Source organism: Ruegeria sp. AB5, from assembly GCF_056542645.1.
This window is the reverse complement of record NZ_JBQGAE010000009.1, coordinates 56,894-154,210: the sequence shown is the minus strand read 5'-3', so window position 1 is coordinate 154,210 and position 97,317 is coordinate 56,894. Positions and strand designations below refer to the sequence as shown.

Below are 97,317 nucleotides of genomic sequence, written 5' to 3'. Positions count from 1 at the left end.
AGTCTCGATGCCAATCCTGGCACCAATCTCCTGAATCGGCTTCTTGTTCGCTTCGCGGGCGATTTCGATATCGGATTTGTAACTCATTGGGTTTTGGACTCCCTGCAAAGTAGATCGAACGAATTCTGACCCGTCCGCATATGCGACCGGGGGTGGAATCGGATACTTTCTTTACGGTAAATAATTATTCCTTTGGGTCAACCTCTGAATCGCAGAGACTTTGACAGCAAGGACATTTGTCGCGCGATGGCGCCTCTGGATCATGCGTACCGTTTGCGTCCGGCGCTAAGTCCCAACAACCAATCCTCGACGATACCGCGTTCCGGAAAGGTTTTGTGCGTCGGGCTCTTTAGGAGGTAGTACCCCGACTGTGTTCGTACCGATACCTCTTGGATTGGTCTCACCAACGACCCGTTTTCGAGCAGCGGATCAACAAGATGAGCCCAACCCAAGGCGACCCCCAAACCGTCAACTGCTGCTTGTATAGACAGAGGATAGGTGTTGAAGGCCACAGCCCGTTCCATCGACGAGGTGGAAATCCCATTGCCGCTCAGCCAGGTATGCCATGTCATCCATTCCGCATGACTGCTCGTCACTTCAATCAGATCCAACTCTGGCAACGCAGATAGTACTGCCGCCTTTGGATTGTTTTTGAGGTACTCTGGACTACAGACCGGAAAAACCGTTTCCCCGAACAAAAGCTGAGCGTCATATCCGGGCCAATCCCCATCGCCGCGCAATATCGTCAGATCCATCGAATCAGACAGACACTCTGCGTCACTGTCTGAAGACACCAGCGAAATACGGATGCGACCGTTGGATTTGTTGAACTTGCGCAGCTGCGGCATCAGCCAAAGCGACGCAACAGAGTTGGTCGCAGAAATCGAGACCGTGTTGGCCTGATGTTTGGCCAGCATGTCACGGCTGACTTCCCGCATCAGGTCCAGCGACTTTTCCACGGTCGCCAACAATATGGCCCCTTGCTGCGTCAGTGAGACCGACCGATGACCTCTGACAAACAGGGGTACGTCATAGTGCTGCTCTAGCAGGCGCACTTTGCGGCTGATTGCCGTTTCCGAAATGTTCAGCACTTTGCTGGCCTGCGCAAAGCTCTGTGCCTTGGCTGCCGCTTCAAAAGCCAGAAGGTAGTCGAGTGGTGGAAGAACCTTGCCTGTAACTGGTGCTTTCTTTGGCATCTGAAGGCGGAATCCCAATCTGAAGGTGGTCGCAATCAAAAAGTTTTGCCCGCCTCGACTGGAAACCGATCAGGCAACTGACTGTTAAGATAGTGAAAAGTCAGATTAGCCTCAAGATTTTATAGGCAACGCCTCTCAAATTTCTGTTCTGCGTCTCGGACAAATTTGGGCAGAATGATCAAATTCGGGGCCGGAAGAGCCTTCAAGATCGAAAATGAACGTCACTCAGGGAGCAAACATGAAACTTTCAAACCTACTTTCTGCTGCAACCTTGGCAGCGGTAGCGGGCACCGGTGCGATTGCAGAAGACAGCAGTGATCCGATTGTCATCCCAATTCACAACTGGTCCAGCCAGATCGTGATGTCCTACGTGGTCGGCCAGTTGTTCGAAGAGATCGGCGACAACGTCGAATACGTCACGACCGACAGTCAGGCGGTCTACGAGTCGGTGCGTCTGGGCGACGTCACGCTTGAGATGGAAGTCTGGGAAGGCGCATTTGGCGCATCCTTCCGCGCCGCTCTGGAAAAGGGCGGCCTGCATGATGCGGGCGATCACGACGCAGTCACACGCGAAGACTGGTGGTATCCGATGTGGACCAAGGATTCCTGTCCCGGCCTGCCGGATTGGACAGCCCTGAACGATTGTGCGCATCTATTTGCTACGGCCGAAACCGGTGACAAAGGACGGTATCTGGATGGTCCGGTTGACTGGCTGAAGCACGGTAAGGAACGTGCCGAAGCACTTGATCTGAACTTCACCGTTATCAATGCGGGTTCGGCCGCGGCATTGTGGGCTGAAATTGGCGCAGCAGAAGCCGACAAGAAGCCGGTTCTGGTCTTCAACTGGACGCCCAATTTCGCCGAAGCCGTCTGGCCCGGAGAGTTTGTCGAGTTTCCGGCCTGGGAAGATGGATGCGACAAAGACCCATCCAAAGGCCCGAACCCGGACGCGCTGTATGATTGCGGCAACCCAGCCACCGGTTATCTGAAAAAAGCTGCGTGGGATGGAATGAAAGACAAATGGCCGACGGCCTACTGCGTATTGACTGAAATTTCCTTTACCAACCCTCAGATCGCGGAGATGGCCAAGCTGGTCGATACAGACGAGTTGGAACCGGAAGAGGCCGCAGCCGAATGGCTGGATGCCAACCGCGCTGTTGTTGATCCCTGGATCAGCGCCTGCAGCTGACAATCCGGTCAAACGCAATGAAACTGGCGCGGCCTTGCTGATCTCAGTGAAGCAGGGCCGCGCTTAACAAGAAAGAATGGCAGCCATGTCCACCACAGCGCCTGTAATCTCAGCCAAAAACGTCTGGAAACTGTTTGGTCCCTCGCCCGAGAGTTATCTGAAATCGCTGCCGGCTGGCCGCAGTTTCGATGAGATTCGTGCGGATGGCTACATTGCCGGGGTCAAAGACGTCTCGATCGAGGTTGGCCGGGGCGAAATGCTGGTCATCATGGGGCTGTCTGGATCAGGAAAGTCAACGTTGGTGCGATGCTTTTCGCGCCTGCACGACATTACCGGCGGTACGATTGAGGTTGATGGTCAGGACATCATGAGCCTGAGCGAACGCGATCTGATCGAATTGCGGCGCAACAAGATGGGCATGGTGTTCCAGTCCTTTGGACTGCTGCCGCATCGTACGGTTCTGGATAACGTGGCCTTCCCGCTGGAAATGCGTGGTCAGGATCGCCATGACCGCCGTGAACGTGCGCTTGAAGTCATCAAACTGGTCGGCCTTGAGGGTCGCGAAGAATACTTCCCACGCGAACTCAGCGGTGGGCAACAGCAACGGGTCGGCATTGCCCGGTCCCTGGCGATTGAGCCGGACATCTGGTTTCTGGACGAGCCGTTCTCGGCCCTTGATCCATTGATCCGCCGCGAAATGCAGGATGAATTCCTTCGACTGCAAGAAATGCTGGGCAAGACCATCGTCTTTATCACTCACGATTTCGACGAAGCACTGCGCCTCGCAGATCGGATCGCGATCATGCGCAATGGCGCGGTTGAACAATGTGATACGCCCGATCAGATCGTGATGAACCCCGCCACCGAATATGTGGCAAAATTCACCGAAGATATCGACAAAGCCCGTGTGGTACACGCCAAAGGGTTGGCAAAACCGGTCAATGGACACGCCTTGGAAGGCGCGCCGATCAACGGTGGCTCAACCATCCACGAACTGGCGCGTGTTCTGGTCAATGACAACCGCATCCTTTTGCCGGTTGCCGATGACAAGGGCGTTGTAACCGGTGTTCTGGAACGCGACGCTGCGTTGAATGTTCTGCTCGGAGCCGAATGATGGCGACGCTGTCCACCGATCTGCCCGAGACCTCGGACAAACCCTCGGGACGTGCCCGAGTGCTTACCACCTTGCTGGTCGTGGCCGTTGCACTGATCCTAGCCAAGGCCGTCGGCATTCTACCCGAATGGCTCAACCGCATTCCAGAAGCGGCCATTCCACCCACGGCGCAGGTTCTGGATGTGGTTTTCAATTTCATCCAGAATGATCTGGGCTTGATCTATGTGACCCGCTTCATCGCCGAAGGTCCGCTGGAGTTTCTGCTGGACACATCAGCAAACCTTTTGGAGGGCAAGCGTCGTTGGCCCAATCTGGGGCCGATCCCATGGTCTGCGATTGCTGCCGTTGCCGGAGTTGTTGGCTACGCCGTCGGTGGATGGAAACTGGCCGCTCTGGGTGCAGGGACCTTTATCTGGACCGCGGCAATCGGTCAGTGGAAAATCGCCATGCAAACCATGTCCGTGATCGTTGTCGCGGCACCTTTGGCGTTTCTGCTGGGTCTGGTCCTGGGTATTGCCGCGTGGAAGTATGGCTGGTTCGAGCGCATGCTGAAGCCCATCCTGTCCGTTTTGCAGACCCTGCCCTTCTTTACCTACCTCTTGCCTGCGGTGATCTTTTTCAAGGTCGGGCCAACAGCCGGTGCCGTTGCGACCATTACATTCGCAATTCCGCCGATGATCCTGATGACGACGCTGGGACTGAAGAAGGTCAGCCCAGAAGTGATCGAAGCAGGCCAGATGTCTGGCTGCACCCGCTGGCAGATGCTTCGTCATGTCTATGTTCCGGCAGCGCGCACTGAAATTCTGGTCGGCGTCAATCAGGTTATCATGCTGTGTCTGGCCATGGTGGTTCTGACCGCCTTTATCGGTATGCCCGGACTTGGCGCCAAACTGCTGGCGATGATGGGCAGCTTCAAACTTGGCCGATCGTTCGAGATCGGCGTCACCATTGTTCTTCTGGCCGTGACGCTGGATCGGATGTCCAAGGCCTGGGTGGTCAAGCAACCAGTTCACTTTGAACGTGGCACGCCCTGGTGGAAGCGGCATCAGATTTCGCTGGTCGCACTTGGTCTGTTTGTCGGGTTTATCCTGCTGTCGCAGCTGTTTCCGATCCTGGCCGAAGTGGGCCGCAAGCAGCACCTGAGCCAGGGCAAGGAAATCGATGTGGTCATCAAGTCGTTTCTGGCGATCGATGCCATCAAGGGCACGACGGAATGGTTGCGCTGGTTCCTTAACGTCAAGGTTCTGATTCCGTTCCGGGATACGCTGCTGGCGATCCCCACCCCCGCTTTCATCCTGCTGGTCGTTGCCTTTGCCTATTGGGTCGGCGGACGCCGTCCGGGCATTTATGCTGCCGTGTTCTTTACCATCGTCGCATTCTCGGGCTGGTGGGACCGGTCGGTTATCACGCTATATACTGTGATCTCGGCTGTTGCGCTCGCCACCCTGATCGGCATTCCACTTGGCGTGATTGCGGCCCGGTCCGAACGCTGGTCCAAAAGCATCCTGCTGGCATGCGACACCGCTCAGACATTCCCCAGCTTCATCTATCTGATCCCGGCCATCATGTTGTTCGGTGTCAATGACGTGGCTGTTGTCTTCTCAATCCTGATCTTCGCCGCCGTGCCGCTGATCCGATACACTATTATTGGCCTCGGCAGCGTGCCGCCGGAAATGACCGAAGCGGCAGATATGTCCGGATCCACGCGGCGGCAAAAGCTGATGTCCGTTCAATTTCCGCTGGCACTGCCAACAATGGCCGTTGGGTTCAATCAGGCGATCATGTTTGCCTTTTTCATGGTCATCATCGCGGCCTTCATCGGCACACAGGACCTGGGACAGGAATTGCAGCGAACGCTGGCAGGAACCGAGCTGGGCAAAAACTTTGTCCTTGGTCTGAACGTGTCGCTGATGGCGCTGACCTTTGACATGGCCATCAGCAGCTGGGCGGAACAGCGTAAAAAGCGACTGGGGCTCGATTGAGATGACACAGCAACACAACATGCGTACCGTCACCCGTTTTGACGATACCGGCTTTGTCAGAATGCAGATGACAGACCTGCCCGGCGAACAGGTCTGGTGGAAGAATGTCAGCTTTGACGAAGACTCCGGGCAAGGCAGTTATCTGATGAAAATGGCGCCGGGCACACGCTCGAACCCGCATGTCCATCACGGCCCGGAAGAGTTCTTTGTCCTCGAAGGCGATCTGACCGATCACGATGGATTTAGCTACCGCAGTGGCGACTTTGTCAGCCTTGCAGCCGGTTCCAGCCATTTTTCCCGCACCAAGGCGGGGTGCCTTTTGGTGGTCACACACCGCGGTGCAACCGAATCCATTCAGGAAGGTGCATTATGAATGTGAAGCCGGTCTTCGAAGTGCCGTTCGAACGCAGCGGGGTGCTGGCCCCCGGCCTTCCGATCCTGCCGCACGGAACCGAGCGTCATCCCGTCCCCGGTGCAGGGTCGCGCGCGGTTCCAGTATCAAAGGGCGACACGATCACATTGCTGGATCGCGATGGGATGCAAGCGGCCGAGATGGTGTTCTTTGCCCCGGACCGAAGCTCGGACGCTGCTATGCTCGGCGCGCAGGGGCATGGGCGACCTGAGGGATTGATTGCAACTCTGGCAAATGGTTCGGCCTCGGGAAAGAAAGTGTTGCGCGCGTTAGAGGTCGCAGGCTTTGACATCGGACGTGGGGATGCGATCCGGGCGTTCACGGATGGATCGCGCCCGGGCGACATGGCGCATTTCGTGGCGGAATGTGACGGTCTTCTGATCGTCGCAGCACCCGGTGAAGCAATGCGGCCCGAAGACAACAACCCTCCGACCGACATCATTCTATACATACAGCGTGCAGCGCCCGGTTTGGAAAAACCCGACATGGGTCCGCCTGATCCGCTGGCTGATCCCCTCAATGACATCAATATCCAACCGGGGAACGCCCAATCCTATGAGGTCAAGGCCGGAGAGTTCATCCAGATCGTGGATGTCAGGGGGCGCGAATGCTCGGACTTTCAGGCGTTCAGCCGCCGCGCTTTGGATCAGGGGATTGAGCGTGAGATTGATCCCACTACAACACGCAGCCTGATGGGCAGCCTGTATCCGCAACCTGGCATATTCTCGAAATACTGGTCGGTGGATCAGGAACCTCTGGTCGAGATCGTGCAGGATACCTGCGGACGCCATGACACGTTCGGACTGGCCTGCACAGCGCGATACTATGAGGATCTGGGCTATCCCGGCCACGTGAATTGCTCGGACAATATCAACAAGGATCTGAACCAGTATGGCATCCGACCCCGTGCGGGTTGGCCCGCGATCAACTTCTTTTTCAACACGATGCTGGACGATGCCAATGCCATCGGCATGGATGATCCCTGGTCGCGACCCGGAGACTTCGTGCTATTGCGCGCCCTGACGGACCTTGTCTGCGTCAGCACCGGCTGTCCCTGTGACATCGACCCGGCCAATGGTTGGAACCCAACCGACATTCAGGTGCGAACTTACAAAGCAACTGAGGATTTCAAACGGTCCTACGGCTACAGAAAATCTGCGGAGGCGGATGTGGAAGACACCAAGCAAACAGCATTTCACGATTGCTTTGCGCGTCATACGCGTGATTTTGTCGAATACAACGGCTACTGGCTGCCCAATACGATGACCAATCACGGTGCAATTGCCGAATACTGGGCCTGTCGGGACAAGGTCGCCGTGATGGACTTGAGCCCTCTGCGCAAATACGAAGTCGTCGGCCCAGACGCTGAAGAACTGATGCAGCTTTGCGTGACCCGCAATATGAAAAAGCTGAGCGTGGGTCAGGTGGTCTATACGGCCATGTGCTATGAACATGGTGGCATGATCGACGATGGCACGGTCTATCGCCTGGGAGAGACCAACTTCCGCTGGATCGGCGGCAACGACACAAGCGGTTTGTGGCTGCAGGAACAGGCGCGCAAGCGCAATATGAACGTCTGGGTGCGCAACTCGACAGATCAGTTGCACAACATCGCGGTGCAAGGGCGGCACAGCCGCGACATCCTCTCGCAGATCTTCTGGACGCCACCTCAGCAGCCAACCATAGAGGAACTACCCTGGTTCCGGCTCACGGTGGCCCGGGTCGGGGACGTGCGTGGAACATCCGTCGTGATTTCCCGGACCGGATATTCCGGCGAACTGGGGTATGAAATATTCTGCCACCCCAAAGACGCCGTCGAGATTTTCGATCGTGTCTGGGAAGTTGGTCAGGACTATGGAATGACCCCGCTTGGGCTTGCTGCACTTGACATGTTGCGGATCGAAGGCGGTTTGATCTTCGCCGGCTCTGAATTTGACGACCAGACCGATCCGTTCGAGGCTGGCATTGGCTTTACTGTCCCGTTGAAGTCAAAATCCGATGATTTCATCGGGCGCACTGCAATTGAGGAACGCAAAGCGCACCCTCACCGCAAACTGGTCGGGTTCGAAATAGAAGGAGGAACCGTTCCTTCACCGGGCGATTGTGTGCGCATCGGAAAGGCACAGGTCGGCGAAATCACTAGCGCGATGAAGTCACCCATCTTAGGCAAAGTCATCGCCCTGGGTCGTGTTGCTTCAACCCATTCGATAGAGGGGCATGACATAGAAATAGGCCAATTGGATGGGCAGCAAAAGCGCCTGAAGGCGAAAATTGTACCATTCCCACATTTTGATCCAGCGAAAGAGCGCGTGAAGGGCGTCTACGTCCAAAACAATGTCCCGGACGCTGCCGAATGAAGAATTGACTGCGAGTTCAACGACGAAATCTGCCGTCGTTTGTTTGATGGGACTTGTCATCGCAACTTCACCAAAACCCGGCGTTGCAGGTGAATGTGGCCGGGTTTTCGCGCTTGAAAGCTATTCCACCACCGGTTTCGCCCCGAAAGGAGCGATCTGCGAAACATATGTTGGTTTGGCCAATGTCAAAGGCGTTTCATGCCGCTGGGAGTTTCCATTCCGGGATACTCAAGCCGTTCGCGCGTTTGACGATCTATGGGCCGAAGTAACACGGTGCAAAGACGGAACTCAGACACAATACGATGAGTCCGTTAATCACCCCGACAGCTACGTACTGAGGGAATTCCTCACGTCAGACGGTCTTTATCGTGTCGCCCAAAAAGACAAGGGCCAAATCAAACGAACACTGGTGCTTCTGAGTCGCGAGCATGCCAATTGATGGAGTGGGCATTTCATTGCTCGGTAGAAGACCAGAGATACGCTACTAGAACTTCGGCATGAGGGCAGTCGAGAAAGGAGTTTGCGACACAACCTTCAAGTTGAATTTAGGTGGGAGTGCGAGAAGACGCCACTCACACCGATGGACTTGACACCAAGGGGTTTTCACCGCTAATTTTGACATAAATTACCGCGCGACATGTTGTAACTTGGTGTGAGACAAGAATTGAAACGCAAAATCCGAAACATGGAAGAATTTGCGGCTATCAGTGGGATTTCCCGACCTACCGTCTCAAAATACTTCAATGACCCAGAAAGCGTGCGGGTTTCCACAAGAAAAAAGATTGAAACGGCGCTAGAAGAATATGACTATCATCCGAATGTTTTCGCGATGAATCAAAACCGGCGCACGACCAAGAATATCGGCGTTGTCGTACCTAACCTGGCTGACCCCTTCTTTTCCGAGATCGGCAGACGCGTGGAGCTTGCCTGTATTGAAGCCGGTTACAGCCCGATTTTGCTCAGTTCTCACGGCAATCCGGAAATGGAGCGAGACAATCTTAATTCACTCAAATCCTTAAAACCTGCTGGTGTCCTATTGGCACCGTTTGGTCGGCTGTCAGACACAGACGCCGTTAAAGCATTTGATGCAGAGATTCCGGTCGTCTTGTTTGATGCCAATATGCATGATGTTGGGCGAGCATTTGTCGGTACTGATCACTTTCAGAGCGTCAACCTAATGGTCGAGTACCTCTGTCGCAGCGGTGAACCACCCTGTTTTTTTGAAATGAAGAAACCGCTCAACCCGAATGCCAACAAGCACAGACAGGCATACATCGAAAGCATGGAACGGCACGGTCAAACACCGAACATTTTTCGAGTGAGCGGAGAAGGCTGGGACTTTGAAGAAATTGGAAAAGTCGAGGGTGGAAGGCTCTTGTCCGAAGGGGCATTCAAGACCAATACAATCCTGTGCAGCAACGATCGCTTTGCCATCGGTCTTTTGTCTGCTGCCTATGGACTTGGTTTCAAGGTTGGTCATGGACCCGAGTGCAACCTCAGGATTGCGGGCCACGACGATCACCCGTTTTCCCGGTTCACATGCCCTCCTCTGACGACAATCGCGCAAGATTACGAAGCTATTGCGAATTGGTCGGTTTCGACGCTCTTTGCATTGTTCGAGAAGGGAGAAGTCTCCGCGAAAAGGCAGGAGAAGCTGTTTGAAGGCCGATTGATCATGCGGGAGTCGGCCTAAGGGGTCGCCATGACGAAATCATCTATAAATTTACGCGCGTAAATTTTTAATTGACTTCGCGTTGCGATTTTGACTAAGGTCGATGTCATCATCCAACGAGGAGGAGAATTAGGATGTCATTCAAAAAAGCTTTATGCGCAGCGACAGCAATGGCACTTGTCACTGCTAGTGGCGCGCTGGCTGAGAATCTTGTCATCGCCACTGTCAACAACGGTGATATGATTCGCATGCAGGGTCTGACCCAGGATTTCACCGACAAAACCGGCCATACAGTGGAATGGGTCACGCTGGAAGAAAACGTACTGCGCCAGCGTGTCACCACGGACATCGCTGCAAAGGGCGGTTCTTTCGATATTATGACCATCGGCATGTACGAAACCCCGATTTGGGGTGCAAATGGATGGCTGGTCGCGCTTGACGATCTTTCGGCCGAGTATGACGCTGATGACATCCTGCCAGCCATGCGAGCTGGTCTGAGCCATGACGGCACGCTTTACGCAGCACCGTTTTACGGCGAAAGCTCGATGATCATGTATCGCACCGATCTGATGGAGAAGGCGGGCTTGGAAATGCCCGATGCACCGACCTGGCAGTTCATCCGTGAAGCCGCTGCAGCGATGACTGATCGTGACAATGACATCAACGGCATTTGCTTGCGCGGCAAGGCAGGTTGGGGTGAAGGCGGCGCCTTCATTACAGTGACTGCGAATTCCTTTGGAGCGCGTTGGTTTGACGAGGGCTGGAATGCCCAGTTCGATCAGCCAGAATGGGCAGATGCCCTCAACTTCTTCGTTGGTATGATGGAAGAATCCGGACCAACAGGTTACGCGACCAATGGTTTCAATGAGAACCTGAACCTGTTCCAACAGGGCAAGTGCGGCATGTGGATCGATGCCACTGTAGCGGCTTCGTTTGTAACCAATCCTGACGACTCTACCGTCGCTGACAAAGTCGGCTTCGCGCTCGCTCCTAACAGCGAAGGTGTCGACAAGAAAGCAAACTGGCTCTGGGCTTGGGCGCTGGCGGTTCCCGCCGGAACGCAAAAAGAAGATGCGGCAAAAGAGTTTATCGAATGGGCAACGTCCAAGGACTATATTGAGCTTGTCGCCGAAAACGAAGGTTGGGCCAACGTACCACCGGGCGCACGTACCTCATTGTACGAAAACCCCAACTACCAGGCCGTTCCCTTCGCTCAAAAGACGCTGGACTCAATTCTTGCTGCCGACCCGACAAATCCGACTGTGAAGCCGGTCCCATATGTTGGCGTCCAGTTCGTGGCAATCCCGGAATTCGCGGGTATCGCTACCGAAGTGAGCCAGGAGTTCTCGGCCGTCTATGCCGGTCAGCAAACCGTTGATGAGGCGCTTGCAAAAGCTCAAGCGATCACAAACGACGCTATGGAAGCAGCTGGCTACCGCTAAGCGCTCCCTCGGTCTCGGGCAACACTCTTCTCCCAAGTGTTTCCCGAGGCGCCACTAATTTTCAAAAACTCTGCACTGTTTAAGATAGCCTTATGGCAATCAACAGAGGAGGTATGCCCGATGGCTACTAAACACTCCCGATCAGCGGCGCGGCTTATGATGGCCCCAGCGGTTATCTTGCTCCTCGGCTGGATGCTCGTTCCATTGATCATGACGCTCATTTTCTCATTCAAGCAATACCTTCCGCTGCGTGGAGGAGATCTTGGGTGGGTCGGTTTCGACAACTATGTTCGCTTTGTCAGCTCCAGCGCCTTCTGGCCGTCTGTGTTGGCCACCCTGACCATCGTCGGTGGTGTTCTCTTGATCACCGTGATCTTTGGCGTATTGCTGGCAATCCTGTTGAACCAACCGATGTGGGGGCAAGGTGTCGTTCGCATTCTGGTTATCGCACCGTTCTTTGTGATGCCCACGGTTTCAGCGTTGGTTTGGAAGAATATGTTCATGGATCCGGTGAACGGCCTGTTCGCTCACCTGTGGCGCTTTTTCGGGGCCGAGCCGATTTCGTGGCTGTCTGAGGCTTCCTTACCTTCAATTGTCATGATCGTTTCCTGGCAGTGGTTGCCGTTCGCTACGCTGATCCTGTTGACCGCGATCCAATCTCTGGACGGTGAGCAGCTGGAAGCGGCAGAAATGGACGGTGCGCCGCCGATAAAGCGGTTTGGGTACATTACTCTACCGCATCTGAGCCGTGCAATTACGATCGTGGTTCTGATTCAGACGATCTTCTTGCTGGCAATATTTGCGGAAATATTTGTCACGACCGGAGGTGCCTTTGGCACTCGGACACTGACCTACCTGATTTTTCAGCGCGTTCTTGAAAGTCAGAATGTCGGCCTCGGTTCCGCCGGCGGTGTCTACGCAATCATTCTCGCTAACATCGTTGCGATCTTCCTGATGCGCATCGTTGGCAAGAACCTGGACGCGTGAGGAGGAAAAAATGGCCCGCGCAGTAACTCAACAACGTAAGATCATCAATACAGCCGCCGCTTGGGGTGTTGGACTGCTGATCTTTTTCCCGATCCTTTGGACTGTCCTGACCAGCTTCAAGACCGAAGCCACTGCAATTGCAGACCCTCCGGTGTTCCTGGCATTCGACTGGACACTTGAAAACTACTCAGCAGTGATGGAGCGGTCGAACTACGCCCGGTTCCTTTGGAATTCGATCATCATCGCCGGTGGCTCAACAATTTTGGGTATCATCATTGCAGTCCCCGCAGCGTGGTCGATGGCATTCGTACCTTCCAAGCGCACCAAGGACATTCTGCTCTGGATGCTGTCCACCAAAATGCTCCCGGCAGTTGGCGTTCTGTACCCTATCTACCTGATCTGCATTAAACTTGGGGTCCTCGACAGCCGAGGCGCACTGGTCATCATCCTCATGCTGATGAACCTGCCGATCATCGTCTGGATGCTGTACACATACTTCAAGGAAATCCCCGGTGAGATCCTGGAAGCTGCACGTATGGATGGTGCGACGCTGAAAGAGGAGATCCTCTATGTCCTCACACCGATGGCCGTTCCCGGAATAGCGTCGACCTTGCTACTTAACTTCATTCTGGCTTGGAACGAAGCGTTTTGGACACTGAACCTGACCGCCGCCAACGCGGCTCCTCTAACAGCCTTCATCGCCAGCTACTCCAGCCCCGAAGGTCTGTTCTTTGCCAAACTCAGTGCAGCATCAACCATGGCCATTGCGCCAATCCTCATTCTTGGCTGGTTCAGCCAGAAACAACTTGTCAGCGGCCTGACCTTCGGCGCCGTTAAATAAGGAACTTGACCAATGGGACAAATTAAACTCAACCAAGTGACCAAAAGCTTCGGAGAAGTTCAAGTCATTCCGCCTCTGGACCTCACGATTGGAGACGGCGAGTTCACAGTTTTTGTCGGACCTTCAGGTTGCGGTAAATCCACGCTGTTGCGCCTGATTGCGGGGCTTGAAGACATCACATCAGGTCACATCGAAATCGACGGCTCGGATGCGACCGATGTGCCCCCCGCCAAGCGTGGCTTGGCAATGGTTTTCCAGTCTTATGCCCTGTACCCGCATATGTCGGTACGCAAGAACATTGCGTTCCCGATGAAAATGGCGGGCATCGACGAAGACGAGCAAAACCGCCGGATTGAAGGTGCCGCAAAGGCGCTAAACCTCACCGATTATCTAGATCGGCGTCCGGGACAATTGTCAGGCGGTCAGCGCCAGCGCGTCGCAATCGGCCGTGCAATTGTCCGAGAACCGGCGGCATTCCTCTTCGATGAACCGCTGTCCAACCTCGACGCAGCCCTGCGTGTCGGAATGCGGCTTGAAATCAGTGAACTGCACGAGCGGCTCAAGACAACGATGATCTACGTGACCCACGATCAGGTCGAAGCCATGACCATGGCAGACAAGATCGTCGTTTTGCGCGCCGGTGTGATTGAGCAGGTGGGCTCTCCTCTCGAGCTCTATCACAGCCCTCGCAATGAATTTGTCGCGGGCTTCATAGGGTCGCCGAAAATGAACCTGATCAAGGGCACCGAGGCCGAGAAAAATGGAGCCGCCACAATCGGCATTCGCCCTGAGCACACCGATGTCAGCACGACAGAAGGGATGTGGAAAGGCGTCGTTGGCGTGGCCGAGCACCTGGGTTCAGACACTTTCATTCACGTCCATGAAACGGGTCTTGCTGATATGGTCACCGTACGAATTACTGGTGATATCCAGGCCAAACACGGAGACACGATCTATCTGACTCCGCAGATGGACAAGCTGCACAAGTTCGATGCTCAAGGCCTGAGGATCGAATAATGCAACTGGCTGGAAAAACAGCCCTGATTACAGGTGCCGCCCGAGGGATCGGGCGGGCCTTTGCCGAGGCCTACGTCAAAGAGGGTGCACGGGTCGCCGTCGCTGACATCAATACCGACGGTGCCCGCCAATGCGCCGCCGCACTTGGCGAGAATGCAATCCCAGTGGCTATGGATGTGACCGATCAGGCCAGCATAGACAACGCCGTTGCAAATACGTTGGCTGAGTTTGGTCACATCGACATTCTTGTTAACAACGCCGCGCTTTTTACAGCAGCCCCAATTGTTGAAATCAAACGCGCTGACTACCAGCGCGCTTTCGACATCAATGTAGCCGGTACGCTGTTCACGTTACAGGCCGTTGCCCGACACATGATTGAGCGCGGAAAAGGTGGCAAAATCATCAACATGGCAAGCCAAGCCGGAAGACGCGGCGAACCTCTGGTTGCAGTTTATTGCGCAACAAAAGCAGCGATTATCAGCTTGACGCAGTCTGCAGGCCTGAACCTGATCCAGAACGGCATAAACGTGAATGCTATCTCTCCGGGTGTCGTCGATGGCGAACACTGGGACGGCGTGGATGCGTTCTTTGCCAAATACGAGAACAAAGCGCTTGGCCAAAAGAAGAAAGAAGTTGATGCCGCCGTTCCCTACGGACGCATGGGTACACCGGACGATTTGACTGGCATGGCTGTTTTTCTGGCAAGCGACGCGGCGAACTACATCGTCGCCCAAACCTACAACGTGGATGGTGGGCAATGGATGAGCTGATCTCCCTATCGAATGCGACACTCAATCAACTGACCGTCGAACGTCCTAGATATGACCGTGACGCCTTGAAACCTGGCATCGTGCACGTAGGCGTTGGCAATTTCCATCGGGCGCATCAAGCCTGGTACTTGCACCGTTTGATGCAGCAAGGCAAAGCCCAAAACTGGGCCATAATCGGTGCGGGCGTACGCCCATATGATGCGGTTATGCGCGAGAAACTGCTTGCCCAGAATTGCCTTACGACCTTAATCGAACTCGACCCGGAAAAAATCTCTGCTGAAGTCATCGGATCGATGATCGACTACTTGCCGATTGAAGATGGCAATGAGTCGCTAATTCGCATGATGTCGGATCCTCGCATTCGCATTGTCTCTATGACGGTCACCGAAAGCGGTTATTACATTGATCCTGTCACCAAGGGGTTTGGCACAAACCACCCAGACATTCAGTACGACGCGGCAAACCCACATACACCTCGCACGGTTTTTGGCGCCATCGTGGCCGCGCTTGGTCGGCGGCGCGAAGCTGGGCATGAACCTTTCACCGGGTTGAGTTGCGACAACTTGCAAAGCAACGGGGACGTCCTTCGGCAAGCCGTCATATCGCTGGCTCACATGACCGACCCTGACCTCGCCGATTGGATCGAAGCCAAGGCAACATTCCCAAATTCGATGGTGGACTGCATTGCCCCTGCGACCGGTCCCAGCGAACTGGCACTTGCTATAGACTTTGGCATTGATGACGCTGCGGTCGTCACGCACGAAGCGTACCGCCAATGGGTGATTGAAGATAAGTTCTGTGGAGGGCGGCCAGATTGGGACGAGGTTGGCGCAATCTTTTCTGATAACGTCCACGCGTTTGAAACTATGAAAATCCGTGTCCTCAATGCCGGACATCAGGTTCTTGCAAACGTTGGTGAAATCCTTGGGCTCCAGACGATATCCGAATGCATGAGGCACCCGGCGGTTTCGCAGTTCTTTGGTAAAGTTCAGAGAACAGAGATAGCACCCACGGTTTCATCGGTATCCGGGAAAAGCCCGGAAGAATATATAAGCTTGGTGGAAAGAAGGTTCTCAAATCCACGCATTGTAGACACAACTCGGCGTGTGGCTTTCGACGGCTCGGCACGCCATACCGGATTTGTGTTGCCGATCCTTCGGGATCAGTTGATGGCCGGACGCTCCATCGTCGGTTTGGCTCTCGTTGAAGCGCTATGGGCCCGCATGTGTGCGGGCACGCGTGAAGATGGCAGTGTGATCGAGGCCAACGATCCAATCTGGGACAAACTGTCAGAGGCCGCTCTCGTCGCAAAGTCAAATCCGGCCGCATGGCTCGAACAATCTTGGATTTACGGCGATCTAAAGGACGTCGATCAGTTTTCCAATGCGTTCTCTGAGTGGCTCAGCACTATTTGGCAAGATGGATGCGAAGCTGCCCTTCTGTCTTACGTTGATGAAGTTTGAGTAAAGACAGCTGTTCTTGCGGACAGTTCGTTTGGAAGGAATCACCAATTACCTGACATGGAGCATCAATCGACCGAGTTTCAAAGGTGTCCAAGCTGACACGAAAACGTCCAAGCAAAACAAATTCGCGCAGTTTGCGATCCCCGTAAGGTTGGAGGAAAACGTGAAACCAGAGCAACTTAGAATGGCCCGTCACGCGCTTGGTTTGTCCATGAAGGAGTTTGCGGATTTGTCGCTGGTGTCACGCATGACAGTACATCGATTTGAGGCTGGAAAAAGCAAGGTAAACCACGCCATGATTGAGGCAATGCGCACCACACTTGAGGCCGAAGGTGTCCAATTCTTGCAATATGGCAGCATGTCTGACGGTATAGGCGTCGCTATCAAAACCAATCCCAAGTAAACGGAGACCCCGTTCGAGTATGAAATCAGAAATTCTCAGACATCTCACCTATTCGCTTGGCAAAGATGCCGAACATGCGTCGACATATGACTGGCGGATGGCGGTTTCGCTGACACTTCGCGACCGTATCGTTGACCCGTGGTTCGAAAGCACGCGCGAGACGTACCAATCCGGTGCTAAACGCGTTTACTACCTGTCCATGGAATTCCTGATTGGCCGGCTTGTGGAAGACATGACCGCCAACCTTGGATTGACGCAAGAGGTAAGAGAGGCTCTGTCCGAATTGGATCAGGAGGCGTCACTCGTCTTCCAAGATGAACCTGACGCAGCATTGGGCAACGGCGGCCTGGGTCGATTGGCAGCGTGTTTCATGGATTCGCTCTCCACCCTTGGTATTCCAGCTTACGGCTATGGAATTCGCTATGAACATGGGCTGTTCGAACAGAGCTTTGTCGATGGTCGCCAAGTCGAAAAGGCGGAAACTTGGTTGAACCAGCGGTTTGCTTGGGAGTTTGAACGCCCCGAAGCCTGTTACCGCATCTCTTTTGGCGGCTACGTTACCCATCACGACGGCAAAGCCGAATGGCATCCCGCTGACACGGTTCGGGCGCAGGCTTTTGATACGCCGGTGGTTGGCTGGAAAGGCGCGTGGGGCAACACTCTACGACTTTGGTCAGCCCGCCCCGAAAGTGAATTCGATCTAGAAAGCTTCAACCGGGGCGACTATTTGGCGGCCAGCCGGTCCGAGGCACTGGCACGTACGATTTCGCGGGTTCTATATCCTGACGATACCACCGATGCCGGCAAAGAACTGCGGTTGAAACAGGAGTACTTCTTTACCGCAGCGTCGATAATGGACTTGCTGCGTCGTTTCCTAAGCGATCATGGGGACATTCGTGAACTGCCGAATGCCGTTGCCATTCAGCTCAACGACACGCACCCGGCGATTGCCGGGCCCGAGTTGGTCCGTATTCTGGTGGATGAACACAACCTGCCAATAGAAGAAGCGATTTCGCTGGCGCGCCGTTGTCTTGGTTACACCAATCATACGTTGCTGCCCGAAGCGCTGGAACGGTGGCACGAAGGGTTGCTGGGCCGCGTCCTCCCGCGACATCTTGAGATCATCCGCGCCATTGACGAGCAACAGCAGCAAGAATTTCCCGGAAGCCCGCGCATTCTAAAACATGGCGAAGTCCATATGGGTGAGTTGGCCTTTATCATGGCGCATAAGGTAAACGGCGTCTCGGCATTGCACACCGATCTGGTGAAAGAAACAGTCTTTGCGGACCTGAACCGAATTCACCCCGCGCGGATCATAAATCAAACCAATGGCATCACACCTCGTCGGTGGCTGCACACCTGCAACCCGGTTCTGAGCGATCTGATCACCCGCGAGATTGGCGATGGCTGGGTCGCAGACTTGGAGCAGTTGAAACAGCTCAAGACCCGTGCCGGAGATCGCAGTTTCCTCAGCGATTTCAAAGACGCTAAACGCCACAACAAGGCACAATTGTCGAATTGGATCGCGGCTAAATGCGGCGTTTCGGTTGACCCCGATGCATTGTTCGACGTTCAGATCAAACGCATTCACGAATACAAGCGCCAGCTCATGAACATTCTGGAAACTGTCGCACTGTGGAACGAGATGCGGGACAATCCCGGAGCCGAGTGGACACCCCGGGTCAAGATATTCGGAGGCAAGGCCGCGCCGGGCTATCATGTCGCCAAGCAGATCGTCCGGCTCATCAACGATGTGGCAAAGGTCATCAACACGGACCCCTTGACTGGTGATCTTCTGAAGGTCGTTTACCCTGCCAACTACAATGTAACGATGGCGGAAAATCTGATCCCGGCAGCAGATCTGTCCGAGCAGATTTCAACCGCCGGGAAAGAGGCTTCAGGCACCGGCAACATGAAGTTCGCTCTGAACGGCGCGTTGACGATCGGCACGCTGGACGGGGCCAATGTCGAAATTCGCGAACATGTGGGGTCAGACAACTTCTTCCTTTTCGGGCTGACCGCACAGGAGGTCATGGAGCGACGCAAGCTGCATGACTACGCCCGCTCCGCAATTGCGGCCAGCCCTCGGTTGGAGCGTGTGTTGGGTCAGATTTTTGAAGGGTTGTTTTCACCGGAAGAACCTGGACGCTACCACGCGCTGATCGGGACGCTTTACGATCATGACTACTTTTTGGTCACCTGCGATTTCGACAGCTATTTCGACACTCAGCGCCGCACAGATATCGCCTATCGCAACAGTCAGAACTGGGCCGCGATGGCGTTGCAAAATACAGCCAGTATGGGATGGTTTTCGTCGGACAGGACGATCCGAGGATATGCCCGAGATATCTGGCAGGCAGACAGCGTTCTGACCAAACCCTTGGGTAAATCGGCATGAACAGGGACCTCTTCCAAACCGGGGATGCGGCCGCCATAGTTCAGGGCGACCATGGCGATCCGTTTTCGGTCCTTGGGTTGCATGAGGTCGATGGAAGATTGGTGATCCGCTGTTTCCACCCAGAGGCGGATGCGGTCGAAGTTTTGGACCGTAAGACCGGGCGAAAGGTTTGCGCCCTGTCCCCCGTTGACGCAGACAACGGCGTTTTTGCCGGAACAATTCCGCGCCGAAAAAAGCGGTTTCCATATCTGCTGCGCCTAACACGTCAAAGCGATAGCTGGACCGAGCAGGACCCATACGCATTTGGGCCGGTTCTTGGCGAAATTGACGAATATCTTCTAGGCGAGGGTACCCATGGCCAGTTGTGGCGTGCGCTTGGAGCGCATCTGATATCGCATGAAGGCTGCAACGGAGTACACTTTGCGGTTTGGGCGCCAAACGCGCGACGTGTTTCAGTCATCGGTGACTTCAATGGCTGGGACGGGCGCCGCAACGTGATGCGGCGGCGCGGCGCAACCGGAGTGCATGAGATTTTCATCCCCGATTTGGGCGATAGTGCCATCTACAAATTCGAAGTCTTGGGGGCTGACGGGCACCTGATGCCGGAAAAGGCCGATCCGCTTGGATTCGGGTCAGAACTCCCGCCCAAAACAGCCTCAGTTGTGCGCGATCTTGGGAATTACAATTGGTCAGATAGCGTATGGATGTCCAAGCGAGGTGCACGCCACAAAGTGGATCAACCGATTTCCGTTTACGAGGTGCATCTGGAAAGCTGGCGGCGTGTTCCGGAACAAAACGACAGATCACTAAGCTATCAGGAATTGGCGACCGACCTCGTTGCTTACGCCAGCGATATGGGCTTCACCCACATCGAATTGACCCCAATTTCTGAATATCCCTTTGGCGGTTCGTGGGGCTATCAACCTGTTGGGCTATTTGCTCCGACTGCGCGGTTCGGTACCCCTGACGATTTTCGAACGCTGGTAGATGCCTGCCATAAAGCTGATATCGGTCTGATCATCGACTGGGTGCCGGGTCATTTTCCGACCGATCCGCATGGGTTGGGGTGGTTTGACGGTTCCGCTCTTTATGAACATCTTGACCCGAAAGAAGGATATCACCCGGATTGGAACACGCTGGTCTACAACTATGGCCGAGCCGAAGTTTCCAACTATTTGATCGCGAACGCGAAATTCTGGATGGAGGAATACCATATCGACGGGCTTCGCGTCGATGCCGTGGCTTCGATGCTGTATCGCGACTATTCGCGGGCAGAAGGCGAATGGGTGCCAAATGTCCATGGCGGGCGTGAAAACCTTGAGGCCATCAGTTTCCTAAGACAGATGAACGAGGCCGTCTATGCTGCGTATCCCGACGCAATGACAATAGCCGAGGAATCGACGGCCTTCCCAGGTGTTTGCGCGATGACATCCGAGGGTGGGCTGGGCTTTGGTTTCAAATGGAACATGGGGTGGATGAACGACACCCTGCGCTATATGGCCGAAGACCCGGTGAACCGAAAATATCACCATGACAAGATGACCTTCGGGCTGCATTACGCGTTCTCCGAAAACTTCGTGCTACCGCTTAGCCATGACGAGGTCGTGCATGGCAAGGGGTCGCTGTTGGGCAGAATGCCGGGCGATGACTGGCAGCGATTTGCCAACCTGCGTGCCTATTACGGATTCATGTGGGGCCATCCGGGTAAAAAGCTGATGTTCATGGGGGGCGAGTTTGCGCAAAGTGCCGAATGGAACCATGAAAAAAGTCTCGATTGGCACCTTTTGGAGCAACCCAGCCACGCAGGTGTGAAACGGTTGGTTCGGGATCTGAACAGGCTCTATCGGGATACGCCGGCCCTGCACCAGAAAGACACGCGTCCAGAAGGGTTCGGCTGGATCGATGGCGGCAATGCCAACGACTCGGTTTTTTCCTGGCTTCGGTATGGCGCAGATGACAGCGCGCCGGTGTTTGTTGTCGCCAATTTTACACCCGTTACCCGGACGGATTTTCGTGTTGGCGTACCGCTAGCGGGCCAATGGGCCGAGCGATTGAACACTGATTCCATGTATTACGGTGGCAGCAATCAGGGCAACGGGGACGGACTCAACTCAGAACCAATTCCATCACATGGCTGCGACCAGTCTGTTGTTATGACGATTCCACCACTTGCGACCGTATTCTTTGAATTCAGCCGCGAATAGACCGGAACCAATTTTTGGGAGGACACGCTTTGAAACAAGATCGTCGCAGATTGGCCAATCAGACCATGGCCTATGTTCTTGCCGGTGGCAGGGGGAGTCGCCTAAAGGAAATGACCGACGTCCGCGCGAAACCGGCGGTTTATTTCGGCGGGAAAACAAGGATCATCGACTTTGCTCTGTCCAACGCGGTGAATTCCGGCATCCGGCGGATCGGGGTCGCGACACAGTACAAAGCCCATAGCCTGATCCGGCACTTGCAGCGGGGGTGGAGCTTTTTTCGGGCTGAACGGAACGAGTCACTGGACATTTTGCCTGCGTCGCAGCAGCTGAACGAAGACAATTGGTACAAGGGCACCGCGGACGCGGTGACCCAGAATATCAATATCCTGCGCGGTTACGGACCAAAATACATCCTCGTTCTGGCAGGAGATCACATATACAAGCAGGATTACTCGCTGATGATCGAGCAGCATGTACAATCCGGCGCGAAGGTGACGGTGGGTTGTATCGAAGTACCGCGCGAAGAAGCCAAAGGCTTTGGCGTCATGGATGTCGATGAAACAGACAAAATCCTTAACTTTGTTGAAAAGCCAGCCGATCCCCCACCGATGCCCGGTCAACCTGACATGTCGCTGGCCAGCATGGGCATTTACGTCTTCGAAGCTGAGTACCTGTATGACATTCTCGAGGCCGATGCGACGTCAGAGGCGTCAAGCCACGATTTCGGGAAAGACATCATACCGACCATCGTGGCCGATGGCGGTGCAATGGCGCATCCGTTCAGCCGGTCTTGTGTCATGTCAGGGCTTGAGGACAAACCTTATTGGCGCGATGTAGGCACTATTGATGCTTACTGGCAGGCCAATATTGATCTGACCGATTTCAAACCGGGCCTAGATATCTACGCCAACGATTGGCCAATCTGGACCTATTCCGAGCTGACACCCCCGGCAAAATTCATTCACAATGAAGAAGGCCGTCGGGGTCAGGCCGTTTCGTCGATGGTGTCAGGCGGCTGCATTATCTCAGGTTCATCCTTGTATCAGTGCCTGCTTTTTACGGGGGTCAAAACCCATTCCTTTTCCCAGCTGGAGGGCGCCGTTGCTCTGCCGTATTGCGAGGTGGGGCGCCGGGCATACCTGAAGAACGTGGTGATTGATCGAGGTGTAAAAATTCCGCCTGGGCTGATTGTCGGGGAAGATCCTAAACTTGATGCCAAGCGATTCAGACGGACAGAAGGCGGCGTCTGCCTGATTACCCAAGCGATGATCGACCAATTGGAACCGTGATATGAAAGTACTGATGGCCGCTTCGGAATGTGCGCCCCTCATAAAGACCGGAGGGCTGGCGGATGTCGTTGGCGCGCTTCCTTCTGCGTTGTCCGCGCATGGCGTCGAATGTCGCATTCTGTTGCCGGCCTATCCGTCGTTGCAACCCTTGCTAAGCGAGGGGCCTCAGGTCGCGCAGTTCAATGATCTGCCCGGCGGCTACGGTCAGCTTGTCTTGGTCTCGGTCGAAGGCTTAGACCTGCTGCTGCTGGATGCGCCTCAACTGTTTGATCGCCCCGGTCTACCCTACACGGATCCCGATGGTGTCGATTGGGCGGATAATCATCTGCGTTTTGGCGCTCTGGCGCAGGCAGCGGCACGGGTGGGGCTAGAAGGCGTTGACGGTTGGCAGCCGGATATCGTTCACGCGCATGACTGGCAGGCCGCTCTGACCCCTGTATATCTCAAGCAATCCGGCAAACCAGCGCCCAAGTCGGTTTTGACCATTCACAACATCGCATTTCAGGGCCGGTTCGGCCCGCACGTCCTGTCCGAACTGGGATTGCATGGGGATTTGTTTCATTCCGAAGCGCTGGAGTTTCACGGCGATCTCGGGTTTCTGAAGGGCGGCTTGATGTTTGCCGACCGGATCACGACGGTCAGCCCCACCTATGCCCGGGAAATCCTGACACCCCAGTATGGAATGGGTCTGGAAGGCGTCTTGCAGTCAAGAACAGCGATACTCAGCGGCATTCTGAATGGCATTGACACCGGTATGTGGGATCCCTCGCACGACCCTGCACTAGCCCGAAGCTATAACGCAAGAAGTCTGGGGCGGAAGCAAGACAATAGGTCCAAGATTGCGGAACGCGTCGGCCTGGATTCCGATGCCACGGGCCCACTATTTTGTGTCATCAGCCGCTTGACCGAGCAAAAAGGTCTGGATGCGCTGGCCGATGCTGTTCCAAACATCGTCGAACGCGGTGGCCAACTGGCGGTTTTGGGTTCTGGCGAACCTGCACTAGAACAAGCGTTTGTGGACGCCAGCCAGAGCTTCGCCGGTTCGGTCGGCGCGGTGATCGGATATGACGAAGCCTTTGCCCATCTGTTGCAAGGTGGATCTGACGCCATTCTGGTCCCGTCACGGTTTGAACCTTGCGGTCTGACCCAGCTCTATGGGCTGCGCTATGGCACCTTGCCCGTTGTCGCGCGTACAGGGGGATTGGCGGACACTGTGATCGACGCGAATGTCGCTGCACTGAACTCGGAATGTGCAACCGGATTTGTGTTTGGTGACGTATCTAAAACCGGCATCGAATCCGTATTGGATCGCGTATTCGCCTGCTATGATGACAAGAAGACGTGGCAGACAATGCAACGCACGGCCATGCGGCAAGCGGTAGGCTGGGACGAGTCGGCGATAGAGTATCTTCAGATGTATCAGAGTTTGAATGAATGAAGGATCTGGGACCCGCTCAACTGACAATTCAACCGGGTAGCCCGTCGCGGCTGGGTGCGCATTTTGACGGCGAGGGTGTGAATTTTGCCCTTTTTTCCGAGCATGCCTCGCGCGTCAATCTGTGCCTCTTCACTGAGGACGGCAAGACGGAACTGGTCCGATTGGCTTTGCCCGAACGCAACGGTGCCATCTGGCATGGCTACGTGCCCGGCCTGAAGCCCGGGGCCCTGTATGGCTATCGCGTGGAAGGCCCCTTTGCGCCCGAGCGGGGGCACAGGTTCAACGCCAATAAACTACTATTGGACCCCTACACGCGCGAGCTGCACGGAGTTGTCACCCATGACCCGGCAATCCTGGGTTACCTGCCCAATTCTCCTTATGGTGATCTGTCTTTCAGCGAGATCGACAGCGCGCCGTTTGTACCCAAATCCGTCGTTTCTCAGCCAGAAAGCTTTACCCCGGACGCAGTAACGCAGGGTCGGCGCTGGAACGGTACGGTCGTCTATGAGACGCATGTCAGAGGAGCGACCATGTTGCACCCTGACATCCCTGACAATGTAAAAGGTACCTATGAAGGGCTGTCATCGCAGCCTGTACTGGATCACCTGACACGACTGGGTGTGACGGCTGTGGAAATTCTGCCTGTCCATGCCTTTACTTCTGAGGGTGCGCTGCGCGCGCGATCCATGCGGAACTATTGGGGCTATAACACTCTGGGTTTCTTTGCGCCCGAACCCCGTTATTTCGGGCCATCCGGTGTATTGGGCTTTCGCGCGATGGTCGACCGGTTTCACGAAGCGGGGATCGAGGTCATTCTGGATGTGGTCTATAACCACTCTGCCGAAAGCGACCAGCTCGGTCCGACCCTGAGTTTTCGCGGGATCGACAACGCGTCATACTACCTGCTGCTGGATGGACAGCCTCGCTACTATGTGAACGATACCGGCACCGGAAACACGTTGCAGGTCAAGCATCCGTTTGTGCTGCGGATGGTGATGGACAGCTTGCGGTTTTGGGTGCAGAGCATGGGGGTCGACGGCTTTCGCTTTGATCTGGCAACGACGCTTGCCCGTGAGGCGCATGGGTTTGAAGTGGGTGGCGGGTTTCTGGATGCCTTGCGGCAAGACCCGATATTGGCAAGCGTAAAACTGATCGCCGAGCCTTGGGATGTTGGTCCGGGCGGCTATCAGCTGGGACGATTTCCACCCGAGTTTTCGGAATGGAATGACCGCTACCGGGACACGGTACGCAAGTTCTGGCGCGGCGACAGGCATTCGGCGCAGGACATGGGGTCGGCCTTGCTGGGCTCGGCAGAGCTGTTTGATACCAAGGGTCGGCAGGCTTGGTCTTCTGTGAATTTCGTGGCCTCCCATGATGGGTTCACATTGGCCGACACGACCCGATACGTTCAGCGCCACAACGCGGCCAATGGCGAAGACAATCGCGACGGGCATCATAGCAATTACAGCGACAATTTCGGCACAGAGGGCGACAGCGACGATCCTGAGGTGAGAACCGCGCGCCTGCAAAGGATGCGCAACATGCTGGCCACTGTCTTCCTTTCACAAGGCACCCCGATGCTGCTGGCTGGCGACGAGGGTGGCAATTCTCAGAACGGCAACAATAACGCATATTGCCAGGACAACCCTGTCAGCTGGATCGACTGGAGCACACTGGACAGCGATCTGGTCGCGTTCACCGCAGCAGTGTCGCGGTTCCGGTTCCAACATCCCGTATTGAGCCAGAACCGATTCCTGCACGGGGCACAGCGGACAGACGGGTTTCCCGATGTTGAGTGGCGTGCCATGGACGGATCTCCGCTGAATTGGCGCGATCCGGGATTGTCCAGCCTGTGTCTGATCCTGCGAGGTTGTGCCGAATGCGTGTCAGGAGACGCCATGTCTGATGTTGTCCTTCTGGCCTTCAACCGCGAAGATGAAGCGCTGGAGCTGTGCTTGCCGACCAGTGGAGACAGGGTTTGGTGGCAAGAAATCGACACCTCAGCCTCGCATCAGCCCTCCCGCCAAGTGAACTCTCCGGCGACGGAGATACCTGCAAACTCAGTGGCGGCCTTCGTCTTGAAAGGACAGTCGACGGAATGATGGGCAGCGACGACAGATTGCGTCGACTGGCGCAGGATTGTGGTATCCATCTAGGGTATGATGCCTGGGACGGAACGCATCAGAGATCGAGCCCGCCTACCCTGAAAGCCCTTCTGCGCGCATTGGGCATAGACGTCGATACAGACGGTGACGTAACCGAAGCTTTGCGGGCGCGCGACGCGGAACAAACAACTCGCGCATTACCGATCGAGCAGGTTGTTCAGGCAGGTGCGCCGTTTGAGTTTTCGCTGAATCAGCCTTGTGAATGGCATGTCCTGGATGAAAAGGACCGCGAAATCCAATCGGGCCGGGGGGATGTAAACCTGACGCTTCAACCCCTGCCTGTTGGGTATTTCACCCTGAAGGTGCGTGCCCCGGACCGCCGGTATGAAGTGTTCCTTCTGAGCCGCCCGGCACATGCGCCGACAATCACAGACCTAACCGGTCAGAAGAAGGGTTGGGGTGTTTCGGGCGCAGTTTATGGGCTGCGGTCCCGGTCAAACGGTGGTTTAGGAAATTACGACGATCTTGGTTGTTCGATGTCCGCCATGGGGCAATCTGGTGCGATGTATTTTGGGATCAATCCTATCCATGCGCTGGGATGGGCAGCAGATGACATCGTCAGCCCATACTCGCCAAGCCATCGCGGCTTTCTGAACACAGACCACATAGCCACGGGCACTCAGTTTGAACCTGTTCCCGATGGAAATTTGATCGATTACCAGGCTTTTCGAAAGAGACATCGCCCGACCTTGGAAGCGGATTTCGAGCGGTTCCAACAGAATGTGACACCGACGAAACGCCAAGCGTTTCAGGATTTTCGTCATGCCGAGGGCCAGGAACTGGCCCGCTTCGCCACGTTTGAAAGCACCAGCGAGGCGCATGGCAGCGACTTTCGCAACTGGCCTGCATTATTGCGTCTACCTGAAGGGACAACGTCAACGGCCCGGGACGAGTTTCACGCTTGGTTGCAGTGGCGGGCCTGTACTCAGATCGATGCGGCACAGGCGACCGCTGTTCAGTCCGGTATGGCGTTAGGACTTTACATGGATCTTGCAGTTGGGGCACGGCCCGGAGGCGCCGAGGTCTGGATGCATCAGGATTTGATTGCGCGGGGTGTCTCGATTGGGGCACCACCCGATCAGCTCAGCCCGGCCGGGCAATCATGGACTTTGGCGGCCTACGCACCCAACAAACTGTCCGGAAATCGCTACGAACCTTTGCGGACATTGCTGAGAAAACTGATGTCGCGGGCGGGGATCGTCCGGATCGATCATGTTCTTGGCCTGATGCGCAGCTTCTGGGTGCCCGAGGATGGGAGCCCGGGGGGGTACATCTCGCAACCCTTCGACGCGTTGCTTGCCGTGGTGGCCATCGAAGCCTCGCGCAATCGGTGCTGCGTCGTGGGCGAGGATCTGGGATTGGTTCCTGCTGGGTTTCGCGAACGCCTGAACGCCTCTGGCCTATACAGCTACGCGGTTTGGCAGTTTGAAGGTACAGATGACGGCGCAATGCGATCAGCACAGGATTTGCGCCCTTTCAGCATGGCGTGTTTCAGCACACATGATACGCCCACGATCAGAGGCTTCTGGCGCGGGCGCGATATCGAGTGGTGGCGAAGCATCGACTGGCTGTCGCGTGACAGGGCGATGGGGCTGCATGCCGCGCGGGCTATCCAGCGCAACTCACTGCGCCGTCACTGCGCCATTCCGCCACAGGCAGGTATGGAATACGTCTGCCACGCAGTGCACACGGAGTTGGGCAAGAGCCCGGCAGAATTGGTGACACTGCAGTTGGATGATTTGTTGGGCAGTGAACAGGCCCAGAATCTTCCTGGCACGATAGACGAGCATCCCAACTGGCGAAGACCGGCACTTGTAACTGTCGAGAATTTTGCTGGTGCGCAAGCCCTGAGAGACATGCGCAATTCGATGGAACCGGCGCGCGGTGCCTCCGTCACCGTTCAACAAAAGGAAATTGATGCATGTCTTTCGTAACGCTTCCCTGCACGCCGTTTGAAGGCCAGAAACCCGGGACCTCGGGACTACGCAAAAAGACAAGGGTCTTTATGGAACCCGGGTATCTTGAAAGCTTTGTGCAATCGATCTTCAACGCAATCGGTGGCGCGCGGGGAAAGACCTTTGTCATCGGCGGTGACGGACGGTACTTCAACACCGAAGCCATTCAGATCATTCTGCGCATGGCCTCTGCCAATGGCGCAGCCCGCGCCATTGTTGGACAGAACGGCCTGTTGTCTACGCCTGCCGCGTCCAATCTGATCCGTAAGCGCGAGGCCGATGGCGGCTTTATTCTGTCCGCCAGTCACAATCCCGGCGGCATCGACGCGGATTTCGGTCTGAAGTTCAACGGTCCCAATGGCGGCCCGGCCTCTGAGAGCTTGACGGAAGAGTTCTTTGCCCAGTCTCAGAATATCTCTGAATATCGCACGCTTGAAACCGGGAACATCGACCTCAGCAAGATTGGGGACACGACGCTTGACGCGATGGAGTTGGAAGTCGTTGATCCGGTCACTGACTACGCGGCGCTTATGCGCGAGATTTTTGATTTTGATCAGATCAAAGCCTTGTTGTCCGACGGATTCACCCTGCGTTTCGACGCAATGCACGCGGTCACGGGACCCTATGCCACCGCCATACTTGAGGAAGAGCTGGGTGCCCCAAAAGGTTCTGTACTGAACGCCGTTCCATCGGTCGATTTTGGCAAAGGACATCCCGATCCCAACCCGATCTGGGCAAAACCCCTGCTGGATCTGGTCATGTCTCCTGACGGTCCCGATTTTGCTGCCGCTTCGGATGGGGATGGCGATCGCAACATGATACTGGGCAAAGGCATCTACGTTACACCTTCTGACAGTCTGGCCGTGTTGGCCGCCAATGCACACCTTGCCCCGGGTTATGCCAATGGGCTCGCAGGGGTCGCGCGTTCAATGCCTACAAGCGCAGCCGTTGATCGTGTCGCTGAAAGTCTGGGACTGGACTGTTACGAAACGCCAACGGGCTGGAAATTCTTCGGAAACCTGCTGGACGCCGGGCGCATTACACTGTGCGGCGAGGAAAGCGCCGGAACCGGTTCGGACCACGTGCGCGAAAAGGACGGCTTGTGGGCCGTATTGCTTTGGCTGAACATTCTGGCCAAGCGTCGGATCTCTGTTCGCGACGTGATGGTAGATCACTGGCAGACTTACGGCCGCAACTACTATTCGCGGCATGACTATGAGGCCGTGGACAGTGCCAAAGCTTTTCAGATGATCTCTGATCTTAGTCGTAGATTGCCCCAGCTTTCGGGCAGCGCGGCTGGCAACCTCGTTGTCGCTACTGCAGATCAGTTTTCTTACACGGATCCGGTTGATGGATCTGTCAGCAAGAACCAGGGCGTGCGCATTGCTTTCGAGAATGGTTGCCATGGTGTGATCCGTCTGTCTGGAACAGGAACAGACGGGACAACAGTCCGAATGTATCTGGAGCAATTCACACCCAAAGGCGGGGACCTGAATATCGAAACACAAGCCGCGTTGAGCGAAGTTGCCGAGGCGATGGCATCGATCTCCAGATTGTCTGAGACGTGTGGGCGCACGACACCCGATATCATGACATAGCCCGTCTTGGGTGTGTGGTGTATTTGATAGTACCGCTAGCGATCATGGTATGTTCGATGGATTATCTGTTGTTCGCGTCGAACTCACCGCGCCAATAGTAGCTATTGCGCCGCCGGGCTGACTGCGATCAGACCGGATTCCTGCTCCTGCATAACCCTCGAACCTGCGCTTGACACTAGTCAACGTCCACGCGTTCGGCGATGCAGTGCCTTAGACCCGCTTCATGGGCGGGGGAACACGACCTTGTTCTCGGCGGATCTTCTGTGGAAGCGAACGATGTGGACATTCGGGCGGTTTTCATCCAGCGAAGCATGATATTGCCACCCGTGGTGTCCGAAACCGGTCCATTCGCCGGGTCACGAGCGCGCTGGCTTGGGCTGGAGCTGCATCAAGAATCTGGGCTACGGAATGCAGCAGCCGGTTTCTACCTCGCCTTAGTTTTTCCGTTGTCCTGAGCTTGTCGGACATGAAGGCTCCGTGATCGTTGAGGGACCGTTCGCACGAAACTCTTCATACCTAACAATGCTTGCAGCCGTGTCTTCGTCACACGTGGTCCCCATGGACGGCGCAACGGGACCAGCTAAGGTGCAGCCCTGATTGTGGCGAATGGCAATGCTCAACAGGGCCAGATGCCAACGCTTCCATTCCCTTAAGAACAGATAGTAAACGGATGCTCAAGCTATGCGCACGAGTGGAACGCCAAACTTGCCAAAATCTAAGCGGCAGTCCACTTTGGAGCTCTCGAAACCACCGAAGAAGCGAACGTAGAATCTTGGTGCCAAAGCCATAGCTACCCAGATAGGACGACCTAAGGCGGTCGCTCGACACTGCGTCGAATTTCAGTACTCGAGGTCCGCTTTGGCAACATTCGCTGCATATGACCGATCCTTGCCTAATCAGCCGCCGGGAAGTTTGGATGGTACGAACAGTCGCCAAAGGCTTGATTAAGTGACCAGAACTGGTCCAGCTTGGGAGTGTTGACCTCCATAGGCACAGTCGATCCGTAAGGAGCATCATATGATCGCTTTGCTATTTGCACTTTTTGCGAGCTCAATGGCGCTCGCGTATTTCAAACTAGTAAGATTCTCATACGCCATCTTTGTGCTTGCGCTTTTGATGAGCACTTATTGGCTGAAGTTTCACGCAACGACTGCACTTTCAATCCAGCTGTGAGATATTTCCATGTCACCTGAATTCGCCAGAACCTTAAACGCGCTTGGTGTCCTCGCAGTTTGCCTTGTGTTGGTCCTTGCCTTTTATTTTCAATTGGTTTTGTACGAGCTGCCCTGCCCGCTATGTCTGCTGCAACGTGTTGGCTTTGTTGCCGTTGGTTTCGGTTTGGGGCTGAACCTGCTTTGGGGCACGCGCGCAAGGAACTATGGAATAGTCCTTGTCGCGGCGATCTTTGGCATCAGCGTTTCGATCCGCCAAATCTTGCTTCACATCGTTCCGGGAACGGGACACTACGGTTCACCTGTACTCGGTCTGCACTTCTACACTTGGGCCGGAATTGCCTTTGGCTTGGTGATCCTCGGAACAGCGATAATGCTTGTCTTTGAAAAGCAATACGATCTTGCGTCAGACGTTAAGGCGACGGAAAGGTTCGGAGGAAGCCGATTGGCTAAAACGGCGTTTTTTTTGATCTTGTTTTTGGCGGTATTAAACGCCGGTTCGGCTCTTTTGGAATGTGGACCGGGCATTTGTGATGACCCTCCCACAGATTACAAGCTGCTTGATGAGCTTGAAAATTCGGCAAATTCATAGGCCAAAGGATACGCTCAAGTCCGTATTGAGACCCGCTTTGAAACTCGATTAACCGTCGGGAAGAAATCGAGGAAAACCCATGTCCGTTGCCATCAACGGCCAGCTCGCAGATATACTTGAGGCCGTAGCTCGTAGAGAAGAGAAAGTACGTGCGTATAGACATCAGTCAGTGTCTGGCGCTCAGGCCGTAAGGCTGACGCCGGTGTTGACTCCAAAACGCTCCAGATTGATGGCTGCCAATCGCGGTCAACAAGGGGTTCGACGCGGCTGTCGTGGTCACGACCGGTGGATCGAAGGCTATTGAAGACCGTGTGTCCTGAAAGACCGCCAAGGCCGTAGGGTGACTTGACGCAACAGGTGGTATATTGGTTGGGATGCAGATCGTATACGAATTGACCTGTGGACTGGATAGACTGGCGTGCTCCTATAGGGTAGTCCAGTCCCCCACCTTCTGAGCGACAAATTCCGGGCTATTGTCCGACCTTATGTATTCCGGCGGGCCGCGCAGTATGAACAGGTCTGTCAGTGCATCAAGTACATCCGTAGAGTTCAGTTTTCGGTCCAGGAGGATCGTCAGGGCCTCCCTGGTGTATTCGTCGATGATGTTCAGCGTCCGATAGGCACGACCATCAGCGGTGCGATCCCGAACGAAGTCATAGGAGCAAAAATGGTTGGGCCGTTCGGGCCGCAGACACACGCATGACCCGTCGTTCAGCCAGAGCCGCCCCTTTTCTTCTGCTTTTGCGGCACTTTCAGCCCTTCACGTCGCCATATCCGCTCGACCCGCTTGTGGTTCACGCACCAGCCCGCATTGTTAAGCAGCCCCGTCACCATCCGATATCCGCAGCGCCCATACTTGTCCGCTAATTCAATGATGTCATCGGTCAGCCGTTCTTCATCGGTTCGGCCTTGCGGGATCTTACGTTGCCTGGATCGGTGCTGACCCAATGTGCGGCAGGCACGGCGTTCAGACACACCAAGCAACTGCCGCACATGGTCGATACATTTACGGCAACTCAGTTGGAAATTCACGAATTCCCCAGTCTCAGATACTAAAAACTCCAAGTATGTGATTTTGTTGCTGCCACAGTTTCAGCATCCAACTGATACGACAGCACGCGTTGGAACGTTTACGCATATCTGGACATGTCGTGATTGGCGAAGAAACGTCAGACATGTCCAACGCTTGTTTTGGCGCAGGTCAATTGCGCCCCACAGCAATAAACGATGGGTCCCGGTCCTAAGAAAACGGTCAGCCAACTGGAATAGTCCATTTACGCAGTTAGTTGTTTCGTTTTCTTTGGCCTTCCAAAAAGGGTCGCCGGTTGTTGTCGGACAACCGGCTAATCTCTCTTCCGTTGCGCATCCCTGACAAGAGCAGCAAGCCGATAGAAACCGTGAGCCATTTTTGTGTAGGGCGTCAGGAGAAAAAGCGCCAGGACCGATCCAAGATGGATAGCAAGCAGCGCAGGCATCAGTGCCGATGACCCCAGAGCGTAGAGAACAAGCCCGCTCAACCCTACAAACCCAAGCAGCAAGATGAAACCGATGTCTCCGCCCCAGGCTGAAACGTCACCGAGGTTGCGGTCCGATTTCTGTTTCAGCATGACCATTGCGCAGCACCCGACGGTAAGCAAAACACCCCCCGACACGCCAAACAGTTTTGGCAATGACCAGAACCCGTAAGGTGCGTGCAGGCCAAGCCCATAGTGCATGACCGTTGCGACCGTGGTTGACGCGAAACACAGCAGAAACCCGTACATGATCGCATGATGCACGAGGCGGCGTGCTTGGCTAAAGCGGTCTTCGTCCTCGAAATTGCATCCCTCCCCATGACCAGCAGCCAGGTCCTGCATTTTGGCTGCTCGGCTTAGCGCGGCTTTCACCTCGCCAGGTCGGATCGGCTTGCCTCCGACCTTTTGCCAATAACGTCGCAGGCTGATGCCAAGGTTAAATAGCTGAAGCACAAAAGCCGGAGCGAAGATCGCCACCATCGCGTTGTGAGAAAGGACAGCGTAGAAGCCTTCACCTCCCGTCGAGCCGATGGCGCGAATGGCCCAAAACAAAAGCGCGAAACCGACGACCAGAGCCAGGGCGATCGCTCCCCCATGGGTATGGAACAGGCGTGCCAAAGGCTGTGGCCATGCGAAGCTTTCCCAACTGTCGCGACGCACCTCAGCCAAAGCCTTCGGCAGGTTGAGGTCAAACTCGTGCGGGGCCGTATATTGGCAGGCGTAATAGCAACCTCGGCAGTTGTGACAAAGGTTGGCCAATTGCGTGATATCGCCGTCCGAGAACGCGCGTTCGGCATGAAGCGATGGAAAGACGGAACAATAGCCCTCGCAATACCGGCAGGCATTGCAGATTTCGGCCTGACGGCGCGCTTCCTCGATCAGGTCAGTTTGCATATGCGGCGGCCTCACGTCCTGCGATGCGTCCAAAAACGGTTCCAATGGTCATACCGAACCCGGCCAGATACCCCTGCCCCAAAATCGATCCAGCCATTGTTTCGCCTGCCGCCCAAAGGTTCTTGATCTTACCGTTTGGCGTCGAACAGCGTGCGGTCTCATCCACCTTCAGCCCGAGATAGGTGAATGTCACACCGGTGCGCAGCGAATATCCGTAGAATGGAGGTTCATCGATCGGACGTGCCCAGTTTGTCTTTGGTGGGGTCAGATCCGAAGTCGAAATGCCGTCCAGCTCGGTTGGATGAAAGCCACTGGTGTCGCCGCAGGCGGCGTTGAATTCAGCAACGGTCGTGTTCAGCTTGTCTGCGGGCAGGCCCATCATTTCGGCCAGTTCTTCCAATGTGTCCGCCTTTAATGGCGGGAAAACAGACGGCATGAACAGGTTCAGCGATTTGGCATCGATGATCACATAGCTCACCTGATCCGGCTGGCCTGCCACCAAGCGCCCCCAGATCGCGTAGCGTTTCGGCCACACGTCCTCGCCCTCATCGTAGAACCGCTCGGCGTTTTTGTTGACGACAATTGAGAATGGAACGCAGTCCAGACGGGTGACGATGCCACCGTCGAATTTCGGCGCGCGCCCGTCGATTGCAACTGCGTGGCATTGGGTTGGGTCGCCGACACTCTGGACGTGTTGATCCAACAGATCGGCCAGCACGACACCTCGGTTGTACGGCGTGCCGCGGATCAGAAAATTGCGCGCCGCTGGCCCCCACGCGCGATCCAGCCAATCGGTGTCGGCCTGAAACCCGCCCGAAGCGACAATGACCGCCTTGGGCGTGATGCGATGCGATTGCCCTTCACAGGTAAAATCCACCCATTCGATGCGGTCCCCGTTCAGTTCCAGATGCTTGACGGCCGCTTCGTACAGGACTTCGACGCCCAGCCCCGCCGCCGTCCTGTAGTAGGCGTTCACCAGTGATTTACCGCCCCCCATGAAAAACGCATTGGTTCGCGCAAGCGACAATGTTCCCGACAAAGAGGGCTGGAACCGAACCCCATGCTCCTCCATCCATGGCAGGCACTCCTCAGACGTGCGGATCGCGAGGCGCGCCAGATCTTTGTCGGTTTTGCCTCCGGTAACTTTGAGCAGGTCTGACAGGTATTCGTCTTCGCTGTAGTCTTCGACCAGCGGACCCAACGGACCGGAATGCATGCAGCGAAAGTTGCGGGTGTGGCGCGAGTTTCCCCCGCGATAGGGTTTTGGTGCTGTTTCAAGGATGAGAACGCGCGCGCCCTCTTCGGCGGCGGTCATTGCAGCGCAGAGGGCGGCGTTCCCCCCGCCAATAACAGCGATGTCGTAGGCTTGCGTCTGGTTGGCCATGTCGTTTCTGCCTATTGAGTTTGGTTGATCGTGCGGTCGCGTTCCTGCACGGCACAAATGCGACGGTGTACGCCCACCGCAGCCTCGGCCCGGTCCCCATCCAGCAGGCGCTGATACCGCGAGTTGCCTTGTGGTCCGGGCTGCAATGGGTCGTCCTGAAGGGTCATCACACACTTATTCGTAATCTTGCGTCCATTTGTATACATTTGGATACACAGTGAGTCAACTGTATTGGAATTGGTCTTTCGCCCACCTAGATCAACGCGCCTTCTGTTAAAAAAACGGGGCCGTGAGCTTCGATTAGATCACGGTCCGCACAGTATTAGGCGTGTCGGTGGGGTCTTCGACTACCCCCTGCTCTGTTTTCTGGAATTACCGAAATTGCTCATGTCGATTGCCGTCAACTTTAGTTTGCGCTGGACCAAGCCTCGGGGTTGACCATGTGAATCGGAGTTCCTTCGGCATAAGCGATCACCTGATCAAAGATGTCGGCAAATTGCAGGTCGAACTCATCCTCGGTCACAAAACCGATATGCGGTGTCGCAATCAGATTTGGATGCGCCAGCAACGGATCAGTTGGATCGGTCAGTGGCTCGGTATCGAACACATCAATTGCCGCATTGCCGGGGCGTCCGGCGTTGAGCGCCTCTAACAAAGCGCCCGGAGCAATCAGCCCGGCCCGTGAGGTATTCACAAACATCGCCCTAGGCTGCATCTGCATGAAATCCGATGCGGTGATGATTCCGTGTGTGTCCGGTTTCAGGCGCACATGGACCGAGACGACATCACTTTCGGCAAAAAACGCCTCTCGGCTCGATGCGACCTGTGCGCCATTCGCCTGTGCACGAGACCGGCCTTCATCAGACGACCACCAAACAACATTCATCCCAAACGCCTTGGCGTATCCTGCAACCGCGCGCGCGATACGGCCGTAACCATAAAGCCCGAGTTGGCGACCGCGTAGCGTTTTGCCCACCCCGGCCTGCCAGTGCCCCGCCTTGGCCGAGGCCATCTGCGCAGGCAAATCCCGCATCCCGGCCATGATCAGCGCCCATGTGAGTTCGGCCGCAGCATAGGACGGTGTGCCGCCATGCATGTTCGAACACAACAGGACACGCAGATCTGTGCAGGCAGGTACATCGACATGCGGATAGACACTGCGCTGACTGATCAACCGCAAGTTCGGCAGCTTTTCCAGCAAGGCGCGGGTAACTTTGGTACGCTCGCGGAACAACACCAGCACCTGAGCCTCCTGCAATCGCTCGGCCAAGACGTCTGTATCCTCGACATGATCCGTCCACACCGTCACCTCATGACCGGTGAGCTTCTCGAAACATGGCAAGCCGCGCAGCGTGTCGAACCAGTCGTCCAGAATGTGTATCTTCATCGGCTTTCAATACTCTGCTGGGTAGTGAGTTTTCTTGGCGTCGGCACAAAATGCTGAATGTCGAGCGCAGCCAGCGCGTTTCGGACGCGTTCGCTTTGGTCTAGCAGATGGTTGAATTGTTCGTCGCATCCCGCGATTGGGGTTGGGTACTCGGCCATATCCCGCCGCAAGGCTGCTTGTGCCAACCTGAGTTCCTGACGCGCGATATCGAGGCATTCCGTGTAGTTGTCCATCGAGACCTCCGTTACTGTATACCGTAGTATACTATTTGTAGATTACCCGATCAACTCCCCTTCCAGACCGATTGCGGCACATAAACATGCCCGTCTGCCAGCTTACGCGCAGTCCGCACAAGCCCAGCAGCATTCACGGTGAACCCATGGTTAGTGGCGAAATCCACCAACACGTCGATCTTGCCCGAGGCGTGTTCCAGAACAACTTCGGCTGGGCTTGTCGTGGGCCGATCCAGCAGACCATCCGCGATCGTGCCGGGCGTCAAAGCGCAGGACGCCATGCACTGCGCACCGGTAACTGCCATGGTCGGATGGGTCTTCCACGGCATGAAATACCGCACCGCAAGAGTTCCACCCTTTGTCGCAGGCGCGATAAGACCAAATTTGGGGGTCACCGACTTGGACACATCCCCCATCCCCATCCGTTCCCCGGCTTCGATCCGAACGGCCTCCATGCGGTCAAAAAAAGCACGGTTGTCGTCCAGTTCCTCGGCGCTTTCATAGCCCGTCAGCCCGAAGTCTATGGCGCGGGCAATAGTCATTGGCATAGCGACATCCATGCAGGTCAGCTCGACCCCTTGAACAGTGTCGCGCAAGTTGCCCGTGGGCAGGAAAGATCCGGTTGCGGACCCAACCACGCCCTTGAAACTCAGCTGCACCGGCGCAGACTGGCCCGGCACTCCGGCAATGCCCGTGTCACCCTCATAGGTCAGCTTGCCACCGGGCGTCTGGATCCGGGCCACGACGCGGGCTCCGGTGTTGACTGCCCGAATACGGATTTCGGTCTCATCGCCTTGTGGTTCGAACAACCCCATTTCGATGACGGCAGGGGCGACACCGGACAGGATATTTCCGCAGGTGGGTTTGAAATCGACCAGCTTTTCTTCGACCGCAACCTGCGCGAAGAAATAGTCGATATCGGCCCAGTCGTCTTCGCTGACCGATAGCATCGCGACCTTGGTGGTCACCGCTGCACCGCCGCCGATCCCATCGATGTTTAGCGATTGACCAGCCCCGAGGGCGGCAATCAACACTCTGGCCAGTGTGTCCAGATCCTCGGGCAGGTCCGAGCGACGGAAATACGGGCCCCGAGACGTGCCGCCACGCATGAAAACATAGGGGATTGCTGTTTGGGTCATCGGGTGCTCCCCGGCCAATGTGATGTCGTGTCTTTTCTGCCCGACCCTATGCGCAGGCCGGGCAGCAACAGCGGGCCGCTCATTTCAATGGCCAAGGCAAGCTGACCGTGTCCTGTAACAGACCCGGAGGGAAATCGCGGTTGAGAGCACCCGCCATCAGGCACATGAAGCCGATACCGCACGCGGTCAGGATCAAAGTCATCTGCCAGCTGGCGCCGGCCCTGACGCGGAAAAACGCGATCAGGAAACCCAACAGAGCAAGAATAAAGCCCACCACCCAGGTTGCCGCGATCAGGCTGGCGAACCACGCCAGAGTGGACCACAGACCATGAGGTGCAGCGGCGTCTTCACCTGCGATTTCCTTGTCGGCAAAAATCGCATCACCCTCGGGCCGCCGCATCATCTGGATCAACAGGATCACACAGCAGAACAAGGAGACACCGCCGATCACCAGCGGGATGATCTTGTCGGTCATGTTGTAGTCAGGGATCATATTTGCGTTGACCAAGGCGACGATCAGATAGGCCATGATCACCAGCAGAAAGATCAGCGGCGCGCGCTTCGTCCCCGCCTGAACGTCACCTTCAGCCATGATCATCTTGGCCTGTCGGATGCCCAGAATGACCGAGACAACCGTGACTACGATCAAAACGATGACGATGGGGCTGAAGACATATTCCATCCCCTCGCCAAAGCTTTTGCGGAACCTAAATGAGGCAATCTGGAAAGCCTGATTGGTGAATTTCTCGACCGGGTTCGACAAAACAAATCCAATCAGGAAAGCCGGGCGCGACCAGTCGAAACGGCGCAGGAAGATGCCGATCAGACCAATTACAAACAAGGCCAGTAGGTCTTCGAAGTTTTGACCTGACTGGAATGCTGCAAAGCTGATCAGCATGAACAGGAATGGGGCTAGATATGTGAAGCGGATGGTGGTCAGCTTGGCGATCCCGCCCGAGGCCGCGATGCACAGGATGGTACCCACCACGTTGGCCAGCGCCAGCAACCAGACGATCGAATAAGTGATGTCAAGATTGTCCTGAAGCATGCTGGGACCAACCTCGATATCCCCTGATCCCAAAAGTGCAACCGCGCCGATGAAAATGGCCATCGAGCCCGAGCCGGGGATACCGAACAGAAGCGTCGGAACCAGACCGCCGCCTTCCTTGGCGTTGTTCGAGCTTTCCGGGCCGATAACCCCGCGCACTTCGCCCTTTCCGAAGTTGCTTTTGTCCTTGGTCGATTGCACAGAGTGGCCATAGGCGATCCAGTCGACAACAGAACCTCCGAGGCCTGGGATGACGCCAACGACCACGCCAATGATCGAACAGCGGACCGACAACCAGATGTTCGCAAACCAGTCTTTGACGCCGTCCAGCCATCCAGCCCCCAGTGAGGCCCCTTTGGCAATGGACCGGTCTTGTCGTAGCAAAGAAACGATCTCGGGAACGGCAAAAATACCCAGACCGACAATGACAAGTTTCAAGCCATCCGTCAGATAGGGAATGTCATAGGTAGCCATCCGTAGCGAGCCGCCAGCATCGGCTTCGCCAATCGTTCCAACCATCAGGCCCAACCCGGCAGCAGCCACGCCTTTCAGGGGGATACGCCCGGCCAGAATGGCAACCATCGACAAGCCGAGTATGGTGATCATCAACATCTCTGGCAGTCCAAAGGCCAGAACGATCGGACGTGCGATGAGGATGAACATCGTCAGGAAGGTCGCGCCCACGAGCCCGCCGAACAGAGACGAAGAAAAGGCCGCAGACAATGCCCGCGCTGCCTCGCCCTTTTTCGCCATAGGGAAACCGTCCAGCACCGTGGCCTGTGAAGCCGAGCTGCCGGGAATACCCATCAGGACGGACGCAAAAGTGTCCGAGGTCGGCACCACCGCGACCATTCCGATCATCAGCGCCAAACCCAGGATCGGGTCCATTCCGAACATGAATGGCAGTAGCAGCGACAGACCAGCAATGCCTCCGAGGCCCGGAAAGACACCCACGGCCAAGCCCATAACGACACCAAGCACTAGGTAGCCCAGAACGATGGGTTGCAGGATTAGACCCCACGCATCTCCAAGCGCAGGTAGAGCGGTGGCGAAAACCTCCATAGCGGCCGCCTTTCATTAAATTGTCATGTGTGCAGAAAAGCGCACGCCCTAGACTGGGCGCGCGCTGCGGCGTGTCGGCTTAGTTCAGCTCGACGCCATAAGCGTCTTTCAGCCAGTTCAGGACATATTGCTTGGCATTGTCATCAACGTTTGTCGCTGTTTGCAGCGCTGACTTGGAGCCGTCGCCTACGAACACAGGGTACTTCCCAACACGCTTGGAGGAGATGTCCGCAAAATCACCACGCTCGGTCACCGCTTGGAAGGCCGCTGTATAGGCATCAACCACCTCTTGCGGTGTGTCACCCGGCAGGAAAGCCAGTTTCTGAACCGGGAAACCCGCAACGAAGAAGGCTTTCCATGCGTCCCATGCCTCACCGCTGGTTTCGCAGCCATCGGTCGCTTCGCAAACCTCTTTAAAGGTCGGAATGCCCGGGAAGGTTGGATCGCGCACGATATTGCCGTCGGCATCCAGCGCACCCCATGTCATCATCGGGACGGCCTGACCGGCCTCGACCAGCGGGGCTGAACCACCCAGATAACCAGAAGAAGTTTGATAGTCGATATTCGCCTCGCCGCGCTCAAACATCAATCGTCCGTCTCCCCGGCCTTTGATGCCAAAAACTGGCTCAACATTCATGCCCAGCATCTGCCACGCCAATAGCGGCACGAGATCCAGACGGGTCGCGCCTTGCGAACCGTAGATGAAATTGGTGTCCTTCAGAGCGTTGGCGGACCCGTCAAACTTGGCCCCGTCTTCGGCATTCAGATAGGCAACACCGCCGGTTCCGGACGCCATGACGGGAATCCAGTCGTTATACTCATAGCGTACGCGCGGATCGCTCAGCAGGTAGGGAAACTGGGTCGAACCGGATGTCCCGAAAAGTAGCGTACCATCATCATGGCTTTGCTCCTGAAACCAATTCGCCCCTTTGGTAGATCCTGCACCGGGCATGAACTTAACCACGACGGTCGGTTGACCGGGCAGCGCCTCGGACAAAAGCGGCGCAAAGAAATTGGCCCATTTGGCAGACCCGCCCGTTTCCGAGAACGGAATGACCCATTCGATAGTCTTGCCTGAGAAATCGACCTCTGCGGTTGCAGGCGCGACAAGTCCGGCAGCCGCGATCAGCCCCACGACAGCGCGACGTGTGAAATTGGAAATGGCCATTGGTTCCTCCCTGTTGACCAGACAACCACGCCAGCGCCCTCCGCGCCACCATGATCGCAAATAGAACTGTGGGGTTGATTCCCCCTCCCATCTGGCAATCATGGAGCGCCAACCTTGCGCGAAACTTGCAGGAGCCCGAATGCGGATCGTCATCGTCGAGGATAATGAGACCCTTGCCAACGCCATTGCGTATCGCCTGCGCGATCGAGGCCATGCCGCAGATGTGCTGACGGATGGTGACGCTGCTGAAGTGTATCTGCTACAGGAGGGGGCGGATCTGATCGTTCTGGACATCAACTTGCCAGGCCGGTCAGGGCTCGATATCTTGCGGTCCCTGCGCAACCGGGGCGACAGCGTCCCCGTCATTCTGCTGACTGCGCGCACCGAGACCAGTGACCGGGTTTCCGGACTGGATATGGGCGCGGACGACTACCTGGTCAAACCCTTCGAGATGGATGAGCTTGAGGCCCGCATCCGTGCACTGTCCCGCCGCAAACAACTGGATTACGGCGCCCGCGAGATCATCGGAAAGCTGGAATTTGACCGTACTGCCCGTCAGGTCAGCGCAAATGGGCAGGTGTTAGACGTGCCGCGGCGGGAAATGGCCGTGCTTGAATGCCTTCTGGAACGTCGCGGCAGGATTGTCCCCAAAAGCCAGCTGACGGATTACGTTTATGGCGTGGGCGCAGATGTCGAAGCATCCGCTGTAGAACCTCATGTATCGCGGTTGCGCAAACGCCTTCAGAACCTTGACATAAGGATCAAGACCGCCCGTGGCCTTGGGTATTTGCTTGAGGTGCAGAAGTGATCAGGCATGGTTCGCTCAGGCTCAGGCTGTTCATTTTGATCCTGACGCCATTGGTGCTACTCGCAATCTTGCTTGGATACTGGCGCTACACGGTTGCTCAGCAAACGGCACAGGAACTTTTTGACGACAGCCTGCTATCCGCCGGTCTGGCGATCTCGCGCGATGTCGCGGTATCAGATGGCGATGCCCTGTCCCCAACCACACGTAGCATGATCCGTGACGCATCGGGTGGAGAGATTTTCTATCACGTGACCGGACCCGGCGGAATATACGTGACCGGGTACGCATATCCTCCGGCCTCGGCAAACCCGACAGAGCAGAAAGTTTACCAACCGCAGTTTTTCGAGGCCGTCTATTGGGACGAGCCGGTGCGCGTTCTGAAAATGACCGAACGTGTAACACTAGACAATCTGGTTGGGGATGCGACGGTCACGGCATGGCAACGCATCGCGGATCGCAACGCTTTTGCCAACGAATTGTCGATCCGCGCAGCGATCCTGATGGGCATCCTGCTGGCCACCCTAGCCTTTGTCGTTTGGTTCGGCGTCGCGCGCGGCCTGCGACCGTTGCTGGATTTGCAGGACGCCATTGATCTGCGCTCACCCGACGACCTCAGCGAGATCAAACGCGCGGTCCCGGTCGAAGTCCACGGTATTGTTCGGACCCTGAACCGGCTGTTCGGGCAGGTCGAACACAGCATCAACGCCCACCAGGTATTTATCTCGGAAGCCGCGCATCAATTGCGAAATCCGGCGGCCGCAGTCCAGTCCATGGCCGAGGCATTGCGAGACGCGAAAACGGATGCGGACAGGGACAAACGCGTTGTCGAGCTTGTGGCAGCAGCAAAGAATTCGGCCACGGTTGCGGAACAGCTATTGTCACTGGAACGACTGCGGCAACCCACGCATCACGATCAGATGGATAAGATTGATTTCCGCTTGGTCGTAGAAGAAGCCGGCGCCGAGATGGGCGTGCACATCCTTGCGAAAGGTATCGACTTCGAGGTCACCATGCCAGACACGTCGGTCATGGTGTCAGGCGACCGAGTGTTCTTGACCGAGGCAATAAAGAATCTGCTGGACAACGCAGTTAAGCACGGTGGCGCTGGGTTGAGCCGAATTTCAGTTGTGCTGTGCTGTGACGCCGGATACGTCAAGCTAACGGTAGCCGACGACGGAACAGGGCTTTCGCCCGACCAAAGCGAAGCGGCATTCAGTCGGTTTTCGCAGCTGGAGTTTTCCGAAGGCAGCGGTTTGGGGTTGTCTATTGTCTCAGCTGTGGCGAAGCGCCATGGAGGAACCGTCGAAATCAACAAAGTCGACAAAGGAGCGAGTGTTACGCTTGAGCTTCCTATAGCCCTGTAAATCGTGTCGAGTTTTGCTGGGAACCCGTTACCCGCAGCGATCTAAGCGCATTCTTTTCTGTTGCGGCGAATTTCGTGACAGCCTGCGCAAGGATGGCATTGATTTTGACATCCTCTGAGGTCAGCCATCGCGCCCAACAGAATCCGCACCAACCAGCTTCACAAGACACGATCACATGGTCGAGTCGATCGCCAGTTGCGGCCGCGCGGGTAAGATGCTCGTTAATCGCTGATTCAAGGCTAATTTCACCGGTGAGTTGGTTTTCGTGATCCCGGATTGTGGCGAGCCAAGCACCCACGCGTGAAAACCCACGACTTGTTGTTCAACTCAATCGCGAGGACGAGCGTGATATCGTAGTGAATTGGTGTTGGCGCATGGAAGAGGTTCTGAGCGATTGAGCGACAAACCTCTTGGCAAGTGCATGATTGCATTGGAACAATGACAGGAGAGCGAAATGGAACACTGTTTCGTCGGAATGGGTGTACCGAAAGCCGAGATATCGAATTGCGTGTGCGATAGGAACAGATAAACCGTGTTTGCGGCTAGACCCAGATGTGATCTGTTGGGCGCTGCACAAACTCGGTGGCCTCATCCATCGCGTCGTCCTCAAAACCGGTCGAATGGCGAACTGGCTTTATACCTATCTGTCGAATCGGGTTCTGCCAATGGTTTACAGTGACGTGCGCTAGGCGCAAACAGTTCAGAAGCAGATGCACAACAAGACCGAAACCAACGATATCGCCATGATAGTCGAGTTGCCGCGCGCAGGGTTCTTCAGGAAATCGAGATCGAGAACCGACTCGCTCAGGAAGGTGGCTTAGAAGTCCTGCGTGAGTTTTGAAAACAACATTCGAGGTTTGCTAGCCAGTTTTGAACTGCGGCTCCCAAAGCATCTTCAATTCAACGAAGGATGAACCCGCGCAATCCTGAAAGACATGCCGGTTTTGTCCAATGTCGTCCTACCTTTGCTCGGCTTGGCGACAGTAGCCCTGTGATAAGCGGTAGCCCTGAGCAAAGAAATCGTGCGCCAGCGCATGGTGTAAAACGGTATCCTGAAACGGATCACGATCGACAAAAAAAGTGCTAACGCCGCCGGGATCGAAGAAGTCAACAAGATGCTAAAAGTCTATTGGTACCCGGTTCCGATTGTCATGCTGATGCGAAAGCATCTCAATAGTATAGTAGAAAGGGACCGCCGTTTCATCAAAAGACGCACTCGACCGTTTCTGGAGTTCAAATCCTTCGCTTCAGCGGTGGCATCACTTGATGGATTCGAACTGGTACACAAGATCCGGAAACAGCAATTCAATAGCTCTGAGACGTCTGGATTTCAGCGATTGACCGAGACTGCAAGATGCTGCGCCCAGTAATTCATCGCATCTGGCCATTCCAAAGTTTGCGACGCATCCTCATTCTGTTGATCGACGGTAGCCGAATGCTGGCAACAAAATCTGAGCACGAACCACATTCCTAGCGTACAGGGCAAACCGATGACAAATTGGGAGAAATTCGGATTATCTGGGACAGCGAAGGGCGTCTAGTAAGTGCTTCCATAGAAATAAACTGAGCAGGCACATTGGTTGCAGCAGCCAGCGCCTCCGCCAATGGGACACCGACCTGCTCAGTCAGAACCCGAATGGCCGTTGTCAGATCAAGATCCGCCCCTGCCAATGTGCCGTCCTGCAATGTTAGCCGGCCATGTTCCCGGCGGATTAACCGGCCCTCAAGGCGGAATTCAGAACTCGATGTCCCGGCAACTGCCATCGCGTCGCTGACAAGGAAGATTTGCCCCGGTCCTCTTTTTGCCTTCCATGCAGCGCGCATGGCTTCCGGATGCACATGTATCCCATCCGCGATCAAGCCCGCGGACATCTCGCGACATGAAAGTGCTGCACCGACAAGGCCCGGTTCACGATTGCCAAGCTGGCTCATTGCATTGAACAAATGCGTCGCACAACGGGCACCGGCCTTAGCATACGCCAAGCATGTATCAAATGCTGCATCCGTATGGCCCAGCGACACAATTACCCCGGCACGCGCCATTGCCTGGACCTGATCGGTGGTGACGTTTTCCGGCGCTACCGTGACCATTAGAGCGGGCAGGCTTTGTGCGGCCGACAGGATCAGGGCGAGATCTTCACCCTCCATTGGGCGAATGAAACCAGCATCATGCGCACCTTTTCTGCGCACGGACAAGTGCGGACCTTCCAGATGCAATCCTGCAATACCCTGAATGCCAGCACCAACAGCCTCAATCGCAGCGTCTATGGCTGCCCGGGTTTTTTCACCCGAATCCGTGATCAGCGTAGGCAGGATCGACGTTGCGCCGAGCGCGCGATGGGCCGAAGCTATTCGGGCCAATGTCGGAACCGAGGGATCGTCGTTGAACATAACCCCACCACCACCATTGACCTGCAGATCGACATAGCCCGGGCTGAGGATGTCGCCGGCCAGATCCTCTGCCACTTCACGCGATGATACTTCGGCTTCGGGTACAAGTGACGTCAAGACACCATCGACAAACCGGGCAGCCATGCCAACATGCAGGTCGCGACCATCAAAGACTGGCCCTCCGGCAAACGTGATCTCCGCGCCCGTCATACCGTTTCAGTTACCTTCTTCAGATGTCGCGGCGCGTCCGGGTTGATACCCCGGGACACCGCAACAGTTTCAACCAGCCCATAGAATGACGTGATCGCCGCGACCGGATCCGTTATCCAGTGCGCCGTTCTGAAATGTGGTAATGACGTTGCATGCTTCACCAAATCTGACGTCGCAAAAACACGCGCGCCTTTCGAAGACAAGGCATCAGCAACTTCGGTAATGTTTGCTTCCGCCGCATCGCCTGATGCAAAGACCAGTACCGGGAACCCCTGATCCACGATCGAGACGGGCCCATGCAGCACCTCGGCCGAAGAATAGCTTTCCGCATGGATCTGACAGGTTTCCTTGAATTTCAAAGCGGCTTCGTTGGAAATCGCCCAGGACATTCCGCGCCCCAGGGTGAACAAGGACTGCCCGTCTATCGCTTCCACAACGGCCCCCCAGTCACAACTGACGGCATGATGCAGCACTTCGGGAAGGCCGCGGATTGACGCGAGCAAATCTTCGTCTTGCTTGATCTCGGCCAACAGCCACAACCCTGTGACCAATGAGGTCACAAAAGTCTTGGTCGCGGCGACGCTCAGCTCGGGTCCCGCGTGGATTGGCAAAGTGGACGAGGCAGCTGCGGCCAAGGCGGACCCGGTGTTGTTGGTAATCGCAACAGAATAAGCACCACCTTTGGTCAGCGACTTTGTAAGCTGAACAATATCGGGGCTCTGCCCCGACTGCGATACCGAAATACAAAGGGCCCGATTGCACCGCATGTCGACATCATAGATCGATTTCACCGATGGGCCGACCGAGGCCATGGGCAAACCCAACAACAACTCGGACGCGTATTTCAGATAACTGCATGCATGATCGGATGACCCGCGCGCGACCGAGATCAGAAACAACGGATCATGGGCGCGCGCCGCCGCAGCGGCAGCTTTGATCGCACCAGCATCATCGGTCAGCAACCTGTCTATCGCGTCGGGTATCTCATTGATCTCCCTGCGCATCTGGGTAGTGTTTGAGGACATTGTGCGGGCCTTTCAGTTTGACAGGCGCAGTTCGGCTACGAAATCGTAAGCCTCGCCCAGGTAGACCGAGCGAGTCAGCTCAGCCACCCGCCCGCTTTCAAGATAAGAGGTTCGCTGAATGCGAAGCCCGGCTGTGCCTTCTGCCACATCAAGCAACTCAGCCTCTGTGGCACCAAGGTTGATGGCCGAAATTTTCTGAATCGCACGTACCGGGCGATGCCCCAGCTCTTCCAGAACGGCGTATAGCGAACCCGACACCTCGGTCGGGTTGGGAAGAATATCCAGCGGCAGTGCGGCACGCTCCAGTGCCATTGGGCGGCCATCTGCCTGGCGCAGCCGATGAATGCGCGCGACTTGTTCGCTGCCTGACAATCCAAGCGCCATCATCTCTTCTGGTGAGGGCAGGAATATTCCGCGCTCCAGCCACGTGGAACTCGTTTTCAGGCCCCGCCTTTCCATGTCTTCGGTAAATGAAGTCAGATGGGACAGGGATTGTTCGACCCGCGCCACCGGTTCCCGCACAAACGATCCTGACCCTTGCCGCTGCTCTATCGCTCCCTTGCGCACCAGTTCCTGAATCGCCTTGCGCACGGTTACGCGCGACAGATCGGTCAGCTCAGCGATTTCACGTTCGGGTGGCAGTGAGCTGTTGGGGGGCAGAACACCGTCCTCAATCCCCTGCTCTAGCCGTTGCCGCAGTTGCACATAGCGCGGACCCGCGGTCTGGCCCAACCAGCCTTTGGGTCGCAGAAAATCAGCAACGCTCATTTAGAATCTCCTCTCGGAACTCAGATGCAAGGGCAAGAGCCCCGTCCATCGGATCACCCAACGGCTGGGCCAAATCGGCCTGCATCTGAGCGGGCAGGTACGGGCCGTAAAAAGGCCCGATGCCACCTGTCAAACACACCGTTCGTCCCGGCTGCCATCCCATGTGGTGTATCCGGTCTGATAAATACTCGGCCCCTTCCCGCAGGATTGCCTGCGCGGATCCGTCGCCGTTTTCAGCCCGCCCCGTCACCAATGGTGCAATCGCGCCAAACGCGCCGGGCGACATGTTCGATGCGGCATGCACAATGCCCACTCCCCCTTTGAACCGGTCGCATAGTTCACGAAACAGATCCGATTGAGGTATCATGCCATCAAGGCTGTCGAGAGTTTTTGAAAGCGCCAACCGTCCGACCCATTGGGCCGAAGCCTGATCCCCCAATACCGCACCCCACCCTCCGGCAAAGAGAGTTTTGCCGACGATTTGCGCCGCTAAAAACGACCCGGTTCCGCAATGTGCGACAACGCCGTCGCCCGCGCCCAGAGCACCCCGCAAGGCAGAAGGGCGGTCATCTGCAATTCGAACACGAAGAAACGGAAGTCGGGCGGAAAGACGATCAGCTATCTCTTGCCCGGTTATGCCAGCAAGCCCGAGGTAGGCCGGGATTCCAGGCAGGTCATGGGCCGAAATCCCGGCTTGCCCCACCAGCGAGGCAAGACCGGCCTGAATCTCAGCACACGCTGCATCAAAATCAGTAAAGACGTTGGCCGCGCCCACTTCGATCTTCTGAACCTTTCGGCCATCAGACAAAGCAATACGGCAGCGTGTGCCGCCGCCATCCACGGCCAGGTGATAGGTATCAGGAACGCGAGTCATATAAAACCTTTATAATACCTTTTACCTCATTTGAAGACCTAATTACAACCAAATCGGCAAAATGGGGGTTAATTATCATGAAATCCTTGCCAAAAATAAAAATGGTAGACTAATGGTATCTAAAAGGTATGATGCTGAAATCCGAGGGGGAGAATCACGTGACACCGCCAGTGACAGAGCAATTGCACAAAGACGCCGTTGGGCTGGATGCCCGACCACTGGCTGAAGTTGCTGAGCTTTTGGGCCGGTCTCAGGCCGACGCCGCACGGGCGCCTCTTGATTCCATCGACGAAATCTGCACCGGCGCATTGGCTATGGCGCACACGATCAGAACTGGCGGTGTGTTACGCTATCTGGCTGCGGGCTCCTCGGGCCTGATGGCTGCGTCGGACGCGTTAGAACTCGGTGGTACGTTTTCGATACCGGCCGCACAGATCCGCATTCATATGGCAGGCGGGCTACCTACGGGGTCTGAGATGCCCGGCGAGTCCGAAGACACCGACGATACGCTTGAGCAAGAGCTTTCTGATCTAAGCCCGTCCGACACCATGATCGCCGTCTCGGCGAGTGGCACGACACCATACACCGTGGCAGCGGTCAATTTCGCCAAAAACCGTGGATGCAAGGTAATCGGAATTGCGAACAATGCAGGGGCAACTCTGTTGCGTTTGGCCGATCACGCAATCCTGCTTGCCACACCGCCCGAGCTTGTGTCCGGCTCGACCCGGATGGGAGCCGGTACCGCGCAAAAGATAGCACTGAACATGTTGTCGACACTGATGGCCGTTGATTTGGGTCATATCCAGGACGGCATGATGATCAATCTGCGGGCCGACAATGACAAGCTGCGCGTCAGGGCGAACGGTATCGTCTGTCAGTTGACCGGAGTTTCCCCCGATCTGGCCGAGCAGGCATTGATCCGGGCCGGTGGAAATCTGAAATGCGCTGCGTTGCTGACCGCAGGTGTATCAACCACAGCCGAAGCAGAAGATATCTTAAGAAAAACCAACGGTCACCTTCGCCCTGCGCTGGAACGACTGAACAAAACCAAACCATAAACCTGGGAGAAACTAAATGACACGCAAAGTTCTAAGCCTCGCACTGTTGAGCACCGCGCTGGTCACCAGCGCCTACGCACAAGAGGCTACGCTGACGATTGAAAGCTGGCGCAATGACGATCTGGCCTTGTGGCAAGACAAGATCATCCCGGCGTTCGAGGCCGAACATCCGGGCATCAAGGTGGTCTTCTCACCGTCTGCACCTGCCGAATACAACGCGGTATTGAATTCAAAGCTCGAAGCTGGATCAGCCGGTGACCTGATCACCTGCCGGCCCTTCGATGCCTCGCTGGCGCTGTATGAAGCGGGCCACCTGACCAACCTGTCTGATCTGGAGGCGATGGGCAACTTCTCGGATGTGGCCAAATCTGCGTGGCAGACCGATGACGCATCAGCCAGCTTCTGCGTACCGATGGCATCGGTGATCCATGGCTTCATCTACAACAAAGACGCGTTCAACGAGCTTGGTCTGGAAGTTCCGACCACAGAGGCCGAGTTCTTTGCCGCGCTCGAGAAGATCAAGGAAGACGGCACCTATATTCCGATGGCTATGGGCACCAACGATCAGTGGGAAGCCGCCACCATGGGCTACAACAACATCGGCCCAAACTATTGGAAAGGTGAGGAAGGCCGCCTGGCGCTGATCAAAGGGGACCAGAAACTGACGGACCCTCAGTGGGTTGCCCCTTATGCGACACTGGCGAAGTGGGGCGGCTATCTGGGCGACGGATATGAGGCGCAGACCTATCCCGACAGCCAGAACCTCTTCACCCTGGGCCGCGCTGCGATCTACCCTGCAGGAAGCTGGGAAATCTCGGGCTTCAACACGCAGGCAGATTTTGAGATGGGTGCGTTCAAACCACCGGTTCAGAACGCGGGCGATACCTGTTACATCTCAGACCACACCGATATAGGCATCGGTATGAACGCAGCCAGCGAGAACCAAGAGGCTGCACGCACGTTCCTGGCCTGGGTCGCAACCCCTGAATTTGCCAGTATCTTTGGCAACGCTCTCCCCGGCTTCTTCCCGCTGTCGAGCACACCGGTCGAACTGGAAGACCCGCTGGCTAAGGAAATCGTTGGTTGGCGTGAGGAATGCGAAAGCACGATCCGCTCGACTTATCAGATCCTGTCGCGCGGTACACCAAACCTCGAAAACGAGACCTGGGGCGCGTCCGTTGCGGCGATCAAGGGAGCAGAAACACCCGAAACGCTTGGTCAGCAACTGCAAGATGGCCTGGCCAGCTGGTACGCCCCGCATCAGTAAAGCCTCAGCAACATCTACCGGACGCGGCCGCCGCGTCCGACCTTCCCCTCGGAGTTCCCCATGCAAACCCGCCGTATCAGATGGCATATCGCCGTATTCCTTGCGCCTGCCGTGCTGGTTTATACGGCGGTGATGATCTTCCCCCTGTTCAACACGCTGCGACTGGCGCTTTTCACCGAGGTTGATCAAACCCGCATCTACGTCGGATTGGAAAACTTCCGCACGCTATTCTTTGATCCGATCTGGTCCAAGCAATTCTGGAACGCTTTGGGCAACAATTTCTGGTTCTTCCTGATCCACATGCTGGTACAAAACCCAATCGGAGTCGCTCTTGCCGCGATCCTATCGCATCCGCGATTGAGGTTCGCCGCACTCTATCGCTCTGCAATCTTCATTCCTACAATCCTCAGCTTCGTGATCGTAGGCTTTGCCTGGAAGCTGATCCTGTCCCCACTCTGGGGCATTGCCCCATCCATGCTGGACGCGGTCGGGTTGAAGTTCTTGTTCGCACCCTGGCTGGGTAGAGAGGAATACGCCCTAACCACGCTGGCGCTAGTCTCGGTCTGGCAGTTCGTCGGCATCCCGATGATGCTGATCTATGCCGCCCTGCTATCAATCCCCGAGGAAATCCTGGAGGCCGGAGAAATCGACGGTATCACCGGAGCGTCAGCGTTCTGGAAGATCAAATTGCCGTTGATCCTGCCCTCGATCGGCATCATCTCGATCCTGACATTTGTGGGCAACTTCAATGCGTTCGACCTGATTTATGTGTCACAGGGCGCCCTGGCGGGGCCGGATTTCTCGACCGACATCTTGGGCACGTTCATGTACCGCACCTTCTTCGGCTTTCAGCTGCAACTGGGCGATCCACATATGGGATCAGCCATCGCGGGGGCCATGTTCGCGATCATCCTTGTGGGTGTCTGCATCTACCTCTTCGGCATCCAGACCCGGATGCGCCGGTATCAGCTGTGAGGGTATGACGATGAACAAGGCACGCCGCAACCCGCTGAACACTGCCGCCATGCACGGGGCGCTGATTTTCTATACGCTGATCGCCCTGTTCCCGGTCTTTGTGATCATTATCAACAGTTTCAAAACACGCCGCGCAATCTTTCGCGAACCGCTGGCCCTACCCGATGCCGAGAGTTTCTCGCTGATCGGCTATCAGACGGTGATGAAACAAGGAGACTTTTTCCTCTACTTCCAGAACTCACTTATCGTGACCGTGGTGTCTCTGGCCTTCGTCCTGCTATTTGGTGCAATGGCCGCCTTTGCCCTCAGTGAATACAAGTTCAAGGGTAACACCCTGATGGGGCTTTATCTTGCGCTTGGGATCATGATCCCGATCCGCATCGGTACCGTCGCAATCCTCGAGATGATGGTGGCGACCGGGTTGGTCAACACTCTCTGGGCGCTGATACTTGTTTACACGGCGCAGGGGCTGCCGCTGGCAGTGTTCATCCTGTCAGAGTTCATGCGACAGGTTTCCGATGATCTGAAAAACGCAGGCCGGGTCGACGGCCTGTCAGAATACACGATCTTCTTCCGGCTGGTTCTGCCGCTGGTTCGTCCCGCAATGGCAACTGTCGCGGTGTTCAACATGATCCCAATATGGAATGACCTCTGGTTCCCGCTGATCCTCGCCCCGTCTGAAGCGACCAAAACCCTAACACTGGGTAGCCAGGTCTTTATCGGACAGTTCGTTACAGACTGGAATGCAGTTCTGTCGGCGCTCAGCATGGCAATCCTGCCAGTTCTGGTCCTGTACGTCATCTTCTCGCGCCAACTGATCCGCGGCCTTACTTCAGGAGCTGTCAAATGACCCGAGTTCTGATCGCTGGCCTTGGCAATATGGGCCTGAGCCACGCGCTGGCCCACCATCGTCACCCGAACGCGCAGATCGTCGGACTTGTGAACCGATCGGGTCGCGTGGATCATCCTGATCTTGTTGGCTATCCGGCTTATTCAGAGTTTCAGGCCGCTCTGACAGAAACCAACCCTGATCTTGTGGTCGTTGCGACGTATTCTGACAGCCATGCGGATTTTGCCTGTGCCGCGATGGAGGCCGGGGCGCATGTCTTTGTCGAAAAGCCGCTGGCCACCACGGTCGCCGACGCCAGACGGGTTGTTGCAAAAGCGATCAAGACCAATCGCAAACTGGTGATCGGTTACATCCTGCGCCACCATCCGTCCTGGATGCGCCTGATCGCAGAAGCGCGCAACCTTGGCGGGCCATATGTCTTCCGCCTGAACCTAAACCAGCAGAGCAGCGGGGCCGAGTGGGAAACGCACAAAGCGCTGATGCAGACCACGTCTCCCATCGTCGATTGCGGTGTACACTATGTCGATGTGATGTGCCAGATCACAGACTCCGACCCGGTACGCGTACATGGCATGGGCCTGCGCCTGAGCGATGAGATCGCCGAAGACATGTATAATTACGGCCAGTTTCAAGTAATATTCGAAGACGGCTCGGTCGGCTGGTACGAGGCCGGTTGGGGACCAATGATGTCCGAAACCGCGTTCTTTGTGAAAGACATCGTCTCCCCTCACGGGTCGATCTCGATCACCGACGGCAACAAAGGCGCATCAGCCGATATTGACGGCCACACCAAGGTCGGCGGTATTTTGGTCCACCGCCCTGAGGGCGACCAACAGATCGACATCCCGAATGAGCCTGACCATCAGGAGCTTTGCGATGCCGAACAGTCTTACATGCTACGTGCCATCGCCGATGACACCGACCTGACTCGCCATATGAATGACGCCGTTCAATCTCTGGCCATCTGTCTGGCTGCCGATGAAAGTATCCGCACCGGCCAACCCATTTCGCTGAAAGAGGCATGCACATGACCGCCCTGACGCTGCAAAACGTGAACAAGTCCTTTGGCACTGTGGAGGTTCTCAAGGACATAAACATAGAAGTGGACGACGGCGAATTTGTGGTCTTCGTCGGACCATCGGGTTGCGGAAAATCAACCCTGTTGCGCGTGATAGCAGGGCTCGAGGATGTAACCTCGGGCGAGGTACGCATTGGCGGAGAGCTGATGAACCTCACCCCGCCCTCTAAACGCGGCATTGCGATGGTGTTCCAAAGCTATGCCCTCTACCCGCATCTGAACGTGCGTAAAAACATGTCGCTTGCGCTGAAACAGGAAGGCCAAAGCAAACAAGTCATCGAGGAGCGCGTCGCCAAGGCCAGCAAGATGCTGAACCTTGAACCTTACATTGACCGATATCCTTCGGAATTGTCTGGCGGCCAGCGCCAACGCGTGGCCATCGGCCGCGCTATCGTACGGGAACCCAAGCTATTCCTGTTCGACGAACCCCTGTCCAACCTCGATGCCGCTCTGCGTATGAACACACGGCTCGAAATCGCCAATCTGCACCAGCAGTTGGACGCGTCAATGATCTATGTGACACACGACCAGACCGAAGCGATGACGCTGGCAGATAAAATCGTCGTCCTGCGGGACGGACGCGTTGAACAGGTGGGCAGCCCGATGGAGCTCTACAACAACCCGGCCAATCAATTCGTAGCAGGCTTTCTTGGTGCGCCCTCGATGAATTTCTTCCCTTCCAGTCTGATCGGCGAACGTACTGACATGACGACAGGTATTCGCCCCGAAGACCTGTTTTTGGCGGATGACGGGTCGATTTCGGCCAATGTCACCCATGTCGAGCATCTAGGAGGAGACACCAACGTGGTCGCGATGGTTCAAAACCATCAGATCACGGCGCGCCTGTTTGGCCAGCATCAGGTTGTGGCAGGTCAACTGGTTCACTTCAAGTACGCGCAGGATCGAGTGTATCGTTTTGACATGGAAGGCGCGCGCCTGGATTGAACAACGGAACGCAAGCGTTACAGATCCGGACTTCCAATTGTACGACTGCTCCTGCCAGCAGCGATCTCCATGGGTTTCGATAGTCTCATGGCTTTAAGGCGAAACCCACACGATTGTTCGAATGCTAACGGGTGAATATGCAATCACTGTCATCATCAGAAAAAGTCTGGTGATGCAGGATCTTGCTCTATTGGGTAACAGCAGTCGCTGCGGTCGTGCCACTTGCAACAATGCTTTTCTGCCAATTAAGTATGCTCTGCGAGGTTACTTCCAGCCCGGCCCCTTGCAAGGCTACCAGTTCAAAGTGCCAACGCAGATCTGCGACCGTCATACCTATCGCTACAAGAAACGCACTTTTAGACAGGTGCTTTCCCAGAATGTCCAATCTGCGTTTGATTTCCAACAGAGCCATGGATTTGTCAGTGATAAACCGATCCAGTTTTGAATTGCCATTTGCAGACATGCAAAATGGACGAAACTCTCTTTCGCTACCCTGTGCGAAAGCCAACCATGCCCGTGTCATCGCTGTCTGTTGGGCCGTTTGCGGATGTTTAAGGCCCGTTTCCGTGGCAACCGTTGCCAGTAGTTCCAAGGCCTCGTTCGGTGCCGACAGATTCAGCCCGTCGATCTCGACTGCGAACGTGTCGCGGGTGTGTTTCTCGGTGCGCGCTGTGGTTTGCTTGGCGATGAAGTGCCCGGTATTGAACACCGGATCGTTTTCAGAGCCAAACAGCTTTATGCAATCGTACCTTCGATCTGGCGGGTTTGTGGGCAGAAACCGATCTGTAGGGCTGGCCCGTTCCGCTATTTCTGGGACAATAAACGGAGCGCGCGTGGATGCCGTCTTTGCTGTCAACCTGCGCAAAAGAGGACGCGTGAACGCGACAATCGCGCGTTCTTTCAGGGTCGGACGCCCTTCCCTTCGATACAGACTGTTTGCGGCGGGCAGAATGGGGGTTTGCGACAGCTTTTGAAGCTTGGCCTCCTGATCGCTTTTGGTTGCAGCCAGACTGGGCCGGGCTTCCATCCTTGCGATCCAGGCGGCAGTATTTGGAAAACGACCCCGCAGAGCAATTCCGATCGCCGGATAGAGGGCAACCCTGGGCGCAACGGATAGATCGGCCATCGAGCATTCCGTTCCCAACAGAAAGGGACGATCCGACAGAGCCTGTTCAAGCTTGGCCAGCCAGCCGTGGTGCCACGCGACCAACGTCTGCTCTTCGGTCAGGCTGATGACATCAACCGACCAAACCCGAGTTTCCCAGGCGATGCCCTCATGACCCGCGCCGTTGTCTCGGGCGCGCTGCAGCGCCTCGTCCCGCGTTTTGGTCATCCGGGTGAACGGACCCAGCAGCCTCTGATACATCAGCGGGCGAAAGCGCTTGGCCATCACCAGTTCAGCCGCCTGCCAGTTGAACACCTGGGCCAGCTCTTCGGGTTGCGACGGGTATAGCTGCGGGGTGTCGGGGAAGGCTTCGTCCAGATACCGGGTGATGGTGTTGGCCTCGAACAGCACAAAACTGCCATGGGCCAAGGTCGGCACCACCCCGTTGGGATTCAGCGCCAGATATTCGGGCCGCTTCTGTTCCATCGCTGCCAGATCAACTTCGATCCGCTCAAACGGTAGCTGCTTTTCCAGCAGCGCGATTTTGACCCGACGGGCACACGGAGACCCTGGAGCGTCGAAAAGTAGAATATCTGCACCCATCGGAGCCTCGCTTTGCTTTTAAGCCTGAATGTCGATGGGCAGGGTGAAGTCCGCAAGAGCGGCCTCTACCTGTTCGGCATCCGCCGATGCCCCCAGCGACACAACCGCCACCATCCCGCGCTCGCGATCCTGCCGGACGGAAATATCCGCAACAGACAGCGCCTGTTTGCCCAGTTCCGCTTGCAGCGCGACGGCAATCGCGTGTTTGCGCAGATCGGGTTTGAACACCTTGCCCACAGCGGTCAACGGCAGCGCCTCGAGCACTTCAATCCGCACCGGGCGGGCGGCGCGTTCGGGGATATTGGCTTCAATATGTTTCAACAGATCATCAGCCGACACAGATTGATCGTCCCGCAGGGTGACATAGGCGACGGGCAGTTCCCCGGCATAGGTATCGGGTTGACCGACACCTGCGGCATTGGCCACCGCCGGATGCGCCATCAGCGCGTCTTCGATGATGGCCGGGTCGATATTGTGGCCACCGCGGATGATTATGTCTTTCGACCGCCCCGCCAGCCACAGATACCCGTCCGCATCCAGACGGCCCAGATCGCCCGAGCTGAGCCAACCATCGGCCAGCAGAACGCCCGCGTTCTTGGCCTGATCCGTGTAACCGGGGAAGACATTCGGGCCTTTGATCAGAACCGTGCCAACCTCATTCGTATCGCAGTCGCGCAGGATGTTTCCGGCCTCATCAACCTCGGCAATCTTCATATCCTGATAAGGCAGACGCAGGCCAACCGACCCGACCTTCCGCTCACCATGCAGCGGGTTGAGGGTCGAGACACAGGTGCCCTCGGTCATGCCATAGCCTTCGATCAGGCTGATCCCCAAGGTGCTTTCGACCCGTTCAAACAGGGATTGCGACATCGGCGCCGCGCCACAGATCGCGTATTCCAGCGAGGAAATATCGGCATCGCCAACGGGAACTTCCAACAGGCCTGCATACAGGGTCGGCACACCGGAAAACGCGCTGACCTTGTATTTGTCGATGATCTTCCAGAAATCGCCCAGCATCGTCTGGTTACGGTACCCTTGCGGCGTCGCCAGCAGGATATGCTCACCCCCTGCAAAGCTGGCCAGACCGGTCACCATGGCCCCGTTGACGTGGAACAGGGGCAGACCGCACAGCACTGTCTTGCCGGGTTCTTTTCCGGCCATCTGGCTGATCACCCAGGCCAGATAGGCCTGGTTCAGATGGCTATGTGTCGCCAGTTTCGGGACGCCGGTCGTGCCGCCGGTGTGAAACAGGCTGGAGATGGTATCGGGCGTAATCTCACGCTCGAACGCCAGTTCGTCACCTGACAGGCCGGTCATCGCGGCATCAAAGTCGATAACCTTGATATCTGCGCGTGGCGCGGCAGGAAGCGTGCGCGGACCCAACGCCTGTTGCATCTGTTCGGGCAGGTATTTCACCATGTCCACAAGCACCAGCCGCTTAACGCCCGGAGTGTCCTGCAGGGCCTCGGACACCTTGTCAAAGATACCGGTCTGCGGGAATGGGGCCAGAGCCACCACGGTTGCCGCCTTGGCGCTGTTCAGAATGCCCGCGATATGCTCGGGTTCGAGCAGCGGGTTGATTGGCAACGCGGCCGAGGCCAGCTCACCCCCCCAAAGCGCGAAATGCGTTTCCGGCAGGTTGGGCAGAATGATCCCGACCGGCGCACCGTCGGCAATGGGATGCAACGCGTTGGCCGCCCGGGTGATGTCTGCGATCAACTCACCATAGGTCCAGGTCGCAGGCTGTTCCTGAACCGAGCCCGAGAACAGGAAGGTCAGCGCAGGGGCGTCGTTGTAACGCGCCTTTGCCTGCTGGAATATCTCAACCGTTGTCTGGAATGGCATTGCCTGGGACAGAGGTGTCAGCTCGACCTCTTCGATGTCCTTGATGCTGGCGATTTTATTGTTGGTCATCTGTGCGCCCATCACCCGGCCTTTACCACATTGCGTTGCTTACCCAGGTCAATCTGACCATCATCAGTGCGGATCTGGCACTCGACCACTTGACCGGGCTGCAGATACCTGTCCACCTTGAGCTGCGATTTCATGAACAGCTTGAAGCGCTTTGCGGGGCTCATAAGGTTGGCAATGAACAACACCGGCTTGGGCGGCACGCGGATTGCGACTCCGCTGGGTGTGCCGGTCGCGATCATATCGCCCGGTTTCATGTCACGAATGCGCGACAGCTCATTCAACGTCTCGATCGGGTTAAAGATCATGTCAGAGGTAAAGTTGTCCTGCCGCACCTGCCCGTTCACGCTGAGCGTCATGTGCAGTTGGTCCCAGCGGCGGAAATCAGCAGGCTCGGCCAGCCAGACATGCGGGCCAGTCGGTCCAAAGGTGCGATAGCTTTTCGCCTTGTGGAACTGCTCGTGGCTGACCTGCACATCGCGGGCACTGACGTCATTGGTCAGAACATAGCCAGCAACCCAGTTTCCCAGAGTGTCTACTGTGGCGTTGATCGGACCCGTGATCGGGGCCTTGATCACCAGCGCCATCTCGACCTCATAGTCCAGCAGCTGCACGTGTTTCGGCCTGACGATGTCATCAGTTGGCCCGCACAGGCAGGACGGCGCCTTCTGAAAAAAGACGTTGTTGACCACGTTGGCCGGGTCGCGATGGATTTCGCGGACATGGCTTTTGAAGTTGGTCGCCTGGCAGATGTATTCACCATCCATGGTGACCGGGCTCAGCAACCGAACCGTATCCAGCTCAACGACGGTTTCGCTGACCGGCAGGCCCTTGGCATCCAGTTGCAGGACTTCCCCTAATGTCTGCGCTTCGGTGGCCAGAACGCGGATCGATTGGCCCTCGACCAATCCCCATCCAATGCCGCCCGCGTTTTCAAATCTTACAAGTTTGCGTCCCATATCAGTGTCCTATTTCACCCAGGTGCGCGGCTTTTCCCCGCCGATGCGAAGCAGTTTGCGCAGCTTGCCAAAGGTCATTTCCCTGCTGTTGCGTACATTCCGGATCACCTTGATCAGGAAGCCAGGCGTCAGCTTGGGCATCTCAAAGTCATGCGGCAACGGCGGCCCCCATTGATAGAGCCCCGCCAGCGTCAGCGGCGAAACATCCGCGGGCCGGTCCGAGGTAAACAGGTCGCTGTCGCAGAAATGTTCGAACTTGTCGCCGCAGGGATCGCGCCAGTAGTCGAACAACTGGCTGCCCAGAAGATGACGGCCCATGCCCCAGGCGTGTTTCCAGCCCTGGCCCATCATATGCTCTTGCCCCATCGCGATATCGTCCATGTCGATCACCTCGAATGCAGCGTGGCTAAAGCCGTTCACCACGTTATGCGCGATGACAAGAGTGTGGTGATCCGCAGGCTCTGATCCTTTGTCGCAGCGCAGGAACACAAGCCCGGCCTCGCCATCGGGCAGGGTCTGAATGTCGCTGGGAACAAGACCGAACGTCTGCATGTACCAGCGCGCCATCTGCTGAAATTCCAACGCCGCCAGAACGCAATGTCCGATCCGAAGAATGGTCGACGGGCGCAACGGCGGGCGCTGCATGTCGTTCACGCGCTCACGCTCGTTGATCGCGTTGATCTTGATCACGTCACGAACCTTGGGCGTATCCGGCTCGGGTCCTGTCACAGCACGGACCTCGTTCCCGGCAGGGTCGGTCAGGCGCACCTGTTTGCCCTCGGGCCAGTTTTCGGCCGGTTCGATGCCCGAGCTTCCCGGCAAACCGGCCAATTTCTTCAGGTCATCCTCGCTGCCGACATAGAATGCCAGACCGTCGAACTTATCCTTGTTGCCTTGCCGCACGATAATCGCAGGGCCAAACCCGGCTTCGGCCATCAAATAGGTGTTCTGATCGGTCCGCTCGCCAACTTGCAGGCCGAAATCGGAAAAGAACCGCTCGGCCTGATCCATATCCTTCCGAATAAAGCGGACATGCGCGATATCTAGGACCTTGACCACAGGGTCAGAAGCGCGCGGCAGCAGCGCATCAGGAGACAATTCCTTGGATAGGCTCATGCGGTTTTCCTTTCCTGAGCTGAGGTTGTGACGGGCGCGAGGTTGCGCAGGCGGTACTTTTGACAAAACCAATCCAGCTGAGGTGCAGCAGGCTGAGGGTCCAGAACGCCGGCAACAAACCGGTCCGGCCGGACCAGCAAAAGGCACGGCTTGCGCCCGGCCCAATCGGACAGCGTTCCGCTGCTATCCTGCAATCCGCGCGGCAGACCGACCGAAACCAGACGGGTATCAACTGCGCTCAGCGCCTGCAGGTCGTCGGGGTGCAAAACCCGCCGGGGATCGCAGCCCATACCAATCAGGGCAAAACCTGCGCCAAGGTAGTGATCAAGCGACTGCTCACCATCCGGCCCGGTCACGACGGGCTGAGGCAACATGTTGCCCACCTGCTTGCTTTTGCCGTCCTGCACCAGCGGCGACGGCGCGATGGTCGGGGGCGGCAGCAATTTGCCCTCTTCGGTCAGGCGCCGCCAGAACGCAAACTTGCTCAGAACCGCCAAGGCAGCGTCCCGAAAACGCGCGGTGATGGGCCGGGTCGGCATGATGACGCGGCCCAACAGGACAGCGAGCTTGGTCATCTCATCCACGCTTTTGCGGCGTTCGGTTTCATAGCTGTCCAGCAGCGCGACGTCGGCCTGCCCTTTGCAAACCGCAATCAGCTTCCAGGCCAGGTTGGCCGCATCCCGCATACCGCTGTTCAGACCCTGCCCCGCAAATGGCGGCATCACATGCGCCGCGTCCCCGGCCAGAAACACCCGGCCCGCCTGGAACCGTTCGGCAAATCTGGAATGGAAGGTGTAGATCAGGCAGCGTTCGATTTTGGTATCGGGCGAGCCTCCCAGCCCTTCCATCAGACGGCGCGCGGTCGCTTCTGTGACCAGATCGTCATCGTCATCGCCGGGCATTACCAGAAACTCCCACCGGCGACGGTTGTTTGAGACCGGCAGTGTGACGGCGGGGCGGTTGGGATCGCAAAAGAACCGAATAGTCCGGTCCGTGTCATTGTCGTTGTTTACGTCAATGACAACCCAGCGTTCCTTGAAGCTGAAACCGGCGAATTGAAAACCCAGTTTTTCGCGAATCCGGCTGGAGCCGCCATCGCAGGCCACGGCAAATCGCGCCTGTACCTGCGCGTGTTGCCCGGACCCAAAGCTGTACTGCACTGACACTTTTGTCTCAAGGTCGACGACGTCGCCTACCTCGGCACCTCGGATCACCTCGATGTGGTCACAGGGCTCGATCACATTGATCAGGCTCTGTTCCAACTCGGGCTGGTAATAGGTTCCGATCTGCGAATAGCCAAAGGCCGTCTGTATCTGACCGATCCGCATGATGGTCTGGCCTTTGCGTCCCACATATTGGACAGGCGTGTTTTCGATCAGGGTTTCACGTAGCTCGGTCAACGCCCCGATCCGGCTGAACAGCCTTAACGTTTCCGGATCATAGGCAATGGCGCGCGGCGACGTGTACATCGCTTTGCGCTTTTCAAGAACAATAACGGACAGTCCAGCCTGTCCTAGTTGGGTAGCCAGCGCCAAGCCTGTCGGGCCTGCGCCGATAATCGCAACATCATATGTATCGCGCACGGTCTTCATTTTCTCTCCTCCCAATCGACGCGCCTATTGGTTCGCTCGTCGATTCCCTAAAACGAGAATATGTGCTCTAGTTTGATAGATCATTCTGTTTTCAAATTGCAAGCACCAAAAAATAGTGAGATACTGAGCCACTGAATCCGGAGGAAAAAATGCAGATCCTGAGCAGTAGCAACGCTCCGAAATCCAACTATGCGCGCGTTGAGGCCAGAAAGCGCGAGCTGAGAATTACCATTCTGAAAGAGGGGCTTAACCTGTTTTCCCGCTTTGGACTGGATGGCACCAGCGTCGCTCAGGTCGTGAAGCAATCAAACACTTCGGTCGGTGCGTTCTACGGTCTCTTCAAGAGCAAAACAGATTTGTATCAATCTTTATTGGACGAAGCCCTGACGCCGGTCGCGGATCATATCGAACGTCTCTACAAACGGGATTCCGAGCCTCTGGCGACTTTGACCAATGGGCTGAGAATCACGTTGGATGTTGCGCGGCGGTATCCGGATTGGGGCAACTTCATCGCACGAGTCACATTGATCGCCGAAGGTTCGCAAAACGTCATGATTGGTCACCTGCAGCGCGACATTGGACGAGCCAAGCAACTCGGTCATGTCGGGGATTTGGATGATGACCTACTTCTCGCAATAGTTGCGGGTGCGTTCCTGTCAGGCGCGAGTTTTGCAAGCCAGGATCGGCTAAGCAAGGACATGATCACGCAACTGGCAGAGCGTTGCCTGATTGGAATGGGTGTGTCGGACGTCAAAGCCGCTGACCTGATCAAGACAGACCTGTCCGACGCAGCGTTTCAGTCACTTCTTGTCAGCTTTGACCCGGACTATTGAAACGATCCAAACCATAAGAGGTGTTGACCGCAGGCCTGTGGGGCGAACGACGGGCCATGTCCAAAAATGTCAGAGCCAGAGGCAGATTGATATTGTGTCGACGCTGGCTAGTTCAGGAACACTTTCACTCCAAAATACGGCCCATGCTGAGTTACATCATAGGCAAAGTCGCCGGTATCGAGAGTGTCACTGTAATCGACGCTAAAATACCGATAGCCGAATGTGATCGCGGTTCTGTCCCATGGTTGATAGTCAAAGCCGATATTCGCGCCGACCTGAAGGTCATTGCCGCCAGCGCCGAAACCGCCGAGATCCAGCGAGGCAATTGTCGTCCAGCGCGGGTTGAGCCGCCACATCCCACGGGCACCAATGACCGGTTCGACCCAGCTTTCGTCGCCGCCCAGAGTGGGTGGATTGGTTGGTCCCGGAGTAGTGAATCTGATCTCTTGTCGGATCGAGTTGTAGCGAATCCCGCCTTGAAGGTCGACGGTATAGCGCTGGTTGTCAGCACCATAGGTTCCATCCGCTATGCGATATGCTCCCATGATCGCGAACCACTTCTGGCGCACGTCTATATCTACTGCCGAACCGACTGGACCGCCAAGTGTCGTATCTTCGCCAATCCCTACGTAGTTGGCGTCGACTATGATGCCCAGATCACCATTCCAGGCTTCATAGCGACCGGCAGCAGCAAAATCGAGGACACTCAGGACATCTCCCAGATCAAGATCAAGATCGGCCGAAACGCCTGCTACCGTTGATGTTCCCGTGGTTCTGAGTGGCGTGAACAGATACAGGCCAACGGTGTGACGCCAATCCTCTTCATTCTGCCCAAGTGACGGAAGCGACTGGGCAGTTGCTCCGCCGGTCAGCAGCCAAGACAGTGCTGTGATACCCGCGGCGCGGATGGCTAACCTCATGACCATTTGTCAATCTCCTTACATATCACCCGAGGGAAAACGGGCGTCAGGTTGCGCACACACGCAAGTCTTTCCAATCACTTACTGACCGAAGACTGTTTCAGCAGAAAGGCCTCGACAGCAGCCTGTGTTTCCGGACGCAGGTTTTCGATGCCTTCGTAGGGAACACCGCGCGCGGGTTCGGTGTCGGGGTATTTTTCCTTGCGCTTCAAATGACGACCGAGAATACGCACGAATTCCTGACCACCCCAGGCCCCGACCTCGGTCGACACCGGGTATTTTTCATGCGTGTCGCGGTAGACGTCGAAGAAGTCCGCAAGGATCGCGCTTTCGCCGGATCCCGGTATACGCAGCTTTAGTTGGTCCTTGATGATCGCCCGAGGCGTGTGGACGGAATAGACGATCAGATGATCCCGCCTGCCTTTTGTTTCCCCCAGCAGCAGCAGCGCAGACTGGTCAACGCCGTCCACCAACCGGTCTCGGGGGATCCCTGCATCCGCGCCCGCAAACCGGGCCAGCGTTGTATAAAGATCGGAGACATGGACAATATCTCCGACGATACCGTCAGCTTCGATCATGCCGGGCCACCGGATGAAACTGTCAACGCGAATACCACCTTCGGACACGTCGCCCTTTCCACCCGCAAAAACCATCGGGGTGAACCCGGACTGAGGTGAATATTTGGTAAAGTGCCCATTGTCGCCCATGACGATAACGATAGTGTTTTCCGTCAGTCCAAGCGCGTCCATTTCGTTGAAGATATCCCCCAACCAACTGTCAAGAAGCTGCATCTTGTCGACATACAGCCCCCCGTTGGGCGATTGTGGCCCGCCGCGGCCTGCACGTGTATTGTCCAGCGGGATCAGCGGCCAGTACTGAAGGAAAAAGGGTTCTTCGCCGCCCGCAAGTTCTCGCATCTTTTCAAGCGTCTGATCCTGATAGCGCTTGTTCATTTGGTCGTATTTTTCTGCGGTCCACCGTTCGCCTGCGGCCATTTCGACTTCACGCGCGACGCCACCTCGTTCGGCCTCCAACCCGGTAACCATCGCGGCAGGATCCGGTCGGAAGAAATCGTCCAGAACAAACCGATCGTCGAAGTCCGAGATTCCGACTGAGACTTGCTCTTTGATGGCATCGTCGTTGTAAATCGTCAGTTGGCCCTGCTGATGCACCGGGAAACCGGCCCAATCGAACCCTTGATTGTGCGGCCAGGCTTCGGGGATGTCACCCATGTGCCATTTCCCGACATGAGCCGTCGCGTAGCCTGCCTCGGACAGGACCTCGGCCAGCGTGACCTCATCCGCAGGCAATCCGAACCCGGCAATGTCAACGGTGGTATCGCCCATTCCCATCCGAACCGGCAATCTGCCGGTCATCATGGCAACCCGCGTCGGCGTGCACGATGGTTCAGTATACATGCGCACCATGCGCATCGCCTCGTCTGAAAAGGCGTTGATATGCGGGGTAGAGTACCCACGAACAGCATTCAATTCGGGAATACCAAGGTCACCAAAGCCGATGTCATCGATCAAAATGTTCAGGATATTGGGTGGTTTGCCATCGTTTGAGCGGCGGAAGGCTTCCAGCAGCTGATCGACTTCCGCATTATCTGCGGCCCAGTTTTCGGCGTTTTGGGCCTCAAGAATATAGTACTCGGCATCATGAACAATCGGCGCTTCCTGAGCCGAAGCAAAATTGACTGCAAGACACATGAGCGCCGACAGGCCAGCCAGCTGTTTCATTTTGGGGCTCTTCATTGGCTATTTTCCTGAGTTTGGCGGGTTGCGTGTTTGGGATCGTTCTGCGCTTGAACGGAATCTGTTTTTAGAGGGGCGATCCGGTTGATGTCGGTATCGGGAAAGAATTCGACCCAGACATGCCAGAACATGCCCGATCGCAGGGTTTCGACACGGTTCAACTGGCCGCAATCTGTCTTGCCGAAAAAGTCGATGGCGGTGATGGGTGCCCCACTGTCATTGTACCAGACACCGACGCTTTCATAGGCGGGATCGTAGGACACCACGACATCACGACCGCCAACAGCGGCATTGATCAGCCCGTGATGTTCCGCAATGAAATCATCGGTCCAACACACCGCATCGTTACCGACTGTAATACCCCAGACATAAGTCTTGTTCGGAAGCCGATCATCACTGTGGCTCATGTTATCCATAACGGGCGCAGCCTCTTGATGCTGCTTCGCGATGCCAGAAGAAAACACCGTTTCGGTGAACGTGTCGAACAATCTCAGAAGCGGGTTCGAAGACGGTTTGTTCAGAAAGACCTCACCATCCGGGTAGGCTTTCTGAAAGCCGCGAAAGCTCATCCGAAAGGTTGGCCAAGGCTGCATCGCGGATTGCTTTGAGGCGTCGCTGTCAAAATAGCCATAGATCTGCTGAATGGGCTCTCCGGTGGAGTTGTCACGCAGGATAAGGTTGTTGCCATGCTGGGCCATCACTTCCAGATCCAGTCGTTTTCCGTCAATAATCGGCTTGTAAGCCAGACCCAGATTGGCCATTGCGCAATAGGTCATGACGATATCGTCGCCCCCCAGACCTTGCGCGTTTCCTGCCAGATGAGGCCGCATCAACTGCGCGTCCGAATGCGCGCGTGCGTGGCCATTGTTCTCGATCACAAGAACACTGGCTGAAGGGTTGATGAAATCCCGGGCCTCGGCAATTGGATAGTAGTGCGCGCTGCTTTGCTGATTGCGCAAGCCCACGTGAACCCAAATCCACGGAAACGCGAAAAGAAACACGATCAGCACTGTCACCGCAGGCGCGCCCAGGAAGAAAAGCCAGCCGGGACCGCCGCCCATCAAATGACCAATCAACATCAGGATCAGCCCGCCGATACCTGCTGCAATATAAACATTTTCATTGCGAATGAAGCGGATCATATTGTTCCGTTTGACCTTCAGCACCATCTGGCTGATGTCACCAAGGTCGCGGAAATACATGAACCCAATGGTCAGCGATATGATCAGCCCGACATAAAACAGGAAATTGGCCAGCATTGAGACCGCCTTTGTTTCTAGACTAGACTTCGGGAGGCTTTGGCCTTGCCGCAAGATAAAGCCGGATTTCTTCCTCAAGCCCTCGAAGGCTGTTGATTAAATCAGAGTAAGTTGGATCGCTGGCATCGCAGGGCAATAGTGCGGACAGACTTTCGTAGTCGGTGCAGATTTGTGCGAACACCGTGTCCGAGCTGCGTAGGCGCCCTATTTCGTTCGCCTGATCCGGAAACAGTATCGACAATGATTCCATTGTGACCCCAAAGTTCTTGATCTCGGTGATGCACCAGCGATGAAGCGTTTCTTTCCCCCTTTTGCAGAGCAGTATTGCCTAAATTCACTTACATATTCAGGTATCTTAACGTATGTTACGACGTAACATGTTATTTTTCAGTGGCTTACAGACTGACGACACGATGCCATCCACGAGTTTGCAACCTGCACCGAGCACCGATCCGAACCGAAAAATCCCGTCCGAGGCGGAAATCAGACAGGCTCTGGCGGCGATTCTAAGCAGTCCCGAATTCGATGGCGCCGAACGGTTGCAGTCTTTTCTGAGCTACATCGTCGAAAAACTCTTGGCGGGCCAGACCGATGATATCCGGGCCAAGTCAATCGCCGAAGACGTCTACGGCGTTTCACTGGACGCAACCGGTGATCCTATGGCTGTTGTACGCGTGGATGCCGGTCGCATGCGTCGACGTCTGGCGAACTATTATTCGAATTCCGGCAAAGACCAGAGCCTGCGTATTCATGTTGACCCTGGCGGTTATGTGCCGCGTTTTGAGACGCTGAGTTCGGACCCGACCCAAACCCCGAAACAATCATCTCGTGCCCGTTGGCTTTTGGGGTCCGCAGTTTTGGCCGCGCTGGCCATCAGCTTGGGGGCTGCGTTCTATTTCAACGCACCTGAGACACCTCAAAACGAGGCCGGTTTCTCCGAAAACGTCAAACAGCAACAAGCGGTCAGAGAAGCGCTGTTTTCGACAAATCCGACAAAATTGCAGGCAGTGAACCTGGCCAAGGAAGCACGTCCGCTGATGTTTCCGGTATTGGACCGCGAACGCCTGCAGGCCGTGCGTGGCATGTTCGAACGCGCAATCGCATTGGACGAGACGTATTTTGGTGGTTACGCGGGATCCGCCCAAGCCACGGGTATCCTGGCGATCACAACACCGCCCGGTGAAGAAAAAGATGCCTTGTTGGATTTCGCCCGAATGCGCGCGGAAAAGGCAGTGGAACTGGCGTCCGATGAGGGATGGAGCCATTCTGCACTTGCACTGGTTTCCTTCGCCAATCGGGACTTCGATGTTGCACTCACACACTCATCTCGTGCGGTCAGTCTTGCACCAGAAGATATTCATGTGACCAACTTTGACGCCTTGTTTGCCTTGTTTGGTGGAGCATTCGAACGAGCCGTCGCATCGGCCAAACGGGCACGGGACAGTGACGCGGCGAACCAAAGGTTCCCCTATAGAAGCGTTTTGGCATCGTCCAGCTATCATCTTGGCGAATTCCAAGCGTCGGTGGATCAGTTCAACGCGGCAATACGGCTGGGGGACCCCGTAAGCGCGATCTCTATCGGGTATCTTGCCGCCAGCTACCAACGGCTTGGAGAATACGAGCAGGCCAGAGCCACGGTTCTGCTGTTGGACGAAGCCTGGCCGGGTTACCCTCTGGATTCTCTGTTTCGGACCTTGTTTGCCGACCAAGCCCATGCCGAGGAAATCCTGGACGCGCTTGACGAAATTGAGGCTGCGCACACCGAACCATGATGGTCTTTGGACTCTGGCGCGCAGAAACCAACACCGGACTGTCTTCATTGTAGTCTGCCGGTGCCGCCCCGATTGCACAGCAGCACAAAGGGTTTCTAGGCAGGGTGGACCACATATGGCGCGCACTGCGATCACAGGAATACAGGCCGGACATTCCTAAAGCTCCCTCGTTTCCGGTCCGACCCCAGAGCTGAGATCGGCGTCGCTGACACAGTTTACTCTACCAGCAGCCCAGAAAGTCTTGCCGCACCCAAGCGCAGGGTTTCCAGATGCGACATCAGGCTGGTTACGTCATGGCGTTGAGACGGCGCATGAACCGCTAGCGTCCCAACCAGCCTGCCCTGCCCACCCAGTATTGGGACCGCAAGGGCCGCCATGCCGGCCATGAATTCCTCATCATCCGTGGAATACCCATTCTCGGAGATGCGTCTGATTTCAGCCAGCAGCGCCTCCGGGTCGGTCAGGGTGCGTTCGGTTTTCGAATGCAGCTTTCCGGCTGACAGAAATGCATTCAATGTTTTCTGGCGCAACGTGGACAGGTACATTTTACCGCTCGCGGTACAATGGAAAGGCACCTGTGTTCCGACCGGCAATTGAATGCGCAAAGGCCACTTGGTTTCCACGCGATCAAGATAGATCATTCCCTCCCGATCAGGAATGGCAAGATTGCAGGTCTCACCGACTTCCTCGGCAACTCTTTGCAAGATTGCCAATCGGGCCGTGCGCAGATGTTCGGCTGACATGGTGTTCACCGCAAGCTGCCGCAAACGTCGGCCGGGGCCGTACGAGCGCCCATCCAGATCGCGCTGCAGGAACCCTTCGGCCTCGGCCGTTTGCAACAGTCGATGAACGGTAGGTTTGGCCAACCCGAGAGTATCGATCAGGTCCGATGGTTTCACGGCGACCCCGCGGTTTGCTACTTCTTCCAGAATAAGTAGCAAACGCAGGTTCGTCGGGATCTGTGTATCTCTTCCAGGTGCTTCCGTATCAGCCATCCCGCCACTGTCTATTTGTTCGGCAACAGGATCAAGGCCAGATCGGGCACCAGTGAGATCAAAATCCACACCGAAATCAGGGCCACCAGATAGGGTACGGTATAGCGAAGCAGTCGGAAGTACGGCACGCCGGTCACCCCTGATGCAACGTATAGATTAAGCCCATAGGGCGGCGTGATGAAGCCAATCGAAGCGCCCACAAGGAATATGACCGAGAAATGGATCGGGTCAACTCCGACCGAAGCGGCGATCGGGGCGAGGATCGGTGCAAGGATGATCGTGACCGGCAGGCTTTCCAACACCATACCTGAGAAGAAGACGATCACCATCGACGTGAACAACACCGCATAGTAGCCACCCATTGAGGTCACGAAATTTCCGATGGTTTCCTGCGCACCCAGCAGGGACAGGATTTGCTGCATCACCACCGAAATGGCAATCAGCGGCGCAAGAATTCCGGTAATCTGGGCCGAGCGGATGACGATCGACGGGATCTCGGGGATCGTAAACCCTTCGACCACGAACATCTCGGCAAAGCTTTTCTCGGTTGGTGGAATGTCGTTCCGCGCACCCATAATGCGGTTGATCGGATAACTGACCAGACCCGCAATGACACAGAATCCTACTGTAACACCTGCCGCTTCGGTCGGGGAAAACTTGCCTGTATAGATGCCCCAAAGCACCAGACCGATGGCAAAAAAGCCCAGCCAGGCACCAAACGCCGTTTTGAGCACGCGGTTCAACTGCAATGGGATCAGGTAGCCCCAGCCGTTGATGCGGCAGATGATCCAGCAGGCAAACTGCATTCCGAACACCATAAGGGCTCCGGGCAGGATACCAGCCACAAACAGCTCTGAGATCGGCAGGTTCATCAGGAACCCGTAGACGATGAAGATGATCGACGGCGGGATGATAATCCCCACTGTACCACCGGCTGCCGCCGTGGCGGCACTGAACCTTTCGTCATAGCCGCCCTTGACCATTTCAGGGTGCAGCATGGACCCGATGGTAGCCGTCGTCGCAGAGTTCGATCCCGAGATCGCCGCGAACAACCCGCAAGCCCCTAACGAGGCCATGGCCAGCCCGCCGCGTATCCAGCCCAGACAGGCATACGCAAAATCGCTGAGCCGTCGTGCGATGCCCGACTTGTTGATCAGGTCTCCGGTCAGGATGAACAGCGGCATTGCCAACAGGGCAAAGCCTTTGTTGAACACGTTCAACAGTTCAGCGCCCATGTTGTCGAGCGTCAGGCCCAGAACGAACGAGCAGCCGATAACCCAATAGCCGATAACCAACAGGACCGGGACGCCAAGCATGAAAAGAAACGTGACGCCCAGAGAAATCAGTGTGACCAAAGTTCCATCTGTCATTAGTCTGCCCCAATCACGGCCTGCTTGATCAGCGGCTCGCCTGTTTTCCAGTTGTGCAAATCGTCAGCCAGGTTCTGAAACACGCGCCCGACCATGAGAAAGAACGACAGCGGTGCCGCAAGAAGGAACCACCACTGCATGATGTTGTCGGTTCCCAGTACGATCTGAAAGTTCGACGCGGATAGCGCCACCAGTCGCGTCGTCGTCACGATGACAATCACGGCAAAGATGAACCAAAGCACAGCATCCAAGATGAGGCACGCCAGTTGACCGCCGCGCGGCATGGAGGTGCGGAATTCGCTGAAGCTAAGATGTGTGCGCAAACGCACGTTATAGGATGCCCCGAACCAGGCCATGACCATGAACAAAAGTGGAGGAATGGTGGTGGACCAGGGTTCCTGGTCATTGAACACAAACCGATCAATCACGCCCCAGAAGATGATGAAGGCAATCGCAAGGTAGGAATAAACCATCACTGACCGTTCAAAGTGGCGTTCGACAAACGGCACATTCCGGTAGATCCACATGATAAGGAGCCCACCCAGTGCCGAGACAATTGCGCCCACAACCCAAGTCGCGTCGGATTCCAGCGCGGATTGAATCTCGAATGAATCAAAGGTGAGAAGAGCGCTGAAAATAGCACCTACATCTGCCCAAAATGACATGAACCCCGTCCTCCCAGTCGGTGTTTAGTGGAACCGGCCCAATCGGGCCGGTTCTTGAAGAGCTTAGATTAGGCTTCGCCTCTCCACCAGCGACGCGGCTCAACGTTTTCCGCGATTGTATCAGCCGGGATCTCGCGGGCGATGTCGTAGATCTCCTGATAGGTGTCGATGCCCCCTGCCCACTTGTTGATCCGCTCGCGCCACTGCGCCCAGGGTTCGGGGTTGTAGTTGGGTGCACACATTTCCTCGGCCAGTTTAATCTGGTCGTCGGCCAGGAAGGCCGGACGCACACCGTTTTCGGCGAAGATCGTGTTCGGCAGTTGCGGCTCTGAGAAACCAACCGTGTTCAGCAGCGCAGCTTCGTTTGCACCCTGAATCAGGGCCTGCGTGAAGTAGGACGATTCCATAACCGCATCCTGCAGTTCCCCGCCCAAGCTGTCGAAGACTTTCGAAGACATCGAGGTGTGCTCGGTTCCACAGAAGAACTTGAGGTTGACCGACTGCGATACAACTGGCGCCATGTTGGCGTAAGCCACCGCTGAGGCCCATGTTTCAGCACCGTCGATCAGGCCGGTTTTCAGCGCGTCGAGTGTTTCTTCCCACGCAACCGGAACCGGGTTCAGGTTCAGCAACTGCATGGCAATTCGGCCAAGTTGCGTACCAGTCACACGGTTCTTCGTGCCAAACAGTTCTTCGAGTTTGGTGACGGTCGGCTTGTCGGCAAAGTTAGCACCCATCTGCAGACCGCGCAGTTCACAATGGGTGAACAGGAATTTCAACCCATGCCGTTTTTCCAGCGGGTCACGAAGAATGCGCTGGCTCGCCGGACTATAGAAGAAGTGGTACTGCGCCGCGCGGCTTGGGAACATATAGGCATAGTCCAGCACGTTCAGATAAGGTGCACCACCGGCTGAGTTCTGGGTCGATGCCGCATAGATATCGACGATTCCCTGTTGGGTCTTCTCGACACAGCTGAGCTGTCCGCAGATCTGGTTGTCGCCGATAAACTCGATCCGAATCTCGCCATCTGTGCGTTCTTCAAGATCCCGCGCGAATTCGATTGCGCCGGCGCGTTCGATCAGCAGGTTGCGGGTGTTGAAACCCGAAGCGCCGAATTTCAGCGTATGTTTTGGCTCCTTTGAGAAACGCTTTTCATAGGTAGATTCAGCCGCTTGTGCGAGGTTGGCAAGGCTCATAGCACCACCAACCCCCCCTGCAGCCAGCAGCGTGGAACTCATTCCGTAGCGCCCGGCTACGCGAAAAAAATCCCGCCGTGAAATACCATTCAGTTTTCGCCCGATCTCCATTGCTATCCTCCCTTATCGCAATTATTGAGACGTTTTGTATCAAAAAAGGCTAGTATAATTCCTGCATCTTGCATAGAGTTTTTTTTGTTAACTTTGGGAGGAGGCGAAAATGGAAGTGGATTATGCGATTGTCGGGGCTGGTTCCGCAGGCTGCGTCGTCGCCAATCGGTTGAGTGCTGACCCAGGTGCCAAAGTTGCCCTTTTGGAAGCGGGCGGGCGTGACATCAACCCGTGGATCCACATCCCCGTCGGATACTTCAAGACAATGCATAACCCATCGGTCGACTGGTGTTATCGGACCGAACCGGACCCCGGCCTCAATGGTCGTTCGATCGATTGGCCACGCGGGAAAGTTCTGGGTGGCTCGTCCTCTTTGAACGGGCTTCTCTATGTACGCGGGCAGAAAGAAGACTATGACCGCTGGCGACAGATGGGCAATGAAGGCTGGGGCTGGGACGATGTGCTGCCCCTGTTCAAGCGTTGCGAAGATCAAGAACGTGGAGAGGACGAGTTCCACGGCGTCGGTGGACCACTTTCAGTGTCCAACATGCGCATTCAACGCCCCATTTGCGACGCTTGGGTCGCAGCGGCGCAGACTGCCGGCTACCCGTTCAACCCGGATTACAACGGCGCGCAGCAAGAGGGCGTGGGCTACTTTCAGCTGACCACTCGCCATGGCCGCCGGTGCAGCGCTGCTGTCGCATATCTCAAGCCGATTCGTGACCGACAAAACCTGAACATCATCACCAACGCGTTGGTCAGCCGGGTCATTTTGGATGGGAAGAAAGCGACTGGACTGATTTACCGGGATCGATCAGGGGCCGAAAAAACACTTACAGTACGCCGAGAAATCATCTTGTCCGGGGGGGCCATCAACTCACCGCAAATCCTGATGTTGTCGGGAATCGGAGACCCCGATCACCTGAAAGACAACGGGATAGAACCCGTACATGTCTTGCCCGGTGTTGGCAAAGGGCTGCAGGATCACCTGCAGGCCCGGCTTGTGTTTAAGTGCAACGAACCTACGCTGAACGACGAGGTGCGCAGCCTGTTCAATCAGGCGCGGATTGCCCTGAAATACGCCCTGTTCCGGGCCGGTCCAATGACCATGGCCGCCAGCCTCGCCACCGGCTTTTTCAAAACCCGACCTGATGTTGAGACCCCAGACATCCAGTTTCACGTTCAACCCTGGTCTGCTGACAGCCCCGGCGAAGGCGTACACCCGTTTTCCGCCTTCACCATGTCGGTCTGCCAATTGCGCCCTGAAAGCCGGGGCGAGCTGCGCTTGAACGGGCCGGACCCCTCGCAATACGTTAAGATTGTTCCGAATTATCTGTCGACCGAGACCGATTGCAGAACCATCGTTGATGGTGTGAACATCGCCCGAAACATTGCACGACAAAACCCGCTGGCGTCAAAGATCTCCGAGGAGTTCCGACCGACATCCGACCTGAACTGCGATGATTATGAAGGCACATTGGATTGGGCGCGATCCAATTCGGTCTCGATCTATCATCCGACCGGCACCTGTGCGATGGGAACGTCTGAGGCGTCGGTTGTCGATCCAAAGCTCAAGGTCCATGGCATCGCGAACCTGAGAGTGGCAGATTGTTCAATCATGCCCGAGATCGTCAGTGGGAACACAAACGCCCCCGCAATCATGATCGGCGAAAAGGCGAGCGACCTGATCGCCGCTGACGCATAGTCCGCGGCAAAACCTATTGCGCCAATCACGCTCTTGCACTCAGTTTAAAACTGAGCGCAAGAGTGCCGTTTACAAACGGTCATTTCTTTCCGGCCACGATCCGATCCAGAATGAGCGCACAGAACAGGATCGCCAGACCAGCCAAAATACCCTGCCCCGCCGCCGCATATTGCAGCGCTTCCAGAACGTCCTCACCCAGTCCCTTCGCTCCGATCAGCGAGGCGACTACGACCATGGCCAGTGACATCAGGATGGTCTGGTTCACGCCTGCCATGATGGTCTTGTGGGCCAAAGGCAAATCCACGCGCCATAGCAGGTAGCGAGGTGTTGCGCCAAAGGCCAATGCGGCCTCGCGCACGGTTTCGGGCACCTGTTGCAAACCCAGGACTGTAAAGCGGATGACCGGCGGGCTGCCGAAGATCATGGTTGCGACCACGCCCGCGGGCTTGCCCGATCCGATAAAGGCTACCACCGGGATCAGATAGACAAAGGAAGGCATAGACTGCATGAAGTCGAGAATAGGCCGCACGATGGCAAAGGCGCGCGGACGGCGGGCACAATAAATACCCAGCGGAATGCCCAGCGTGATCGAGATCAACGCTGCCGCACCCAGCAGCGCAATCGTGGTCATTGCCTTTTCCCAGAAATCCAACAGGCCAAGATAGGCCAGCGCCGCGCCGGTAAAGATCGCGACGCGCGGACCGGCGGACAGATAGGCCAGCATGATGATCACCAGCGCCACAACCGGCCAGGGGGTATCGACCAATACAACCTCGATCCAATCCAGCAGGGTGCGCATCCCATAGGTCAACCCGTCAAAGAAGCCGCGCCCGGCGGTTTTGGTCCATTCGAACACCGCCTGTACACCGTCGCCGACATTGAGGCGCCAGTCACGGTTTGTCGGGAAAGTTTTCAGAACCGCGACCGCATCCGGCTGTGCGAATTTGATCATCGACAGGATCACCACCACAGCGGTCAGTGCCGTCGCGACAGCCAGTCGAGGGGCCGACCAGCCATGCGCAACGCCGGGGTCCGAGCGCCACCGCGCAAACTGCCCCTCGAGTGTCCAGTTGGCCAGCGAGGCGGCCAGAAACTTGACCGCTCCCAAAAGGACGATCCCGATGAACAGATAGGTGAGGCCGGTCGAATCGGCCGTCCGAGCGGCCTCCTGCGCCCCAGCCAGAGCACCCTCAAGCGACTCTGCTGCGCGCTTCAGGGATTCCAATGTGGCTGACCCTGATTGCTCGGCAGCTGAAATCTGCTGGCGACGCAGTTCAAGCGTCTGCTCGATCTGCTCTGCCCGCTCTCGAAATTCGCGCCCCAGATCGCCGAACAAGCCAAGCCCGATCTGAATATAGGCCAGCGTCTCCAGCACAAGAAACCCAAGAAACCACGCCCACAGACCTCGTGCTCCGAACCAGATCGGACCTAAGATCGCCGCGGCCTTGTTCAGCGTGAATCGATAGCCAGGCGCCTGCATCATGTAGGCGAACGTCTTTTGGTAGTAAGACTGCCCCTGACCTACAAAATCACCAATAAGGCTATTCAGACGGTCGGCGGTTTCCGGTTGGATCTGTTGCACATCAACATGTTTCATAGCGGTCCCCTTATGCCTGACTGTCCTGAATCGCGCGGATCAGACCCGCCCGGTTGATCACACCCACGGTCTTGCCGTCCTGCGTAACCGCCACGACGCCGTGGCCGTCAACGCACAGGTTCATCAGGTCGGACAGATCCATATCTGGATGCGCCTGTTTCGCATCATCCGGCACTTCACCGTGGTTCGCTTCGAATTCGTCGATTGGCTTCATGACCGCATGCGCAAAGATCATGTTGAGTTTGGAAATCCCGGCCACGAAGTCAGCCACATAGTCATCGGCAGGGTTGAGTATGATCTCTTCCGGCGTACCGATCTGAACGATGCGGCCGTCCTTCATGATCGCTATGCGATGACCGATGCGGATCGCCTCATCAAGGTCATGGGTGATGAACATCGTGGTTTTGTTCAGCTTGTGGCTCAGCTCCATAAACTGATCCTGCAACTGTTTGCGGATCAGTGGGTCAAGGGCCGAGAATGGCTCATCCATCAGCAGTATCTCGGGATCGGCGGCGATGGCGCGGGCCAGACCGACACGCTGCTGCATCCCGCCCGACAGTTCGTGCGCGTACTTGTCTTCCCAACCGTTCAATTCCACCAATTCCAGAACGCGGTCGGCCTCTTCCCAGCGGCGCGCCTTGCCGGTACCGCGGATCTCCAGGGGCATCGCGACATTGTCACGAACGGTTCGGTGCGGCATCAGGCCAAAGTTTTGAAACACCATCGCGACCCGCCTGTTGCGCAGGTCGCGCAAGCCTTCATCGTTCAGGCTCATCACGTCGTCACCATCCAGATAGATATGTCCGTCGGTGGGTTCCAGCAGGCGATTCACATGACGAACAAGGGTCGACTTGCCCGAACCGGACAGGCCCATGACACAAAACAGCTCACCCCGTTCGATTTCGAAACTGGCGTCGGCCACACCCACAACGCAGTTGAAGCGCTCCAGTACCTCGGCCTTGCTCAACCCATCGCTATGGATGGCGTTCAAAGCCTCCTGCGACCGTGCGCCGAACACTTTCCAGACGCCTTTTGCGTCAATTGCGATATCCGCTGTCATACTGGCCCCGCCCGAGTAGATCGTTTTCTGTAGCGCCCCCGCATTTCGAGGGCGCGCAGGTTTCAGTTGGTGGTCAGACCCAGCCAGCTGTCGACGGTATCACTATTGGCGGCGATCCATTCGGCAACGACTTCGTCGGTATCACGACCCTTGACGACGACCTCGTAGGTCAGGCCGCTCAGCGCACCGGCATCCATATCGATATTGGACAGAAAAGAGGCCGCTGCCGAGTTGCGCTGATCCAGCGATTTCGAATGCGCGACAGTGACGGTTTTGACCGGCTCGCCCGTGCTGACATGGGATTTGTTGAACCAGTCCGCGTCCTGATCAGGCTGCACCATCTTGTAGGTCGCCGCATCATGCTCGGGTTCTTCCAGAATGGTCACATCGTACAACGCGTGGACATAGTGTGGCGCGTAGCAATAGAAGGCAGCGCCTTTCTTCTGATCGATCTGATCCTTTAGTCGCGAATAGAACACCGTTTCATCTTCGGTCGTTGGTGTCAGGAAGGTTTCGATACCATAGTCACGCACCCGCACCTTGAACGTGTTGGTCGAGGCCCAACCCGAGGCACCAACCCAGACCTCGCCCATGCCGTCCCCATCCGAGTCGAACAAGTCCTGCGCCATCGGCGTGGCAAGATCGTAGATTGAGCGGATGTTATGATCCTCGACCATGTAATTCGGTACGCAAATGCCGGCGCGGCCATCATAGCTACCGGATGACAGGGCAACGGTCCCCTTTTGGTCGACATATTCATCCGTAAAGGATGACTGGTTCGGCAGCCATACGTCCGGGTGTACGTCGATATCACCACGCCCGCCATCCATTGCGGCAAAGATCACCGCATTGGCGCCGGGGGCATAGCCGACCTCACCACCCAGGCGGGTTTCGATGACCTGACCGATCACCCGGCTCATGATCTTGGCACCTGGCCAGCTGGGTTCACCTACCATGACCTTGTCCTGTGCCATCGCTGTTGTAGCGCCCAATGCCAGCGCCAAGGTTGTTGTAAGCGTAAGTTTTTTCATTTCTTTTTCTCCCGTTGCGTTAGGTTTCATGCGCCATCAGGTGCGCGCCCGCTTGCGCTGCGGGTCTATGAATGGAATGTCCGAAACAGTGGCGCGCAGGCGTTTCATCCGCCCGTCAAGCTGACCGATCTCTAGGTGTGTGCCGTTTTCTGCATGTTCGACTGACAGCCGCGCCAGGGCGATCGCGTGCTCTTGCATTGGTGAACGGGTGGCTGACGTGACCACGCCTACCTGTCGCTCGCCCGCATAGACCGGGGCACCGTGGGCTGGCACGTCATCGCAGCCGATCAGCAGCCCCTTGAGGACCCGGCGCGGGTCGCGCGCGTTGCGTTCCAGCGCAGCTTTTCCGGTGAATTCTGTCTTGGTCAGATCAATGGCAAAACCCAACCCGGCCTCAAACGCATCGACACCCGGCGCGAACTCGGCATTGGCCGCAGCCAGACCCGCCTCAATCCGGATGATATCCAGTGCGGCTGAGCCCATCGGGGTGATCCCAAATTCGTCACCAGCTGTCATCACCGCGTCCCAAATCGCAATAGCATCCGATTTCGAGCAGAAGATTTCGTACCCCAATTCCCCGGTGTAGCCCGAGCGGGACAACATGAACGGCGCACCCTCGCGGTCGTTCAGTCGCGCGACGGTGACGCCGAACCACTTCAGATGATCCAAGGCGGGTACATGCGGCTGAGTAAAGGCAATCTTGCGCAGCAGGTCGCGGGATTTTGGCCCTTGAATGGCCAGGTTTGGCATGGCGCCCCGCAGCGCGTGGACCCTAACCTGTAGACCACGCGCATCGGCCAGATCCTGCAATACGCGACCACTCTCGTCCGATCCACAGCACCAGCGGAAAATCTCGGGGGCCAGGCGGAACAGGGTGCCATCATCGATGACTGAACCGCTCTCATCGCACATCAGTGTGTAAGACCCCCGCCAGACCGGCAGTTTCGCCACGTTGCGCGTCGTCGCCAATTGCAGCAAAGCCTGGGCATCCGGGCCAACGATGTCGAATTTACGAAGGCTGCTCATGTCCTGTACGGTCACGGCCTGACGGCAGGCCCAGTATTCACCCAAGGTCCCATAGGCGGGATAGCTGACCGGCGCCCACAGATCACGCGCCGGGGCGAAATGCTGGGTCAACGGGGACAGACGGTCATGAAAAGCAGACTCCTGGCTGATCGACATGGGGGCGTCTTCCTTTTCGCGATAGGCTACCGCTCGGCGGATCGGCGTTTCGGGACGGTAAATGCGCACGTGTACATCCGTCGGATTCCAGCCGTTGATGGGATCGATATCATCAGGACAGGCGGTCGAGACACAAACCAACTCCTCTAGCGCCCTCATGGCGATATAGTCCCCGGGGCGCGAGTGGGACTCCTCGGTCAGGATGTGATTGTTCGTCGGGTCGATCCACGTGTTCCAGAAGAAATTGATCGCAGGCCATGCCGCGCGCCGCGCAACACCATATGGCCCCAATACGTTTGACATGTTGTCCGAGCAATTCACGTGCCCCGGAAATCCACGTTCCTCATAGCTGCGCGCTGTGCAGGCCAGCCCGAACGTGTCATGTCGACCGCATGTGTCCTGCACAACGTTCAGCATGGGCCGCATATCGCGGTCAAAGAATTTGTCCAACAAACCCGGGCCGGGATAGGCGCGGCGCACCATTGATCGGGTGGCGGTCGAGTCGATCATCCACTCCTGCCCCCGATCCAGCCCGTCGGCTCGCATCGCCATGAAGTCTGAGCATTGCTGACCCTCGATATCGATGATCTGAGCGACTTCTCCGGCTTTCAGCTCATAGGCCAATGCGCAACCACGCGGGACAGTGAACTCATCCCGCGTATCCCCCAGCAGCGGTGGCAAAATCGGATTCACGACCTGTGCGGGTTGGTGCTGAACGGAAATGCAGCCGGTTTCGATCCCTTCAACCATGCCAGTGGCCGAAGCCCGATGGATCAACCAAACGGTGACAGGTTGGCTGGCGCGCAAGATCAACGCCTCTGGCGTTGGCTGCGCTCGATGACAGGGGAATGGCCCGGCACCCTGCCCGCCTCTGGCCTCGACCCAACCGATAAACTGCGCGCTGTCAAATTCGCCCGAGTCCACCACAGCGTTGGCGGCCAAGGTCAATGCCGTCAGCGCTTGACCCCCATCTTTGGTATATACAGCAAAATCAAGCGAAGAAGAGTCCGAGACCGACGCTATCGACAGCAGGTCATCGACCTGCAGTTCGAGCCGAACGCTGTCACGTGGTGCAAGACGATGAACCTGATCTCCAGTGCTTATTGGAAAACCCGGAAAGCTGCGTCCGGAGCTTGAAAACCCCGAATTCGTAAACTCAAAAAGAACAGATGACCCCTGCATGATGTAGAGAGATTCCGGTTTATGAAACTAGTTACAATTGTTGATGAAACCAGTTACATCTGTCAATACTCTCTCATATGGACAGGGGACGGACGAACAGCCGGTGACTAAAAAACGTGCAAATCTAAGGGATGTAGCCCAAGCAGCCGGGGTATCTGTGGCCACCGTGTCGCGGGTTCTGAACGAGCCGGGCGTGGTTAAGAAGGACACTCTTGAGAAGGTGCAGGCCGCTATTGCAGAGCTGAGATTCGTCCCCAGCGCAGCAGCCCGCGCGATCAACTCGGGCCGGACCCGGTTTGTGGGTGCTTTGGTGCCCACGCTGGACAATGCCATCTTTGCGCGGTTTCTGTCTGCCCTGGAACGGAAGTTTTCAGAAAACCAGCTGTCCCTGATTGTTGCCACAACCGACTCTGATCCGGATATCGAAGCTGAAAAGGCCAAAGGTCTGGTGGATATCGGGGCCGAGGGGCTAATCGTAACGGGGGCCACCCACAACGCGGCGTTCCACGACCTGCTCGAACGCACAATGCTGCCGACGATCATCACCTCATTCTATGACCCCGCCAACAAATTGCCAACAATAGGCTACGACAACGGATTGGCTGCGCAGATTGCGTTGCAGCACCTCATTGATCAGGGCCACTGGCACATCGCGGTTGTGCATGGTCCCGCACACAACAACGACCGAACCCAGGCCCGCCTGGATGGCCTGCGTAAAATGGCGCTGCAGTGCGAGATGACGACCTTTGAGACAGAGATCAGCCTGGCCGGAGGGTCAGACGCCGCGCGTCGCATCTGCGCACAAACCATTCGGCCCGATGCGGTCCTGTGCCTGTCCGATGTGGTCGCTTTGGGCGCTTTGTTTGGCCTGCAATCCTTTGGCGTAGCGGTTCCGAACGATGTTTCGCTGTCAGGGATTGACGACCTGCCCAGTTCTGCCGTGTCGGTCCCGCGTCTTACCACGGTGCATCTGCCGGTGTCGCGGATGGGTGAACAGGCTGCAGTCGCCCTCGCCCGTTGGATAACCGAACAGGAAAGACCCAACGCGGAAAATCTGGCGGTCGAACTTGTGCAACGGGATTCGGTGATCCAGCGCTAGCTCTGGGACGCAGGTCTAGCCCCAAGACAAGGCCAAAGGCCTGGATTCTGGAACTACATGCTATCTCCGGTTCAGTTTCACACGAACCTGTTGACATAATTCTCCAGAATTTCCTGACGTCCGGATCGCGGTACTGGGTTGATACCTTCCCGCAGAACACGGGCTGAAATCTCTTCCAGGCCACTGTCCAGCATCGCCGCAGCCTCCGGGGTGCTCCAACCAGCGTACCTTTCCGACAAGGCAGTTTCCAAGCCACCATCCGCAATCATCGCAACTGCGGCTTTCAGGCCGCGTGCGCAGATGTCCATACCCCCAATATGAGCCGCCACGAGATCTTGGGCATCAATTGACTGCCGCCGTATCTTGGCGTCGAAATTGGTGCCCCCGGTCGTAAATCCGCCGGACCTTAGAATGTGGTAATAGGCCAAAGCAACTTCTGGCGCGTTGTTTGGGAACTGGTCCGTGTCCCAACCAGACTGGTAGTCGTTGCGGTTCATGTCGATCGATCCCAGCATTCCTTCGGCGGCGGCGACAGCAATTTCATGCTCGAAACTATGGCCCGCAAGAATAGCGTGCCCCTGTTCGAGGTTCAGTTTTATGTCCGCCTCCAATCCGTATTTTCTGAGGAACCCGATACAGGTTGCTGCGTCATAGTCATATTGGTGTTTCGAAGGCTCCTGCGGTTTTGGCTCTACAAGAATAGTGCCCTTGAAACCAATCTTGTGTTTGTAGTCCACGACCATGCTCAGAAACCGGCCCATATGATCCAGTTCGGATTTCATGTCGGTGTTCAACAGGGTTTCGTACCCTTCTCGTCCTCCCCAAAGGACATAGTTTTCGCCGCCCAGCTTGTGCGTTGCATCAAGGCAAGATTTTACGGTCGCTGCGGCATAGGCAAAAACATCCGGGTCAGGGTTCGTGCTGGCACCAGCCATCCAGCGACGATGACTGAACATGTTGGCCGTCCCCCAAAGCAGTTTCGTGCCAGAGGCCTGCATCTTTTCGCCTATGTAGTCCGTGATTTCTTCAAGCGTTCTGAGGTTTTCAGCAAAGCTGCCCTGTTCAGGCCGGATGTCTGCATCGTGCCAGCAAAAGTAAGGCTGACCCAGAATTTCAAACATCTCAAAAGCAATATCCGCTTTGAAACGGGCCCGCCCCATGTCGTCCTGCGGGTGCCAAGGACGCTCAAAAGTCGGGCCACCAAAAGGGTCTCCGCCCTCCCACGCGAAGGAATGCCACCAGGCCACCGCAAATCGCAGATGGTCTTCCATGCGTTTGCCCATGACAATCTCGTCGGGGTTGTAATGCCGGAAGGCCAGAGGGTTCTTGCTGTCCGCCCCTTCAAACTTGATCTTGTCAATCCCGTCGAAAAATCCACTGGCCATTCCTGCCCCCTAGTCTGTTTTTTGCCCGGGCTGCTTGCCCAGAATGATCATCGACAAAAGGTCGTCATCCGTGACATCGGCAATATCCACTGTTCCGACCAGTTTACCGTTCTTCATCACCGAAGCCCGGTCACACAGGTCCATGACCGCATGCACGTCGTGATCGATCAGGAAAATGCCGATACCTTTGGCCTTGAGCTGATGAATCAGATCCGCCACCATCTGGGTTTCATGCGGTCCAAGCGCCGCTGTCGGCTCGTCCATAATCAAAATGCGGGCATTGAAATAGACCGCCCGCGCAATCGCTACGGATTGCCGCTGGCCACCAGACAGCGCCGAGACGGGGTCGCTGAATTTCTGAAAGTTCGGATTGAGCTGCGCCATGATCTTGCGGCATTCAGCCTCCATGGCCGCGTCGTTGACCAACCCGAACGGGGTTGTCATCTCGCGCCCCAGGAAAAGGTTCGACGTTGCATCCAGATTATCGGCCAGAGCAAGCGTCTGGTAGATGGTCTCGATATTGTTGGCCCGTGCGTCACGTGGATTGCTGATCTCGACAGGTTTGCCATCAATCACAATCTCGCCGTGGTCCATTTGATAGGCCCCTGACAGCACCTTGATCAAAGTCGACTTTCCTGCACCGTTGTGCCCGAGCAATCCCACAACCTCTCCGGGGTACAGATCGACGGACACATGGTCGACGGCCTTGATCCCACCGAACGAGATGGAAATATCGCGCATCTCGACCAACGGCGGTGCGCCAGACCCACGTCCGGAGTTGGCGGGGGTTTTCTGCGTATCCTGAGTTTGCATCACTTGGCCCCCAGTCGCTTGCGATAAACGATGTCGATATAGACGGCCAACACAAGTACGCTGCCCACCACGATGTTCTGAAACGGCGCGTCAACTCCAACCATGGCCATGCCGGATTGAAGCGCTTGCATGATCAGTGCACCAAGAATTGCGCCGTAGATCGTGCCGATGCCACCGGACAGAGCAGTTCCCCCTATCACCGCAGCGGCGATCACCCTCAGTTCGTCCAGCGTGCCGATGTCGTTCGAATGGTTTGCCAAACGTGCAGAAGCAACCACCGCTGAAACGGCGCATAGAAAGCCCATCAGCGCAAATATCTTTACGGTCAGCAGCCGTGTGTTAATCCCGGACAACTCGGCTGCGTCGGGGTTACCTCCGGTCGCAAAGATGTAGCGGCCAAACCGGGTTTTCCGAGCCACGATAGTCAAAGTGACGGCCACAATGATCAGGATGAGAACTGAAATCGGGATGCCGTACCCTACAACCAACCCCTCGGGCATTGTTTCGCCGCGGGCTTCGAACATGCGTTCCAATCGGCGCGTTGGGATGGCGTAGCTGTTGACGATGAAAACATATCCAAGGATGGCAATCGCAACTATCCCGGCCAAAGTGGTTTCAGCCCAGACGGGTTTGACGGGAAAACCATGTGCGGCCTTGGCCCTCCGACCGCTCCACAAGGCCCAAATGGCGACAGCGGTGGCGAACAAACCAAATAGCCAGCTTACCGTGGTCCCCAAAGTGCCGTTGGTTCCACCGAACATAAGAAACGTGCTGTCCAGCGGGCCAATGGTCTGACCGCTGGTCAGATACCACGCCACGTTCCTCCAGACCAGAAATCCGCCCAGGGTGACGATGAAGGCCGGGATGGTCAGATAGCCGACCAACCAACCATGAAAGGCGCCTATCAGAGTACCGGCACACAGGCCCACTACGATTGTGATCGCCCAAGTTGCCGGGTTGTTCAAGCCCAGTCCCAGCATGTGCGGCAGCAGTTCGGTTTGCGTCATCGCCATCACAGCTGATGTTGTTGCCAAAAGCGCGCCAACTGACAAATCGATATGTCGGGTGACGATAATGAACACCATTCCGCACGCCATGATCGCAACCGAAACCGTCTGGATGGACAGGTTGAACAGGTTGCGGGGTGTCAGGAACCGCCCATCTGTAAAGATGTTGAACCCGATACACAGGATGATAAACGCGCCGATCATGCCCAAAAGCCGCATATCCAGTTCCAGTTGCTGAAACAGGCCAGGCTTTGTTTTTTCAGGTATCGGCTGAGACGAAGTTTCGGTCATTTCCGATCTTTCATATTCAGCAAATGCCCCAGGCCCAATCGACAGGGCCCGGGGCTGAGTGGTTTAGTTGCAGGGCGCAGGACCGTTTTCAACGCCTTGGCACAGGGCGTCCTGCGAGATCCATCCGGCATCTACAACAACCGTCAGGTTGTCCTTGGTGATCGGCACCGGCGCGAGGAAGACCGAGTTCATCTCGGTACCGCCTGGCGACGTCCAACTTACGGCACCTTCGACATCGCCGGGGGTTGTACCCCCGCTCAGCGCGACCGCAATTTCCCCGGCGGCCTTGCCGAGTTCGCGGGCATCTTTCCAAACTGAAACGGTCTGCGTGCCCAGAGCAACGCGGTTCAATGCAGCGTGGTCGCCGTCCTGCCCAGAGACGGGAATCCCCTCCATGCCCTGCGCAGTCAGCGCGGCAACAACACCACCTGCTGTTCCATCGTTCGACGCTACAACCGCGTCCACGTTGTTTTCATTTGCGGTCAGGATTTGCTCCATGTTCCGCTGCGCATTGGCAGGTAACCAGCCATCCGTATAGGCCTCACCCACGATCACGATGTCACCACTGTCGACTGCGGCACCGATAATCTCTTGCTGACCGCCCCGCAGAAAATCCGCGTTTGGATCGGTCGGAGAGCCCTTGATCATCACGTAGTTGCCCTTGGGCATGGCCTCAAAGACCGCGCGGGCCTGCATTCTTCCCACCTCGACATTGTCGAATGTCAGGTAAAAGGCGCGGTCGTCTTCGATCAGGCGGTCATAGGCAATGACCGGGATACCTTCGTCAGCAGCAGCCTGAACCGCCGGACCAATCGCCTGCGCGTCTTGCGCGAGAATGATAAGCGCGTCGACACCCTGGGCAATCAGGCTTTCAATGTCCGAAAGCTGCTTGGCCGAGGATGATTGCGCATCTGCCGAAATGTATTCGGCCCCGCCCGCCTCTAGGGCCGATTTGATTGCGGCTTCGTCCGTCTTCCAGCGTTCTTCCTGAAAGTTCGACCAGCTTACGCCGACCACCGGCTCTGCGAACGCAGTCGAAGCCAGCAAAGTGGCCACAGCTGAGAAGCTGAGAATTCTTTTCATGATTTCCTCCCATGTGCAGAGCCATCTCAACTCGATTCGCGGCTCTTGCAACTTTAAATACCATATTTATTTCAGTCGGTAAAATATTTAGTCTACAAGAAGTGCTCAAATTCAAATAGATTGAGAAAACAGCAAGAATCGCGAGGGGAAGATGCTGAAAAGCAAAGCGTCTCTGGTTTCTTCGGAACAAAGAAACACGACCCGCCTGCGGGTGTTGGACCACATAAGAACCAAAGGGGCCGTCTCGCGGACCGACATCGCATCCGCCCTGCAAACCAGCCCCGCTACGGTCACCTCGGCGACGGCCGACCTTATCTCGGCGGGGCTGATCAAAGAGATTGAAGGCGACGCGCAGCCCAACTCTGGCAAGAGAGGCAGGCCAAGGGTGCTGTTGCAATTGGACGGTCAGTCTTTCCTTGTGGCGGGCCTGAAGATTGCGCGCCAGATGATCTCGGTCATTCTTGTCGACTTTGAAGGCAACGAGGTCACGTCGCACAAGTTCCCTCTGGAAGACGCCAGAATGTCTGCGACCAAACTTGTTTTGACCCTGCGCACTGCACTTGAGGATGCGTGCAGGCAAATTGATGTTCCGATCGAGCACCTAGCCGGTGTCTCAATCGGAATGGCCGGTCAGGTTGATGCAAACAGGAATTTTGTCCACTGGTCGTCGTCGGTTACCGAAACAAACGTGGATTTCAGTCATATTTTTTCAAAAGAGTTGCCCTGCCCTGCCTTCGTTGAGAACGATGCCAATCTGGTCGCGAAAGCTGAACATCTGTTTGGACTGGGGAAGGGATTGAAGAACTTTCTTGTCGTCACGATCGAGCATGGTGTTGGCCTCGGGATCGTTTTGGACGGCAAGCTCTATCGAGGCGAAAGAGGCTGCGGAGCTGAATTTGGACACACCAAAGTTCAACTGGACGGAGCCCTGTGCCAATGTGGTCAACGGGGCTGTCTGGAAGCCTATGTCGGGGACTACGCCCTGATCCGCGAAATGACGGTCACAGGTCGGACCAACGAAATGCAGACAGTTTCGGACATACATAGATGTGCCGATTCTGGTGACGAAATGGCAATGTCAGTGCTCGCCCGGGCGGGTCAGATGTTTGGGCTTGGAATATCCAATCTGATCAACCTGTTTGACCCCGAATGCATAGTTGTATCGGGCGCGCAGATGAGTTTCGAACACCTGTGTTCGAGTGACGTCTTGACCCGTATTCGAAATGGCGTCGTCAATGTGGACGCACCTTTGCCGGAAATCAAAGTTCATCATTGGGGCGATCTGATGTGGGCCAAGGGCGCAGCCGCCTACGGGATCGAACAAGTCTCGATCCTAAAGGTTAAGGAGCTTACGAAGAATGCGTCCTGACCTTGTTGCGTTTTTTGTTATTGCCACAACTGCAGGGGCCGAAACAAAGCCACCGAAATTCGAAAAAATTGAGATGCCCGCACATGTTTACGATGGCGGCTGGGAGCATTTTGTTGGCGGAGGTGTAGCGGTTTTTGATTGCAATGGCGACGATCTGCCGGAGTTCTTCGTCGCAGGTGGGACCAACCGATCTCAACTGTTCAAAAACACCTCCGGGGAAAAGATTTCCTTTCGCATCGAAACGCCGGATCAGTTGTCCTTGACCGGAGTGACAGGCACGTACCCTTTGGACGTTGATGGCGACGGTTTGATGGATCTGGCTATTTTACGTGTGGGCAAGGACCTCTTGCTAAAAGGGCAACCGAATTGCCAGTTCCGTCCCTTTGATAGTGTCGGTTTTCGGTCCGAGGATCACTGGACCACGGGTTTCTCGGCTACGTGGGAAGAAGATCAATCCTTACCGACTTTGGCATTTGGAACATATGTCGACCGGTTCGATCCAGAAGGCCCATTTGAATCATGTGGGCCAACGCTGCTCTATCGTCCTGAAGGACGCAACTATGGACCGCCGCAACACCTTGAACCCGGCTATTGCTCCCTATCGGTCCTGTTTTCAGACTGGGCGCGCGCCGGGCGGGCCGACCTTCGTGTCAGCAATGACCGCCATTACTATGTTCGGGGCGGTCAGGAACAGCTTTGGGCCATGGAACCTGAACCGCGTCTGTATGCTTTCGATGAGGGATGGCTACCATATTCGATCTGGGGGATGGGGATCGCCTCGCGCGATCTGACCGGAGATGGTTTTCCCGAGGTGTACCTTACTTCGATGGGTGACCAGAAGCTTCAAGTGTTTGACCCGGATGCCGATGGCCCAACATGGCGGGATGCGACCTATGAAAAGGGCACAACGGCCCATCGCCCTCATGTGGGCAGTGACGGAAGACCATCGACCGGATGGCACGCGCAGTTTGGAGACGTCAACAACGATGGTCGGGACGACATTTTCGTTGCCAAAGGCAATGTAGAACAAATGCCAGATGCCGCCCTGAACGACCCGAACACCCTGCTGGTGCAAACCCCCGAAAGTCAGTTCATCGAAGCTTCGGTTGAGGCGGGTGTTGCGTCGATGGCAAAGTCGCGCGGTGCGGCCCTTGCGGATTTGAACAAGGACGGGAGGCTGGATCTGGTGGTTGTGAACCGGGGGTCGCAGCTTGAGGTCAGTCAGAACATTTCGCAGGGCGGTAATTGGCTATTGGTGGATGTCCGGCAAGAAAATTTCAACCGCTCGGCTGTTGGTGGTTTCATCGAAGTCAAAACCACACAAGGTCTACAGACCCGCGAAGTAACAATCGGCGGAGGCCATGCCGGGGGCATCAATGGGCTCCATCACTTCGGCTTGGGAACCGAAATCCGGGCACAGGTTCGGGTGATCTGGCCAGATGGACAAACAGCTGAATGGCGGGAAGTTACACCTAACAGTATAGTTCAGATCATTCGGTGATCATTGATCAACCGGCAGACCACTTGGGACATGGGTCGGGACACCCAGCCGTTTTGCCGGGTCTTCAAGGCTTTTCAGAAAGCCGAGAAGCGCATCAATCTCGCGATCCGTCAGGTCAACTTTCGACAAGTTGTTGCTTTCAGCGATGGTGTCCTTATGAGTTTGGTCCAAAAGTGGGGCCTGATCATCTGAGGTTGGGAAGTCCGGCAACAAGGCCATTTCAATCGAGTAGCTTTGCAACGACACAACCGGGTCCAGATGGTGGCGCACAATGTCTTCAAGACGGGCAAATGCGCCATTGTGCCCGTATGGTGCGGTAAGCGTTACATTCCTGAGCGACGGCGTGCGAAATGCAAACGCGTCTTCGGGGCGACCCGTGACACGAAGACGACCATCGTCCCGCACGTGGTTTTCAAATCGCGCGGATTTTCCGGGTCCGATCTGTGGCAGAGCAATCGAATGGAACTTGTGATCCGTCTGCAACCAGCCAGCGTGACACGCGCTGCACCCGGCCTTTCCGTAAAACAGTTTCATGCCAACTTCGGCTTCATCCGACAGTTTGCCTTCGCCTCGCATTGCGCGGTCAAACGGGCTGTTGTCTGCGCGCCATTCGAAAGCGATGAAATCTGCAATCACATTTGCGATTGCCGTGAAAGTGACCTCGCCATCGGGCTCTATTTCGTCAAACCTTTCCGCGTATTCCGGCACAGAAGCAACACGTGCTGCTATCAGGTCCCACGCGCCGCCCTGCTGAGTCAAAAGCCCCAGTCGAACCGCCTTGCTGATTTCGTTCTCAGAGTAGTGGCCCGCCATTTCGTCCGGCGACAGAACCGGAAACATGGCTTGTGCCGCCAAAGGCGACTGGAACCCAGTCCTCATATGTGTACCCAGCGGGGTTCTGATACCGAATGGGTGCGCCGGATCAGCCTCGAGACGACCATCATGGAAAAACGTCGTGAATTCAGTCGCCCCGAGGTTCCAAAGTCCTGGTGAATTTCGTGGAATGCGCTGTTCCGGGGTATTCTCTGGATCCAGCGAGCGTTTGGCTCCCAGACCAAGCCCGCCTTCGCCTATTCCAAGAGAAAGACCATCTGACGTGCCAAGCTTGGGGTGATGGCAGGTCGCACAGCTGATGTTCTTGTTCCCGGACAAGATTGGGTCGTAGAACAGCAGATGCCCCAAAGAGACCCTGTCGAAATCCGGTTCAACGAACTCTGGCGGATCTCCAAGATCCAGCGCAATTGCCCGATCAGCACCCGCGACCCACAGGCCGAGAACAGGAATGAGCCAACTAGCTTTCATACCGGCCCTCTGAGACCTCAAGAGCAAGCATCTGGCGGTAGGGATTGTCCGGCTCAACGACGATCGAAGGAAACGTGGGGATGTTCGGAGCGTTTGGGTATCCCGACGGCTCGATACACACTCCTGCCGACCCGGAAAGTGGCGGCGCGAGCGTTGCACGCGTATAGACCTGCGCTCCATATTGATCGGAATAGGCAGACAGAGAAAGCCCGGAAGGCGCCGTCAATACCGCCACCCGAGCTTTTGGATCACGATCTTCCGCGAAGCAGAAATAGTGATCGATCCCGTCCGGAACATGCCTGATCGGTTTTGGAGTTGAAAAATCCAGATCGCCTTCCTTGGTTGAACGTAACCGGCCCGAGGGAACGCCCTCGTCATCAATTGCCAGATACCGTCTTGAAGCAAGTGTCAGTTTGTGTCCGTCAACTCCTTCATCGCTTCCCAAAGTGTAGTAGTTGTGTTGCGTCACGCTTATTGGGGTGGGACGGTCAGAATGCGCCGCAAACGTGTAGATCAATCGCGGCGATTTTATCGTGACCCTGACTTCGAACCTGACGTCGCCCGGGAAACCGCTTTCCCCATCGCGGGAAAGGTAGCTCAGAACGGCCGTGTTTGGTTCAGACTGCTCAAGGTTCCAGAATTGTTTTGAAAGACCCTCAACGCCTCCATGCAAAGTATTCTCGCCTTCGTTGGCGCTCAGTTCAAAGCTTACGCCGTCCAAGTCGAATTTTGCGCCGCCAATTCGGTTTGCAACCCGCCCGACAATTGCGCCCATATAACTCTTGTCGGCGAAATACGCGGTGGGGTCATCGAACCCAAGGACCAGCGGCACGTCCTTGTACCACCACCCTTGCGTGATCGCCCCATAGTTGAGGATCGAGGCCCGCATGTCCCCATCGGTAAGCAGGGCCGTTTCCAACCGAGATGACAGTTTCGCTTTGGCTGTCATCTTACCGCCAATGGCGCCAGCGCCTTGTAGAATTGTCGGTATCGCCCGTATTCATTTTCATACGCATCGACAAGGTCGCCACGCGGTTCGATGTTTTCCTTGATATCCGGCGGCGTCATGACTTCACGTGGTTCTGCACTGTTGGCCGCACAGATAGCCAAGCGCGCCGCCCCCATGGCCGCTCCGAATTCGCTCCCTTTTGGCACGGCCAGCGGCACCTGCAGAACTGTGGCCAGTGTTTCCAACCAGAACCGGGATCGCGCGCCGCCTCCGACTGCCGTCAGGCGGGCAGGTGCGGTTCCGGTACTTTTCAGGGCCTCCATGCAATCCCTCATTGCAAATGCAACGCCTTCCATAACGGACTGGGTCAGATCGGCAGGTTCCGACGCGACGTCCACGCCCAAGAACGCGGCCCGTATCAAGCTGTCATTGTAGGGGGTCCGCTCGCCTGAGAGGTACGGCAGGAAGGTAATCGAAGAGGGGCCGACCAAAGTGTCCGGCAACTCCGCTGCCAGTTTTTCCACAGGCTGGCCAAGGTTTCGCGATAGCCAGTTCATGCTGTTTGTCGCAGAAAGGATGACCCCCATCTGGATCCACGTCTCAGGGATAGCATGACAAAAGCAGTGCACCGCAGTTTCCGGCGCGGGGGCATATACATCTCTGGCAACAAGTAGAACGCCTGACGTTCCCAAAGACACAAACCCCGCGCCGTCCTGTATGCTTCCAATGCCACAGGCCGCGGCTGCATTGTCACCGGCACCACCTGCAACAACCACTGTTCTGGAAAGCCCCCAGTCCTGCTTTAGCTCGGCCCTGAGCTCACCGCCCGGCGCACTGCCCTCGACCAGACGCGGCATCTGTTCCGGGCGCATGTGGCCCAACCTCAGCGCTGTTTCTGACCATTGGCGTTGGGCAACATCCAACCAGGATGTACCGGCACTGTCTGACATGTCCGAAACATAGTCGCCAGACAGCCAGATCCTCAAAAAATCTTTTGGTAACAATACCTTTTCGATTTTCGAGAACACGTCCGGTTCATGCAACCGTACCCATTCCAGTTTCGGGGCCGTAAACCCCGGAAAGACGATATTGCCCGAAATGCTGCGCATTTGTGGCACCTGGTCAAGCACTCTTGCCTCATCAGCCGACCGTGTATCGTTCCAAAGAATGCAGGGCCGCAATACCTGACCGGCGGAATCAAGAAGAGTGGCCCCGTGCATATGTCCGCTCAGTCCAATGCCCCGAAGCTTGGCGAATGATGGTTCGTTATTCGCACGCAGCTTCCCAACAACTTCGGTACAGGCCCTGATCCAGTCCGATGGGTCCTGCTCGGACCAACCGGGTTTCGGTGTCGAAGTTGAAATGATAGCCTCGGCGTCGCTTATCACCTGCCCGGTGTCGTCCACCAGAATCCCCCTGAGACCCGACGTTCCCAAATCCAATCCAAGATACATTCGGCGTCATCCTTCGGATTTTTTTAGCTGATAAAATTATTTACGGCAGACATCATGTCAAGGCACAGTTCGCGCTATTCCAGCTTGACCCACGCCGCGTTTCTGGCAGAGCTTTGGACGCACGCAGACACGAACCTGACACCATTCAGTCCGTCCTGAACCGTCGGGTAGACCACGGTCGGGTTCGGCGACGTGCCGCTTCGAAAGGCCAAAATGGCTTCTGCGGCTTCACTGTAGATATTCGCAAAGCCTTCCAGATACCCTTCTGGATGTCCCGGCGGAACCCTACTGAGCCGGTTGGCCGCATCCCCAGCCCCGGCCCCGTTCCGGGTGATCAGACGCTTTGGTTCGCCATACGGAGTGAACCACAGATAGTTCGGATCTTCCTGTGCCCATTCCAGGCCACCCTTTTCGCCGTATACGCGTAAACGGAGGGCATTTTCGTTGCCGGGCGCAACTTGGGAAGACCACAACATGCCGCGCGCGCCGCCCTCAAACCGCAACAAGACATGGGCGTTGTCATCTACTTTCCGCCCCGGAACAAAGGCCTGCAAGTCCGCAGCAAGGCTTTCGGCCTTCAATCCGGTCACAAAGCAGGCAATGTTATAGGCATGTGTTCCGATATCACCCGTTGATCCGCCCGCTCCGGACCGTTCGGGGTCAGTCCGCCATTCGGCCTGCTTGAAATCCTGCTGTTCGGTCAGCCAGTCCTGCGGGTATTCGACCTGAACCACACGGATTTTACCTATCTCTCCATTGGCCACCATGTCACGGGCCTGTCGGACCATGGGATAGCCTGTGTAGTTGTGTGTCAGAATGAACAGCGCGTCTGAGTTTTCGGCCGCCTTGACCAGCTTCTTCGCATCCCCAAGGGTAGATGTAAGCGGCTTGTCGCAAATCACGTGAATGCCGCGCTTGAGGAACTCACGCGCGGCGGCATAGTGAACGTGATTGGGTGTGACGATTGAGACCGCTTCGATCCCAGATTTCAGCCGCGCTTCTCTGATCGCCATCTGTTTGAAATCGTCGTAGACCCGGTCGAGGCCCAACGCTTCTCCGCTTTCACGCGATTTCTCAGGGGTAGAAGACAGCGCTCCGGCGACCAGTTCGAACTTATCGTCCAATCGTGCCGCAATGCGATGCACACCCCCTATGAACGCGTCGTTGCCGCCGCCGACCATGCCAAGGCGAATACGACCCGAGGTTTCTTCACTGCGTCCGGCTACCATCAATCTATCCCCAGCATATTTCGATTGGCCGCTTCATCGGTGCCACTGTCAGCAAAGTCGTCAAAGGCTTTCTCGGTCACACGGATGATGTGATCAGATACAAACCGGGCCCCTTCCCGCGCTCCGTCCTCGGGATGTTTCAAACAGCATTCCCATTCGACAACGGCCCACCCATCAAAATCATTGGCCGCCATTTTCGAAAACACCGCTCCAAAATCGACCTGACCATCGCCCAGGGACCGGAACCGCCCAGCCCGATCGACCCAGTTTTGGTAGCCAGAGTAAACGCCTTGCCGACCGGTTGGGTTAAATTCGGCATCTTTGACATGGAACATCCTGATCCGGTCTTTGTAGATGTCGATATTGTCCAAATAGTCGAGGCATTGCAAAACGTAGTGCGACGGGTCGTACAACATGCACGCCCGCGCGTGATTTCCTGTACGCTCCAGAAACATCTCGTAGGTCACACCGTCATGCAGGTCTTCACCCGGATGGATTTCGTAGCATACATCGACGCCGCAGTCTTCCGCGTGGTCCAATATTGGCAGCCACCGGCGGGCAAGCTCGTCAAATGCCGTTTCAATCAAGCCCGCAGGTCGTTGCGGCCAAGGGTAGACATAAGGCCAAGCCAGCGCGCCCGAGAATGTTGCATGAGCTGAAATACCCAGGTTGCGCGAAGCGGTCAGCGCCTTTTTGACCTGATCCACAGCCCATTCCTGCCGGGCTTTCGGATTTCCCCTGACACTTTCGGCGGCGAACCCATCAAACGCAGTGTCATAGGCAGGGTGAACCGCCACAAGTTGACCCTGAAGGTGCGTGGACAGCTCGGTGACATCTACGCCGTTCTCTTTGGCCTTGCCTTTGAAATCATCGCAGTAGTCAGTACTGGAAGCGGCGGCCTCAAGGTCAAACAACCGGCCATCCCAACTTGGGACCTGAACGCCAGTATATCCGCAATCCGCCGCCCATTTGGTGATGGCGTCCCATGAATTGAAGGGCGCTTCGTCTCCGGCAAACTGTGCCAGAAACAACGCTGGGCCTTTGATTGTCTTCATAATGTGTCCTCCCCATAACCGATGCCTCTAAGGCGGCAAATTTTCCTTTAGATAGATGTCGATACGAATGCGCTCTTGTGCCTTGTTGAAAGGAACCTTGTCTGATGTCGCGCGCAGAAGACGGACCGCTGATCGAACCAGATGGCCCGAATCCTGCGAGATCAGCGCGTCAAAAGTACCGCGGCTGAGTGCGTCTCGGCTGAGCGGCGTGAGTTCATGAGCAATGATCACCAAGTCCGTGCTGACCTTGCTGTCTGAGAGAAACTGAATCAGTCCGGCGTTGCCCGCAGCAGAGGAATAGATTCCGACAAGATCCGGGTATGTCTCAAAAATCTCGGGCATCATCTTGTAGATCAGGTCTGGATCATCCCGGCCTTCGACCGACGCCACGACGTCGAGATGGGGAAAATCCTCGGCAATGACCAGATCAAAGCCCTGACGTCTTTCCAGATGATCTCGTGCCAGACGCGAACCCGTGAGAACCAGAACTTTTCCTTTGCGATGCACAAAGCGTCCCATCAGCTGGGCGGCCGTGCGACCTGCGGAAACATTGTCAATTCCAACAAAGTGGTCTCGGGCCGAACTGGGAAGGTCGGATACCAACGCCACCACTGGAACACCTTTGTCCCTGACCCTTTTTACCGCATCTCGTACCGACGGCGTTTCCGGGCCGAAAACGGCAACACCATCGACATCCCGATTGTCCAACGCGTCCAGTATTTCCACAATTTCCTGAGGATCGAACGGTGCAACCCGCTGGATTTTCATCCGAGTCCGCTCGATAAACTGGTCGCGCGATTGTTCAACGATTTGCTTGCACAATGCCTCGACAAACTCGTTGTCCGTATCAGGCAGCACGAACAAGAAGTTGTAGACACGCTTGCGCGCAAGATTTGCCGCAGCCGTATCCCGCACGTATCCCAGTTCATCAATCGCCTTTTGCACCTTTTGAACGGTCACCACCCGCACCCCGGGTCGTCTGTTCAAAACCCGGTCAACTGTCGCCAAGCTGACACCTGCAACGCGCGCGATGTCATTGACAGTTGGTTTCTTCACCAGTTCCAGTTTGTGCTTTTGGTCTTTCACGTGTGGTTCAGCCTTCAATCTCCCGCGCCAGACCCTCGAACAACAAGGCGACGGCTTCAGCGCCAGGATCATTGTTTCCCATCAGATTCTCCTCGGGAACATAGGCGGCACGGCCAGCCTTGGCACGATGAATGTTTGCGGTGCGGTCAGCCCCTTCACGCGCCGCTCTTGCAGCTTGCGCCAGACCCGAAGGCAAAGCGTCCAGCGCGGGCGCCAACGCATCGATCATCGTCCTGTCACCCACCTTGGCTCCTCCGACTTGGCTGACACGGTTCAGACCTTCCACAAGAGATTTTGGTATCGACGCGCCGCTGGCACAGGCATCTCCAGCGGCATTGAAGAAGATTGCAAGAATAACGCCTGAAGACCCGCCCATTGTCTGGCTCAGTTCATTGCCCAAGGCGGGGAAAAGTTGCGTCAAATCCGCAAGCGGCATCCGATCCAGGCTGCTTTGCAACGCTCGGGCGGCAGTCGCCAATGTGCTGCCGGTGTCACCATCTCCGGACTTGGCGTCCAACTCGTTCAGATCTTTCTCTGCATGGATCAGCAACTCGGACAATCGCGCAATTGTTTGTTTCGTTTCTGCATTGTTGGAAGGAATGGGGTCGATCGGGGTCAGACCATCAGGCAAAGGCGCAACTTGAACCGGGCTGATGCTGTTTACCCCCGGCCAAG

The 97,317-nt window shown here is 56.2% G+C and carries 79 protein-coding genes and 2 pseudogenes (1 of these 81 running past the window's edge); 40 read left to right on the top strand and 41 right to left on the bottom strand.

The window, feature by feature from the left end; translation table 11 throughout:
- Positions 1 to 260: 260 nt before the first annotated feature.
- Positions 261 to 1,196: a LysR substrate-binding domain-containing protein gene (locus ACR0L4_RS16110; protein ID WP_480514170.1), complete on the bottom strand. Its 936-nt coding sequence runs from the start codon at positions 1,194 to 1,196 to the stop codon at positions 261 to 263.
- Between the two features lie 238 nt (positions 1,197 to 1,434).
- On the opposite strand from ACR0L4_RS16110, the gene ACR0L4_RS16105 reads away from it, so the two are divergent.
- The 25 genes and pseudogenes from ACR0L4_RS16105 (at position 1,435) to ACR0L4_RS15985 (ending at position 31,656) form a co-directional block, all read left to right on the top strand.
- Positions 1,435 to 2,385: an ABC transporter substrate-binding protein gene (locus ACR0L4_RS16105; protein ID WP_170752594.1), complete on the top strand. Its 951-nt coding sequence runs from the start codon at positions 1,435 to 1,437 to the stop codon at positions 2,383 to 2,385.
- A gap of 85 nt (positions 2,386 to 2,470) precedes the next feature.
- Positions 2,471 to 3,499, top strand: a complete 1,029-nt coding sequence (locus tag ACR0L4_RS16100) for a quaternary amine ABC transporter ATP-binding protein (protein WP_480514169.1) — start codon at positions 2,471 to 2,473, stop codon at positions 3,497 to 3,499.
- Complete coding sequence (locus ACR0L4_RS16095) at positions 3,499 to 5,481, top strand: ABC transporter permease subunit (RefSeq protein WP_170752598.1); 1,983 nt, start codon at positions 3,499 to 3,501, stop codon at positions 5,479 to 5,481. Before ACR0L4_RS16100 ends, ACR0L4_RS16095 begins: the two co-directional genes overlap by 1 nt.
- Before the next feature lies 1 nt (position 5,482).
- On the top strand, positions 5,483 to 5,854 hold the full coding sequence (locus ACR0L4_RS16090) for a cupin domain-containing protein (RefSeq protein ID WP_170752599.1): 372 nt from the start codon (positions 5,483 to 5,485) through the stop codon (positions 5,852 to 5,854).
- On the top strand, positions 5,851 to 8,250 hold the full coding sequence (locus ACR0L4_RS16085; protein ID WP_480514168.1) for a trimethylamine N-oxide demethylase: 2,400 nt from the start codon (positions 5,851 to 5,853) through the stop codon (positions 8,248 to 8,250). The genes ACR0L4_RS16090 and ACR0L4_RS16085 overlap by 4 nt, the downstream gene beginning before the upstream one ends.
- Before the next feature lie 46 nt (positions 8,251 to 8,296).
- Entirely contained in the window at positions 8,297 to 8,689 is a 393-nt protein-coding gene (locus tag ACR0L4_RS16080; protein ID WP_480514167.1) for a hypothetical protein, read from the top strand.
- Positions 8,690 to 8,914: 225 nt separating this feature from the next.
- Entirely contained in the window at positions 8,915 to 9,943 is a 1,029-nt protein-coding gene (locus ACR0L4_RS16075; protein ID WP_480514166.1) for a LacI family DNA-binding transcriptional regulator, read from the top strand.
- Positions 9,944 to 10,056: 113 nt separating this feature from the next.
- Entirely contained in the window at positions 10,057 to 11,364 is a 1,308-nt protein-coding gene (locus ACR0L4_RS16070) for an ABC transporter substrate-binding protein (RefSeq protein WP_480514165.1), read from the top strand.
- A 120-nt stretch (positions 11,365 to 11,484) separates the two neighbouring features.
- Complete coding sequence (locus ACR0L4_RS16065) at positions 11,485 to 12,351, top strand: carbohydrate ABC transporter permease (protein WP_170752608.1); 867 nt, start codon at positions 11,485 to 11,487, stop codon at positions 12,349 to 12,351.
- Between the two features lie 10 nt (positions 12,352 to 12,361).
- A complete protein-coding gene (locus ACR0L4_RS16060) occupies positions 12,362 to 13,192 on the top strand; it encodes a carbohydrate ABC transporter permease (RefSeq protein ID WP_170752610.1) in 831 nt (276 codons plus the stop codon).
- 12 nt (positions 13,193 to 13,204) lie between these two features.
- Positions 13,205 to 14,209, top strand: coding sequence for an ABC transporter ATP-binding protein (locus tag ACR0L4_RS16055; RefSeq protein ID WP_480514164.1), 1,005 nt, complete (start codon positions 13,205 to 13,207; stop codon positions 14,207 to 14,209).
- Positions 14,206 to 14,979, top strand: a complete 774-nt coding sequence (locus tag ACR0L4_RS16050; protein ID WP_480514175.1) for an L-iditol 2-dehydrogenase — start codon at positions 14,206 to 14,208, stop codon at positions 14,977 to 14,979. Before ACR0L4_RS16055 ends, ACR0L4_RS16050 begins: the two co-directional genes overlap by 4 nt.
- The gene (locus ACR0L4_RS16045; protein WP_480514163.1) at positions 14,967 to 16,442 is read left to right on the top strand and encodes a mannitol dehydrogenase family protein; all 1,476 of its coding nucleotides are present in this window, start codon (positions 14,967 to 14,969) and stop codon (positions 16,440 to 16,442) included. The genes ACR0L4_RS16050 and ACR0L4_RS16045 overlap by 13 nt, the downstream gene beginning before the upstream one ends.
- A gap of 31 nt (positions 16,443 to 16,473) precedes the next feature.
- Positions 16,474 to 16,845 carry a helix-turn-helix domain-containing protein gene (locus ACR0L4_RS16040; RefSeq protein WP_170752618.1) on the top strand — a complete coding sequence of 124 codons (372 nt, stop codon included), beginning with the start codon at positions 16,474 to 16,476 and terminating at the stop codon, positions 16,843 to 16,845.
- A 19-nt stretch (positions 16,846 to 16,864) separates the two neighbouring features.
- Positions 16,865 to 19,243: a glycogen/starch/alpha-glucan phosphorylase gene (locus ACR0L4_RS16035; protein ID WP_480514162.1), complete on the top strand. Its 2,379-nt coding sequence runs from the start codon at positions 16,865 to 16,867 to the stop codon at positions 19,241 to 19,243.
- The gene (glgB, locus tag ACR0L4_RS16030; RefSeq protein ID WP_480514161.1) at positions 19,240 to 21,447 is read left to right on the top strand and encodes a 1,4-alpha-glucan branching protein GlgB; all 2,208 of its coding nucleotides are present in this window, start codon (positions 19,240 to 19,242) and stop codon (positions 21,445 to 21,447) included. The genes ACR0L4_RS16035 and glgB overlap by 4 nt, the downstream gene beginning before the upstream one ends.
- A gap of 29 nt (positions 21,448 to 21,476) precedes the next feature.
- A complete protein-coding gene (glgC, locus tag ACR0L4_RS16025; RefSeq protein WP_480514160.1) occupies positions 21,477 to 22,736 on the top strand; it encodes a glucose-1-phosphate adenylyltransferase in 1,260 nt (419 codons plus the stop codon).
- Position 22,737: 1 nt separating this feature from the next.
- Positions 22,738 to 24,174 (top strand): glycogen synthase GlgA, encoded by a 1,437-nt coding sequence (gene glgA / locus ACR0L4_RS16020; protein WP_480514159.1) that lies wholly within the window; start codon positions 22,738 to 22,740, stop codon positions 24,172 to 24,174.
- A complete protein-coding gene (gene glgX / locus ACR0L4_RS16015) occupies positions 24,171 to 26,276 on the top strand; it encodes a glycogen debranching protein GlgX (protein WP_480514158.1) in 2,106 nt (701 codons plus the stop codon). Before glgA ends, glgX begins: the two co-directional genes overlap by 4 nt.
- Positions 26,273 to 28,273, top strand: a complete 2,001-nt coding sequence (malQ, locus tag ACR0L4_RS16010) for a 4-alpha-glucanotransferase (RefSeq protein ID WP_480514157.1) — start codon at positions 26,273 to 26,275, stop codon at positions 28,271 to 28,273. Before glgX ends, malQ begins: the two co-directional genes overlap by 4 nt.
- Positions 28,261 to 29,892, top strand: a complete 1,632-nt coding sequence (locus tag ACR0L4_RS16005) for an alpha-D-glucose phosphate-specific phosphoglucomutase (RefSeq protein WP_480514156.1) — start codon at positions 28,261 to 28,263, stop codon at positions 29,890 to 29,892. The genes malQ and ACR0L4_RS16005 overlap by 13 nt, the downstream gene beginning before the upstream one ends.
- A 200-nt stretch (positions 29,893 to 30,092) precedes the next feature.
- On the top strand, positions 30,093 to 30,347 hold the full coding sequence (locus tag ACR0L4_RS16000; protein ID WP_480514155.1) for a hypothetical protein: 255 nt from the start codon (positions 30,093 to 30,095) through the stop codon (positions 30,345 to 30,347).
- Between the two features lie 4 nt (positions 30,348 to 30,351).
- Positions 30,352 to 30,489 (top strand): annotated as a pseudogene (locus tag ACR0L4_RS15995) (hypothetical protein); the annotation flags it as partial.
- 420 nt (positions 30,490 to 30,909) lie between these two features.
- Complete coding sequence (locus tag ACR0L4_RS15990) at positions 30,910 to 31,065, top strand: DUF5993 family protein (RefSeq protein ID WP_480514154.1); 156 nt, start codon at positions 30,910 to 30,912, stop codon at positions 31,063 to 31,065.
- A gap of 9 nt (positions 31,066 to 31,074) precedes the next feature.
- The gene (locus ACR0L4_RS15985) at positions 31,075 to 31,656 is read left to right on the top strand and encodes a disulfide bond formation protein B (RefSeq protein ID WP_480514153.1); all 582 of its coding nucleotides are present in this window, start codon (positions 31,075 to 31,077) and stop codon (positions 31,654 to 31,656) included.
- Between the two features lie 436 nt (positions 31,657 to 32,092).
- Here ACR0L4_RS15985 and ACR0L4_RS15980 read toward each other — a convergent pair.
- From ACR0L4_RS15980 to ACR0L4_RS15940, 9 genes and pseudogenes are all read right to left on the bottom strand, one after another.
- Positions 32,093 to 32,667: pseudogene (locus tag ACR0L4_RS15980) on the bottom strand (IS3 family transposase); the annotation flags it as partial.
- 332 nt (positions 32,668 to 32,999) lie between these two features.
- Positions 33,000 to 34,064 (bottom strand): tricarballylate utilization 4Fe-4S protein TcuB, encoded by a 1,065-nt coding sequence (gene tcuB / locus ACR0L4_RS15975; protein WP_480514152.1) that lies wholly within the window; start codon positions 34,062 to 34,064, stop codon positions 33,000 to 33,002.
- Entirely contained in the window at positions 34,054 to 35,448 is a 1,395-nt protein-coding gene (tcuA, locus tag ACR0L4_RS15970; RefSeq protein ID WP_480514150.1) for an FAD-dependent tricarballylate dehydrogenase TcuA, read from the bottom strand. Before tcuA ends, tcuB begins: the two co-directional genes overlap by 11 nt.
- An 11-nt stretch (positions 35,449 to 35,459) precedes the next feature.
- Complete coding sequence (locus ACR0L4_RS15965; RefSeq protein WP_480514148.1) at positions 35,460 to 35,615, bottom strand: hypothetical protein; 156 nt, start codon at positions 35,613 to 35,615, stop codon at positions 35,460 to 35,462.
- Positions 35,616 to 35,854: 239 nt separating this feature from the next.
- Positions 35,855 to 36,835 carry a D-2-hydroxyacid dehydrogenase family protein gene (locus ACR0L4_RS15960; protein ID WP_480514146.1) on the bottom strand — a complete coding sequence of 327 codons (981 nt, stop codon included), beginning with the start codon at positions 36,833 to 36,835 and terminating at the stop codon, positions 35,855 to 35,857.
- Positions 36,832 to 37,068 (bottom strand): hypothetical protein, encoded by a 237-nt coding sequence (locus ACR0L4_RS15955; protein ID WP_480514144.1) that lies wholly within the window; start codon positions 37,066 to 37,068, stop codon positions 36,832 to 36,834. Before ACR0L4_RS15955 ends, ACR0L4_RS15960 begins: the two co-directional genes overlap by 4 nt.
- Positions 37,069 to 37,118: 50 nt before the next feature.
- Positions 37,119 to 38,207: a 4-oxalomesaconate tautomerase gene (locus ACR0L4_RS15950; protein WP_480514142.1), complete on the bottom strand. Its 1,089-nt coding sequence runs from the start codon at positions 38,205 to 38,207 to the stop codon at positions 37,119 to 37,121.
- A gap of 79 nt (positions 38,208 to 38,286) precedes the next feature.
- Positions 38,287 to 40,317, bottom strand: coding sequence for a tripartite tricarboxylate transporter permease (locus ACR0L4_RS15945; protein ID WP_480514140.1), 2,031 nt, complete (start codon positions 40,315 to 40,317; stop codon positions 38,287 to 38,289).
- A gap of 79 nt (positions 40,318 to 40,396) precedes the next feature.
- The gene (locus ACR0L4_RS15940; protein WP_170752652.1) at positions 40,397 to 41,485 is read right to left on the bottom strand and encodes a type 2 periplasmic-binding domain-containing protein; all 1,089 of its coding nucleotides are present in this window, start codon (positions 41,483 to 41,485) and stop codon (positions 40,397 to 40,399) included.
- A 139-nt stretch (positions 41,486 to 41,624) separates the two neighbouring features.
- Here ACR0L4_RS15940 and ACR0L4_RS15935 point away from each other — a divergent pair, with 139 nt between their 5' ends.
- The 3 genes from ACR0L4_RS15935 (at position 41,625) to ACR0L4_RS15925 (ending at position 45,027) form a co-directional block, all read left to right on the top strand.
- Positions 41,625 to 42,293: a response regulator transcription factor gene (locus tag ACR0L4_RS15935; protein ID WP_480514137.1), complete on the top strand. Its 669-nt coding sequence runs from the start codon at positions 41,625 to 41,627 to the stop codon at positions 42,291 to 42,293.
- Positions 42,290 to 43,657: a sensor histidine kinase gene (locus ACR0L4_RS15930; protein ID WP_480514135.1), complete on the top strand. Its 1,368-nt coding sequence runs from the start codon at positions 42,290 to 42,292 to the stop codon at positions 43,655 to 43,657. Before ACR0L4_RS15935 ends, ACR0L4_RS15930 begins: the two co-directional genes overlap by 4 nt.
- Positions 43,658 to 44,706: 1,049 nt before the next feature.
- Positions 44,707 to 45,027 (top strand): DDE-type integrase/transposase/recombinase, encoded by a 321-nt coding sequence (locus ACR0L4_RS15925; protein WP_480514174.1) that lies wholly within the window; start codon positions 44,707 to 44,709, stop codon positions 45,025 to 45,027.
- Positions 45,028 to 45,127: 100 nt separating this feature from the next.
- On the opposite strand, the gene nagA is transcribed toward ACR0L4_RS15925, so the two are convergent.
- The 4 genes from nagA to ACR0L4_RS15905 are packed head-to-tail and all read right to left on the bottom strand — an operon-like array spanning position 45,128 to position 48,925.
- Positions 45,128 to 46,258, bottom strand: coding sequence for an N-acetylglucosamine-6-phosphate deacetylase (gene nagA, locus ACR0L4_RS15920; protein ID WP_480514133.1), 1,131 nt, complete (start codon positions 46,256 to 46,258; stop codon positions 45,128 to 45,130).
- Entirely contained in the window at positions 46,255 to 47,283 is a 1,029-nt protein-coding gene (locus ACR0L4_RS15915; protein ID WP_480514131.1) for an SIS domain-containing protein, read from the bottom strand. Before ACR0L4_RS15915 ends, nagA begins: the two co-directional genes overlap by 4 nt.
- A gap of 12 nt (positions 47,284 to 47,295) precedes the next feature.
- Positions 47,296 to 48,051, bottom strand: coding sequence for a GntR family transcriptional regulator (locus ACR0L4_RS15910; protein ID WP_170752662.1), 756 nt, complete (start codon positions 48,049 to 48,051; stop codon positions 47,296 to 47,298).
- Positions 48,038 to 48,925: a glucosamine kinase nucleotide-binding domain-containing protein gene (locus ACR0L4_RS15905; RefSeq protein WP_480514129.1), complete on the bottom strand. Its 888-nt coding sequence runs from the start codon at positions 48,923 to 48,925 to the stop codon at positions 48,038 to 48,040. The genes ACR0L4_RS15910 and ACR0L4_RS15905 overlap by 14 nt, the downstream gene beginning before the upstream one ends.
- Positions 48,926 to 49,083: 158 nt before the next feature.
- Between ACR0L4_RS15905 and ACR0L4_RS15900 the strand changes: the two genes are divergently transcribed.
- Genes ACR0L4_RS15900 through ACR0L4_RS15875 form a run of 6 tightly spaced genes read left to right on the top strand, consistent with a single transcriptional unit; the run spans position 49,084 to position 55,098 of the window.
- On the top strand, positions 49,084 to 49,983 hold the full coding sequence (locus ACR0L4_RS15900) for an N-acetylmuramic acid 6-phosphate etherase (protein ID WP_480514127.1): 900 nt from the start codon (positions 49,084 to 49,086) through the stop codon (positions 49,981 to 49,983).
- 16 nt (positions 49,984 to 49,999) lie between these two features.
- Complete coding sequence (locus ACR0L4_RS15895; RefSeq protein ID WP_480514125.1) at positions 50,000 to 51,250, top strand: ABC transporter substrate-binding protein; 1,251 nt, start codon at positions 50,000 to 50,002, stop codon at positions 51,248 to 51,250.
- Positions 51,251 to 51,310: 60 nt separating this feature from the next.
- Positions 51,311 to 52,225: a carbohydrate ABC transporter permease gene (locus ACR0L4_RS15890; protein ID WP_480514123.1), complete on the top strand. Its 915-nt coding sequence runs from the start codon at positions 51,311 to 51,313 to the stop codon at positions 52,223 to 52,225.
- 10 nt (positions 52,226 to 52,235) lie between these two features.
- Positions 52,236 to 53,075, top strand: a complete 840-nt coding sequence (locus ACR0L4_RS15885) for a carbohydrate ABC transporter permease (RefSeq protein WP_480514121.1) — start codon at positions 52,236 to 52,238, stop codon at positions 53,073 to 53,075.
- Positions 53,072 to 54,106: a Gfo/Idh/MocA family protein gene (locus ACR0L4_RS15880; RefSeq protein ID WP_480514119.1), complete on the top strand. Its 1,035-nt coding sequence runs from the start codon at positions 53,072 to 53,074 to the stop codon at positions 54,104 to 54,106. The genes ACR0L4_RS15885 and ACR0L4_RS15880 overlap by 4 nt, the downstream gene beginning before the upstream one ends.
- A complete protein-coding gene (locus tag ACR0L4_RS15875; protein ID WP_170752676.1) occupies positions 54,103 to 55,098 on the top strand; it encodes an ABC transporter ATP-binding protein in 996 nt (331 codons plus the stop codon). Before ACR0L4_RS15880 ends, ACR0L4_RS15875 begins: the two co-directional genes overlap by 4 nt.
- A gap of 187 nt (positions 55,099 to 55,285) precedes the next feature.
- Here ACR0L4_RS15875 and ACR0L4_RS15870 read toward each other — a convergent pair whose 3' ends face one another.
- Genes ACR0L4_RS15870 through ACR0L4_RS15850 form a run of 5 tightly spaced genes read right to left on the bottom strand, consistent with a single transcriptional unit; the run spans position 55,286 to position 62,384 of the window.
- Positions 55,286 to 56,806 (bottom strand): glutathione S-transferase N-terminal domain-containing protein, encoded by a 1,521-nt coding sequence (locus ACR0L4_RS15870; RefSeq protein WP_480514117.1) that lies wholly within the window; start codon positions 56,804 to 56,806, stop codon positions 55,286 to 55,288.
- A gap of 18 nt (positions 56,807 to 56,824) precedes the next feature.
- Positions 56,825 to 58,720, bottom strand: coding sequence for an acyl-CoA synthetase (locus tag ACR0L4_RS15865; protein WP_480514115.1), 1,896 nt, complete (start codon positions 58,718 to 58,720; stop codon positions 56,825 to 56,827).
- A gap of 11 nt (positions 58,721 to 58,731) precedes the next feature.
- Positions 58,732 to 59,676 (bottom strand): fumarylacetoacetate hydrolase family protein, encoded by a 945-nt coding sequence (locus ACR0L4_RS15860; protein WP_480514113.1) that lies wholly within the window; start codon positions 59,674 to 59,676, stop codon positions 58,732 to 58,734.
- A gap of 9 nt (positions 59,677 to 59,685) precedes the next feature.
- Complete coding sequence (locus ACR0L4_RS15855; protein WP_480514111.1) at positions 59,686 to 60,792, bottom strand: VOC family protein; 1,107 nt, start codon at positions 60,790 to 60,792, stop codon at positions 59,686 to 59,688.
- Positions 60,789 to 62,384, bottom strand: a complete 1,596-nt coding sequence (locus ACR0L4_RS15850) for a bifunctional 3-(3-hydroxy-phenyl)propionate/3-hydroxycinnamic acid hydroxylase (RefSeq protein WP_480514109.1) — start codon at positions 62,382 to 62,384, stop codon at positions 60,789 to 60,791. Before ACR0L4_RS15850 ends, ACR0L4_RS15855 begins: the two co-directional genes overlap by 4 nt.
- A 149-nt stretch (positions 62,385 to 62,533) precedes the next feature.
- Between ACR0L4_RS15850 and ACR0L4_RS15845 the strand changes: the two genes are divergently transcribed.
- The gene (locus tag ACR0L4_RS15845) at positions 62,534 to 63,217 is read left to right on the top strand and encodes a TetR/AcrR family transcriptional regulator (RefSeq protein WP_480514107.1); all 684 of its coding nucleotides are present in this window, start codon (positions 62,534 to 62,536) and stop codon (positions 63,215 to 63,217) included.
- Between the two features lie 107 nt (positions 63,218 to 63,324).
- Here the strand turns inward: ACR0L4_RS15845 and ACR0L4_RS15840 are convergent, their stop codons facing one another.
- From ACR0L4_RS15840 to ACR0L4_RS15830, 3 genes are all read right to left on the bottom strand, one after another.
- Positions 63,325 to 64,143, bottom strand: coding sequence for a hypothetical protein (locus tag ACR0L4_RS15840; RefSeq protein WP_480514105.1), 819 nt, complete (start codon positions 64,141 to 64,143; stop codon positions 63,325 to 63,327).
- Between the two features lie 71 nt (positions 64,144 to 64,214).
- The gene (locus ACR0L4_RS15835; RefSeq protein ID WP_480514103.1) at positions 64,215 to 65,879 is read right to left on the bottom strand and encodes a sulfatase-like hydrolase/transferase; all 1,665 of its coding nucleotides are present in this window, start codon (positions 65,877 to 65,879) and stop codon (positions 64,215 to 64,217) included.
- Between the two features lie 11 nt (positions 65,880 to 65,890).
- Positions 65,891 to 67,153: a DUF3179 domain-containing (seleno)protein gene (locus tag ACR0L4_RS15830; RefSeq protein ID WP_480514101.1), complete on the bottom strand. Its 1,263-nt coding sequence runs from the start codon at positions 67,151 to 67,153 to the stop codon at positions 65,891 to 65,893.
- A 413-nt stretch (positions 67,154 to 67,566) separates the two neighbouring features.
- Here ACR0L4_RS15830 and ACR0L4_RS15825 point away from each other — a divergent pair, with 413 nt between their 5' ends.
- Positions 67,567 to 68,925, top strand: coding sequence for a tetratricopeptide repeat protein (locus ACR0L4_RS15825; protein ID WP_480514099.1), 1,359 nt, complete (start codon positions 67,567 to 67,569; stop codon positions 68,923 to 68,925).
- 215 nt (positions 68,926 to 69,140) lie between these two features.
- On the opposite strand, the gene ACR0L4_RS15820 is transcribed toward ACR0L4_RS15825, so the two are convergent.
- From ACR0L4_RS15820 to ACR0L4_RS15805, 4 genes are all read right to left on the bottom strand, one after another.
- Positions 69,141 to 69,920, bottom strand: a complete 780-nt coding sequence (locus ACR0L4_RS15820; RefSeq protein ID WP_480514097.1) for an IclR family transcriptional regulator — start codon at positions 69,918 to 69,920, stop codon at positions 69,141 to 69,143.
- Between the two features lie 11 nt (positions 69,921 to 69,931).
- A complete protein-coding gene (locus tag ACR0L4_RS15815) occupies positions 69,932 to 71,290 on the bottom strand; it encodes a TRAP transporter large permease (RefSeq protein ID WP_170752698.1) in 1,359 nt (452 codons plus the stop codon).
- Positions 71,290 to 71,955, bottom strand: coding sequence for a TRAP transporter small permease subunit (locus ACR0L4_RS15810; RefSeq protein WP_170752700.1), 666 nt, complete (start codon positions 71,953 to 71,955; stop codon positions 71,290 to 71,292). Before ACR0L4_RS15810 ends, ACR0L4_RS15815 begins: the two co-directional genes overlap by 1 nt.
- A 68-nt stretch (positions 71,956 to 72,023) precedes the next feature.
- A complete protein-coding gene (locus ACR0L4_RS15805; protein WP_480514094.1) occupies positions 72,024 to 73,262 on the bottom strand; it encodes a TRAP transporter substrate-binding protein in 1,239 nt (412 codons plus the stop codon).
- Between the two features lie 109 nt (positions 73,263 to 73,371).
- Here ACR0L4_RS15805 and ACR0L4_RS15800 point away from each other — a divergent pair, with 109 nt between their 5' ends.
- Positions 73,372 to 74,967, top strand: a complete 1,596-nt coding sequence (locus ACR0L4_RS15800; protein ID WP_480514092.1) for a GMC family oxidoreductase — start codon at positions 73,372 to 73,374, stop codon at positions 74,965 to 74,967.
- Between the two features lie 79 nt (positions 74,968 to 75,046).
- Here the strand turns inward: ACR0L4_RS15800 and ACR0L4_RS15795 are convergent, their stop codons facing one another.
- The 4 genes from ACR0L4_RS15795 to ACR0L4_RS15780 form a co-directional block, all read right to left on the bottom strand.
- Positions 75,047 to 76,564 (bottom strand): ABC transporter permease, encoded by a 1,518-nt coding sequence (locus ACR0L4_RS15795; RefSeq protein WP_480514090.1) that lies wholly within the window; start codon positions 76,562 to 76,564, stop codon positions 75,047 to 75,049.
- A 10-nt stretch (positions 76,565 to 76,574) separates the two neighbouring features.
- Positions 76,575 to 77,624 (bottom strand): quaternary amine ABC transporter ATP-binding protein, encoded by a 1,050-nt coding sequence (locus ACR0L4_RS15790; RefSeq protein ID WP_480514088.1) that lies wholly within the window; start codon positions 77,622 to 77,624, stop codon positions 76,575 to 76,577.
- A gap of 62 nt (positions 77,625 to 77,686) precedes the next feature.
- Positions 77,687 to 78,655: an ABC transporter substrate-binding protein gene (locus ACR0L4_RS15785; protein WP_170752710.1), complete on the bottom strand. Its 969-nt coding sequence runs from the start codon at positions 78,653 to 78,655 to the stop codon at positions 77,687 to 77,689.
- A gap of 36 nt (positions 78,656 to 78,691) precedes the next feature.
- Positions 78,692 to 81,019 (bottom strand): aminomethyltransferase family protein, encoded by a 2,328-nt coding sequence (locus ACR0L4_RS15780; protein ID WP_170752712.1) that lies wholly within the window; start codon positions 81,017 to 81,019, stop codon positions 78,692 to 78,694.
- 103 nt (positions 81,020 to 81,122) lie between these two features.
- Here ACR0L4_RS15780 and ACR0L4_RS15775 point away from each other — a divergent pair, with 103 nt between their 5' ends.
- Entirely contained in the window at positions 81,123 to 82,118 is a 996-nt protein-coding gene (locus ACR0L4_RS15775) for a LacI family DNA-binding transcriptional regulator (RefSeq protein ID WP_480514086.1), read from the top strand.
- A 77-nt stretch (positions 82,119 to 82,195) separates the two neighbouring features.
- Here ACR0L4_RS15775 and xylA read toward each other — a convergent pair whose 3' ends face one another.
- The 4 genes from xylA to xylF form a co-directional block, all read right to left on the bottom strand.
- Complete coding sequence (gene xylA, locus ACR0L4_RS15770; RefSeq protein ID WP_480514084.1) at positions 82,196 to 83,503, bottom strand: xylose isomerase; 1,308 nt, start codon at positions 83,501 to 83,503, stop codon at positions 82,196 to 82,198.
- 9 nt (positions 83,504 to 83,512) lie between these two features.
- Positions 83,513 to 84,316 (bottom strand): ATP-binding cassette domain-containing protein, encoded by an 804-nt coding sequence (locus ACR0L4_RS15765; protein WP_480514082.1) that lies wholly within the window; start codon positions 84,314 to 84,316, stop codon positions 83,513 to 83,515.
- Entirely contained in the window at positions 84,316 to 85,614 is a 1,299-nt protein-coding gene (locus ACR0L4_RS15760; protein ID WP_480514080.1) for a sugar ABC transporter permease, read from the bottom strand. The genes ACR0L4_RS15765 and ACR0L4_RS15760 overlap by 1 nt, the downstream gene beginning before the upstream one ends.
- A 63-nt stretch (positions 85,615 to 85,677) precedes the next feature.
- Entirely contained in the window at positions 85,678 to 86,697 is a 1,020-nt protein-coding gene (gene xylF / locus ACR0L4_RS15755; RefSeq protein WP_480514078.1) for a D-xylose ABC transporter substrate-binding protein, read from the bottom strand.
- 151 nt (positions 86,698 to 86,848) lie between these two features.
- Between xylF and ACR0L4_RS15750 the strand changes: the two genes are divergently transcribed.
- Positions 86,849 to 88,066 carry an ROK family protein gene (locus tag ACR0L4_RS15750; protein WP_480514076.1) on the top strand — a complete coding sequence of 406 codons (1,218 nt, stop codon included), beginning with the start codon at positions 86,849 to 86,851 and terminating at the stop codon, positions 88,064 to 88,066.
- Positions 88,056 to 89,567, top strand: coding sequence for a CRTAC1 family protein (locus ACR0L4_RS15745; RefSeq protein WP_480514074.1), 1,512 nt, complete (start codon positions 88,056 to 88,058; stop codon positions 89,565 to 89,567). The genes ACR0L4_RS15750 and ACR0L4_RS15745 overlap by 11 nt, the downstream gene beginning before the upstream one ends.
- On the opposite strand, the gene ACR0L4_RS15740 is transcribed toward ACR0L4_RS15745, so the two are convergent.
- The 7 genes from ACR0L4_RS15740 to ACR0L4_RS15710 form a co-directional block, all read right to left on the bottom strand.
- Positions 89,568 to 90,869, bottom strand: a complete 1,302-nt coding sequence (locus tag ACR0L4_RS15740) for a cytochrome-c peroxidase (RefSeq protein WP_480514072.1) — start codon at positions 90,867 to 90,869, stop codon at positions 89,568 to 89,570.
- Positions 90,859 to 91,818 carry an aldose epimerase family protein gene (locus tag ACR0L4_RS15735; RefSeq protein WP_480514070.1) on the bottom strand — a complete coding sequence of 320 codons (960 nt, stop codon included), beginning with the start codon at positions 91,816 to 91,818 and terminating at the stop codon, positions 90,859 to 90,861. Before ACR0L4_RS15735 ends, ACR0L4_RS15740 begins: the two co-directional genes overlap by 11 nt.
- Positions 91,815 to 93,272, bottom strand: coding sequence for a xylulokinase (gene xylB, locus ACR0L4_RS15730; RefSeq protein ID WP_480514068.1), 1,458 nt, complete (start codon positions 93,270 to 93,272; stop codon positions 91,815 to 91,817). Before xylB ends, ACR0L4_RS15735 begins: the two co-directional genes overlap by 4 nt.
- 74 nt (positions 93,273 to 93,346) lie before the next feature.
- Entirely contained in the window at positions 93,347 to 94,501 is a 1,155-nt protein-coding gene (locus ACR0L4_RS15725) for a Gfo/Idh/MocA family protein (RefSeq protein WP_480514066.1), read from the bottom strand.
- Positions 94,501 to 95,556: a sugar phosphate isomerase/epimerase family protein gene (locus tag ACR0L4_RS15720; protein ID WP_480514064.1), complete on the bottom strand. Its 1,056-nt coding sequence runs from the start codon at positions 95,554 to 95,556 to the stop codon at positions 94,501 to 94,503. Before ACR0L4_RS15720 ends, ACR0L4_RS15725 begins: the two co-directional genes overlap by 1 nt.
- Positions 95,557 to 95,583: 27 nt before the next feature.
- Positions 95,584 to 96,642, bottom strand: a complete 1,059-nt coding sequence (locus ACR0L4_RS15715) for a LacI family DNA-binding transcriptional regulator (RefSeq protein ID WP_480514062.1) — start codon at positions 96,640 to 96,642, stop codon at positions 95,584 to 95,586.
- Positions 96,643 to 96,649: 7 nt separating this feature from the next.
- Positions 96,650 to 97,317, bottom strand: partial view of a dihydroxyacetone kinase subunit DhaK gene (locus ACR0L4_RS15710; RefSeq protein WP_480514060.1) — the end only. Its footprint extends 955 nt past the window's final position; only the last 668 of its 1,623 coding nucleotides appear in the window; its start codon lies off the right edge, out of view — the gene reads right to left on this strand; the stop codon is at positions 96,650 to 96,652.

What these genes read in the sequence shown, in the direction of transcription:
- ACR0L4_RS15965 (WP_480514148.1), bottom strand. Translation starts at nt 35,615, where the DNA reads ATGACCCTTCAGGACGACCCATTGCAGCCCGGACCACAAGGCAACTCG.
- ACR0L4_RS15945 (WP_480514140.1), bottom strand. Translation starts at nt 40,317, where the DNA reads ATGGAGGTTTTCGCCACCGCTCTACCTGCGCTTGGAGATGCGTGGGGT.
- ACR0L4_RS15985 (WP_480514153.1), top strand. Translation starts at nt 31,075, where the DNA reads ATGTCACCTGAATTCGCCAGAACCTTAAACGCGCTTGGTGTCCTCGCA.
- ACR0L4_RS15765 (WP_480514082.1), bottom strand. Translation starts at nt 84,316, where the DNA reads ATGCAAACTCAGGATACGCAGAAAACCCCCGCCAACTCCGGACGTGGG.
- ACR0L4_RS15830 (WP_480514101.1), bottom strand. Translation starts at nt 67,153, where the DNA reads ATGCTGGCCAATTTCCTGTTTTATGTCGGGCTGATCATATCGCTGACC.
- glgX (WP_480514158.1), top strand. Translation starts at nt 24,171, where the DNA reads ATGAAGGATCTGGGACCCGCTCAACTGACAATTCAACCGGGTAGCCCG.
- ACR0L4_RS15990 (WP_480514154.1), top strand. Translation starts at nt 30,910, where the DNA reads ATGATCGCTTTGCTATTTGCACTTTTTGCGAGCTCAATGGCGCTCGCG.
- ACR0L4_RS15790 (WP_480514088.1), bottom strand. Translation starts at nt 77,624, where the DNA reads ATGACAGCGGATATCGCAATTGACGCAAAAGGCGTCTGGAAAGTGTTC.
- ACR0L4_RS15720 (WP_480514064.1), bottom strand. Translation starts at nt 95,556, where the DNA reads ATGAAGACAATCAAAGGCCCAGCGTTGTTTCTGGCACAGTTTGCCGGA.
- ACR0L4_RS15885 (WP_480514121.1), top strand. Translation starts at nt 52,236, where the DNA reads ATGAACAAGGCACGCCGCAACCCGCTGAACACTGCCGCCATGCACGGG.
- ACR0L4_RS16105 (WP_170752594.1), top strand. Translation starts at nt 1,435, where the DNA reads ATGAAACTTTCAAACCTACTTTCTGCTGCAACCTTGGCAGCGGTAGCG.
- ACR0L4_RS15780 (WP_170752712.1), bottom strand. Translation starts at nt 81,019, where the DNA reads ATGCAGGGGTCATCTGTTCTTTTTGAGTTTACGAATTCGGGGTTTTCA.
- ACR0L4_RS15890 (WP_480514123.1), top strand. Translation starts at nt 51,311, where the DNA reads ATGCAAACCCGCCGTATCAGATGGCATATCGCCGTATTCCTTGCGCCT.
- ACR0L4_RS15840 (WP_480514105.1), bottom strand. Translation starts at nt 64,143, where the DNA reads ATGGTCATGAGGTTAGCCATCCGCGCCGCGGGTATCACAGCACTGTCT.
- ACR0L4_RS15750 (WP_480514076.1), top strand. Translation starts at nt 86,849, where the DNA reads ATGCTGAAAAGCAAAGCGTCTCTGGTTTCTTCGGAACAAAGAAACACG.
- ACR0L4_RS15845 (WP_480514107.1), top strand. Translation starts at nt 62,534, where the DNA reads ATGCAGATCCTGAGCAGTAGCAACGCTCCGAAATCCAACTATGCGCGC.
- ACR0L4_RS15860 (WP_480514113.1), bottom strand. Translation starts at nt 59,676, where the DNA reads ATGGGACGCAAACTTGTAAGATTTGAAAACGCGGGCGGCATTGGATGG.
- ACR0L4_RS15960 (WP_480514146.1), bottom strand. Translation starts at nt 36,835, where the DNA reads ATGAAGATACACATTCTGGACGACTGGTTCGACACGCTGCGCGGCTTG.
- xylA (WP_480514084.1), bottom strand. Translation starts at nt 83,503, where the DNA reads ATGGCCAGTGGATTTTTCGACGGGATTGACAAGATCAAGTTTGAAGGG.
- ACR0L4_RS15760 (WP_480514080.1), bottom strand. Translation starts at nt 85,614, where the DNA reads ATGACCGAAACTTCGTCTCAGCCGATACCTGAAAAAACAAAGCCTGGC.
- ACR0L4_RS15785 (WP_170752710.1), bottom strand. Translation starts at nt 78,655, where the DNA reads ATGAAAAAACTTACGCTTACAACAACCTTGGCGCTGGCATTGGGCGCT.
- ACR0L4_RS15910 (WP_170752662.1), bottom strand. Translation starts at nt 48,051, where the DNA reads ATGAGCGTTGCTGATTTTCTGCGACCCAAAGGCTGGTTGGGCCAGACC.
- ACR0L4_RS15875 (WP_170752676.1), top strand. Translation starts at nt 54,103, where the DNA reads ATGACCGCCCTGACGCTGCAAAACGTGAACAAGTCCTTTGGCACTGTG.
- ACR0L4_RS16095 (WP_170752598.1), top strand. Translation starts at nt 3,499, where the DNA reads ATGGCGACGCTGTCCACCGATCTGCCCGAGACCTCGGACAAACCCTCG.
- ACR0L4_RS15835 (WP_480514103.1), bottom strand. Translation starts at nt 65,879, where the DNA reads ATGAAACAGCTGGCTGGCCTGTCGGCGCTCATGTGTCTTGCAGTCAAT.
- ACR0L4_RS16035 (WP_480514162.1), top strand. Translation starts at nt 16,865, where the DNA reads ATGAAATCAGAAATTCTCAGACATCTCACCTATTCGCTTGGCAAAGAT.
- ACR0L4_RS15850 (WP_480514109.1), bottom strand. Translation starts at nt 62,384, where the DNA reads ATGAAGACCGTGCGCGATACATATGATGTTGCGATTATCGGCGCAGGC.
- ACR0L4_RS15725 (WP_480514066.1), bottom strand. Translation starts at nt 94,501, where the DNA reads ATGGTAGCCGGACGCAGTGAAGAAACCTCGGGTCGTATTCGCCTTGGC.
- malQ (WP_480514157.1), top strand. Translation starts at nt 26,273, where the DNA reads ATGATGGGCAGCGACGACAGATTGCGTCGACTGGCGCAGGATTGTGGT.
- ACR0L4_RS15895 (WP_480514125.1), top strand. Translation starts at nt 50,000, where the DNA reads ATGACACGCAAAGTTCTAAGCCTCGCACTGTTGAGCACCGCGCTGGTC.
- tcuB (WP_480514152.1), bottom strand. Translation starts at nt 34,064, where the DNA reads ATGCAAACTGACCTGATCGAGGAAGCGCGCCGTCAGGCCGAAATCTGC.
- xylF (WP_480514078.1), bottom strand. Translation starts at nt 86,697, where the DNA reads ATGAAAAGAATTCTCAGCTTCTCAGCTGTGGCCACTTTGCTGGCTTCG.
- ACR0L4_RS15735 (WP_480514070.1), bottom strand. Translation starts at nt 91,818, where the DNA reads ATGACAGCCAAAGCGAAACTGTCATCTCGGTTGGAAACGGCCCTGCTT.
- ACR0L4_RS15800 (WP_480514092.1), top strand. Translation starts at nt 73,372, where the DNA reads ATGGAAGTGGATTATGCGATTGTCGGGGCTGGTTCCGCAGGCTGCGTC.
- ACR0L4_RS15915 (WP_480514131.1), bottom strand. Translation starts at nt 47,283, where the DNA reads ATGTCCTCAAACACTACCCAGATGCGCAGGGAGATCAATGAGATACCC.
- ACR0L4_RS15745 (WP_480514074.1), top strand. Translation starts at nt 88,056, where the DNA reads ATGCGTCCTGACCTTGTTGCGTTTTTTGTTATTGCCACAACTGCAGGG.
- ACR0L4_RS15865 (WP_480514115.1), bottom strand. Translation starts at nt 58,720, where the DNA reads ATGACCAACAATAAAATCGCCAGCATCAAGGACATCGAAGAGGTCGAG.
- ACR0L4_RS15880 (WP_480514119.1), top strand. Translation starts at nt 53,072, where the DNA reads ATGACCCGAGTTCTGATCGCTGGCCTTGGCAATATGGGCCTGAGCCAC.
- ACR0L4_RS15940 (WP_170752652.1), bottom strand. Translation starts at nt 41,485, where the DNA reads ATGGCCATTTCCAATTTCACACGTCGCGCTGTCGTGGGGCTGATCGCG.
- ACR0L4_RS15795 (WP_480514090.1), bottom strand. Translation starts at nt 76,564, where the DNA reads ATGAAACATGTTGATGTGCAACAGATCCAACCGGAAACCGCCGACCGT.
- ACR0L4_RS15810 (WP_170752700.1), bottom strand. Translation starts at nt 71,955, where the DNA reads ATGTCATTTTGGGCAGATGTAGGTGCTATTTTCAGCGCTCTTCTCACC.
- ACR0L4_RS15870 (WP_480514117.1), bottom strand. Translation starts at nt 56,806, where the DNA reads ATGGGTGCAGATATTCTACTTTTCGACGCTCCAGGGTCTCCGTGTGCC.
- ACR0L4_RS16090 (WP_170752599.1), top strand. Translation starts at nt 5,483, where the DNA reads ATGACACAGCAACACAACATGCGTACCGTCACCCGTTTTGACGATACC.
- ACR0L4_RS16085 (WP_480514168.1), top strand. Translation starts at nt 5,851, where the DNA reads ATGAATGTGAAGCCGGTCTTCGAAGTGCCGTTCGAACGCAGCGGGGTG.
- glgB (WP_480514161.1), top strand. Translation starts at nt 19,240, where the DNA reads ATGAACAGGGACCTCTTCCAAACCGGGGATGCGGCCGCCATAGTTCAG.
- ACR0L4_RS15955 (WP_480514144.1), bottom strand. Translation starts at nt 37,068, where the DNA reads ATGGACAACTACACGGAATGCCTCGATATCGCGCGTCAGGAACTCAGG.
- ACR0L4_RS16070 (WP_480514165.1), top strand. Translation starts at nt 10,057, where the DNA reads ATGTCATTCAAAAAAGCTTTATGCGCAGCGACAGCAATGGCACTTGTC.
- ACR0L4_RS16055 (WP_480514164.1), top strand. Translation starts at nt 13,205, where the DNA reads ATGGGACAAATTAAACTCAACCAAGTGACCAAAAGCTTCGGAGAAGTT.
- ACR0L4_RS15820 (WP_480514097.1), bottom strand. Translation starts at nt 69,920, where the DNA reads ATGGCTGATACGGAAGCACCTGGAAGAGATACACAGATCCCGACGAAC.
- tcuA (WP_480514150.1), bottom strand. Translation starts at nt 35,448, where the DNA reads ATGGCCAACCAGACGCAAGCCTACGACATCGCTGTTATTGGCGGGGGG.
- ACR0L4_RS15805 (WP_480514094.1), bottom strand. Translation starts at nt 73,262, where the DNA reads ATGGAGATCGGGCGAAAACTGAATGGTATTTCACGGCGGGATTTTTTT.
- ACR0L4_RS16000 (WP_480514155.1), top strand. Translation starts at nt 30,093, where the DNA reads ATGCAGTGCCTTAGACCCGCTTCATGGGCGGGGGAACACGACCTTGTT.
- ACR0L4_RS15950 (WP_480514142.1), bottom strand. Translation starts at nt 38,207, where the DNA reads ATGACCCAAACAGCAATCCCCTATGTTTTCATGCGTGGCGGCACGTCT.
- ACR0L4_RS15855 (WP_480514111.1), bottom strand. Translation starts at nt 60,792, where the DNA reads ATGAGCCTATCCAAGGAATTGTCTCCTGATGCGCTGCTGCCGCGCGCT.
- ACR0L4_RS16060 (WP_170752610.1), top strand. Translation starts at nt 12,362, where the DNA reads ATGGCCCGCGCAGTAACTCAACAACGTAAGATCATCAATACAGCCGCC.
- ACR0L4_RS16100 (WP_480514169.1), top strand. Translation starts at nt 2,471, where the DNA reads ATGTCCACCACAGCGCCTGTAATCTCAGCCAAAAACGTCTGGAAACTG.
- ACR0L4_RS15935 (WP_480514137.1), top strand. Translation starts at nt 41,625, where the DNA reads ATGCGGATCGTCATCGTCGAGGATAATGAGACCCTTGCCAACGCCATT.
- ACR0L4_RS15905 (WP_480514129.1), bottom strand. Translation starts at nt 48,925, where the DNA reads ATGACTCGCGTTCCTGATACCTATCACCTGGCCGTGGATGGCGGCGGC.
- xylB (WP_480514068.1), bottom strand. Translation starts at nt 93,272, where the DNA reads ATGTATCTTGGATTGGATTTGGGAACGTCGGGTCTCAGGGGGATTCTG.
- ACR0L4_RS16045 (WP_480514163.1), top strand. Translation starts at nt 14,967, where the DNA reads ATGGATGAGCTGATCTCCCTATCGAATGCGACACTCAATCAACTGACC.
- glgA (WP_480514159.1), top strand. Translation starts at nt 22,738, where the DNA reads ATGAAAGTACTGATGGCCGCTTCGGAATGTGCGCCCCTCATAAAGACC.
- ACR0L4_RS16005 (WP_480514156.1), top strand. Translation starts at nt 28,261, where the DNA reads ATGTCTTTCGTAACGCTTCCCTGCACGCCGTTTGAAGGCCAGAAACCC.
- nagA (WP_480514133.1), bottom strand. Translation starts at nt 46,258, where the DNA reads ATGACGGGCGCGGAGATCACGTTTGCCGGAGGGCCAGTCTTTGATGGT.
- ACR0L4_RS15825 (WP_480514099.1), top strand. Translation starts at nt 67,567, where the DNA reads ATGCCATCCACGAGTTTGCAACCTGCACCGAGCACCGATCCGAACCGA.
- ACR0L4_RS16080 (WP_480514167.1), top strand. Translation starts at nt 8,297, where the DNA reads ATGGGACTTGTCATCGCAACTTCACCAAAACCCGGCGTTGCAGGTGAA.
- ACR0L4_RS16065 (WP_170752608.1), top strand. Translation starts at nt 11,485, where the DNA reads ATGGCTACTAAACACTCCCGATCAGCGGCGCGGCTTATGATGGCCCCA.
- ACR0L4_RS16110 (WP_480514170.1), bottom strand. Translation starts at nt 1,196, where the DNA reads ATGCCAAAGAAAGCACCAGTTACAGGCAAGGTTCTTCCACCACTCGAC.
- ACR0L4_RS15740 (WP_480514072.1), bottom strand. Translation starts at nt 90,869, where the DNA reads ATGAAAGCTAGTTGGCTCATTCCTGTTCTCGGCCTGTGGGTCGCGGGT.
- ACR0L4_RS15815 (WP_170752698.1), bottom strand. Translation starts at nt 71,290, where the DNA reads ATGACAGATGGAACTTTGGTCACACTGATTTCTCTGGGCGTCACGTTT.